This is a genomic window from Achromobacter sp. E1 (genome assembly GCF_037039475.1).
Lineage (GTDB): Bacteria > Pseudomonadota > Gammaproteobacteria > Burkholderiales > Burkholderiaceae_B > Achromobacter > Achromobacter mucicolens.
The window spans coordinates 3006529-3117049 of the sequence record NZ_CP146253.1; the positions used below are offsets into that span (position 1 = coordinate 3006529).

The 110521-nt window shown below is 66.1% G+C and carries 114 protein-coding genes (2 of these 114 running past the window's edge); 55 read left to right on the plus strand and 59 right to left on the minus strand.

Annotation, left to right across the window (positions count from 1 at the left end; genetic code table 11):
- Nucleotides 1-178, minus strand: partial view of a universal stress protein gene (locus V6V88_RS13830; protein ID WP_280002150.1) — the 5' portion only. It extends 248 nt beyond the left edge of the window; 178 of the gene's 426 nt are visible here — the first part of the coding sequence; it begins with the start codon at nt 176-178; its stop codon lies beyond the left edge, outside the window.
- A 283-nt stretch (nt 179-461) separates the two neighbouring features.
- On the opposite strand from V6V88_RS13830, the gene V6V88_RS13835 reads away from it, so the two are divergent.
- From V6V88_RS13835 to V6V88_RS13845, 3 genes are read left to right on the plus strand one after another with little or no spacing between them, the layout of a single operon-like run.
- Nucleotides 462-1301, plus strand: a complete 840-nt coding sequence (locus tag V6V88_RS13835) for a universal stress protein (protein ID WP_280002152.1) — start codon at nt 462-464, stop codon at nt 1299-1301.
- Nucleotides 1302-1332: 31 nt separating this feature from the next.
- Nucleotides 1333-1782 carry a universal stress protein gene (locus tag V6V88_RS13840; RefSeq protein WP_062839469.1) on the plus strand — a complete coding sequence of 150 codons (450 nt, stop codon included), beginning with the start codon at nt 1333-1335 and terminating at the stop codon, nt 1780-1782.
- On the plus strand, nt 1779-2762 hold the full coding sequence (locus V6V88_RS13845) for a zinc-binding alcohol dehydrogenase family protein (protein ID WP_280002155.1): 984 nt from the start codon (nt 1779-1781) through the stop codon (nt 2760-2762). Before V6V88_RS13840 ends, V6V88_RS13845 begins: the two co-directional genes overlap by 4 nt.
- Before the next feature lie 32 nt (nt 2763-2794).
- Here the strand turns inward: V6V88_RS13845 and V6V88_RS13850 are convergent, their stop codons facing one another.
- From V6V88_RS13850 to V6V88_RS13885, 8 genes are all read right to left on the minus strand, one after another.
- Nucleotides 2795-4585 (minus strand): adenosylcobalamin-dependent ribonucleoside-diphosphate reductase, encoded by a 1791-nt coding sequence (locus V6V88_RS13850; protein ID WP_280002157.1) that lies wholly within the window; start codon nt 4583-4585, stop codon nt 2795-2797.
- Between the two features lie 13 nt (nt 4586-4598).
- Entirely contained in the window at nt 4599-5129 is a 531-nt protein-coding gene (locus V6V88_RS13855) for a universal stress protein (RefSeq protein WP_230964922.1), read from the minus strand.
- Nucleotides 5126-5833, minus strand: coding sequence for an arsenical resistance protein ArsH (gene arsH, locus V6V88_RS13860; RefSeq protein ID WP_338615282.1), 708 nt, complete (start codon nt 5831-5833; stop codon nt 5126-5128). Before arsH ends, V6V88_RS13855 begins: the two co-directional genes overlap by 4 nt.
- Nucleotides 5826-6248: an arsenate reductase (glutaredoxin) gene (arsC, locus tag V6V88_RS13865; protein WP_062839465.1), complete on the minus strand. Its 423-nt coding sequence runs from the start codon at nt 6246-6248 to the stop codon at nt 5826-5828. The genes arsH and arsC overlap by 8 nt, the downstream gene beginning before the upstream one ends.
- Before the next feature lie 45 nt (nt 6249-6293).
- The gene (arsB, locus tag V6V88_RS13870; protein ID WP_062839464.1) at nt 6294-7376 is read right to left on the minus strand and encodes an ACR3 family arsenite efflux transporter; all 1083 of its coding nucleotides are present in this window, start codon (nt 7374-7376) and stop codon (nt 6294-6296) included.
- Nucleotides 7377-7380: 4 nt separating this feature from the next.
- Entirely contained in the window at nt 7381-7881 is a 501-nt protein-coding gene (locus V6V88_RS13875) for an arsenate reductase ArsC (protein ID WP_338615284.1), read from the minus strand.
- A 122-nt stretch (nt 7882-8003) separates the two neighbouring features.
- Nucleotides 8004-8330, minus strand: coding sequence for a metalloregulator ArsR/SmtB family transcription factor (locus tag V6V88_RS13880; protein WP_338615286.1), 327 nt, complete (start codon nt 8328-8330; stop codon nt 8004-8006).
- Between the two features lie 189 nt (nt 8331-8519).
- A complete protein-coding gene (locus V6V88_RS13885) occupies nt 8520-9485 on the minus strand; it encodes a tripartite tricarboxylate transporter substrate binding protein (RefSeq protein ID WP_338615288.1) in 966 nt (321 codons plus the stop codon).
- Between the two features lie 175 nt (nt 9486-9660).
- Between V6V88_RS13885 and V6V88_RS13890 the strand changes: the two genes are divergently transcribed.
- Nucleotides 9661-9852, plus strand: a complete 192-nt coding sequence (locus V6V88_RS13890) for a hypothetical protein (protein WP_223575456.1) — start codon at nt 9661-9663, stop codon at nt 9850-9852.
- A 189-nt stretch (nt 9853-10041) separates the two neighbouring features.
- Entirely contained in the window at nt 10042-10257 is a 216-nt protein-coding gene (locus tag V6V88_RS13895; RefSeq protein ID WP_142055212.1) for a hypothetical protein, read from the plus strand.
- Between the two features lie 203 nt (nt 10258-10460).
- Here the strand turns inward: V6V88_RS13895 and ribA are convergent, their stop codons facing one another.
- The 7 genes from ribA to V6V88_RS13930 form a co-directional block, all read right to left on the minus strand.
- Nucleotides 10461-11042 carry a GTP cyclohydrolase II RibA gene (gene ribA, locus V6V88_RS13900; RefSeq protein WP_254636822.1) on the minus strand — a complete coding sequence of 194 codons (582 nt, stop codon included), beginning with the start codon at nt 11040-11042 and terminating at the stop codon, nt 10461-10463.
- A gap of 131 nt (nt 11043-11173) precedes the next feature.
- The gene (locus tag V6V88_RS13905) at nt 11174-11593 is read right to left on the minus strand and encodes a NirD/YgiW/YdeI family stress tolerance protein (RefSeq protein ID WP_223575455.1); all 420 of its coding nucleotides are present in this window, start codon (nt 11591-11593) and stop codon (nt 11174-11176) included.
- 106 nt (nt 11594-11699) lie between these two features.
- Nucleotides 11700-13091: an ATP-binding protein gene (locus V6V88_RS13910; RefSeq protein ID WP_223575454.1), complete on the minus strand. Its 1392-nt coding sequence runs from the start codon at nt 13089-13091 to the stop codon at nt 11700-11702.
- 1 nt (nt 13092) lies between these two features.
- Nucleotides 13093-13749: a response regulator transcription factor gene (locus tag V6V88_RS13915; RefSeq protein WP_223575453.1), complete on the minus strand. Its 657-nt coding sequence runs from the start codon at nt 13747-13749 to the stop codon at nt 13093-13095.
- 157 nt (nt 13750-13906) lie between these two features.
- Nucleotides 13907-14404 (minus strand): glycine zipper 2TM domain-containing protein, encoded by a 498-nt coding sequence (locus V6V88_RS13920; RefSeq protein ID WP_062839456.1) that lies wholly within the window; start codon nt 14402-14404, stop codon nt 13907-13909.
- A 39-nt stretch (nt 14405-14443) separates the two neighbouring features.
- The gene (locus V6V88_RS13925) at nt 14444-14899 is read right to left on the minus strand and encodes a hypothetical protein (RefSeq protein ID WP_062839455.1); all 456 of its coding nucleotides are present in this window, start codon (nt 14897-14899) and stop codon (nt 14444-14446) included.
- A 77-nt stretch (nt 14900-14976) separates the two neighbouring features.
- Nucleotides 14977-15213 carry a lipopolysaccharide assembly protein LapA domain-containing protein gene (locus V6V88_RS13930; RefSeq protein WP_056317937.1) on the minus strand — a complete coding sequence of 79 codons (237 nt, stop codon included), beginning with the start codon at nt 15211-15213 and terminating at the stop codon, nt 14977-14979.
- Between the two features lie 248 nt (nt 15214-15461).
- Between V6V88_RS13930 and V6V88_RS13935 the strand changes: the two genes are divergently transcribed.
- Nucleotides 15462-16193 carry a carbonic anhydrase family protein gene (locus V6V88_RS13935; RefSeq protein WP_223575452.1) on the plus strand — a complete coding sequence of 244 codons (732 nt, stop codon included), beginning with the start codon at nt 15462-15464 and terminating at the stop codon, nt 16191-16193.
- A gap of 71 nt (nt 16194-16264) precedes the next feature.
- Here the strand turns inward: V6V88_RS13935 and V6V88_RS13940 are convergent, their stop codons facing one another.
- Together V6V88_RS13940 and V6V88_RS13945 are read right to left on the minus strand one after the other, a co-directional pair.
- Nucleotides 16265-16837, minus strand: a complete 573-nt coding sequence (locus V6V88_RS13940; RefSeq protein ID WP_223575451.1) for a methyltransferase domain-containing protein — start codon at nt 16835-16837, stop codon at nt 16265-16267.
- 240 nt (nt 16838-17077) lie between these two features.
- Complete coding sequence (locus V6V88_RS13945) at nt 17078-18517, minus strand: NAD-dependent succinate-semialdehyde dehydrogenase (protein ID WP_056317945.1); 1440 nt, start codon at nt 18515-18517, stop codon at nt 17078-17080.
- Between the two features lie 225 nt (nt 18518-18742).
- Between V6V88_RS13945 and V6V88_RS13950 the strand changes: the two genes are divergently transcribed.
- Nucleotides 18743-19018: a hypothetical protein gene (locus tag V6V88_RS13950; RefSeq protein ID WP_142055208.1), complete on the plus strand. Its 276-nt coding sequence runs from the start codon at nt 18743-18745 to the stop codon at nt 19016-19018.
- A 4-nt stretch (nt 19019-19022) separates the two neighbouring features.
- Here the strand turns inward: V6V88_RS13950 and V6V88_RS13955 are convergent, their stop codons facing one another.
- The 8 genes from V6V88_RS13955 to V6V88_RS13990 form a co-directional block, all read right to left on the minus strand.
- Nucleotides 19023-19874, minus strand: coding sequence for a symmetrical bis(5'-nucleosyl)-tetraphosphatase (locus V6V88_RS13955; protein WP_338615295.1), 852 nt, complete (start codon nt 19872-19874; stop codon nt 19023-19025).
- A 230-nt stretch (nt 19875-20104) separates the two neighbouring features.
- On the minus strand, nt 20105-20344 hold the full coding sequence (locus V6V88_RS13960) for a hypothetical protein (protein ID WP_062839450.1): 240 nt from the start codon (nt 20342-20344) through the stop codon (nt 20105-20107).
- A 33-nt stretch (nt 20345-20377) separates the two neighbouring features.
- A complete protein-coding gene (locus V6V88_RS13965; protein WP_338615299.1) occupies nt 20378-20926 on the minus strand; it encodes a cytochrome b in 549 nt (182 codons plus the stop codon).
- A 45-nt stretch (nt 20927-20971) separates the two neighbouring features.
- A complete protein-coding gene (ligD, locus tag V6V88_RS13970; RefSeq protein ID WP_338615301.1) occupies nt 20972-23494 on the minus strand; it encodes a DNA ligase D in 2523 nt (840 codons plus the stop codon).
- Nucleotides 23495-23496: 2 nt separating this feature from the next.
- The gene (locus tag V6V88_RS13975; RefSeq protein WP_338615303.1) at nt 23497-24477 is read right to left on the minus strand and encodes a Ku protein; all 981 of its coding nucleotides are present in this window, start codon (nt 24475-24477) and stop codon (nt 23497-23499) included.
- Between the two features lie 21 nt (nt 24478-24498).
- Complete coding sequence (locus tag V6V88_RS13980; RefSeq protein WP_338615305.1) at nt 24499-24777, minus strand: hypothetical protein; 279 nt, start codon at nt 24775-24777, stop codon at nt 24499-24501.
- Nucleotides 24778-24834: 57 nt separating this feature from the next.
- Nucleotides 24835-25227 carry a PRC-barrel domain-containing protein gene (locus tag V6V88_RS13985; RefSeq protein ID WP_062839445.1) on the minus strand — a complete coding sequence of 131 codons (393 nt, stop codon included), beginning with the start codon at nt 25225-25227 and terminating at the stop codon, nt 24835-24837.
- Nucleotides 25228-25246: 19 nt separating this feature from the next.
- Nucleotides 25247-25483, minus strand: a complete 237-nt coding sequence (locus V6V88_RS13990) for a hypothetical protein (protein WP_155721809.1) — start codon at nt 25481-25483, stop codon at nt 25247-25249.
- A gap of 232 nt (nt 25484-25715) precedes the next feature.
- Here V6V88_RS13990 and ppk2 point away from each other — a divergent pair, with 232 nt between their 5' ends.
- Together ppk2 and V6V88_RS14000 are read left to right on the plus strand one after the other, a co-directional pair.
- The gene (gene ppk2, locus V6V88_RS13995; RefSeq protein WP_338615307.1) at nt 25716-26537 is read left to right on the plus strand and encodes a polyphosphate kinase 2; all 822 of its coding nucleotides are present in this window, start codon (nt 25716-25718) and stop codon (nt 26535-26537) included.
- Nucleotides 26538-26567: 30 nt separating this feature from the next.
- The gene (locus V6V88_RS14000) at nt 26568-26690 is read left to right on the plus strand and encodes a hypothetical protein (RefSeq protein ID WP_338615308.1); all 123 of its coding nucleotides are present in this window, start codon (nt 26568-26570) and stop codon (nt 26688-26690) included.
- Between the two features lie 37 nt (nt 26691-26727).
- Here V6V88_RS14000 and V6V88_RS14005 read toward each other — a convergent pair whose 3' ends face one another.
- The 5 genes from V6V88_RS14005 to V6V88_RS14025 form a co-directional block, all read right to left on the minus strand.
- Entirely contained in the window at nt 26728-26925 is a 198-nt protein-coding gene (locus tag V6V88_RS14005) for a hypothetical protein (protein ID WP_142055198.1), read from the minus strand.
- A 74-nt stretch (nt 26926-26999) separates the two neighbouring features.
- Nucleotides 27000-29060, minus strand: coding sequence for a TonB-dependent copper receptor (locus V6V88_RS14010; RefSeq protein WP_338615309.1), 2061 nt, complete (start codon nt 29058-29060; stop codon nt 27000-27002).
- A 205-nt stretch (nt 29061-29265) separates the two neighbouring features.
- Nucleotides 29266-29811, minus strand: coding sequence for a DUF2946 family protein (locus V6V88_RS14015; protein ID WP_338615310.1), 546 nt, complete (start codon nt 29809-29811; stop codon nt 29266-29268).
- A 1-nt stretch (nt 29812) separates the two neighbouring features.
- Nucleotides 29813-31231, minus strand: coding sequence for a PepSY-associated TM helix domain-containing protein (locus V6V88_RS14020; RefSeq protein ID WP_338615311.1), 1419 nt, complete (start codon nt 31229-31231; stop codon nt 29813-29815).
- A gap of 73 nt (nt 31232-31304) precedes the next feature.
- Entirely contained in the window at nt 31305-31766 is a 462-nt protein-coding gene (locus V6V88_RS14025) for a DUF2946 family protein (protein ID WP_062839438.1), read from the minus strand.
- A 209-nt stretch (nt 31767-31975) separates the two neighbouring features.
- Between V6V88_RS14025 and V6V88_RS14030 the strand changes: the two genes are divergently transcribed.
- From V6V88_RS14030 to V6V88_RS14065, 8 genes are read left to right on the plus strand one after another with little or no spacing between them, the layout of a single operon-like run.
- A complete protein-coding gene (locus tag V6V88_RS14030; protein WP_056317985.1) occupies nt 31976-33151 on the plus strand; it encodes a PepSY domain-containing protein in 1176 nt (391 codons plus the stop codon).
- Nucleotides 33148-33684 (plus strand): hypothetical protein, encoded by a 537-nt coding sequence (locus V6V88_RS14035; RefSeq protein WP_056317987.1) that lies wholly within the window; start codon nt 33148-33150, stop codon nt 33682-33684. The genes V6V88_RS14030 and V6V88_RS14035 overlap by 4 nt, the downstream gene beginning before the upstream one ends.
- A complete protein-coding gene (locus V6V88_RS14040) occupies nt 33681-34007 on the plus strand; it encodes a hypothetical protein (RefSeq protein WP_056317990.1) in 327 nt (108 codons plus the stop codon). The genes V6V88_RS14035 and V6V88_RS14040 overlap by 4 nt, the downstream gene beginning before the upstream one ends.
- Before the next feature lie 18 nt (nt 34008-34025).
- Nucleotides 34026-34634, plus strand: coding sequence for a DUF6162 family protein (locus tag V6V88_RS14045; RefSeq protein ID WP_142055188.1), 609 nt, complete (start codon nt 34026-34028; stop codon nt 34632-34634).
- Between the two features lie 42 nt (nt 34635-34676).
- Nucleotides 34677-35630: a zinc ABC transporter substrate-binding protein gene (locus V6V88_RS14050; RefSeq protein ID WP_338615314.1), complete on the plus strand. Its 954-nt coding sequence runs from the start codon at nt 34677-34679 to the stop codon at nt 35628-35630.
- Nucleotides 35627-36397 (plus strand): metal ABC transporter ATP-binding protein, encoded by a 771-nt coding sequence (locus V6V88_RS14055; protein ID WP_338615316.1) that lies wholly within the window; start codon nt 35627-35629, stop codon nt 36395-36397. The genes V6V88_RS14050 and V6V88_RS14055 overlap by 4 nt, the downstream gene beginning before the upstream one ends.
- The gene (locus V6V88_RS14060) at nt 36394-37299 is read left to right on the plus strand and encodes a metal ABC transporter permease (protein ID WP_338615317.1); all 906 of its coding nucleotides are present in this window, start codon (nt 36394-36396) and stop codon (nt 37297-37299) included. Before V6V88_RS14055 ends, V6V88_RS14060 begins: the two co-directional genes overlap by 4 nt.
- The gene (locus tag V6V88_RS14065; protein WP_338615318.1) at nt 37296-38297 is read left to right on the plus strand and encodes a zinc ABC transporter substrate-binding protein; all 1002 of its coding nucleotides are present in this window, start codon (nt 37296-37298) and stop codon (nt 38295-38297) included. The genes V6V88_RS14060 and V6V88_RS14065 overlap by 4 nt, the downstream gene beginning before the upstream one ends.
- Before the next feature lie 37 nt (nt 38298-38334).
- Here the strand turns inward: V6V88_RS14065 and V6V88_RS14070 are convergent, their stop codons facing one another.
- Nucleotides 38335-39294: a LysR substrate-binding domain-containing protein gene (locus V6V88_RS14070; RefSeq protein ID WP_338615319.1), complete on the minus strand. Its 960-nt coding sequence runs from the start codon at nt 39292-39294 to the stop codon at nt 38335-38337.
- Nucleotides 39295-39467: 173 nt separating this feature from the next.
- Here V6V88_RS14070 and V6V88_RS14075 point away from each other — a divergent pair, with 173 nt between their 5' ends.
- The 7 genes from V6V88_RS14075 to V6V88_RS14105 all read left to right on the plus strand — a co-directional run bounded on the left by V6V88_RS14075 (nt 39468) and on the right by V6V88_RS14105 (nt 46132).
- Nucleotides 39468-40490 carry a tripartite tricarboxylate transporter substrate binding protein gene (locus tag V6V88_RS14075; RefSeq protein WP_175234453.1) on the plus strand — a complete coding sequence of 341 codons (1023 nt, stop codon included), beginning with the start codon at nt 39468-39470 and terminating at the stop codon, nt 40488-40490.
- Nucleotides 40491-40496: 6 nt separating this feature from the next.
- Entirely contained in the window at nt 40497-42020 is a 1524-nt protein-coding gene (locus V6V88_RS14080) for an altronate dehydratase family protein (protein ID WP_338615320.1), read from the plus strand.
- Nucleotides 42021-42047: 27 nt separating this feature from the next.
- Nucleotides 42048-42854: a 4-hydroxy-2-oxoheptanedioate aldolase gene (gene hpaI / locus V6V88_RS14085; RefSeq protein ID WP_338615321.1), complete on the plus strand. Its 807-nt coding sequence runs from the start codon at nt 42048-42050 to the stop codon at nt 42852-42854.
- 161 nt (nt 42855-43015) lie between these two features.
- On the plus strand, nt 43016-43405 hold the full coding sequence (locus V6V88_RS14090; protein ID WP_056318013.1) for a hypothetical protein: 390 nt from the start codon (nt 43016-43018) through the stop codon (nt 43403-43405).
- Nucleotides 43406-43413: 8 nt separating this feature from the next.
- Nucleotides 43414-43635 (plus strand): hypothetical protein, encoded by a 222-nt coding sequence (locus tag V6V88_RS14095; protein WP_056318016.1) that lies wholly within the window; start codon nt 43414-43416, stop codon nt 43633-43635.
- 197 nt (nt 43636-43832) lie between these two features.
- Nucleotides 43833-45329, plus strand: a complete 1497-nt coding sequence (locus V6V88_RS14100; protein ID WP_338615322.1) for a hypothetical protein — start codon at nt 43833-43835, stop codon at nt 45327-45329.
- 56 nt (nt 45330-45385) lie between these two features.
- The gene (locus V6V88_RS14105) at nt 45386-46132 is read left to right on the plus strand and encodes a ProQ/FinO family protein (protein WP_338615323.1); all 747 of its coding nucleotides are present in this window, start codon (nt 45386-45388) and stop codon (nt 46130-46132) included.
- 170 nt (nt 46133-46302) lie between these two features.
- Here the strand turns inward: V6V88_RS14105 and V6V88_RS14110 are convergent, their stop codons facing one another.
- The 4 genes from V6V88_RS14110 to garD form a co-directional block, all read right to left on the minus strand.
- Complete coding sequence (locus V6V88_RS14110) at nt 46303-46899, minus strand: DUF4202 domain-containing protein (protein WP_175155525.1); 597 nt, start codon at nt 46897-46899, stop codon at nt 46303-46305.
- Nucleotides 46900-47461: 562 nt separating this feature from the next.
- Nucleotides 47462-48439 carry a tripartite tricarboxylate transporter substrate binding protein gene (locus tag V6V88_RS14115; RefSeq protein WP_062839424.1) on the minus strand — a complete coding sequence of 326 codons (978 nt, stop codon included), beginning with the start codon at nt 48437-48439 and terminating at the stop codon, nt 47462-47464.
- A gap of 71 nt (nt 48440-48510) precedes the next feature.
- Nucleotides 48511-49560: an SMP-30/gluconolactonase/LRE family protein gene (locus tag V6V88_RS14120; protein WP_279212321.1), complete on the minus strand. Its 1050-nt coding sequence runs from the start codon at nt 49558-49560 to the stop codon at nt 48511-48513.
- Nucleotides 49561-49620: 60 nt separating this feature from the next.
- Entirely contained in the window at nt 49621-51189 is a 1569-nt protein-coding gene (garD, locus tag V6V88_RS14125; protein WP_056318035.1) for a galactarate dehydratase, read from the minus strand.
- A gap of 242 nt (nt 51190-51431) precedes the next feature.
- Between garD and kdgD (V6V88_RS14130) the strand changes: the two genes are divergently transcribed.
- Nucleotides 51432-52346 (plus strand): 5-dehydro-4-deoxyglucarate dehydratase, encoded by a 915-nt coding sequence (gene kdgD, locus V6V88_RS14130; RefSeq protein ID WP_338615325.1) that lies wholly within the window; start codon nt 51432-51434, stop codon nt 52344-52346.
- 119 nt (nt 52347-52465) lie between these two features.
- A complete protein-coding gene (locus V6V88_RS14135; RefSeq protein ID WP_142055162.1) occupies nt 52466-54049 on the plus strand; it encodes an aldehyde dehydrogenase (NADP(+)) in 1584 nt (527 codons plus the stop codon).
- 121 nt (nt 54050-54170) lie between these two features.
- On the opposite strand, the gene V6V88_RS14140 is transcribed toward V6V88_RS14135, so the two are convergent.
- Entirely contained in the window at nt 54171-55094 is a 924-nt protein-coding gene (locus V6V88_RS14140; protein ID WP_338615326.1) for a LysR family transcriptional regulator, read from the minus strand.
- A 65-nt stretch (nt 55095-55159) separates the two neighbouring features.
- On the opposite strand from V6V88_RS14140, the gene V6V88_RS14145 reads away from it, so the two are divergent.
- Nucleotides 55160-55777 (plus strand): LysE family transporter, encoded by a 618-nt coding sequence (locus V6V88_RS14145; protein WP_338615327.1) that lies wholly within the window; start codon nt 55160-55162, stop codon nt 55775-55777.
- A gap of 106 nt (nt 55778-55883) precedes the next feature.
- Here V6V88_RS14145 and V6V88_RS14150 read toward each other — a convergent pair whose 3' ends face one another.
- Entirely contained in the window at nt 55884-56870 is a 987-nt protein-coding gene (locus tag V6V88_RS14150; protein WP_338615328.1) for a tripartite tricarboxylate transporter substrate binding protein, read from the minus strand.
- A 275-nt stretch (nt 56871-57145) separates the two neighbouring features.
- Between V6V88_RS14150 and kdgD (V6V88_RS14155) the strand changes: the two genes are divergently transcribed.
- The 7 genes from kdgD (V6V88_RS14155) to V6V88_RS14185 all read left to right on the plus strand — a co-directional run bounded on the left by kdgD (V6V88_RS14155) (nt 57146) and on the right by V6V88_RS14185 (nt 64804).
- A complete protein-coding gene (kdgD, locus tag V6V88_RS14155) occupies nt 57146-58060 on the plus strand; it encodes a 5-dehydro-4-deoxyglucarate dehydratase (protein ID WP_338615330.1) in 915 nt (304 codons plus the stop codon).
- Nucleotides 58061-58308: 248 nt separating this feature from the next.
- Nucleotides 58309-59034 carry a FadR/GntR family transcriptional regulator gene (locus V6V88_RS14160; protein WP_056318037.1) on the plus strand — a complete coding sequence of 242 codons (726 nt, stop codon included), beginning with the start codon at nt 58309-58311 and terminating at the stop codon, nt 59032-59034.
- Between the two features lie 391 nt (nt 59035-59425).
- The gene (locus V6V88_RS14165) at nt 59426-60442 is read left to right on the plus strand and encodes an amino acid ABC transporter substrate-binding protein (RefSeq protein ID WP_056318040.1); all 1017 of its coding nucleotides are present in this window, start codon (nt 59426-59428) and stop codon (nt 60440-60442) included.
- Between the two features lie 98 nt (nt 60443-60540).
- Nucleotides 60541-61749: an aminotransferase class I/II-fold pyridoxal phosphate-dependent enzyme gene (locus V6V88_RS14170; protein ID WP_338615331.1), complete on the plus strand. Its 1209-nt coding sequence runs from the start codon at nt 60541-60543 to the stop codon at nt 61747-61749.
- A gap of 3 nt (nt 61750-61752) precedes the next feature.
- On the plus strand, nt 61753-62943 hold the full coding sequence (locus V6V88_RS14175; RefSeq protein WP_338615332.1) for an amino acid ABC transporter permease: 1191 nt from the start codon (nt 61753-61755) through the stop codon (nt 62941-62943).
- A 1-nt stretch (nt 62944) separates the two neighbouring features.
- Nucleotides 62945-64045 carry an amino acid ABC transporter permease gene (locus V6V88_RS14180; RefSeq protein WP_062839413.1) on the plus strand — a complete coding sequence of 367 codons (1101 nt, stop codon included), beginning with the start codon at nt 62945-62947 and terminating at the stop codon, nt 64043-64045.
- An 18-nt stretch (nt 64046-64063) separates the two neighbouring features.
- Entirely contained in the window at nt 64064-64804 is a 741-nt protein-coding gene (locus V6V88_RS14185; RefSeq protein ID WP_062839412.1) for an amino acid ABC transporter ATP-binding protein, read from the plus strand.
- A gap of 78 nt (nt 64805-64882) precedes the next feature.
- Here the strand turns inward: V6V88_RS14185 and V6V88_RS14190 are convergent, their stop codons facing one another.
- The 4 genes from V6V88_RS14190 to V6V88_RS14205 form a co-directional block, all read right to left on the minus strand.
- Nucleotides 64883-65971, minus strand: coding sequence for a porin (locus V6V88_RS14190; protein WP_338615333.1), 1089 nt, complete (start codon nt 65969-65971; stop codon nt 64883-64885).
- Between the two features lie 8 nt (nt 65972-65979).
- Nucleotides 65980-67143, minus strand: coding sequence for a DUF1624 domain-containing protein (locus V6V88_RS14195; RefSeq protein WP_062839410.1), 1164 nt, complete (start codon nt 67141-67143; stop codon nt 65980-65982).
- Between the two features lie 143 nt (nt 67144-67286).
- On the minus strand, nt 67287-68588 hold the full coding sequence (locus V6V88_RS14200) for a HAMP domain-containing sensor histidine kinase (RefSeq protein ID WP_062839409.1): 1302 nt from the start codon (nt 68586-68588) through the stop codon (nt 67287-67289).
- Nucleotides 68581-69264, minus strand: a complete 684-nt coding sequence (locus tag V6V88_RS14205) for a response regulator transcription factor (protein ID WP_062839408.1) — start codon at nt 69262-69264, stop codon at nt 68581-68583. Before V6V88_RS14205 ends, V6V88_RS14200 begins: the two co-directional genes overlap by 8 nt.
- Nucleotides 69265-69473: 209 nt before the next feature.
- On the opposite strand from V6V88_RS14205, the gene V6V88_RS14210 reads away from it, so the two are divergent.
- The 5 genes from V6V88_RS14210 to V6V88_RS14230 all read left to right on the plus strand — a co-directional run bounded on the left by V6V88_RS14210 (nt 69474) and on the right by V6V88_RS14230 (nt 73956).
- A complete protein-coding gene (locus tag V6V88_RS14210; protein WP_338615335.1) occupies nt 69474-70601 on the plus strand; it encodes an ABC transporter substrate-binding protein in 1128 nt (375 codons plus the stop codon).
- A gap of 6 nt (nt 70602-70607) precedes the next feature.
- On the plus strand, nt 70608-71690 hold the full coding sequence (locus V6V88_RS14215) for an iron ABC transporter permease (RefSeq protein WP_223575416.1): 1083 nt from the start codon (nt 70608-70610) through the stop codon (nt 71688-71690).
- Nucleotides 71691-71720: 30 nt separating this feature from the next.
- Entirely contained in the window at nt 71721-72176 is a 456-nt protein-coding gene (gene azu / locus V6V88_RS14220) for an azurin (RefSeq protein ID WP_223575415.1), read from the plus strand.
- A gap of 2 nt (nt 72177-72178) precedes the next feature.
- Nucleotides 72179-72961, plus strand: coding sequence for an ABC transporter ATP-binding protein (locus V6V88_RS14225; RefSeq protein ID WP_223575414.1), 783 nt, complete (start codon nt 72179-72181; stop codon nt 72959-72961).
- Between the two features lie 62 nt (nt 72962-73023).
- Entirely contained in the window at nt 73024-73956 is a 933-nt protein-coding gene (locus V6V88_RS14230) for a hypothetical protein (RefSeq protein WP_223575413.1), read from the plus strand.
- A 16-nt stretch (nt 73957-73972) separates the two neighbouring features.
- Here the strand turns inward: V6V88_RS14230 and ilvA are convergent, their stop codons facing one another.
- Entirely contained in the window at nt 73973-75544 is a 1572-nt protein-coding gene (gene ilvA, locus V6V88_RS14235; protein ID WP_223575412.1) for a threonine ammonia-lyase, biosynthetic, read from the minus strand.
- Nucleotides 75545-76100: 556 nt separating this feature from the next.
- Here ilvA and V6V88_RS14240 point away from each other — a divergent pair.
- The gene (locus V6V88_RS14240; protein WP_338615336.1) at nt 76101-78329 is read left to right on the plus strand and encodes an NADP-dependent isocitrate dehydrogenase; all 2229 of its coding nucleotides are present in this window, start codon (nt 76101-76103) and stop codon (nt 78327-78329) included.
- Nucleotides 78330-78635: 306 nt separating this feature from the next.
- Nucleotides 78636-78938 (plus strand): DNA-binding transcriptional regulator, encoded by a 303-nt coding sequence (locus V6V88_RS14245; protein ID WP_082586196.1) that lies wholly within the window; start codon nt 78636-78638, stop codon nt 78936-78938.
- Nucleotides 78939-78952: 14 nt separating this feature from the next.
- Here V6V88_RS14245 and fetB read toward each other — a convergent pair whose 3' ends face one another.
- The 9 genes from fetB to V6V88_RS14290 all read right to left on the minus strand — a co-directional run bounded on the left by fetB (nt 78953) and on the right by V6V88_RS14290 (nt 89270).
- On the minus strand, nt 78953-79756 hold the full coding sequence (gene fetB / locus V6V88_RS14250; RefSeq protein ID WP_338615337.1) for an iron export ABC transporter permease subunit FetB: 804 nt from the start codon (nt 79754-79756) through the stop codon (nt 78953-78955).
- Entirely contained in the window at nt 79747-80391 is a 645-nt protein-coding gene (locus V6V88_RS14255) for an ABC transporter ATP-binding protein (protein WP_196589468.1), read from the minus strand. The genes fetB and V6V88_RS14255 overlap by 10 nt, the downstream gene beginning before the upstream one ends.
- A gap of 96 nt (nt 80392-80487) precedes the next feature.
- A complete protein-coding gene (locus tag V6V88_RS14260) occupies nt 80488-81381 on the minus strand; it encodes a hypothetical protein (protein ID WP_338615338.1) in 894 nt (297 codons plus the stop codon).
- A 221-nt stretch (nt 81382-81602) separates the two neighbouring features.
- On the minus strand, nt 81603-82667 hold the full coding sequence (locus V6V88_RS14265; RefSeq protein WP_338615339.1) for a hypothetical protein: 1065 nt from the start codon (nt 82665-82667) through the stop codon (nt 81603-81605).
- Between the two features lie 85 nt (nt 82668-82752).
- The gene (locus V6V88_RS14270) at nt 82753-83874 is read right to left on the minus strand and encodes a hypothetical protein (RefSeq protein ID WP_338615340.1); all 1122 of its coding nucleotides are present in this window, start codon (nt 83872-83874) and stop codon (nt 82753-82755) included.
- Nucleotides 83874-86534 (minus strand): T6SS effector BTH_I2691 family protein, encoded by a 2661-nt coding sequence (locus tag V6V88_RS14275; protein WP_338615341.1) that lies wholly within the window; start codon nt 86532-86534, stop codon nt 83874-83876. The genes V6V88_RS14270 and V6V88_RS14275 overlap by 1 nt, the downstream gene beginning before the upstream one ends.
- Before the next feature lie 375 nt (nt 86535-86909).
- Nucleotides 86910-87662: an amino acid ABC transporter ATP-binding protein gene (locus V6V88_RS14280; RefSeq protein ID WP_056318838.1), complete on the minus strand. Its 753-nt coding sequence runs from the start codon at nt 87660-87662 to the stop codon at nt 86910-86912.
- Nucleotides 87663-87693: 31 nt separating this feature from the next.
- Complete coding sequence (locus V6V88_RS14285; protein WP_056318568.1) at nt 87694-88347, minus strand: amino acid ABC transporter permease; 654 nt, start codon at nt 88345-88347, stop codon at nt 87694-87696.
- Nucleotides 88348-88478: 131 nt separating this feature from the next.
- Entirely contained in the window at nt 88479-89270 is a 792-nt protein-coding gene (locus tag V6V88_RS14290; protein ID WP_338615343.1) for an amino acid ABC transporter substrate-binding protein, read from the minus strand.
- 179 nt (nt 89271-89449) lie between these two features.
- On the opposite strand from V6V88_RS14290, the gene V6V88_RS14295 reads away from it, so the two are divergent.
- Nucleotides 89450-90286 carry a TlpA disulfide reductase family protein gene (locus V6V88_RS14295; RefSeq protein WP_338615344.1) on the plus strand — a complete coding sequence of 279 codons (837 nt, stop codon included), beginning with the start codon at nt 89450-89452 and terminating at the stop codon, nt 90284-90286.
- On the opposite strand, the gene V6V88_RS14300 is transcribed toward V6V88_RS14295, so the two are convergent.
- Nucleotides 90260-91441: an alpha-hydroxy acid oxidase gene (locus V6V88_RS14300; protein WP_338615345.1), complete on the minus strand. Its 1182-nt coding sequence runs from the start codon at nt 91439-91441 to the stop codon at nt 90260-90262. The two genes, V6V88_RS14295 and V6V88_RS14300, sit on opposite strands and share 27 nt — an antisense overlap.
- A 164-nt stretch (nt 91442-91605) precedes the next feature.
- Here V6V88_RS14300 and V6V88_RS14305 point away from each other — a divergent pair, with 164 nt between their 5' ends.
- From V6V88_RS14305 to V6V88_RS14315, 3 genes are all read left to right on the plus strand, one after another.
- Entirely contained in the window at nt 91606-92505 is a 900-nt protein-coding gene (locus V6V88_RS14305) for a LysR family transcriptional regulator (RefSeq protein WP_338615346.1), read from the plus strand.
- 129 nt (nt 92506-92634) lie between these two features.
- Nucleotides 92635-93687, plus strand: coding sequence for a hydroxyacid dehydrogenase (locus V6V88_RS14310; RefSeq protein WP_338615348.1), 1053 nt, complete (start codon nt 92635-92637; stop codon nt 93685-93687).
- Between the two features lie 78 nt (nt 93688-93765).
- On the plus strand, nt 93766-94755 hold the full coding sequence (locus V6V88_RS14315; protein WP_223575708.1) for a tripartite tricarboxylate transporter substrate binding protein: 990 nt from the start codon (nt 93766-93768) through the stop codon (nt 94753-94755).
- Nucleotides 94756-94804: 49 nt separating this feature from the next.
- On the opposite strand, the gene argC is transcribed toward V6V88_RS14315, so the two are convergent.
- A complete protein-coding gene (gene argC / locus V6V88_RS14320; protein WP_338615349.1) occupies nt 94805-95737 on the minus strand; it encodes an N-acetyl-gamma-glutamyl-phosphate reductase in 933 nt (310 codons plus the stop codon).
- Nucleotides 95738-95904: 167 nt separating this feature from the next.
- Here argC and V6V88_RS14325 point away from each other — a divergent pair, with 167 nt between their 5' ends.
- Nucleotides 95905-96810 carry a LysR family transcriptional regulator gene (locus V6V88_RS14325; RefSeq protein WP_152384533.1) on the plus strand — a complete coding sequence of 302 codons (906 nt, stop codon included), beginning with the start codon at nt 95905-95907 and terminating at the stop codon, nt 96808-96810.
- A gap of 10 nt (nt 96811-96820) precedes the next feature.
- Here V6V88_RS14325 and V6V88_RS14330 read toward each other — a convergent pair whose 3' ends face one another.
- On the minus strand, nt 96821-98626 hold the full coding sequence (locus tag V6V88_RS14330; RefSeq protein WP_062840133.1) for a chloride channel protein: 1806 nt from the start codon (nt 98624-98626) through the stop codon (nt 96821-96823).
- 83 nt (nt 98627-98709) lie between these two features.
- Here V6V88_RS14330 and V6V88_RS14335 point away from each other — a divergent pair, with 83 nt between their 5' ends.
- From V6V88_RS14335 to V6V88_RS14355, 5 genes are all read left to right on the plus strand, one after another.
- Nucleotides 98710-99162 (plus strand): MarR family winged helix-turn-helix transcriptional regulator, encoded by a 453-nt coding sequence (locus V6V88_RS14335; protein ID WP_142055105.1) that lies wholly within the window; start codon nt 98710-98712, stop codon nt 99160-99162.
- A gap of 108 nt (nt 99163-99270) precedes the next feature.
- Entirely contained in the window at nt 99271-100425 is a 1155-nt protein-coding gene (locus tag V6V88_RS14340) for an HPP family protein (RefSeq protein ID WP_062840132.1), read from the plus strand.
- A gap of 47 nt (nt 100426-100472) precedes the next feature.
- The gene (locus V6V88_RS14345; RefSeq protein ID WP_338619614.1) at nt 100473-101921 is read left to right on the plus strand and encodes an ATP-binding protein; all 1449 of its coding nucleotides are present in this window, start codon (nt 100473-100475) and stop codon (nt 101919-101921) included.
- Nucleotides 101918-102532, plus strand: a complete 615-nt coding sequence (locus tag V6V88_RS14350; protein WP_062840131.1) for a response regulator — start codon at nt 101918-101920, stop codon at nt 102530-102532. Before V6V88_RS14345 ends, V6V88_RS14350 begins: the two co-directional genes overlap by 4 nt.
- Nucleotides 102533-102644: 112 nt before the next feature.
- Nucleotides 102645-103133 (plus strand): heme-binding protein, encoded by a 489-nt coding sequence (locus V6V88_RS14355; protein WP_062840130.1) that lies wholly within the window; start codon nt 102645-102647, stop codon nt 103131-103133.
- A 20-nt stretch (nt 103134-103153) separates the two neighbouring features.
- On the opposite strand, the gene V6V88_RS14360 is transcribed toward V6V88_RS14355, so the two are convergent.
- The 4 genes from V6V88_RS14360 to V6V88_RS14375 form a co-directional block, all read right to left on the minus strand.
- Nucleotides 103154-104719, minus strand: coding sequence for a hypothetical protein (locus tag V6V88_RS14360; RefSeq protein WP_223575714.1), 1566 nt, complete (start codon nt 104717-104719; stop codon nt 103154-103156).
- Between the two features lie 153 nt (nt 104720-104872).
- Complete coding sequence (locus tag V6V88_RS14365; protein WP_175234420.1) at nt 104873-105412, minus strand: thioredoxin domain-containing protein; 540 nt, start codon at nt 105410-105412, stop codon at nt 104873-104875.
- Complete coding sequence (locus V6V88_RS14370; protein ID WP_056318540.1) at nt 105409-105912, minus strand: redoxin domain-containing protein; 504 nt, start codon at nt 105910-105912, stop codon at nt 105409-105411. The genes V6V88_RS14365 and V6V88_RS14370 overlap by 4 nt, the downstream gene beginning before the upstream one ends.
- Nucleotides 105913-105977: 65 nt before the next feature.
- Entirely contained in the window at nt 105978-106496 is a 519-nt protein-coding gene (locus tag V6V88_RS14375; RefSeq protein WP_056318539.1) for a DNA starvation/stationary phase protection protein, read from the minus strand.
- Between the two features lie 225 nt (nt 106497-106721).
- Between V6V88_RS14375 and V6V88_RS14380 the strand changes: the two genes are divergently transcribed.
- The 4 genes from V6V88_RS14380 to V6V88_RS14395 form a co-directional block, all read left to right on the plus strand.
- On the plus strand, nt 106722-108686 hold the full coding sequence (locus V6V88_RS14380) for an ATP-binding protein (protein WP_223575715.1): 1965 nt from the start codon (nt 106722-106724) through the stop codon (nt 108684-108686).
- A complete protein-coding gene (locus V6V88_RS14385) occupies nt 108683-109333 on the plus strand; it encodes a response regulator transcription factor (protein WP_056318538.1) in 651 nt (216 codons plus the stop codon). The genes V6V88_RS14380 and V6V88_RS14385 overlap by 4 nt, the downstream gene beginning before the upstream one ends.
- A 116-nt stretch (nt 109334-109449) precedes the next feature.
- Nucleotides 109450-109833: a response regulator gene (locus tag V6V88_RS14390; RefSeq protein WP_280000928.1), complete on the plus strand. Its 384-nt coding sequence runs from the start codon at nt 109450-109452 to the stop codon at nt 109831-109833.
- 142 nt (nt 109834-109975) lie between these two features.
- Nucleotides 109976-110521, plus strand: the 5' portion of a protein-coding gene (locus V6V88_RS14395) for an alpha/beta hydrolase (RefSeq protein WP_056318536.1). It continues 291 nt past the right edge of the window; 546 of the gene's 837 nt are visible here — the first part of the coding sequence; it begins with the start codon at nt 109976-109978; the stop codon falls past the right edge of the window.

Genomic DNA, 110521 nt, shown 5'->3' on the forward strand with positions numbered 1-110521 from the left:
AGTAGTCCCGGATCATTTCCGGCGTGACGAACGCGCGGACGGCGCCCGACACAATGGGTATTTGCACGTTCAGCAGGTGGATCGCGCAGTCGCCATGCTCACGGATGTGATCGATCATGTACTTCACGGCACGCAAGGCGTTTTCGGAGCCGTCGATGGGAATGAGTACGTTCTTCACAGTGGCCTCAACATTTGGGGGTAGGAAAGGCGCAGCCTCGGCTGCCTGCAACCATCATGACGCGAATGATGCCCCGGCCATTGACTGGAATCAAGGTTTGGGCCCCACCCCGACCGCGGCGTCCCCGCTCGCGCGTTGACGAAGGTCAATATTTGCCAGGCGCACCCGCGCAAGATGAAGCCTATGCAAGAGGACGTTGCCGCGCCAGGCAGTCAAGGGAGCGCCGCAGGGTGCGAGACGCGTGCAGGCAGTCCTCAGCCACTTACTGCCACCGGAGGTCACCATGTTCCGTCGAATCGCGGTCCATCTGGACCAGGGCGCCAATTGTTCGCGCCGGCTCGATTTCTGTCTGCGTCTGGCCAAGGCCCATGACGCCCACCTGACAGGGATATACGCCAGCTACGTCGCGCCGGGCTATTTCTATGACGAAGCCGGCTTGTGGGTGAGGGGGATGGATCGGGCGGTCCAGATCCACGAAAAGGCGCGCACCGCTGTCCAGAAGGCGTTCAGCGAGGCTGCCGAGCACGCCGGCGTTGCGGCGGCATGGCGGCAAGGCGAGTGGGGCACGCCCGCGGAGTGCGTTTCCCGGCACGCGCGTTCCTCGGATGTCGTCGTGGTGGGGCAGAACAACCTGAAGGATCTCGAAGCGGCCACGGGCAACGATTTCGTCGAGCAGGTGATCCTCACCGCGGGCCGGCCGGTCATCGTGCTGCCCATCGCCGGGACGTTCAGCACGATCGGCGGCCGGGTGCTGTACTGCTGGGACCGCGGCCGCGAGGCGGCGCGGGCCATCGCCGACGCCGCGCCGCTGCTGCGCAATGCCGCGGCACTGCAGGTGTTGTCCCTGGACGAGGGATTCCCCTTGCAGCAGCCTTCGGACGTTCCCTTCGAGGACCTCGTCGCCTACTGCATCTGCCACGGCTTTCCCCAGCCCGTCCATCAGACGCGCGACGTCCGTCACGGAGACATCGGCGATGCAATTCTGACGGCGGCCGCGGATTTCAGTGCGGATCTCATCGTGATGGGCGGATATGGGCACAGCCGGATGCGGCAGCTGGTGATGGGCGGGGCGACGCGGTCGCTGCTCAGCGCAATGACGGTTCCCGTCCTTCTGTCCCATTAGGCGATTGCTGCGTCGCCGATCTGGATAGCCCATGTACCGCCGTATCCTTGCCGCCATCGACGGCTCGCACGCATCCGACCGGGCAATGGAGGAGGCGATCCGGATCAGTCGGGAAGCCGGCGCCTCGCTCCTTGTCGTGCATGCGCTGGAGAATCCGCCGGCAGTCCTGGAGGACAACCCCTACGCCGAGGAGGCCCTGCGCACGCTGAAGGCCAGCCGAAAAGAAGCGGGCGCCAACCTGCTGAAGCGCGCCAAGGCTGACGCCGCGGCGGCCGGCGTCAACGTAGAGGCGACGCTTCTGGATGAGGACGCCATGCCGACGCCCGCGCGCATCTTGCGGGCCGTGCAGGCCTTCAACGCGGACCTGATCGTGATGGGCACGCATGGCCACCATGGCCTGCGCCACGCGATGCTGGGCAGCAGCGCGGAAGGCGTCGTGCGGATGGCGCCAGTCCCCGTCTTGCTGGTCCGCACCCCATGAAGGCGATGGTCCTGCAAGCGCCGGGGCTGCCCCTGACGCTGGAAACACGCGAGACGCCGCAGCCCGGCGCCGGCCAGGTCAGACTGCGCGTGTTGGCATGCGCGGTCTGCCGCACGGATCTGCATGTCCTGGACGGCGAGCTGCCCAGCCTCAGGTATCCCATCATTCCGGGCCATGAAGTCGTAGGCGTCGTGGAATCGGTCGGGGCTGGCGTCGACACCGCGATGCTGGGGCGCCGCATGGGTGCGGCCTGGCTGGCGCGCACGTGCGGAAATTGCACCTTCTGCCGCGCCGGTCAGGAAAATCTATGCAGCGAGGCGCTGTTCACCGGCTACACACAGGACGGCGGCTTTGCGACGCACATGCTGGCGCATGCAGACTATCTGTTTCCCTTGCCAGCGGCCAGAGCCCCGGCTCGGATGGCGCCATGGCTCTGCGCGGGCCTGATTGGCTGGCGGGCACTGCGGGCAACCGGCGATGCCCGGCGGCTGGGGCTTTACGGATTCGGTTCTGCGGCGCGGCTCCTGACACAGGCCTGCCGCCACCTGAACCGCGAGGTGTACGCCTTTACCCGCGCCGGCGATGTGGCTGCGCAAGCGCACGCGCTTGCGCTGGGCGCGACTTGGGCCGGCAGCAGCAGCGCACCCGCGCCGGTGCCTCTGGATGGGGCGATACTGTTCGCGCCGGTCGGCGCGCTGGTGCCGTCTGCGCTGAGCGCGGTGCGCCCGAGCGGATGCGTGGTGTGTGCGGGCATCCACATGTCGGACATCCCGGCATTTCCCTACCGGCTGCTTTGGGGAGAACGTTCGCTTTCGTCCGTCGCCAACCTGACGCGTGAGGACGGAAGGGAGTTTCTAGGCAAGGCGCACGCGTGGGATCTGGGTGCCGATGTCCGCACGTATCGGCTTGAAGACGCAAATCGCGCGCTGGACGACCTGCGGGCGGGGCGCATCCAGGCGACGGCCGTGCTGCTGCCCTGAGGCGCGGCGGATCCCCGGGGCCGGGCGGTTTCTCATGCGCACCCTTCGCAGACGCTTGGCGTTGCCAGGGCGTCAGCCCCCGAGGTTGCCGTGCCCAGCACCGCCGCAAGCCCGGGGTCTGGCCGAAAGAGGGTAATCCCCTTGAGCCCGAGCTTGAACGCTGACATGAACAACGCCTGCGCGCGTTCGACGCTGCAGTCGGACGGCACGGGCACCGTCTTGGAAATGGAGGCATCCACGAAGGGTTGCAAGACGCCCACCATCGCCACGTGGTCTTCAGGCGCTACCTGCTGCGCGGTGCGGAAATAGTCGGGCAAGGGTTCGCCGGGAAAATGCAGGTTCCATTGGCGCCACGCATGGTTCTCGACCGGCACGTCAACCGCAGCGGCGCCCAGCATCACGCGGCGGCGGTAAGTCCAGCCGAAAGCCGGTTCGATCCCGCTGGAGCAATTGTCCGCAAAGGCAAGGCTGACGCTGCCGGTGGGCGCATACGAAACCAGATGGCTGTTTCGCAACCCATGCCGGCGCACGGCAACGCGTACCTCGGCGGCAAGCGCATCGCCGATGGCGCCGTCCGACAGGTAGTCTGCTGCGCGGTAAAGGGGAAACGGCCCGCGTTCCCGGGCCAGTGCCGCCGACGCCGCGTAGGCGCTGTCCCGGATGCACCGGGCCACTTCGCTTGCGGCCTGGCGGCCGGCGTCGCTGTCGTACCGCAATTGCAGCATCGCAAGCATGTCCGCCAGCCCGGTCACACCCACGCCTATCCTGCGCGTGGACAATGCCTGCGCCTGTTGAGCGGGCAGGGGCCAATGCGTCAACGCGAGCACGTTATCGAGCATGCGCACCTGTATGCGGACCATGCCGGCCAGCTTTGCCAGGTTCACGTTGGCGGCGCCGCCCAGTCCAAATGGGTGCTCGACCAAGCGTGTCAGGTTGATGGGGCCGAGCACGCAGCATCCATAGTCGGGCAGCGGCTGCTCGCCACACGGATTGGTGGCCCGGATCGTCTCGAGTGCGCGCAGGTTGTTGGCGCGCGCGATGGTGTCAATGAACAGCAACCCCGGTTCGGCGCTGTGGACGGCCTCGCGCGCGATGGCATCCCATAAGCGCCGTGCGGAATCCTGGCGATACTGCCAAAGGCCGTCGGTTCGCTGGAATGCGCCCGCGTCGATCGCCGCTTGGCCGGGCGGGGTGTGATGAACCAGCGGCCAGGGCTCGTCGCGCTGCACCGCGGCAAGAAACGCGTCGCTGACCGCGACCGAAATATTGAAGGTGCGCCAGCGCCGGCGGCCGTGCTTGGCCTGGACAAAGTCGAGGATGTCGGGATGCGCACAGGATAGAACCGCCATTTGGGCGCCGCGGCGGCTGCCCTCGAATGCCAGGCGGGCGCACGCCGCGTCGTACTGGTCGATGGCTTCGCAGACCGTCGGGGCGTCTGCCCGCCCACGGGACCCAGCCGCCAGCGGGGGCAGCGATGAAAAATCGTACCCGACCCCGCCGCCCATGGCCAATGTCTCGAGCGCCTGCTGCAGACCGGCCGGGAATGAGAGTGAGGCATCGGGGCCTCCCACCGGCTGCACGAAACAATTGACCATGGTCGCGTGTGCCTGCGTGCCGGCGTTTGCCATGATCCGCCCCGCACCGATCGCGCCGTCCCGCATGTTCTGAAGAAACGCCGCAGCGGCGGACGCCCGCCGTGCCGGCGTCTCCGCCTGGGCGAGCGCCAGGGCGACGCGCGCGTACACCTGCGCGGCATCGCGCTCTGCGCAGGCCGCGTACCGGTCAAGCAGCACATTCGCGCACGCCGGCTGCGGCAGGAGCATGAAACGCCCCGGATCAGGAAACGCCTTCGGGAGCCCGCAGCAGCAAGACCGGCACCGATGCCCCGCGAAGGATGCCTTCGGCGCTGCTGCCCAGAAGAAGACGCCGCGCGCCGCGGCGGCCGTGCGTGCCGATCACGATCAGATCGGCTTTCCAGGCTGCCGCCTCATCCAGCACCCGCTGCTGGACGGTCCGGTCCAGATTCTCGTAGAGCGCGGTATCCGCTTCGATGCCTGCATCGCGGACGGTGCCTTGCGCCGTCTCCAGCATCTTCGCGCCGTTGCGGCGCATCAGATCCAGGAGTTCGCCCGCGCGATAACTGTAGGCATCGGTGGTCAGGGCAAAGGACAGCTCGTCGATGACGTGAATCAGGCGGATGCGCGCCCCGGTCAGCTTGGCCAACCGGATGGCCTCGTTCAAGCCGAGCTTCGAGGTGTCGCTGCCATCAATGGGAACAAGGATTCGCTCGTACATGCTGGTCTCCGTGAAAATTGGGCACGAAACCAGTATCAGCGGACGCGCGGCGAAAATATTGATTCCGGTCAAGTTGTGGGCGACAGCGCCGCGGCAGTCTCCTTGCGTTCGCTGTAGCGATCCAGCAGATAGGGGCTGGCATCCCGGGTAAGCAACGTGAACTTCATCAGCTCTTCGACCACGTCGACGATCCGATCGTAGTAGGGGGAGGCCTTCATGCGCCCGCGATCGTCGAACTCCTGGTAGGCCTTGGCGACGGACGATTGATTGGGAATGGTCAACATCCGCATCCAACGGCCCAGGATACGCATCTGGTTCACCGCGTTGAACGACTGCGATCCGCCCGAAACCTGCATGACCGCCAGCGTCTTGCCCTGGGTGGGCCGCACGGCGCCCACCGACAACGGGATCCAGTCGATCTGCGTCTTCATCAATCCCGTCATCGCGCCGTGACGCTCGGGCGAGCTCCAGATCATGCCTTCCGCCCACTGGACAAGCTCGTGAAGCTCTCGGACCTTGGGATGGTTCTCGGTGGCGTCATCGACCAGCGGCAGCCCGGTGGGGTTGAAGAGCCGGGTTTCGCCGCCCAGGGCTTCGAGCAGGCGTGCCGCTTCTTCGGCGACCAACCGGCTGTACGAGCGCTCGCGTAGCGATCCATACAAGAGCAGGAACCGCGGCGCATGCGTGGCCCGCGCCGGCGGGAACAGCGCGGCCGGAACCGGCGCCTTGAAGTACGCGGGATCGATATTCGGCAGATCCGCAAACACGTCAGACACGGTTGCCCTCCGCATCGATCAGCGGTTCTCCATCCTCTTTGTTGAAGGCGCCGCGTTGAGCCTGAGGCAGAATGTCCAGCACGGCCTCCGACGGCCGGCACAGCCGCGTACCCAGCGGGCTCACGACGATCGGCCGATTTATCAGGATCGGGTGCTCAAGCATGAAGCCGATCAGTTGGTCGTCTGTCCACTTCGGATCTGACAGTCCCAATTCGTCGTAAGGCGTGCCTTTCTGGCGCAGCAGTTCTCGAACGGGGATGCCCATATCGGCAATCAACGACCGCAGCGTGGCGGCGTCCGGCGGCGTCTTCAGGTACTCAATGATCGTGGGCGTTTCGCCGCTGTTGCGAATCAACCCGAGGACGTTGCGAGACGTGCCGCAGGCCGGGTTGTGATAAATCGTGATGGAACTCATGAAAACCTCTATCTAAGGAATGTCGTGCAGGCCGGCGGCCACCACTCAGCGCCGGATGGCGCCGGCCTCATACCAACCCTTGGTCCGATTGACGATCCGCACGACTAGCAGCATTACGGGCACCTCGATGAGCACGCCGACCACCGTGGCCAATGCCGCGCCAGAGTGGAACCCGAACAGGCTGATCGCGGCCGCCACGGCCAGTTCGAAGAAGTTGGATGCGCCGATCAGCGCGGAAGGGCAGGCAATGCTGTGCTTTTCTCCCGCGCGGCGGTTAAGCCAGTACGCCAGGCCCGAATTGAAAAACACCTGGATGAGAATCGGCACCGCCAACATCGCAATGATCAAAGGTTGGCCAATGATGGCTTCGCCCTGAAAAGCGAACAGCAGAACCAGCGTCAGCAGCAGCGCCGCCATCGAGAACGGCCCGATGCGCGCCAGGGCGGCGTCGAATACCGCCTGACCGCGGCGAAGCAGGGCGCGGCGCCAGAGCTGGGCAAGCACCACCGGAATCACGATGTACAACCCGACGGACACCAGCAGCGTGTCCCAAGGCACAGTGATGGCCGACAGCCCGAGCAGCAGGCCCACCATGGGCGCGAAGGCAAACACCATGATGGTGTCGTTCAATGCGACCTGGGACAACGTGAACACCGGATCGCCTCCGGTCAGGCGGCTCCAGACGAACACCATGGCAGTGCATGGCGCCGCCGCCAGCAGGATCAAGCCGGCAATGTAGCTATCCAGCTGGTCGGCGGGTAACCAGGCCGAAAAAATCTGGCGTATGAAAAGCCAGCCCAGAAAGGCCATCGAAAACGGCTTGACGGCCCAGTTGATGAACAGCGTCACGCCAATGCCGCGCCAGTGCTGCTTGACCTGGCCGAGCGCACCGAAGTCCACCTTGAGCAGCATGGGAATGATCATCACCCAGATCAAAAAGCCCACCGGCAAGTTGACCTGCGCGACTTCGAGGCGCCCGATTGTTTGAAATAGGGCGGGCATGAGTTGGCCCAGGACGATGCCGATCACGATGCAGAGAAACACCCAGAGCGTCAGATAACGCTCGAAAACGCTCATCCCACCGCGCGTCTGCGGCATCGGCGCCGCGGCCTGTGTACTGGATGACATCGACTTACTCCTGCGTTTTGCCAATCCCGCGCAACCCAGTCTGAAGCGACATTGCATCCAGGCGGTCGATGGGCAAAGAAAGGAAAAGCTCGATACGGCGCTTGAGCACTCGCGCGGCGTCCTGAAATGCCTTGCGACGTTCTTCTTCGGTTCCTTCAAGGGCTGCCGGGTCAGCAACGCCCCAGTGAGCCGTCATTGGCTGCCCAGGCCAGACGGGGCACACTTCGCCCGCGGCGTTATCGCAGACGGTAATGATGAAGTCCATTCTTGGAGCCCCCGGCACCGCGAACTCGTCCCAACTCTTGCTCCGATAACCCTCGGTGGGTAATGAAAATGAACTTAGCGCGTCGAGCGCCAACGGGTGGACCTCACCCTTTGGGGTACTGCCAGCGGAGTAAGCCTGGAAGCGATCGCCACCGATTCCTCGGAGTAGACCTTCAGCCAGGATGGAGCGTGCAGAGTTGCCCGTACAGAGAAACAGCATGTTGAAAGGGGAGTGCGACATGGGAATTCCTAGCAGCAGTGCGTGGAGGTTTTGGTATTCGGAACACAGCGGTTGTCTTGCATGGCTGATTCCGCTCATCGACATGGAGATGGAGGTAAAGGCATCTCATAGGCAATTTCTGATCAGGTGGGAGTGCAGGCACCGGAATTTAAGGCCTCGCACGTGGCACCTTCGCAACAGTGTTCGGTGAGGTAGCCCAGCAGCCCATTCATCTGCGAGAAGTCCGCGCGATAGATCAGATTTCGACCTTGTTGCTCAAAGGTGACAAGGCCGGCATGCGACAACTCCTTCAAGTGGAAGGACAACGTGTTGCGCGCGACGCCGAGTTGATCGGCCATGACGCTGGGCATGAGACCGCCGAGGCCGGCAACCACGAGGGCGCGAAATACGCGCAGACGTTGGGGATGGGCCAGGGCGCCGAGGGCGAGAACTGCTTGAGATTCATGCATTGTTCGATCATACAACGATTGTTGAATTATTAGGTCACTTGAATTCTTTGTTCTAGGTGATGCCCCCGGGTCTATTACTTTACATAATACACATTATGCGAACTTCGTCTGGAGCGAGCGCCACATCGGTTACGGACCTCCGCAGCTCGGAGCCATCATCGTCGCCAACCCATCCAGAACAACCACCCGCTATTCCTTTTTCAGCCCATTGGCGCTTGCCGCGAACTCATCGGCCAACCCCTTGAGCTCTCGCTTGTAGTCGTCCAACGACCCCTCATATCCCTCCAAATACAAATCCCGCCGCGCCTTTTCCATCGCCGCTGACGTGGCAGCCTGCCGCACAAACTCCGCCAGCTTCGTCCTGACGGGCTCTGGCGTTCCGCTGCGCACGGCAACGCTGTAGCTGCTGTGGAACACCATGTTCGGCACGCCGAGCTCGGCAAACGTCTTCACCCCGGGCAAATGACTGACGCTTCCTTCGCGTCCGGTATAGGCCAGCACCTTGACGTGGGGATTGTCCTTGACGCTTTGGGTGGTGCCGATCGTGGTGAAGTAGCCGTCGATCTGCCCGCCAAGAATCGCCGTCAGCCCTTCCGCGCCACCTTTGAACGGAATCGGACGGTACTGCGTCCTCAGTCCTGAAGCCAGCCTCGCCGCAAGCGTGGAGTATGTGCCCACGCCGAGGTCGGCGACGCCAATGTCCAATTCCCGGTTAATGCCCTTCAAGTCTTCCAGGCGGTTCCAGCCTCGGTCGGACGGCACGATGAAGGCGTAGCTGCTCTGGCCCAGCGGCGCCAGGATTTCAAAGTCGGAGAACTCATAATCCGCGGCGGGTGTCGTGATCTTTGCGCTGTAGAAGCCTTCGGCGTGGACCAGCAAGGTGTATCCGTCCGCGGGCCTGTTCCTGACGGCCATGATGCCGATGGCAGAGCCAGCGCCTGGCCGGTTTTCGACGACGACCGGTTGGCCCATGATCGTGCCCAGTTGTTGGGCGAACGCGCGCGAGATGGCGTCGGTGGCGGCCCCCGGTGGATACGGGACGACGAGGCGAACAGGTTTCGACGGATAAGCGGTTTGCGCGGCAGCCCCGAACGAAAACAGTGCGCAGAGGACTGCGCTGCCCAGTAGTATGCGGCGGCGTGTGACGATAGGCATGTGTTGCTCTTTTTCAGTTGTCTCCGCCTGAAAGTGTATCGATCGCCCCGCCGCCGATCTCCGCGATATTCCGCAGAACTCTTCTGCAAGAAATGAAGGAAAAAGGCGTCGCCATTGCCCACGGCGATGCCGGCGACTCCTGCGATTCATGCCGTTTTGATCTGCGGGTTCAGCTTTGGGCAGTCCGATTGCGCTGGTCGCGCCCTCGTCCCCGATCCTGCTGAATCCCGTGGTGCTCCCTTCCCTGCCCTACGATCCGGACAAGGATCTGCTGCCCATCGCGCAAGTCGGCGCAGCGGGCGGCACCGGCGTGGCCATATGCCGGCCATTGCGTTCGATGGGCGTTTGGTTCCAGGTTTCGCCATGAACGCCCTGAAGCAGTGCGGCCGAACTACCGCCTTTAGCTCTTCTTGGCGATTCGCTTCCCGGCTAAGATTTTTCCTCGCCGGTCGCTGATCCAGTCTGTGCAGGATCGGCTGACCCCATAGCCGCCCACCGCGCACGCGCCCGCCGGCTGGACTTTGCGGCCAATGTGCACATCACCAAGGCCCGGGAAATGACCACAACCTATTTTGGCTTGCCTGTCGTGAAAGACCGTTTGGTGCGTCTCGAAGACATCCGTCGCCTCCCGTTCTACACATTCTGGGAAGAAAGCAGCCGAGGGTCGGCGATGTGTGAAGGCGATGAGGGAGAGCTTTTCGTCTATCTGAACGACTGGGAGGCATTCTCCGACTTGTTCATCAAGACCGGCAAGCATCGCCACAGCGGTTAGATTGCAAAAAAATGGGCGCTCCGCGGAGCGCCCAGATCCTTGCGTTGCCGCGCGGCTTACACCTTGCCGGGCAATGCGTAGGCGATCACGTCGTCGCCACGGTCGGGCGAATTGCGCGCCCCGCCGGCGTGCGGCCCAACGACCGGCCCAGAGTATAAGGGTTTCTCCTTATGCCGGGAGGGGCTGCCGGGCGTATCGCTTCGTCATTCCTCGGTCTGACCGAGTTCGATGCGGTGCTGCGTGCGCAGCGCCTTGGCCAGCAGATAGCCTTTGTTGTGCTCGTTCGGAAATACGCCCGTCAGGCGGCAACCGCTGACCCGGATTCCCATGCGTTCGAGCTGGGTGCGCTTGTCGGGATTGTTTGTCAGCAGTTCAAGATTGTCGACGCCCAATGCTCGCAGCATCTGGGCGGCCGGCGTGTAGTCTCGGTCGTCCAGGCCGTGGCCCAGTTCCAGGTTGGCGGTGTAGGTGTCGTAGCCCAGTTCCTGCAGCCGGTAGGCGTCAAGCTTGGAATACAGGCCGATGCCGCGCCCTTCCTGGCGCAGGTACAGCAGATAGCCGCCCTCCTGGCTCATGAGGCGCAACGCTTCCTGAAGCTGGGGACCGCAGTCGCAGCGCAGCGATCCGAAGACATCGCCCGTCATGCACTCGGAGTGCAGCCGGACGAGCGGTTGCGGGCCGGGTTGCCCGAATTTTAGGGCTAGATGATCGCGCGCGTCGGCCAGGCCATGAAAGCTGTAAGCCAGCGCCAGCGCCTCGGTGCCATCGGCAAGGCGGATGGGCAACCGGACGGTGGCGCGGATGGAGGCTTCGGGCAGTTGGACCGCGGCGGGGGACGTTACGGGATTCACGACAAACTGGCACGGGTATCGAAACGGAGGTCGACAGGATAACGTATGCGCCCGCCGCGCGCGCTTTACATCACGCGGACGCTGTCGACGTCGAACTCGACGTTGTTGCGGTCACGGTCCAGTTCGCCACGCAACTCGACCTGGGTCTTGTCGTCGATCTTCTGGCCCGCCGGGAAGTCCTCGTGATCGATTTCGACCCGAATCTGGCCCGTGCCGTCGTCAAAGGTGTAGTGATCGTCACCGTCGTGCGACACGATGCGGCCGCGCAGGATGGCGTTCTGGTCGTCCCGGCCATTGGCCAGGAGTTCCTTGACTGTCGTGACGGCAACCGTGCTGGGGCCGCTGTAGCCTTGGGCAGCGGGTTTGCCGGTGCTGGGGCCCGTGTAGCCCTGGGCGTGTGCCACGCCCGCCACGGTGGCACCAGCGAGGACGGCGCTGGCCAGGAACGTGCGGATGAATGAGGAACGACGAGAGATCTGGGTCATGGTGCGGCTCCTTGCGCGGATTGCGCTTCGCTGTTGAACATGGCGCCATTTGACGCCCCGAAGATGAAGCAGACCTTATCCCTGCACGGGGACGCGGATTCTTGCGTCACCCGTTCATGTCTAGCGGCAGCAGCAGCGTGACGCCCAACCCCCGGCCATCCAGGCCCGGACCGAAGCGTAGTTCTGCGCGATGCATGGTGGCCACGCGCGCCACAATGGACAGACCCAGGCCGTTGCCCGGCACGTTTGTGCCCAGGACGCGGTAAAAGCGCTGCGTCAGCCGCTCCAGATCGGCTTGGGCCACGCCCTCCCCGTCGTCCTTCACGCTGAGCGCGACGTGCTGCCCGGCGCGTTCGGCGGCGACCCGCACCTGTCCGCCCTCGCGGCCGTACGACACCGCGTTATGGATGAGGTTGCGCAAGGCGGTAAAGAGCGCGTCCCGGTTGCCGACCAGTTCCTTTTCGCGCGCCGCAATCGTGATCGTAGCGCCGCGCGCGGCCGCCGCGGGCGCGCAGGCGTCCACCGCATCCTGCAGCAGGCTGGGGACGTCGATGCGCTCGCGCGGCATGGCGTCGGCCGATTGCGGATCCAGCCGGGCAAGTTGCAGCAGGTTTTCCACCAGGCTCGTCGTGCGCATCATGTCGGCGCGCAGGCGCTGCAATTGCGCGGCCAGCGCCGGCGCCTCGCCGGCCGGATGGCTGCGTTGCAGGACCTGGATCCGCGACGCCAGGGCCGCGAGCGGCGTGCGCAGCTCATGCGCGGCATCCGCCGTGAAGCGCCTTTCGGCTTCAAGCGCGCGGTCCAACCGGCCCAGCAGACGGTTCAGGGCTGCCGTGATGGACTGCACTTCATGCGCCCTGCTCTCCTCGGCCACCGGCGACAGGTCGGACGGCGATTTGGTCTCGATGCCGCGCGCCATGCGCGCAAGCGGCCTGAGCAGACGCCAGATCAGGAACCAGTTGATCAGTCCAAGCAGGACCCACAGGCCGACCAACGGCCACGCCAAGGACTCGAGCATGTCCCAGATGAGATCGGTGCGTTCGTCCATCTCCTGACCGACCTGCGCCGAAAAACCCAGGGAGTCATGATGGCGCACGTAGACGCGCCAGTCCTCGCCGTCGGCACGTACGTCGTAATAGCGGTCGCCGCGCCGGTCCGGCGGCACGAACGGCCGGTTGGGCGCGTCTTCACCCCGCAGCAGCACGTCGCCCGTGCGCGAGACCAGCTGATAGTCCAGCCGAAGCGCCGGCTGCGTGTCGCCAGCGGCGGGTTGGCCCGCCGTCCGGCCGATGCTGCCCTCGCCCAGTGCCAGGACCAGCCGCGCGCCCTCTTCCAGCCAGTCGTCATAGGCGTCGTTGACCTCCTTGCGCGCGATGGCCAGCACGATCACGGTGCTGACCAGCCCCACCAGGATGCTGGACCCGAGCGTCGTGCCGATCAGTCGCCGGCGCAGGGAATAGCCGCGCTGGGCCCGGGGAGTCTTGTTGCGCCAGCGCATCTCAGTCCGCCAGCCGATAGCCCTGGCGGCGCACCGTCTTGATCAGGTCCGAAGACAGCTTGCGCCGCAGGTTGTAGATGTGGACTTCGATCGTGTTGCTTTCGACTTCGTCGCCCCAGCCATACAGCGCCTCTTCCAGCTGCGCGCGGGACACGATATGGCCCGGGCGCCGGATGAGCGCGTGCAGGATGGCGAATTCGCGCGCCGTCAGCTCGACCGGCGTCCCATTGAAGCGCACCTGCTTGGCCGCCACGTCCAGCAAGACGCCACCATGCTCGAGCGCAGGGGTGGCGTGGCCGTCGCGGCGGCGCAGCGCAGCGCGGATGCGCGCCGACAGTTCGTCCAGGTCGAAAGGCTTGACGAGGTAGTCGTCCGCGCCGAGGTCCAGGCCTTCGATACGGTCGGGCACCGCGTCGCGGGCGGTGATCATGATGGCCGGCACGTTGTCGCGACGCGCGCGCAGCCGCCGCAGCAGGTCGTCCCCCGAGATGCCGGGCAGCCCGCGGTCGATCAACACGCAGTGGTAGTCGTGGGCGGCCAGCGCCGTTTCGGCAAGATCGCCGCGTGTCACGCGGTCGACCACATAGCCGTCGAGCTCCAGCCAGGATTCGATCGACTCGCCCAGGGATACATCGTCTTCGGCCAGTAGGATACGCATGCGCCGACTATACGCGACAGGATGAAGAGAATCTTAAGACGCTCACGGCGCGCTTTCTCGGCACGCGCAATTAATCTCCGCATGCCATGCGGAGATTCGATGCCCTATTCTCCGCATCCGGCCCGCATCGCGGTCCGGATGCGGATCCCGGGCGGTTTCAGATGCCGCCGACGCGGCTGACGCCGCCCTGGGTGACCACCTGGACGCGCTGGCCGGTCGAGATTGGCACGTCCGCTTCCTGTGTGATGACGCGCACGTCGCCTGAATCCAGGCGCACGGTGATTTCCAGGCCCGCGCGGCGCATGCTGGCGTTTTCGACTGCGTTGCCCGCCATGGCGCCGCCGACTGCGCCGCCGACGGTGGTGATGCGCCGTCCGGAGCCGCCGCCCACGGCGTTGCCGGCGACGGCGCCCAGCGCGCCACCCGCGATCATGCCCATGCCCGAGGTCTGGCTGGCCTGGATGGTGACGGGCCGCACGCCAATGACGTAGCCGAGGGTGACGGTCTGGGCGCGCTGCGCCTGGTCGAAGGTGTAGACGCGTGAGGACGCGGAGGGATTGGCGCAGCCGGCAAGGATGGCGGCAAGGCCAAGAATGCCGCCTGCGGCGAGAAGGGTCAGGCGGCTATGCGGGGCGGCCTGCTGAGGCTTTTGCATGATGGGGTCTCCGGAACGGCGGAAATGGGAAATCCAGGCCTAGCGCGGACGCGCCGGCGGGGCCGCGGGCGCAGGCGCCGGTGCGGGCGCAGGCGCAGCCGCGGATGGCTGGGCGCTGGCGCGCATGAACTTCCCATTCGCATCGAAGCCGCCTATGGCGCGGCCATTGAAGAACACGACGCGGCGCGCGGTCCACTGCGGCTGGTCGGGGCCAAGCTGGTCGTAGGCAGCCACGTCAAAGTCGTACTCCCAACCCGACATGGGCTTGCCGTCCTCGCCCGCAAACGTGGTCTTCTTCACGGATTCCGCATATCCCTTGTCGCGATAGCTGACATACCGGGTGGGCGGCATGGAATCGCGCAGCGTCGACATGTACTGGTACAGGTCTTCATCGCTGGGCGGCGTGCCGTACTTGGCCAGATCGTTCTTCGTCGCGACCGTGCCGGCGCAACCGGCCAGCACGCACGTGGACAAGACAAGGAATAGCCTTTTCATCGGGATTGCTCCTAAGTACGCGTTCGCGCCCTGACTGCGGACGCACGGCGGCTAGCCGGGTAGCGCTTGGGGAAGCTTCAGGGGGTGGGACCGGCGGGACGGCTGGCCGCGCCCCGGAAGGCGGTGCGCAACAGGCTGAGCAGAAAGCCGCCCGTCAGCATGCCCAGGATGTAGACGCCGACGACGAGAACCGACGTCGGCAAGGTGATGGTGGATGTCCAGAGCGTCAGGGTGACGGAATCGAAATTCTGGACCTTGAACGACAGAACCATCGCCGTGAGCAACACAATCAATACGATGTACAGGTATCTCATGGGGCACCTTTCGTATTCGCTGTCTTAACCGCCCCGAACCCGCCCGGGGGCCTGTCGTGCGAAAAACTATGCCACTCATCGGCCGGGAAAACAAGAAACATTGTTCACCGCCGCAAACAGGAACAGAATGGCTGTCGCCGTGAAAACGGCAAGTGTGGCCGGCCCATCATCGAATAGCCGCGTCCCGCGGTCTATCGTTTTGGGCTGTTTTTTGGGGACACCTCATGGAAGCGATCAAGGATTGTTGCATGGCTGGGCACCCTCTGAACCTGGACCGGCGCGGCTGGTTGAAGGCGGGCGTTGCCGCCGGAACGGCCGCGGTGATGGCAGGCGTGGCAGTCGCCCCGAACGACGCGCAGGCGGCGTCGTTATCGCAGGCACAGCGCGACGCAATGACGCCGGACCAGGTGATTGACATGATGAAACGGGGCAATGCGCGCTTTCGCGCGGGCAAGCCCCAGAAGCACGATTACCTTGCGCAGAAGCGGTCCAGCGCCCTGGGCCAATACCCGGCGGCGGTCATCCTGAGCTGCATCGACTCGCGCGCGCCCGCCGAGATCATTCTGGACACGGGCATCGGCGAAACCTTCAACGGGCGGATCGCCGGCAACATTTCCAACAACGACCTGCTCGGCAGCATGGAGTTTGCCTGCGCGGCGGCGGGCGCCAAGGTGATCCTCGTCATGGGGCATACGGCTTGCGGCGCGGTGGCCGGCGCGATCGACAATGTTCAGCTCGGCCATCTGACCGGATTGCTTGACGTGATCAAGCCGGCGGTCGAGGCCACCAAGTACACGGGCGACCGCAGCGGCAAGAATGCGCAATTCGTGGACGCGGTGGCGCGGACCAATGTTCAGCTCACCGTCGAGGCCATCCGCAAGAACAGCCCCATTCTTGCGGGGCTGGAAAAGGAAGGAAAGATCAAGATCGTCGGGTCGATGTACGACCTCACCAACGGCATGCTGACCTTCATGGCATAGCCCTTTCCCCACGTCGCCGTACCGCGGGCGCGCGCGCCTCTCAATCGGCCGCGCCCGTCCCGCCCGTGCCCTCAGGGCGTCCGGCTCAGGCTGTAAACAGAGGCAGGCGGCAGGTTCATCGGCACGAATCGCACGCGCCGGGCGTGGAGTCCGCAGTCATCGAGCACGCGCGCCGAGATCGGGCATTTCACGCCATACGTGAAGAAGTGCATGGATGCGCCCGGCGGCATTGCCTCAAACACGGCGGTAAGCAGCTTGTGGTGATGCGCGCCGCTCATGTTGCGCAGCGGCAGGCCGCAAATCGCCGCGCCGATCCCGTTCAATTCAGGATGGCTGTCGCGCGACAGGTCCTGGGCAGGCACCTGCAACACGGCCGCCTCCGGAAACTGGCTGCGCAGGCTGGAGCTCATGTCCGAGTCCTGCTCCACCAGCACCAGATTGGATGGCGCAACGCCCCGGCGCAGCATTTCTCGGGTGAACACGCCAGTCCCGCATCCCAGTTCAAGGACCTTGCCGGCGCGTGGCGGGATCGATTCGGTGATCGCCGCGGCCAGCGCCGCGCTTGAAGGCGCTACCGCGCCGACCGCCGAGGGGTTGGAAAGCAGCGCCTTGACGAACTGCTTGCGCTCCAAAAGCCAATTCATGGCCGAGCCGGCCGGCTTGTGCCGGGCAAGGGTCTTGATGGGCGGCAAGGAAAACATCGTCGCGTCTATCTCCGGGGTACGTCACTGTCGGTCAGACCTTACCTTCGGCCGGCGGCCCGGACCGGCAACGTTGCGTAAGCGCGCCTTTCATTTGGAGAACGTCGAATCCGGAAACGAACAGGCCGTATCCGATTTCTCGGATACGGCCTGTTGCCAAACCAGCCGGGTCAGACGCCGGGCTTAGACCCCCACGACCGACACGGCCTTGGTGACCAGATACGCCTCAAGCGCTTCGGGACCGCCTTCGGAACCGTAGCCGGAATCCTTCACGCCGCCAAAGGGCAGCTCGGCCGAGGGCGTTGCAGGCTGGTTGACCCAGAGCATGCCCACTTCGAGGCGGCGCGACAGCTCGTGCACCGTCTTGATCGACCGGGTGAAGCCATAAGCCGCCAGGCCGAACGGCAGGCGGTTGGCTTCGCGGATGGCTTCGTCCAGGGTTTCGAAGCTGCGGATCGCCGCGATGGGACCAAACGGCTCTTCGTTGAAAATATCGGCCTCGAGCGGCACGTCGGTCAGGATCGTCGGGGCGAAGAAATTACCGGCGCCACCCACGCGCTGCCCACCGGTGGCCACGCGTGCGCCCTTCTCTGCCGCGTTCTTGACGATCTTGTCCATCGCCGCCAGGCGGCGGTCGTTGGCCAGCGGGCCCAGTGTCGTGCCTTCGGTCAGGCCGTCGCCCAGCTTGAGCTTTTCGGCGTGTGCGATGAAAGCCTGCTCGAAAGCCGCCTTGACGTTCTTGTGCACCAGGAAACGGGTCGGCGAAATGCAGACCTGGCCGGCGTTGCGGAATTTCGCACCGCCCGAGGCCTTGACGGCCAGTTCGACGTCGGCGTCCTCGGCCACGATGACCGGGGCGTGACCGCCCAGTTCCATCGTGACGCGCTTCATGTGGCGGCCAGCCAGCGCGGCCAGTTCCTTGCCGACCGGCGTGGAGCCGGTGAAGGTGACCTTGCGGATGATCGGGTGCGGAATCAGGTAGCTGGAGATCTCGGCCGGCGAGCCGAACACCAGGCCCAGCACGCCCTTCGGGATGCCGGCGTCGACAAAGCAGTTGAGCAGCGCGGCAGGCGACGCCGGGGTTTCCTCGGGCGCCTTCACCAGGAAGGAGCAGCCCGTGGCCAGCGCGGCGCCCAGCTTGCGCACGATCTGGTTGACCGGGAAATTCCAAGGCGTGAACGCGGCGACGGGGCCGACGGGTTCCTTGATGACCAATTGCTGGGCCGCCGGGTTGCGCGACGGCACGATGCGGCCATAGACGCGCAGGGCTTCGTTGGCGAACCAGTCGATGATGTCGGCGCCCGCCAGCACTTCGCCGCGCGCCTCGGCCAGCGGCTTGCCCTGCTCTTGCGTCAACAGGCGCGCCACGTTGTCCGCGCGCTCGCGCAGCAGGACGGCCGCTTTGCGCATGACCGCGCAACGCTCGTGCGCGGACGTGTCGCGCCACGTCTCGAAACCGCGTTGCGCTGCCGCCAGCGCCGCGTCCAGGTCCTCGCGGGAGGCGCTGGCCACCTGGCCGATCTTCTGGCCGGTGGCGGGGTTCACGACGTCGATGCGCGCGCCGCCTCGGGCCTCGCGCCATTCGTTGTCGATCAGGAGAAGAGTATCTGGGTAACCGTTCATGAATGCTCCGTGGTTGAAATGCGGCCGTCACGTGTCAGTCGATTCGGGCAAGCGGGGCGGAAACGCCCGGCGCCTGCCGTATCGTAAGTGTTTGGGAGGGAGACGGGAAGTGGGCCGGCTTCGGACCGTCCGGCTGGCGGTCCGGCGCGCAAGGCCGGGCATGGGCACGCCGCTTGCTGTAGGCGTTTCGCCTTTCGTCACTTAACCCTGATTGCGGAGGCTCCCATGAGCTCACCGGAACCCGTTCTCTCGCCGACGCCGGTCGGCAACACCTTGATTTCCTTGGGGCTTGCGCGCGCCGCCCAACCCGCCCACGTCGCGGATGGCCGACTGCCCTGCCCCACGGCCGCCAATGATGAAATTCCGCCCGAGGCGCAATCGGCGGGTCAGGCCGAAGCGCCGGCGCGCGTGCCGCTGAGCGCCTGGTTGTCGCTGGCGTTCTATGCCATTGGCACAGCGCTTCTGTTCAGTCTGGGCGTGGCCTACCGCCTGTTCGCATGACCGTTCAGGCCGCCTGGGCAAGCGCTTCGCGTGGGGCCTGTACCAGTTTGCGGTCGGAGAGCCGGTAGGCAGTCAGCGGCCCGCCCGTCACGCAGCCCGTGTCCAGGCACACGGCGTCCGTGCGCGCGAGCAGCCCCAGCGTCGCCCAGTGGCCGAACACGATGGTGTTGCCGGCGTCCGCGCGCCGTGGCAGGTCGTACCACGGCAACGTACCGCGAGGCCAGCGCCCTGGGGTGGACTTGGCGCCGGGCGCCAGGGCCGCATTGCGGGTGCAAAGCCGCATACGCGTAAATGCGGTGGCGATGAAGCGCAGGCGTTGCTGCGTATCCAGGTTGGCGCTCCACGCCAGCGGTGCGGTGCCGGTCAGCGTGCGCATGTGGCGGCGCCAATCATCGTCGCGAAGCATGTCCTGGACCTCGCCGGCCAGCGCCACTGCTTGGGCCACGTCCCATCCGGGAAAGAGCCCGGCATGCACGAGCACATGCCTGTCCTGGACGTGAATCAGCGGTTGCGCGCGCAGCCAATCCAGCAGTTCGTCCGCATCCGGCGCGTCGAACAGATCATTCAATGTGTCGCGGGGGTCTGGGCGCAGGCAACCTGCAGCCACGCCCAGGGCGCGCAGGTCGTGATTACCCAGCACCACGGTCGCGCGGTCGCCCAGGGCCATGACCCGGCGCAAGACCTCGGCATTGGCAGGCCCGCGGTTGATCAGGTCGCCCACGAACCAGAACCGGCAGGTTGGGTCCCCCGCAATATCGGGGCTGGCCAGCAGCGCGTCCAGCGACGCGCAGCAGCCATGCACGTCGCCGATCGCCCAGATGGCGGGCAGCCGTCCTTGCGGTGCGTCATCCGCCAATGTGAAGTTCGCGTCAACGGTCGTGGGTGTCGTGATGGTGGGTCGGCTTGATGGTTGTCTTACCGGTCTGCGTCGCATGTGTCGTCCTTGCCGCTGGCCATTTCCTGGCACGAATGGATGAATTTCGTGCCAGAACGGCCAGCAAGCCCCGTACCCATGCAAACGTTTACATTCGAGGCGGCCGGATGCCGCAAGCGAAGCGCCCCCGGGGTTGGCGTGCCCGGTCGTGGCTATCCTTCCTTTTTGCGCCGCCCCCACACGGATTCCTGCCGATAGGAGTCCGCCTGGCACAGCGTGCGGTAGAACATGGCGCCCGCGCCAATGAAATTGCCCAGCTCTTTCTCCGACAGCTTGGGTGCGACGCCTTCCAGGTATCCGGCGTAGATGGAAAGCACCCGGTCCCATTCGTCCAGCCGGGGCGCCGGCGCGGAAACCGAGATCATCAGTGCCAAGAGCTCATCGCGCTGCATGATTGCCTCCTGTGCAGGCCGGCGCGCCGGCCGTCATTGCCCTCGGGTCATGCGCGTCAATACGCGCCGGCCGTCCCTGCCGCGGTGCAGGAAGGCCATCAGGACGTGGCCCGCCGCCGCCGCGAGAAGCGTCCAGCCCAGCAGTCCGTGCCAGGCATTGGCCAACTCGACCAGCGCTTCGATTTCCTGGTCGCGGGGGCTGAAAACCGGGATGCCGAAAGCCGAATATCCCCTGCCCCGGCCATACGCCCGCAACAATCCCAATGTGGGAATGGCGATCATCATGAGGTACAGGAGCAAGTGACCGAAGCCCGCCGTCAGGCCGCTGTTCGGGCGGCGTCCCAGGTTGGCGAGGGCCCACGCGCCGCGTACGACGACCAGGATCAGCAGCAACAGCCCCAGCGACGTGTGCGACGCCCAGAAGAAGTCCTCGATGGGGGTGTCGGGAAAAAATTGCCGCGCCGCCGCGCTGGTGAACTGCCACGCCAGCAGCACCGCCATTAGCCAATGCAGGACACGGCTGACGATTCCATACCCGTCCGGGCGGTCCATCACGCTGGATTTGGCGACAGGGTGTGGCATAGGGCGACTCCTTGGGAGATCCGCACAGCACAAGGGAGATCCTGCTCATGGCTCGAACTCCATGGCGGACATGGCGGGCGCCAGGGACTGCGGCGCGTAATCGTCCCATGGGGCGTTGCCCGCGTCCAGCCGGGCGTGGATATCCTGGATCGTCCAGTGCGCCCCGCCCGTCAGCTTGTCCAGCTCTTCCCACTTGACCGGCACCGACACGCCCAGACCGGGACGCGCCCGCGCCGACCAGGCGCAAACGGTGGTCGCGCCAAATCCATTGCGCAAGTAGTCCGCAAAAATCTTGCCGACCCGGTTCTTCGGCCCGCTCTTGGCCACAAACAGTTGCGGCAGCGTCCGCGCCAGATGCTGCACGATCACCTGGGAAAAGCGCTTCACCGTGTCCCAGTCGTACTGTTTGCGCAGCGGCACGACCACATGCAGGCCCTTGCCGCCGCTGGTCTTGAGCCACGCTTTCAGCCCGATTTCTTCCAGCAGCACACGCACGAGGTTCGCGGCCTGCTGCATCGCGGGCCACTGCACGCCCTCGCCCGGGTCCAGGTCGAACAGCATCCGGTCCGGCTTGCCGATGGACGTCTTGACCGCGTTCCAGGTGTGGAACTCGACCACGTTCATCTGCACCGCGGACATGATGGCCTCGGCCGTGGGCACTTCGAGCAGCGGCGGATGGTCCGGGTCGAGCTTGGCCGGCAGGGATTTGACGCCCGGCATTGCGGCTTCCAGGTGCTTCTGGAAGAAGAATTCGCCCTGGATGCCGGCCGGCGCACGCAGAAACGACACCGGACGCCCCTTCAGGTGTTCCAGCATCAGCGGCGCCACCAGCGCGTAATAGCGTGCCAGGTCCAGCTTGGTGAGCTTGGTGGACGGATCGATGACGCGATCCGGATTGGTGAGCTTGCCGCCCTTGGCGCGGCTGGCCTTGGTGGCGGGCGCGGCTTTGCTGGCCGGTTTGGTCGCGCCCGCATCGCCCTCGATGTCTTTGACTGGCACCGCCTTCTCCCTGGAAATGGCCCGCACCGGCTTGTCCTGCCGCAGTCCTCTAAAGACAGAATGACGGATGTGTCCGCCCCCCGTCCACTCGCCAAACGACACCTCTGCAATCAGTTCGGGCTTGACCCAGCGTACGCCACCGGCGGCGGGCGCGTTCGCGACAGGCTTCTTGCCGGTCTCGATGGACGCCAGACTCTTTTGCAGCGACACCAGGCTGGCGTCATCGAACCCCGTGCCCACCTTGCCGGCATAGCGCAGGCTGCCATCCTGCTCGGTCACGGCAAGCAGCAGCGCGCCCAACCCCGCGCGGCTGCCCTTCGGCGCCGTGTAGCCGACGATGGCAAATTCCTGGCGCCGGGCGCATTTGACCTTGACCCAGGTATTTGTGCGGCGCGACACATAGGGGGAGGACAGGCGCTTGGCCATGATGCCTTCCAGCCCCATCTTGCAGGCAGTCGCCACCAGATCCGACGGCGCGGCCTCCAGGGCCTCGCTGAATCGCAGATGGTCGTCTTCGGTGGTGTCCATCAGTTGCTGCAGCAGCGCCCGGCGCACCGTCAGGGGTTCCTGGCGCAGATCCCGTTGCCCGATGAAAGGAAGATCAAAGGCATAGAAGACGATATCTTGCGTGCGCTCGCCGTCGAAGGCGTTCTGCAGCGCCTGGAAACTCGGAATGCCCTCGCGGTCGAGCATCACGATTTCGCCGTCCACCCAGGCCCATTTGGCAGGCAGGGCCCGAAACGCGTCGACCAGGTGGGGCAGCTTGGCGCTCCAGTCGTGGCCGTTGCGGGTAAAAAGGCGCACGTCGTCGCCTTCGATCCGCACCACCAGCCGGTAGCCGTCGAATTTCATTTCATACAGCCAGTCCGGGGCGTGGTGGGGCACGCCGTCCACCAGCGTGGCAAGCTGGGGTTTCAGATGCGCCGGCAAATCGGCGGCCACGCCGGGCAAGGCGCGTTGGCCGTCGGCCGAAGGTTCAGGTTGGTCTTCGGACCGATCTGGGGATGGCGCTTTGGCCGCGCGCAGCGGGACCACGCTGTCGGGCATTTCGTCCACCACGCTGAACTCCCGCTCCGGCCGGGCGAACGCGTCGCGATCCTTGATGAGCAACCAGGGCGGCTGCTTGTCGCTTTCCTTGCCCTTCAAGCGGATCAACGCCCACCTGCCCTGCATCTTGACGCCCTGCAGGTCGAACTTCAGATGACCGTCCCGATAGCCCTTGCGCGGGTCGCCCACGGGCATCCACTTGCCTTCGTCCCAGATGATGACCTTGCCCGCGCCGTACTGGCCTTCGGGAATCTGCCCCTCGAACTGGTTGTAGGCAATGGGATGGTCCTCGACCTGGACCGCCATGCGCTTGACGGCCGGGTCGTAGCAAGGCCCCTTGGGCACCGCCCAGCTCTTCATGGCGCCGTCCAATTCCAGACGGAAGTCGTAGTGCAGCCGGCTCGCCCAGTGCTTCTGGATGACGAAGGCGCGCGCGTCCTCGTTCGCCTCGCCGCCGCCAGCCGGTTCCGAGGTAACTTGAAAGTTGCGCTTTTCGCGGTACTTCTTGAGCGAATCGGCCATGATCAAGCCGCCTTGCGCGCTTTGCTCGCGGTCTTGGCAGCGGTCTTACCGGACGCCTTGCTGGCGCTGCCCGTGGTTTTGGCCGTTGTCTTCTTTGCAGCCGTCTTTTTGGCCGCGGATTTGGCCGCCTTTCTTGCGGCGCCATTGCCGGCCTTGCCCGCCGATGACGCGGCCTTGGACGCGCCCTTGCCGCCCTTCAGGCTGCGTTGCAGCAGCTCCGTCAGGTCGATGACGTTATCGGCGTAGGTGGGCGACTCTTCCTGCGGCTCGATGACCGTCTCCGTCTTGCCGGCGCGCGCCTTCTTCTCCACCAACTCCATCACCGCGGCCTTGAATTCGTCCTGGTACTGTTCGGGATCCCATTGGCCGGACATGTCCTCCACCAGCATCTTGGCCATCTTCAACTCGCTGGCGCTGGGCGTCATGTTCTTGGCGCCAGCCTTGGGAAGATCCAACCCTTCGACAGACTTGACCTCATCGCCCCAACGCATCAGGTTCAGCACCAGCGCATCGCCCGACGGGATCAGCGCGGCCAGGTGCTGTTTGGTCTGGATCACCACCTTGGCAATACCGATCTTGCCGGTCTTGGCCAGGGTGTCGCGCAGCAAGGCATACACCTTGTGCCCCTTGTTGATGGGCGCAACGTAATACGGCCGCTCAAGATAGACGAAGGATACGTCCGTGGCGTCCACGAACTGCTGGATCTCGATGGTCTGCGTGGTCCGGGGATACGCATCGGCGATTTCGTCGGGCGACACGATGACGTACTTGCCGTCCTCGTACTCGACGCCCTTCACGATGTTGTCCTTGTCGATTTCCTTGCCGGTCCGCTTGTTGATGCGCTTGTAGCCCACCGGGTCCATCGAGCGCTTGTCCAGCCAGTCGAAATCCACGCCCGACTCGGTGGTGGCCGTGTGCAGGCCCACCGGGATGTGAACCAGACCGAAGGAAATGGCCCCTTTCCATATGGTTCTTGCTGCCATGACGGTTCTCCTGCGCCGCAATCAGCCCAAGCGCTTGACGATCCGGGCGACGCGGGCAACGCCCCCGGTTCCGCTTGCCGCGCGACCGATCAGGGCGGTCCCGGCTGCCGTGATCAGGGTGCGCCGCAGGATGGTGCGGCTGCGCATGCCCGACAGCATGAGCAGAACGCCCACGCCCAGCACGATCAGATGCTCGCCAGGAAAATCCGGCCGGCGGGCGTCGATATCCTTAAGCTGCGCGACCAATGACCGCGAGCGCGGCGCGGGGCGGCGGGTGTCGGGGACGGGTTCAATCTGCATGGAGCCTCCTCGTGGCATGGATGGTCATGCGGTGCGGGGCGGCAAGCCCCGCGCCGTCTACTTCGCGTACTTGAATTCGGGCAGCGCCTTGAGAGTATCTTTAGTGGCCGCCGGCAACTGGAACTGATCGCCCGCGACCTGCATCTGTGACAGCGGAACCGTCACCAGGTGGTTGCCCACGCCCAGCAGGCCACCCACCGACAACACCGCATAAGGCGCCCAGTCGGGCGGTCCGAGGATCAGATCATCCACGGTGCCGAGCTTTTCTTTCTTGCCGTTGTAGACCGTCGCCCCGATCATCTTCGAGGCGCGGTAGCCGGCGTCAACCTTGGCGACATCGACCCGGACTTCGGTCACGGACTGCGGCGCGCCCTGCGCCTGCGCCACGCAAGCACCGCCCGCGGCGCCCAGGAGTACGGCCAAACCCAACACAGTGGTCTTTACGGTCATGATCGGTTCTCCTTGGGGGTCAGGACGAGCGCTGCGAGCCGGCGGGGTCGGGATTGGATTCGGACGCATCCGACGGCTCCATGTCCTCATTGCGGATTTCATTGCCCTGCGCGTTCTCGCTAGCGTCGGAAGGCTTGACCGGCGGGCCGCCGGGCTTGCCGTCAGAAGGCTTGACGGGCAGATCGTCCGGCGTCGACGTCGCTTCCACGGCGTTGTCCTGGGAAGATGCCTGCCCAACGGAATGTCTTGGTTCCATTTTTGTCACCTTGGGATGTGCTGGGCCAGCAAAGCGTGGCCAAGGATGCAGGCAGCAAATGCCGTGCCCGGGCTGTGCCTGAATTCGCATGCCCCCCATAAGGGAGTGCTTTGCGGCACCATAAAACCATTGGTAACGCGTTCCCAAATGGCATCGAATCGGCAATATATTCACTTCACGGGCGGCGCCGCGATGCGCCTTGATTCGTGGCGGAACTTTTCGGAGTGCGACGATGGCCGGCAAAAAAAAGCAGAAGGACACCTCCGAGGCCGCCGAAGAGGCCGGATTGTCCAGGAAGCAGTACGAAAAGGAATTGGCGCAATTGCACGCCGAACTGGTCAAGCTGCAGCAATGGGTGCAGGAGTCCGGCGCCAAGGTGTGCATCGTGTTCGAAGGCCGTGACGGCGCAGGCAAAGGCGGCACGATCAAGGCCCTGACCGAGCGCGTCAGCCCCCGCGTTTTTCGCATCGTGGCCCTGCCCGCGCCCACCGAGCGCGAGAAGTCCCAGATGTACATCCAGCGTTATCTTCCCCATCTGCCCGCCGCTGGCGAAGTCGTGATCTTCGACCGCAGTTGGTACAACCGGGCGGGCGTGGAACGCGTCATGGGGTTCTGCTCTCAGGCGCAGGTCGACACTTTTCTGAAGGCCGTGCCGCTGGTGGAGCGGGTGATGATCGACTCCGGCATCCTGCTCTTCAAGTATTGGCTGGAAGTGAGCGAGGCGGAGCAGACGCGCCGGCTGCAGTCGCGCATCAATGACCCGCGCAAGACCTGGAAGCTGACCAAGATGGACCTGGATTCGTACAGCCGCTGGTACGACTATTCACGGGCGCGGGATGACATGTTCAAGGCCTCGGACACGGCCATCTCGCCTTGGTATGTGTGCGGATCCGATGACAAGAAGCGGGCGCGGCTCAATATCATCAGCCATCTGCTGGAACACATTCCCTACAAGGTCGGCCCGAGGGAAAAGATTGCGCTACCCAAGCGGCAAAAGGCCAAGGGATACGAGCAGCCGGAGCATCCGTTCCGGTTCGTGCCCGAAAAGTTCTGACGCGTCCCCAGCGAAGGCGACCGGCCGGCAGTGCAGGTGACCTTTAAAGGCGCGACGGAACCGGAGCTGCAAGCCTTGCTGCCCCGGATCCATCAGGTGTTCTGGAAAAACCATACCGTTTCGGCGCTGGTCATGCGGGCGCCGATCGAGTGACGGGCGCCCGAGGGCAGCGGCGCCCTGCCCCCGCGGCTCACCACACCGTGCGCGGACGGTAAGTCTCTTTTACATATTTCGCCAGCTCGGCCTCGACCGTCGACATCATGACGGCGGGCGGACGTTCCGGGTGCAAAAGTTGCTGCGCGGCGGCCAGGGTGCGCAGCGCGCAGCGTTCGCCGTTGGTCATCGGCTGGGGAGTGGACAGGGTGGGCGTGTACTTGAAAGCTTCCATGATGCTTCTCCATAAGACAAGGAATAACCCTCAGCCCTCTTTCAGCAAGTAGCGTGCCCAACCCGTTTCCGTTGTCAGTAACGGATACTGACCCGCGCCCAGACGCTGCGTCCGGGTTCGTTCACGGCCGTCCCTGCTGGATACCCGAAACCCGCGTTTCCGGCCAGGTTCAGGTGTTCGCTGTAGGTCTTGTCGAACAGGTTGTCCACGCCCAGGGACAGCCGGACCTCCCGGTTGACCACATACCCCGCGTTGACGGAGAAGACGCCAAAACCGGCGCTGGGGCCGAAATCCTTGCCGACGACGTTGCCCTCGTTGAACGCGTAGCGCTTTTGCGGCGCGACGATGCGCCACAAGGCGCCGGCCGACCAGGTGCCGTCGTCATAGGCGGCGCTGAGCTTGGCTTCCAGCGGGGGAATCTGCGGCAGCGCCCTGCCGTCGCTGCGGTTCTGGCCCCAGGCGTAGGCCAGCGTCGCACCCAGTTTCCAGCGCGGCGACACGGCGTACGTGGCCCCGAACTCCCCGCCGAAGATGCGAGCATCCACGTTGGTCGCCTGTGAGGTGGCGCCCATCATCCCGCCGGACGTGTAGTTGAAAAGTATGAAGTCGTCCACGTATCCCGCGTACCCGGAGAACCAGGCATCGAGCGACTCGGTCTTGTACTGCGCGCCGAAGTCCAGCTGGGTGGTCTTTTCCGGTTTGACGCCCTGGAAGGCGTTGACCGAACCGGCGGGCCCGCGCTTGGGCGAGAACAATTCCCAGTAGTCGGGAAACCGCTCGACGTGGCCCAGGCCGATGTACACCGTGGCAGGCAGCGACGCCAGATCCCTTTCATAGCGCAGAAAGCCGCTGGGCAGCGTGTCGTCGCGGCGCTCGCCCGCCGTCGGGTTGGGCATGGGTATCATCTGGCCGCCCGTGGTCTGGCGGAAATCCTTGGCCGACGCCCAATCCACGCGGGCTCCGCCAATCACGCGGCTGTCCGGCGCGGCGCGCCAGGTCAGTTCGCCAAAAACACCCGTGTTGGAAAAATCTGCATCCTTGACCCACGGTTGGCTACGGTACGACACCGTGCCCGTGCCGCTGCGGGCGCGGTGGCGGCTTTGCTGGAAGTCCACCCCGGCCTCCAGATTCACGTCCGGCGACAGGGTCCAGGTGCTCGCGAAGCGCCCGCCCCAGGTGGCCCGGTCCACGTCCGACGCCATGGGCATCGCCATGGAACTTGAGGGGTCGGGCGCGCGCAGGGTGTAGTTGTCCATGACGTGGTCGGCGTAGTTGTAATAGAGCTGCGCCTGCACCTGGTTCAGCACCTCGCCGAGGTTACGTTTTTCAAACCGCAGTCCAAAGCTTTCCCGTTTGAACTGCGAACCGTCCATGCCGCGGCCGGCATAGCGGGCCTCGCCATCGCCGGTGCCGGCGGTCAATTCATAGAGGGTGTCCGCGTCCGGCGTGAATCCCAGCGCCACATCCGCGTTCCATTTGTCCCAGCGCGACGGCACGGTGTTGCCGTCGCCGTCCTTATAGTCCTGCGAATGCGAGTGGTTGGCGGTGAATCGGGTGTAGACCTTCTCGTTGCCGGCGGTCAGGTCCGCCGTCTGGTCGTTGCGTCCAAACGAGCCGCCCGTCAGGCTGCCGTCAAAGCGCACGCCCGGCTCGGTGAATGGAGGCGTATCCCGGTCGAAGCGGACGGTGCCGGCCGACGCGCCCGGCCCCCACAGCACGGTCTGCGGTCCCTTGATGACGGTGAGCTGGTCGAAGTTCTCGGGCGAAATATAGGAACTGGGCGCGTCCATGCGCGAGGGGCAGGCGCCGGGCATGGCGGTGCCGTTGGTCAGGATGTTCAGGCGCGAACCGAACATGCCGCGCAGCACCGGATCTCCGTTGGTGCCGCCGTTGCGGATGGCCGAAAACCCCGGAATGGTCTTGAGATAGTCGGTGCCGTCGCTGGCCGGCAGCGGTTGGCGCGGCAGCTTGGGATCGGTCGTGAATGTCAGGGGCGCGCTGGGCGCAACGCCCGTAATGACGACGGGATCAAGCGTGGTCACGCCTTCTGAAGCGGATTGTGCCCCGGCTGAGAACGTGGCGGCCATGGCGGCGGCCAGGCAGGTCATGCGTAGAAATTGCTGTTGCTTGCACATATCGGAATCGGGTCCAACGTGGAATGGGGAGGTCGTGGCTTGCCGTCTTGTGCGCCAAGGCCGCGCGCAGGCACGCCCCGGCGCCTGACCCCACGGATCGGGGGCCAGGCCACGAGCGGACAGGCGGACAGGCGTCAGCGGTCGGCACCGCGCCCGCTAGCGGAGGGCGGCGCGATGCAAGCCGAAAATGCAGGGAGGAAAGCCGTCAGGCGGCGGAGGGCGGCGCACGCGGCTGCTGCGGGAGCCGCGCGAGCGCACTGGAGAAGTGAGGATCGTGGGTGGCGGGCGGCGCGTCAGGCTGGGCCAAGGTGGGCAGCAGCCATGCAAGCAGCCACAAGGCCGGCAGCGAGGCGCCGCCCAGCATGGCGCACCCCGCGACGCAGCAGTGCGGCATGGCGCCGCTATGTTGCGCGGCGTCCGGGGTGGCGTCTTGATGCGCGCCTGGGATGTCGCCTGGGATGGCGCCTTCCTGGCCAATGGTGACCACGCGCGGCCCGCTGGCCGTGCAGATGATGGTGGTGGCACCGAAGACTGGGGATCCCCCTGCCCCGCCGGCGCCACCGGATCCGGCGAGCGCCGCCGAGGCAATCAGCGCCTGAAAGACGAACAGGGCCGCTGCCAACAGCGAAACCCATCGTCTTGCAGCAGTGGCGCATCGGTACATCGGATCCCCTTGACGGCGCAGATGGTAGCGCGGATCCGGCCCCGAATCCGGCCCGTCTCCCGCGATCTGCACCGCCCGTTGACGCATATCAACCGCGTTTGGCCACCATCCACCGCAACACGTCGATCACGAGGAACACGGCGAGGCTCACGCCCATCACCGGCAGGCACCAGCCCAGCGCGAGCGCGACAGCCGCAGTCGCGATGCGGCCCGGCCAGGACAGATCGCGCCACGCCTGCGTCAGCGTCTGCCCTGCCGGGGCTGCCGGCCGGCGCAGCCACCACATCCGGTAACCCAGGACGATCATCGCCGTCAGCGCGATGCCCATCGCGGCCATCAAGAGCTGATTGGGCCAGCCGAACAGGATGCCCATGTGCATGTCCACGCCCCACCGGATCAGCTTGGCGATGAGCGGAAAGGTGTCGAAGTCGGCGCGGCTCGTGATGGTGTAGGTCGACGGATCCACCGCAATGGTGTCGACTTGCGTGGGCCAGGAGCGGTCCACCTCGCGCACCATCCAGGCTTGGCCTTCACCGCGCGGCGGGCGGATCTCTAGCTGGCTGCTGTCGATGCCGCCCTGCCGGGCCGCCTGCAGCACCCGGTCAAAGCCGGAGGCCACGTTGTCCGGCGCCATCATCATGGCGGCGTGGTCATGCTGGCCGCCATGATGATGCGCGTGCTCGCCGCCCTCGGGCACGGCTGGAGAACCGGCGGCCGGCGAACCGGCGGCCGGCAGTTTCAGCGACACCGCCGGAGTAATCCATCCCAATTGGGCCCGCAGTTGGTCCACGCGCGCGCCCGCCCAGTTCGACCAGGTCAGCCCCGTGGCCGAGAAGAACACCAGGCCGATCCCGATCCACAGCCCCAACAGCCCGTGCCAGCGCCGCGCGCGCAGGCGCGGGCTGCGCGCTGCCGCCGCCTTGTCGCGGCTCCGGCGTGCAAACCACAGCACAAGGCCCCCAAGCGTGGCCACCCACAACCACGACGCCGCCAGCTCGCTGTAGTTGCGGCCCAGGTTGCCCAGCATCAGATTGCGGTGCAGGTAGTCCAGTTTGGTCCGGAAAGGCAGCGTGCCGCTGGTCCCGTAGACCACCATGTCGCCCTTGATGGCCAGGGTGATCGGATCAACAAACAGCGCACGGGATTCGGAGTCGCCCATGCCGGGCTGCGTGAACATGACGCGCGTGGTCTCGCCCGGTCCGGGTGCGGGCCGGACGGCAAAGAGGCGCGGACCCGGGCCGATGCGCGCCCGGGCCGCCTCGACCTGCGCGGCCAAGGGCTGCGCGGTGCCGGTGGAGTCCGTACGCAATTGGTCGGCGTAGATGACGCTTTCCAGTTGCGGCGTCAGAACGAACAGGGTGCCGGTCACTGCCGCCACCAGGATGAAGGGGCCGACGAACAGGCCTATATAGAAATGCAGCCGGGTGAGCAGCGCGAGAAACGCGCTGCCGCTCGCGGTCCGCGCCCGCGCGGACGCGGCGGGGCTAACCAGAGTATCAGTGGTCATAAGGGTCTCGACAACAACGGACGCCGCCCGCAAGGGGCGGCCAGCGTGCGCGCAAGGCGCACGGCGACGAATGTCATCCGGTGATTCGAGGCGGCGCGCGCTGGCCCAGCGGCGGGCCGGCGGCCGGCATGGGGGGCCGCGGACTGTCGGCTTGCGGCGCTGGCTGCACCCGCCAGCCGAGCAGCATGGGGATCAGCGCCAAGGCTGGCGGCGACAGCAGTGCCGGGTGCGCGCTCAGCCCAAACGGACATTCCTGACCGGCGCCGACGTGCCCGGAGGAATCCGGGTGCCCGTGATGGCCATGCGAGTCGCCGGCATGCGCGTGCGGGTCGGCCAGACCCGGCATGCCGGGAAAAACGCCGCCCCCCGCCGCGCAGAAGCCCAGCGCGAAACGGCCCTGCTTGAGCGCCTGCACATCCGGCATGTAGCCGGTGGGCACCAGCGCCCGCGCGGCCAGCAACACCAGTAGCAACAGCCGCGCAAGGGCGGCTGCAGCGGCTGGACGCAAGGACGGCGAGGACGGAAAGGCGTGCATGCGGGGGTTCCGGACGGCGGCCGGTTTCGGTGTCAAGGGGGCATTTTAAACACCGGTGGCGTCATTACGCCGCGAGAGCGGCTGAGGGTGCAGGACGGATCCAAAGCCAGTCGCTAAGACAATTGAGAACGATTATTGCTAGAATTCCGCCTGACACCTCCCTTAAATGGGACCAGATCCACTTCTCACGTTCTTCGGACAGTTCTCGAATGGCCAAGCCATCGCGCTCCAAATTATGGTTTCTCGTCCACAGTTGGCTGGCCTTGCCGATCTGGATTTTCCTTTTCTTCATCTGTGCGACCGGAACCATCGCCGTCATCAGCCAGGAAATCGTCTGGCTCATCAATCCTGCCGTTCGCGCCCAGGCGCCCGATGCCGATACCCCTCGCATGGGCTACCAGGATTTGATGGACGCCATCGCCAAGCAGGAGCCGGACGCTTCCGTGCAGCGGCTGTCCTGGCCCGAGGAATCCCAATTCGCCCTGACGGCCTCGGTCGGATATCCGGGTGCGCGATTCACCTCCATTTACGTCAATCCCTATACCGGCGATGTTCAAGGCCCTGCCCTGAACTTTGACCTGCGCCAGTTCATGCGCGCGTTGCACGGCTGGCTGTTGATTCCGTTCACGAATGGCTATAGCTGGGGCTGGTACCTGGTGTCGCTGCTGTCCGTGCCGATGCTGCTCTCGCTCATCACGGGTCTCGTCGTCTACAAACGGTTCTGGCGCGCGTATTTCCAGAAGCCGCGCCTGCGCGTCGGCCAGGGCGCCCGGATTTTCTGGGGCGACTTCCACCGTTTGTCGGGGTTGTGGTCCGTCTGGTTCATCCTGCTGATCTCGGTCAGCGCGATCTGGTTCCTGGTGCAGGCCGTGCTGTTCGATACGGCCACCACGATCTCAACGCAGGGCGTCCCCGCCGTCGTGGCGCGCGACCAGGTGCCGACCGTCGCGCCCGGCGACACCGTCAAACGCCTGCCGCTCGACCAGATCGTCGGCATTGCCGAGCGCGAGCTGCCCGGCCTGGAGACGCAGCAGGTGTTTTTCCCCGGCAATGCCTATGACCCGATCACCATCTCGGGCCGCGGCGCCTATCCGCTGATGTACCAATACGCCAAGATCAATCCGTACAACGGCGCCGTCGAGGAAGTGCGCCGCCTGTCCGATCGCAGCGGCCTGGAATTCTTCACCGAATCCATGCGGCCGCTGCACACCGGCGACTTCGGCGGATTCTGGCTGAAGCTGGTGTGGTTCCTGTTTGGCCTGCTGCTGACGATGATGTCGCTGAGCGGCCTGCTGATCTGGACCAAGCGCACCGCGCAAGCCACCGCCAAGGCGCTGCGCCCTGCCCGCGCAGCCCGCACCGACGCCCGTGAGGTGACCGAATGAGCAAGACCGCCACCCTCGCCGCCGCGCCCAAGCCCAGCCTCTGGCGCCGCTGGCGCTTTCACCTGAGCGCGCTGCTGCTCATCCTGCCGATCCTCTACGTCCCGAAGTACTTCGATGACCTGGCGCTGTCGCGCGGGTCGATGGGCCTGGGCCAGCGCCCCGCCGGCGACCTGCAGGTCGGCCCATGGAAGCTGCAGCTTGCCGAATGGCAGGTCGAACCACCCAAGTCCGATCCGGCTGGCATGGTCAAGACCTTCACCATGGCGCAATGCGAAGGCTGCAAGGACCAGATCCGTGCGGTCTACGTGCGCGTGGGCAAGCCGCGCAGCCTGCGCGCCGCGGGCTCGATCTTCTTTGGCAGCCCGCACCGGGCCTTTGCCACCGTGCCGATTCCTCCGCGCACCACCCCGGACGCCGATCTCTGGATCACGGCGGAGGGCTGGGACGGCTCGGTGCACCAGGCGGCGTGGCCCATCGCCACCGCCTCCCCCGCCACCGTCGAGTGGCTGAAGAAACAAGGAGCATCCCGATGAACGCAGTTTTTGCGAACCGCTTTCGCGCCGCCCTGCTTGGCGCGCTGTTGACCGCCAGCGCTTCGGCCCTGGCACACAATCCGATGGCCGAATGCAAGGCCGAGGGCAAGGAACAGATCCAGTGCACCGGCGGATTCTCCGACGGCAGCGGCGCGGCCGGCGTCACCATGGACGTCATCTCCTACGACGAACAGATCCTCGTGCCGGGCAAGCTGGATGCGGATTCCAAGATGTCGTTCAAGCGGCCGAACGGCGAGTTCTACGTCCTGTTTGACGCGGGTCCCGGCCACGTGGTCGAGATCGACCACGTCGACATCCAGTAAGCCCCGGCCAACCGCAGCATGCACACACAAGTCATCCGCCCCGCGGGCGCCGGCCACGAAACCCTAGCGGTGCTGGGCGCCTGCGTGGTCATCGTCGCGGCCGCCGCAGGGTATATCGGCCTGCGCGAAGCGCCGCCCGAAAGCGCGCCGCTCGCCGCCACCCAGATCGACGCACGACGCGACCTGACGCCCGCCGAACAGGGCATCTATGCCGACCTGCGCGTCGCCTACGAGGAAATCGGATTTGCCCTGCAAGGCGGCGAGCCGCTGCCCTCGGTCGCCGATCTGGCCGCGCAGGGACTGCCGCCTTTCGTCACCGACAACAGCACCGCCGCGCGCGGCGGCCACGTGTGGCGCTTGGAGCGTCAGGCGGGTAAAGCCCTGTATGTGGGGCAGACGGCGGATGCCAAGCTGGCCGGATCGTTCCTGATGCGCGCCGAAGACGGCCACGCCAAGGACGGCCATGGCCACGACGGCAGTGCGCCCGCCCAGGCCGATGTCTGGCTGGCCCGGAATGCGGCGACCCGCGTCCCGGAAAGCGCCGACGATGCCGCGTTGGCGGCGGCGGGCTGGCTGCAGGTCGCCGCCCAGTTCGATGCCGGCGTCACACGCCAGAACAAGCCCTGACCGGGCCCTCCCCTTCGCCTTCCGACACGAGCCTACGGATTTATGTCTGCCTTTTCGTCTTTCTCCCAGATCCTGCGCCGCTGCGCCGCGCCGCTCGCCGCGCTGGCGCTGCTGGCCGGCGCGTTCACCGCGCCCGCCCACGCCGAAGACGCCAAGCGTCTGAAGATCGGCGTGACGCTGCATCCCTATTACAGCTACGTGGCCAACATCGTGGGAGACAAGGCCGAGGTCGTGCCGCTGATTCCGGAGGGCTTCAATCCGCATGCCTACGAACCACGCGCCGAGGACATCAAGCGCATCGGCACGTTGGACGTGGTCGTGCTCAACGGAATTGGCCACGATGACTTCGCGGACCGCATGATCGCCGCCAGCGAAAAGCCCAAGATCCCGGTGATCGAGGCAAACGCGCAGGTGCCGCTGCTGGCTGCGGTAGGCATGGCCGCGCGCGGGGGCGGCGATTCGGGCAAAGTCGTCAATCCGCACACCTTCCTGTCGATCACCGCCTCGATCGCGCAGATCAACACCATCGCCCGCGAACTGGGCCGTATCGATCCCGCAAACGCGCAGGCGTACACCGCCAACGCGCGCGCCTATGGCCAGCGCCTGCGCAAGCTGCGCGCCGATGCGTTGGGCAAGTTGGCTTCCGCGCCCAACGCCGACCTGCGCGTGGCCACCATCCACGGCGCGTACGACTACCTGCTGCGCGAATTCGGCCTGGAAGTCACGGCCGTCGTGGAGCCGGCGCATGGCATCGAGCCCAGCCCGGCCCAGCTCAAGGGCACCATCGAGCAATTGCGCGCGGCCGACGTCAAGGTGATCTTTTCGGAACTGAACTTCCCGTCCGCGTACGTCGAAACGATCCAGCGTGAAACCGGCGTGAAGCTGTACGCGCTGTCGCACATCTCGTACGGCGAATACAGCGCCGAGCAGTTCGAGAAGGAGATGACGCAAAACCTGGCTACCGTCGTGCGCGCCATTGAAGAGGCTGGCGCGTGACCGGCCCGGTGAGCCCGCACCCGGCTGGCGCGCCCGGCCCCACGCTGACCTGCGAGCAGATCTCGCTGACGCTGGGCCGCACCGAGATCCTCAGCGATGTCGCCTTCAGCGTGACGGCGGGCAGCGTGCACGCGCTGGTGGGCCCCAACGGCGGCGGCAAGAGTTCCCTGGTCAAGACGCTGCTGGGCCAGATGCCGCATCGCGGCAAGCTCAGCGTGACGTGGCCCGGCGATCGGCCGGGCGTCATCGGCTACATCCCGCAGGCGTTGGAGTTCGATCGCGGCCTGCCCATGACCGTCAACGATTTCATGGCCGCGATGTGCCAGCGCAAGCCGGCATTCCTGGGCTTGTCGCGCGCAAAGTCCGCAGAGATTTCCGCCGCGCTGGAACGCGTAGGCATGCAGGACAAGCGCAACCGCCGCATGGGCGCGCTGTCGGGTGGCGAGCGCCAGCGCGTGCTGCTGGCCCAGGGTCTGGTGCCCAGCCCATCGATGGTGGTGCTGGACGAGCCCATGTCGGCGCTGGACGAAGCCGGCGTGCGCGTGTTCGAACAATTGCTGGACAGCTGGCGCGCGCAGCGCGTGACCGTGCTCTGGATCGAGCATGACCTGGAGGCCGTCGGCCGCCTGGCCGACCGCGTCACCGGGCTGAACCGCCAGGTGCTTTGCGACGGTCCTCCTAAGCAAGTGCTGACGCCCGACCGGCTGCTGACGCTCTTTTCCACCCGCCCGCGCGTGGGCGGCCAGCCGCAGGAGCGCGCCGCATGAACGCCTTTTTCGATAACCTGCGCCAACTCATCCAGCGCGCGGCGGAATCCGGCGCGCTGCCCGATTCGCTGGCCTATGGCTTCGTCATCAACGCCCTGCTCGCCGGCCTGATCATCGGGCCGGTGTTGGGCGGCCTGGGCACGCTGGTCGTGGTCAAGCGCTTTGCGTTCTTCTCGGAAGCGGTGGGCCATGCCGCGCTGACCGGCGTGGCGATCGGCATTCTGCTGGGCGAGCCCTACACCGGCCCGTATGGCAGCCTGTTCAGCTATTGCCTCATCTTCGGCATCCTGCTCAATTTCCTGAGCAACCGCACGCGTCTCACGCCGGACACCTTGATAGGCGTGTTCCTGTCGGTGTCGCTGGCGCTGGGTGCAAGCCTGCTGCTGCTGCTGGCCGGGCGCATCAACATCCACATCCTGGAGAACGTGCTGTTCGGCTCGGTGCTCACCGTCAACAGCAACGACCTGTCGGTGCTGACGTGCGTGGCGGTGCTGGCGTTGGCGCTGGCGCTACCCAACTACAACCGGCTGATGCTGGCCAGCTTCAATCCGCAGCTTGCCGCCGTGCGCGGAGTACCCGTCAAGGCGATGGACTACCTGTTCGTGATTTTGGTGACGCTGGTCACCGTGGCTTCGGTCAAGGTGATCGGCGCCATCCTGGTCGGCGCGCTGCTGGTGATTCCGGCCGCCGCGGCGCGGATGCTGGCGCAATCGCTCAAGGGGTTTTTCACGATGTCGGTGCTGTTTGCGATGTTCGCCACGCTCGCCGGCATCATGTTGCCCATCGAACTGGAACTGCCGGTGCCCTCCGGCGCGGCCATCATTCTGGTCGCGGGAATCTTGTTTGCGATCGCGGCCCTGGCGCGCAGCCTGGTCCCCGGTCTGAAAGGAAACGCAGCATGAGTCTGAAGTCAGGTTATGTCACCTTGCGCCGCGCCGCCCGGGCGGTGGCGATGGCATCCGCCCTGGGCGCCGCCGTCACGGCGCATGCCCAGGAAGCCGCCAAGTCCGGCCGCGCAGCCCGCGCCGCGCAACCCGAAACCGCCAGCACCGCGCCTGCAGCAGTCACCGTGCTGGCCGCCCACCCCGTCGTGTTCGCCCTGACCGACAGCCTGGCCAAGGACAGCAGCATCCGCGTCGAACGTGCGGCGCCCGCCAACCTGCCGGCCACGCGGCTGACGTCCTACTTCAGCGGCCGCGGCGGCGCGGCGCTGAAAAAGGCTGCCGCCTCCGCCGACGCGGCGGTGGGCCTGCGCTCCATCTGGCCAGACGATCCGCTCTTTGCCAACGCGCGCCGCACCAATATCCGCATCGTCGAGATCGACGCGGCGCGTCCGCTCGACGGCGCGCTGAACGGCATCGCGCTGCAAAGCGACACGCGCCCCGGCGGCCAGTTCGCCGCCTATCCGTGGCTCAGCATCGTCAACCTGGGCCGCATGGCCGACATCGTGGCCGCCGACCTGGGCCGCCTGTCCCCGTCCGACGAAAAGCGCATCGGCGACAACCTGGCGCACATCAAGCGCACGCTGGTCGAACTGAATGCAAAAAGCCAGGCGGGGCTGGCGCAGGCCGAGAACGTCGCGGTCGTCAGCCTGTCCGAACGCCTGCCCTACCTGATTTCGGAATTCAATCTGGATCTGGTCGACACGATGGCACGTGACGACAAGGACTGGACGCCCGAGGCGCTGGCTGCGCTGACCGCCACGCTGAAGGACAACGGCGTGGCCGCCGCACTTTTGCACCGCGAGCCGACCCCAGCACTTTCGCAGGCCATTGAAGCCGGCGGCGCCAAGGCCGTCGTGCTGGCCACGGATGGCGCCGACCCGGTCGCGGACCTGCAGGGCAACGCGCAGCGCCTGCTGCAAGCGCTGGCGCCCGCCGCTGCCACGGCGGCCAAGTAAATCGCCACCGGCAATGCCATCACGGACGCGCGCCGGCTTATCCGGCGCCGTCTGCCGCTTCAGCCGACAGCGCCGTTGCAGCCGCTTTCAAACAATCGATCAGATGCGCGCTGGTGGCCGGCAGGCCGGCTTCGCGCAAGGTAATGATGCCGACGGGCGGCAACGGCAACGCGAGCGGCACCGCAAGAATCCGGCAAAGCCCCTGGGCTTGGAAGCTTCTCGCCGCCGAGCGGGCTAGAAACCCCACGCCGTGGCGTTCGCGGATGAAAGTCAACGTCGCCAGGTAGGACGACGTTTCCATCAGATCGGACGACGGTTCCAGCCCGTGCTGGTGGAACTGCTGCTCCAGCTTGACGCGCAATGACGCCCACGGCGGCGGCATGACGCACGGCAATGCCGCCAGATCTTCCCACCCGGGATCCGCCAGTCCCGCGACCTTGCTGCCCGGCGCGGCCACCACCACCATCGGCTCCTCGAACAACGCTTCGGTCTGCAGATCCGGCGCGGCATAGCCCGGCTCCAACCTGCCCACGAAAAGGTCCAGCTCGCCCAGCCGAAGCTTGGGCAGCAGGTGCGTCAGGTCGCCCTCTTCGATCAGCACGGTCGCGCGCGCGGCCCGCGCCTTCAAGGCGTGCACCGCCCGCGCCAGCAGCACCGGCAGCGCGACGGCCATCGCGCCGACTCGCGTCTTGCCCGCCGCGCCGCTTGCGGCGGCGTCGATCTCGTCGCGGGTGCGCGCGTATTGCGCCAGCACGCCGCGCGCAAAGCGCACGACCGAGGCGCCGGCCTCCGTGGGTTCCGTGCCGCGCACGGACCGCGCAAACAGCGCCAGACCCAGCATCGATTCGACCTCCGACAGCATGCGCGACACCGCCGGCTGGCTGACGGCCATGAATTCGGCCGTGCGTCCCAAATGCCGGAATTCATCCAGCGCCACGACCAGTTGGAGGTGACGCAGCTTCAGGTTTGAGCGGAAAACGCGATCCAAATGCGCCATCGAGGACTCCGATACCAAGGCGCCGATACATATCACCGGCGTTATCTAACGATGCGCCAATTCTATTGGATAGTTATGGTTAAGCTCACGAGAATAAGTCCGGGCCCCACGTAGCCTTATCGGCGCCCGAATATAAAAGCGAGACCCATAAGAACGACATCCGGAGACAAATCATGAGGCACATCCCTACCCCCGATCTGGACAGGCGCAGGTTCCTGGCCGGCGCCGCCTGTCTGGGCGCGGCCGCCGGCGCTGGCGCAGTCGGCCTGCTGGCGCCCGCCACGGCCCGCGCGGCCGACTATCCCCAGCGTCCCATCACCTTCATCTGCCCCTGGCCCGTGGGCGGCACGGCGGACCAATCCATGCGCGCGCTTTGCCAGGTGGCCTCGGGCGTGCTGGGCCAGTCCATCGTGGTCGAGAACCGCGCCGGCGCGTCAGGAATGATCGGCACGAAGTCGCTGTCGCAGGCGCAACCGGACGGCTACACCATCGGTCAGATTCCCATCTCGGTCGCGCGCTTTTCGCAACTTGGCCTGTTGCAGCTGGACCCGCGCAGCGAGCTGACCTACCTGGCGCGCACGTCGGGCCAGACGTTCGGCATTGCCGTGCTGGCCTCCTCGCCATTCAAGACGCTCAAGGAAGTCGTGGCGTATGCCAAGGCCAACCCGGGCAAACTGACATACGGGCACGCCGGCATCGGCGGCGCGACGCACGTGGGCATGGAAGAGTTCGCCATGGCGGCCGGCGTGCGGTTCAACGCCATCGCGTACAAGGGCGGCGCGGCCGCGCTGCAGGATGTGCTGGGCGGCCAGGTCGATCTCCTGGCCGATTCCAGCTCGTGGGCGCCGCATGTCGAGGCAGGCAAACTGCGCCTGCTGGCGACCTGGGGCGAATCGCGCGCCTCGCGCTTCAAGGACGCGCCAACCTTGAAGGAATTGGGTTACGACGTCGTGGTCGAGGCGCCCAACGGCATCGGCGCGCCCAAGGGCCTGGACCCCGCCGTCGAGCGCAAGCTGCGCGATGCGTTTCGCACCGCCGTCAAGAGCGACGCCTTCAAGCAGGTTGCCGACCGCATCGACGCGCCGGTGATGTACCTGGACGGCCCGGACTACCAGGCGTATGTCGCCTCGGTCTATCAACAGGAGACCGCATTGATCGCGCGCCTGAAATTGAAAGAAATGCTGCAGAAAGGCTGATTCACGGTGAACTCCAACCCCTTGATACGGCTTCACCCCAACGACAATGTCCTCGTCGCGCGGGAAGCCCTGGCCCTGGGCATGGTCGTGCCCGACCTGGGCCTGCGTGTGCGCGCGCAGGTGCCGGGCGGGCACAAGATTGCCGCCTGCCGCATTGCCGCGGGCAAACCGGTGCGCAAGTACGACGCCGTCATCGGCGTGGCTGCCCGCGACATCGAGGCGGGCGACCATGTGCACGCCCACAACCTTGCGCTGGCCGACTTCGAGCGGGACCCGGCGTTCTGCCGCGACGTTCGCCCCGTCGCGATGGTGCCCGAGGCGCAACGCGCCACGTTTCAGGGCTATGTGCGCGCCGACGGCCGGGTGGGCACGCGCAATTTCGTGGGCATCATCGCGTCGGTGAACTGTTCCGCCACGGTCATCCACCACATTGCGCAGCATTTCACGCCCGAGCGGCTTGCCGCCTATCCCAACGTGGATGGCGTGGCCGCGTTTGCACAGACCAGCGGTTGCGGGATGTCCTCGCCCAGCGAGCATTTCGACGTCCTGCGGCGCACGCTTGCCGGCTATGCACGGCACCCGAACCTGGCCGGAGTGCTGATCGTGGGTCTCGGATGCGAGCGCAATCAGGTGTCCGCCTTGATCGACTCGCAGAACCTGGCCGGCGATCCGCGGGTACGCACCCTGGTGATGCAGGACACGGGCGGCACGCGCGCCACCATCGACGCGGGCATCCGCGCCGTGGAGGAAATGCTGCCGCACACGAACGCCGCGCGCCGCAGCAGCGTGCCGGCCAGCCACCTGAAGATCGGCCTGGAATGCGGCGGGTCCGACGGCTATTCGGCGATCACGGCCAATCCGGCGCTGGGCGCGGCCATGGACATTCTGGTGCGTCATGGCGGCACGGCGATCCTGTCGGAAACGCCCGAAATCCACGGCGTGGAATACCTGCTGACGCGCCGCGCCGTCACGCCGGAAGTGGGACAGAAGCTGCTGGACCGGCTGGCCTGGTGGGAAACCTACACGGCCGGCCACAACGCGCAGTTCAATGGCGTCGTCGGCCACGGCAACCAGCAAGGCGGTCTGGCCAACATCTTCGAAAAATCGCTGGGTTCCGCCATGAAGGGCGGCACGACGCCGCTGCAAGCCGTGTACGAATACGCCGAACCCATCGACCGCGCGGGCCTGGTGTTCATGGATTCGCCCGGCTACGACCCGGTCGCCGTCACCGGCCAGATCGCCAGCGGGGCCAACCTGATCTGCTTCACGACGGGGCGCGGGTCGATGTTCGGTTCCAAGCCGGCGCCCACCCTCAAGCTTGCCAGCAACAGCAGCATGTACGCGCGGCTCGAGCAGGACATGGACATCAACTGCGGCGCGGTGCTGGACGGCGAGGTGGACATCGCGCAGATGGGCCAGCGCATCTTCGACCACATCCTGCGCGCGGCCTCGGGCGCACCCACCAAGAGCGAAGCCCTGGGCCTGGGCAACCACGAATTCGTGCCCTGGCACCTGGGCATCGTCAGCTGATCCGCCCCCTTTCTGGAGTCTTTACGCATGCCCGCACACAACCCCTTCAAGGGCGCCCTCGCGGCGCGCCAGGCCCAGGTCGGGCTATGGCTCTCCATGGCCGATCCCTATCTGGCCGAGGTATCCGCCACCGCCGGCTTTGACTGGCTGCTGATCGACGGCGAGCACGCCCCGAACGACTTGCGCGGAACACTTGCCGCGTTGCAGACCGTGGCGCCCTACCGTTCGCAGCCTGTGGTGCGCGTGGTGGCGGCTGACACGGCCCTCATCAAGCAGATGCTGGATATCGGCGCGAAAACCCTGCTGGTGCCGATGGTGGACACGGCCGAACAGGCGCGCGCCCTGGTCGCCGCCACGCGCTATCCGCCGCACGGCATCCGCGGGGTCGGCAGTGCCGTGGGACGCGCGTCGCGCTGGAGCGCCCGCGAGGACTACCTGGAAGTCGCCGACGATGAAGTCTGCCTGCTCGTGCAGGCAGAAACCGTTCAAGCGCTGTCGAACCTGGAGGCAATCTGCGAGGTGCCGGGCGTGGACGGGGTCTTCATCGGGCCGGCGGATCTGGCTGCGTCGATGGGTTATCGCGGCCGGCCCGGCCACCCGGATGTGCAGGCCGCGATCGAACGCGCCATGCAGGTCATCATCGCGCGCAGCAAAGCCGCCGGCACCTTGACCTCGGACCCCGTCCTGGCGCGCCGCTACCTGGAGCTGGGCTGCACGTTCGTGGCCGTTGGCGTGGACGTCCTGCTCTATGCCAGCAGCGCCCGCCGGCTGGCGGCCAGCTTTGACCGCGGCGCGCCCAGCGCTGCCGCCGCAGCGCCATCGGCCGCTTATTGAAGCCGCAAATCGGTCCGATCCACCCGCCAATCTGATCTTGCGTGCCCACGCATTCAGGCATAAATTGATCGGTACGCTTTTCGATCGGCCATCACGGTTCGTCCGCCCGAATCGCGCGCGAAGGTTGTTTTCTATCTTTTGTTCCCCAAAGGAGCGATGCGATGCGAGTAAAACACCTGCTTGGCCCAGCGACCGTAGCCCTCTCGATGCTGTTCGGGTCGGCTGTCACGGCCGCACCCGCGGAGCCTGCCCCGATCGTCACGGGCAAGCACTGGACCGAATCCGACGCCAATCTCAAGAAGGCCTATCTGCTGGGCATGGCCAACGTCCTTGAGGTCGAAAGGGCCTATCAACAACGCCGTGCCGTGCCGGATACCCAGACCCTGGTGCCCAAGTTCTCCATGGGTCTTCAGAACCAGACGCTGGACTCCGTGCGCGATACCGTCGACCGCTGGTACGCCGCCAATCCGAGCCGATTGGATCGCCCTGTCGTGGAGACGATCTGGTTTGAGATCGTCATGCCCGCCACGAAGACGAAACGCACCCCCTAGGAGCCGCCATGAAGACGATCCGCACGATAGGTCTGGCCATTGCGATGGCATCGCTGGCCGCATGCACCAATATGACCAAGGAACAGCAAGGCACCGTCACGGGCGGCTTGATGGGCGCCGCGGCGGGCGCCGGCATTGCCGCCATCGCGGGCGGCAGTGCCTGGACCGGCGCCGCCATCGGCGGCGCGGCTGGCGGCATCGCGGGCAACATCCGCGGCGCGAACCAGTAATCCGAGCGTCGCCGGCCTGATCTTCCAGGCCCCGAACGCCGGCTCGCGTGCAAGCGCCAGCCGGCGTTCCTGCGTTTGGGCGCCGCGTCCTCTCCCCCTCCTCGTCCCCGTCCGCCGCGCGCATGGCTACCGGCGGCGGCCAGAGGCTGCTACGCTTTGCGCCGCGACTTCACCCGGGCGATGCGGATGTTCCCTCAATGATGTACCTGCTGTGGTCCCTGCCGGCGCTGACCGTGATCGCCGCGATCGCGAGCGGGCGCGTCAACACCACCGTTGCGGCGGCGCTGGGCCTGTTGGGGGCCCTGCCCATCGCGCTGTTTGCGGCGCCAGCCCCTTTTGCGCCTTCGGAACTGGCCATTGCGCTGGAACGCGGGCTCTGGATCGGATGGATCATCACCCCCTACATCCTGGGCGGCCTGCTGTTCTGGCAGATGGCGGCGCAGGGGCACGCATCCGTTGACATGCCGGGCGCGGCACCCGGCGGCACGGCTCGCGGCGCGCCGGACGTGGGGCGCCGCGATGCGCTGGCGAAGCGCCGGCTGCTGTTCTTTGCCTGTTTCCTGATCGGCCCTTTCGCCGAATCGGCAACGGGTTTCGGCGTGGGCATGCTGGGTACCGTGATGCTGATCCGTCCGCTCGGCCTCAGAGCCCGCGAGGTCATGGTGTTTGCGCTGCTCAGCCAGACGCTGATTCCGTGGGGCGCGATGGGCAGCGGCACGCTGCTGGCTTCGGCCTATGCGCGCGTGCCGCCCACGCAACTTGCGCTTTACAGCATGGTGCCCGTCGCGCTGCTGTTGGGCGTGTGGCTGGCGCTGTACTGGCGCACCGCCACGCGCGCGGGGTTGTCTGCGCCGGCCGCCGAGCGGGTCCGCGAGGCTGGCTGGATGGCCGCGAGCCTGGCCTTGCTGGCCGCTGCGACGGCGCTATTGGGACCAGAAACGGCACTGCTCGCCGCGTACGGACCGCTGATCGTGCTGCGCTTCCTGGCGGACCGCCGGCCCGGCCGCAGCGAGGCGCTGCGGGCAGCACGCCGCGCGTTGCCCTACATCGCCCTTATCGCCTGGCTGGTCGCCACGCGGCTCGTGCCCGGCCTGAATCGCGGCCTTGCAGGCTTGGCGGCTTTGCGCCCGTATGCGGACCTGCCGCCGTGGATGCCGTTTCTGCACGCCGGAAGCTGGCTGATCGCCGGCGCCCTGGTCCTGGCCGCCTGGCAGCGGCATCCGGGCGCCGTGCGGACGCAGGCGCGCGCCGCCTGGATGACCGGACGGCACGCCGTCATGTCCGTATTCCTGTTTGCCATGATGGCCGAGGTGCTGGCTGGCGCGGGCATATCGCGGGCCTACGCCGACGGCCTCTTTGCGAGCCTGCGCGACTGGACTATCCTGATCACGCCGCTACTGGCCGGCGCGTTCGGCATCCTGGCCAACAGCGGCAACGCGCCAAACAGCCTGTTCATGCCATCCCAGCTATCATTAGCGCTTCAGGCTGGCCTGAGCGTGCCCGCAGCTGCCGCGCTGCTGCACGTTTCGGGCACGTCGATGGGGATTTTTTCGCCGGTTCGGATGTCGATTGCGGCCGGTTTGGCGCATGGCCGGGGGCAGGAACGCGGCGTGTATGTTCTACTACTGCCGTTTGCCCTGGCCGCGTTCGGCATCCTGCTGTCGCTGGCGCTGCTCGTGGTCGTCTCCGGGTAGCGGATTTCACGGCGCAGGGACACGCTCGCCGCCTCAACCTTTTTTTTGTGTAGCACATGGGACTAGAACAATTAGCCGCGATCCGGGAATTGCTTATCAAGCAGTCGCCTGACAAGGCAGGCTCGAAAAACGAATCGCGTCCGCAAGGCACCGACAAGCCGCGCCGCCCGCAGGGCGCCGCCAAGGGTCCGCGTCCGCAGACCGGCGACAAGGCCAAGCGCGCGCAAGGCGGTGACAAGGGCCAGCGTGCGCCGCGTCCGGAAAAGCGCGAGACGCCGGTCGATCCCGTGGTCGTCGCCATTTCGCGCCTGCAACGGCACTTTCCCAAGGCCTTTCCCAAGAACCCCGCGCCCAAGCTGCCGCTCAAGCTGGGCGTGCTGGCGGACCTGGTGCAACACGCCGAGCAATTGCAGCTCGACGAGGCGCAGATCAAGGAAGCCGTCAAGACGTGGTGCGATGGGCGCCGCTACTGGGCCAGCATGGTCGAAGACGCGCCGCGCGTGGACCTGAACGGCGAACCCGCCGGCGCCGTGACGGCCAACGAAGCGCGCCACGCCAAGCGCATGGCATCGCGCAACGCGTCCCGCAACGCCGCGCGCGCCCGCGCCGAGAAAAAGGCCCAGGCTTCCGCCGAACAGACGCCAGCACCCGCTGCTGACGCCGCGCCTGCCGACGTGAAGCCTGCCGACGTGCAATCCGCCGACGCGACCTCTATGGACACGAAGGCCGCAGATACGAAGGCCGCAGGCGCGACGCCCGCGGACGTCGCGTCCTCCGACGTCACGCCCCAAGCGTCCGAGTAAGCCCGCCAAACGCGATACAGGCCTGGGGGGGGGGGGGGGGGGGGGGGGGGGGGGGGCGGGGGGGGGGGGGGGGGGGGGGGGGGGGGGGGGGGGGGGGGGGGGGGGGGGGGGGGGGGGGGGAAATCCATTCCCGGCCTGCCGCAGGCCTGTTTGCATCTGGCTAAAGGCTGCTAGGCCGCCGCTTCCAGCGCGGCGAGCGCCTGCTTGATGTATCCCATGCCCTGGTCCGAATAGGTCAGCGTCATGGCCTGTTGATGCCCCGCGCCATCCATCTTCAGCAGCGACTTGCGCAGGATCTCGACGATCTTGTCTTCGTGAGCGGGATAAAACGACTCGTACTGGTATTGCAAAAACACCAGGCACAGCGCGTTCTCCATCACCTGCACGTCCGGGTCCTGCTTGATTCCCTGCTTCATCAGGATCGCCGCCACGCGGTCGCAGTCCTCTTGCGGATAGCCGGCTTCCTGCATGATCTGTTGCGCGATTGCCGCGTGATGCCTGGCCAACGCCTTGCGCCACGTCAGGTAACCGATGCGGCCTTCAGGATAGCTGGCGCGCGCGATTTCCCAACGGCCGATGTGCTGGCACCGGGACGCCAGGACCAGCGGCTCGGACGCGTGAGGCGCCAGCTTCATCACCCATTCGTGCAGCTTCTGCGCAAGAAACAGCTCCTGTGGACAGGATTGGCCTTCCCACGTGAACACATTGGGATCGGCGGCGTTGTACTCGTCGAAGCGGCGCAGGGTTTGCTGCAGGCGGTCGTTCATGGGATGTCGTTGTCAGGAAGCCCGGCGTGCGTTGGCCAAGGCGAAGTGGATCAGGTGCAAGGAAGCCATCATACCTGCGGCGTGTGGCCTATTCGGATCTATCGAGGCAATGCCGGCGCGGGCGTCAGCGGGCCCACGGGGGCTTGGCCAGGCCGCGGCGGCATGGGCGGCAGCCATGTCCGCGTGGGAGGTTTAAGCCCCGGTTGATTCTGAGGCCGCACCGGCGTTTCCGTCGCGGGAGGGTAGCGAGAGCCCGGGCATGAGCTGCCCAGGCAGTCCCGATTGAGTTTGCCCGGGTCCACGATGCGCGGGCAGTCGGTGCCCAGACACGTGTCTGGTATGGTGCGCGCCGATGCGGGCGGCTTTGGCGCCGTGGGCAGCGGATCGCGCGCGTTTGCGGGCGCGCTTGCCAAGGCGGACAACGCCGTCAGCGCCCCCAAGGCCGCCGCGGCGAACAGGGATTTCATCGGTAGGCTCCACGGGAATCGGTCCAGACCGAAGCCCGGACACGATCCCAGTGTGCCCCGAACGCCCGCCCCTAGCAAGGCGCGGGCCGGGCCGATCAATCCAGGCGGATGTCGGTGCTGGCAACGACCTTGGCCCAGCGGGCGCGCTCGCTGCCGAAGAACTGCGCAAGCTCTGCGGGGCTCTTGGTGACGATCTCGGCGCCCTGCTCGTTCAACTGCGCCGTGACGTCCGGCTGGGTGACGATCTGCGCCATCAGCGTCTGCAGTTGCGCGGCCACCGGGTCGGTCATGTTGGACGGGGCCATCACGCCCTGCCACGTGCCCGACTCGAAGCCCTTCACGCCCTGCTCGGAAATGGTCGGGATGTCCGGCACCAGCTTCATGCGCTCGCTCTTGGAAATCGCGATCGCGCGCAGCTTGCCGGACTTGATGTGCGGCAGCGTGGCCAGAAGACCGTTCATGATGATCTGCGTCTGGCCGCCGATGGTGTCGGTGACCGCCTGCGAACCGCCCTTGTACGGCACGTATTCCCACTGCGCGCCGGTCGCCTGCTGAACCGCGACAGCCGCCAGGTGCGGCGCGCTGCCGATTGCGGTGACGGCAAAGTTGATGCGTTCTTTCTTGGACAGCTCGACCAGATCCTGCACGGTGTTGGCCTTCACGTCGGGATGCACGGCCAGCACGTGCGGCGAATACGCCAGCATGCCCACCGCGCGCAGGTCCTTGGACGGATCAAAGGTCAGCTTGGTGTAGACGGACGGGCTGATCGCCAGCGCGCCGACGTCGCACAGCAGCACGGTATGGCCTTCCTGCGCCGACTGCACCACGAGACCGGCGCCCAGGTTGCCGTTGGCGCCGGGCTTGTTCTCGACGACCACGGTCTGCTTGAGCACTTCGGCCAGCCGGGGCGCCAGGATGCGCGCGATGATGTCCGACGAGCCGCCGGGCGGGTAAGGCACCACGATGCGCACGGGGCGCGTCGGCCATTGCGCCGATTGGGCCCACGCCGGCACCAGCGGCGTCAGGCAAAGCGCCGCGGCGCTGCCCAGGAACTGTCTTTTGCTCGGGTTCATGCTGTCTCCACACTGATTGGTATGTGTGTTGAAGTGTCCCGCGGCCAGGTGAGGCCGCGGTGGGGATATGCCTACGCCGCGCCGCGGGTCTCCACGTACAGGGCATAGAGCGAATGGCTGCTCGCCATGAAAAGGCGGTTGCGCTTGGCGCCGCCAAAACACAAGTTGGCGCACCGCTCGGGCAGCCGGATGTGCCCAATGGGTTTGCCGGCGGGGTTAAAGACCATCACGCCGTCCAGCTCCTCGGCCTTGGCGTCGGCCGAGCCGTTGCTGCCCCAGCCGCACCACAGGTTGCCGGCCTCGTCGCACTTGATGCCGTCGATGGCGCCGGGGCCCTGCGCATCGACGTGCAGGCGCTTGTTCGTCAGCGCGCCGTCCGTGCCCACATCGAAAGCCCAGATCACGCGGTTGGGCTGGTGGCGGGACTCCACGATGTAGAGCACCTTTTCGTCGGGCGAGAAGCACAGGCCATTGGGCCCGGCCAGATCCGCCAGCGCCAGCGTCACACGGCCATTGGCCGGATCGATGCGATAGACCGAATGCGGGAGCTCAGGCGTGGCCTTGTCGCCCTCCCAGTGCCCGCCGATCCCAAACGGCGGATCCGTGAACCAGATGGCGCCATTGCGCTGGCACACGATGTCGTTTGGCGAATTGAACGGCTTGCCGTCGAAGCGGTCGGCCAGCACCGTGATGCTGCCGTCGTACTCCGTGCGCGTGACGCGGCGCGTCAGATGCTCGCAGGTCAGCAGGCGGCCCTGGCGGTCGCGGGCAAGCCCGTTGCTGAAATTGGACGGGTGGCGGAACACGCTGATCTCGCCCGTGGTCTCGTCCCAGCGCAGGATGCGGTTGTTGGGAATGTCCGAAACCAGCAGATAACGCCCGTCCCCAAACCACACCGGCCCTTCCAGCCAGCGGAACCCGGTTGCAAGCTGCTCCACGCTGCTGCTGTAGATGCGGTACTTGGAGAATTCCGGGTCCAGGATCCGGACCGAGGGATCCGGATAGCGCTGCTGCGGGGTGAAACTGAATGACTGTGCGTGCACGAGGCTGGCGGGCCCCAGTGCGAGCGCGGCGCCCAGCAGCCGGCGCCGGCCGGCCTGGACTTGCGGGTCAATTTCCATCGGCTGTCTCCTCTCGGTGGTTTTTTTTGTGATGGCGCTACGGACGGGACGGATCCGCGATCAGGTCACGGGGCCCGGATTGAACAGCGCCAGGGCGTTGTGCAGCTTGAGTTTTTCAGCACAGGTCTGCTTCTTGCCGCTGGCGACGTCCAGCATCATCTGAAAGAGCTGCCAGCCCACCTCCTCGATCGAGGCCTGGCCGGTGGCGATCACGCCGGCATCCACGTCCATCAGGTCATGCCAGCGGCGCGCCAGCGCGGAGCGCGTGGCGACCTTGATGACCGGCACCTGCGCCAGCCCGTAAGGCGTGCCGCGGCCGGTGGTGAAGATGTGAAGGTTCATGCCCGCGGCCAGTTGCAGCGTGCCGCAGATGAAGTCGCTGGCAGGCGTGGCCGCAAAGATCAGGCCCTTGCGTGTCAGGCGGTCGCCGGGCGACAACACACCGTGGATGGGCGAGGAACCGGACTTGACGATCGACCCCATCGCCTTTTCGACGATGTTGGACAGACCGCCCTTCTTGTTGCCCGGACTGGTGTTGGCGCTGCGGTCGGCCATGCCGCGCTGCAGGTACGCGTCATACCAGGCCATCTCCCGGATCAGCGCGTCGGCGACTTCGGGCGTTTCGGCGCGGGCGGTGAGCTGGTCGATGCCATCGCGCACTTCGGTGTTTTCGGAGAACATCACGGTGCCGCCGGCGCGCACCAGCAGGTCGGTCGCAAAACCCACGGCCGGGTTGGCGGTCACGCCGGAGAACGCATCGCTGCCGCCGCACTGCACGCCGACGGTCAGGTCGGATACCGGGCAGGTTTCGCGCTGGCGGGCGTTGAGCTTTTGCAGGTGGCGCTCGGCGGTGCGCATGATGAGCTGGATCATCGAATCGAAGCCGATGTTCTCTTCGTCCTGCAGCACGATCGTCTCCACGCCGTTGCCGCCCATGCCTTCGCCGGCGCGGATCGGAATGGCGGTGGGCGCCAAGAGGCGTTCAGGCTGCAGCTTTTCACAGCCCAGGCTGACCACCATGGACGTGCCGCCGAAATTCGGGTTGCGGGCGATGTTGTGCAGCGTGCGGATCGGAATCGCGGCGCCAGGCGCGTCGATGGCCACGCCGCAGCCGTAGGTGTGCTCGATGCCCACCACGTCGTCCACGTTCGGGTACAGCGGCAGCAGTTCCCGGCGAATACGCGCGACCGCATGTTCGACCACGCCCTGCACGCACTGCACCGTGGTGCTGATGGCCAGGATGTTGCGCGTGCCCACGGTGCCGTCCGCGTTGCGGTAGCCCTGGAACGTATAGCCCTCCAGCGGCGGCAGGGGCGTCACGCGCGTGGACACCGGCAGGTCTTCCAGCGTGCGCGCGGTCGGCATCGTCGTGACACGCTCGTTGATCCAGCTGCCGCGCGGCAAGGACTTGGCGGCGTAGCCCACCACCACGTTGTAGCGTCTGACCTCATCGCCCTCTGCCAGATCGGTCAGGGCCACCTTGTGGCCTTGCGGCACGGCGTCCACCAACTGAAGCCCGTCGGGCAGAACGGTTCCGGCCGGTAAGCCGCCGTCGTTGGCCACGATGGCGACGTTGTCGTCGGGATGAATCTTGATGAGAACGGGCGTCTGCTCGACTGCAACCTGCATGCTGAATCCTTTTGCCTGATGGATGCCCCGCTGCGGGCACCGTACGTTATCGTACAACCAAGAGAATATCGCTGAAAGGCATCGGAAAGGAATTTCGGGTTTCCCCTTGTAAATGCCGCTTCAGCTGGGTGGACACCTTGAATCCAGCAAAATCATGTTGTACGATGACTCACCTTTTACCACCGCATCCCGTTCGCAAGCACCCTCTCCGCCTGCGACGGCCATTTTGGGATGAGCGCAACATGACGACTCCGCAGGAACTCAAGGCCATTGTTTCGGAAGGATTGCTTTCCTTCCCCGTGACCGACTTCGACCAGAACGGCGATTTCAACGCCAAGAGCTACGCGGCTCGTCTGGAATGGCTGGCCCCCTACGGCGCCACCGCCCTGTTCGCGGCCGGCGGCACCGGTGAGTTCTTCTCGCTGGCCCCCGAGGAATACTCGGACGTCATCCGCACCGCCGTGCAAACCTGCAAGGGCAAGGTCCCCATCCTGGCCGGCGCCGGCGGCCCCACCCGCACTGCCATCGCCTACGCCCAGGAGGCCGAGCGCCAAGGCGCCAAGGGCGTCCTGCTGCTGCCGCACTACCTGACCGAAGCCTCGCAGGACGGCATTGCCGCCCACGTCGAGCAGGTCTGCAAGTCCGTCAACATCGGCGTCATCGTCTACAACCGCGCCCAATCGCGCCTGTCGGCCGACAGCCTGGCCCGCCTGGCGGACCGCTGCCCCAACCTGGTCGGCTTCAAGGACGGCATCGGCGACATCGAGTCCATGGTCCGCATCCGCCGCAAGATGGGCGACCGCTTCTCGTACCTGGGCGGCCTGCCCACCGCCGAAGTCTACGCCGCCGCCTACCGCGCGCTGGGCGTGCCGGTCTACTCGTCGGCCGTCTTCAACTTCGTGCCCAAGATGGCCATGGAGTTCTACAACGCCATCGCCGCCGGCGACAGCGACACCACCAACCGCCTGCTCGACGACTTCTTCCTGCCGTACCTGGAAATCCGCAACCGCAAGGCCGGCTACGCCGTCAGCATCGTCAAGGCCGGCGCCAAGCTGGTGGGCCACGACGCGGGCCCCGTGCGCGCGCCGCTGACCGACCTGACCGGCGAAGAAATGGAAATGCTCGCCGACCTGATCAAGAAGTCCGGCGCCGAATAATCGGTCTGCACCGACGCCTTCTGTCTGCCCCCGGTCCGGGGGCATTTTTTTCCCCGGACCCGTCGGGCGCGAAACCGCCCATCCGCTGGATCGGCGCCTATGAATTTTTGGAGATGACCATGAACCTGACCGGCCAGATGTTGATCGGCTCGACCGCCGTACTGGGCGCGGGCGCTGCCCAGCACGCCATCAACCCCGCCACCGGCGAACGCCTGGACCCCGCCTACCCCGCCGGCTCCGCCGACGACGTGTCCCGCGCGGCCGAATTGGCCCGCGCCGCGTTCGATCCGTATCGCGCGCTGCCGCTGGAGACGCGCGCCCAATTCCTCGAAAGCATCGCCGAAGGCATCCTGGCGCTGGGTGACGCGCTGATCGAGCGCGCGCACCTGGAAACCGGCCTGCCCGTCGCCCGCCTGCAGGGCGAGCGCGGCCGCACCGTCGGCCAGCTTCGCCTGTTCGCCCGCGTGGTGCGCGACGGCTACTTCCTGGACGCGACCATCGATCCGGCCCAGCCCGAGCGCCAGCCCCTGCCGCGCGCCGACCTGCGCCTGGCCAACGTTCCGCTCGGCCCGGTGGCCGTGTTCGGCGCCAGCAACTTCCCGCTGGCCTTCTCGGTGGCGGGCGGCGACACCGCCTCGGCACTGGCTGCCGGTTGCCCGGTAATCGTCAAGGCGCATAACGCGCACCCCGGGACGTCCGAACTGGTCGGCCGTGCCATCCAGCAGGCAGTGGCCAAGCACGGCTTGCCCGAAGGCACCTTCTCGCTGCTGTTCGGCGCCGGCAATGAAATCGGCACCGCGCTGGCAACGCATCCGGCCATCACGGCCATCGGCTTCACCGGCTCGCGCCGCGGCGGCCTGGCGCTCGTGGCCGCCGCCAACGCCCGCCCCGTGCCGATTCCCGTCTACGCCGAAATGTCCAGCATCAACCCGGTGTTCCTGTTGCCCGCCGCGCTGGAAGCCCGTGCGGAGACCATCGCCAAGGGCTTCGTGGATTCGCTGTCGATGGGCGTGGGCCAGTTCTGCACCAACCCGGGTCTGGTGATCGGCATCGAAGGCCCGGCACTGGATCGTTTCCGCCAGGCCGCCGCCGAAGCCGTGAAAGCCAAGGGCGCCGCCACCATGCTGACGCCGGGCATCTTCTCGGCCTACGAGCAAGGCGCGGACGCGCTGGCGCGCCACGCCAGCGTGTCGACCGTCGGGCGCGGCGAGCCGTCCAACCCGGCGTGCAACGCCGCGGGCGCCGTGGTGTTTGGCGCCAGCGCGGACCAGTTCCTGGCTTCGCACGAACTGGAAGCCGAAGTGTTCGGCCCCGCCTCGCTGGTGGTCGCGTGCAAGGACGCAGCGCAGGTCCGCGCCGTGGCCGAGCATCTTGAGGGCCAACTTACCGCGACGCTGTTCGTGGACGATGCAGACGTGGACGCCGCCCGCGCGCTGCTGCCCGTGCTGGAACGCAAGGCCGGCCGCATCCTGGCCAACGGCTACCCGACCGGCGTGGAAGTCAGCCACGCCATGGTTCACGGCGGCCCGTTCCCGGCCACCTCGAACCCGGCCTCGACCTCGGTGGGCGCCACGGCCATCCGCCGCTTCCTGCGTCCGGTCTGCTATCAGGATCTGCCCGACGCCCTGCTGCCCGACGGCATCAAGCGCGCCAACCCGCTGGGCCTGACGCGCATGGTCGACGGCAAGCTGGCCAACGCCTGATCGCGTGAGGCCGTAAAGCTGGGCCGGACCGCGAGCTCCGGCTGACAACACTGGCCCGAGGGGGACGTCCGGTTTTCGGACGTCCCCCTCGGACCTTTCCCCATTCCCTGCCCCTTCGGCACTACGCGGCCTTGCGCAGCCAGTCCAGCAGCGCCGCCTGCGGACTGCCCGGCGGCAGCGGCTGCGGGGCAAACAGACAATAGCGCGATCCATCCTCGACGAACCCCATGGGCGCGGCCAGCACGCCGCTTTCCAGATCGTCGCGCACCAGCCGCCACGGGCCGATGGCCACGCCCAGGCCCGCGACCGCCGCCTGCAGGCTGAAATAGAAATGATCGAATGTCTGGCCGGGCGCATCTGGCGCCGGTTTACCGGCCGCGGCCGCCCATTCGCGCCATGCGTCTGGCCGCGTGCGTGTGTGCAGCAGCGGCGCGCCAGACTTCAACGAGCCGCCGGCTGTGTTGTCGTCGAACCAGTCCGCCAGCTTGCCGGGATGGCACACCGGGCCGACCTTTTCCGCAAACAGGGGCTCGACGTGGTGGCTGTCCGGCCAGGTGAAGTCGTCGCGGCGGATAGCCAGGTCGATGCCGCTTGCAAATGAGAACGGCCCGCCGCCCGCGACCAGGTGCACTTCCATGTCCGGATGCCGGGCCTGGAAATCGGGCCAGCGCGGGATCAGCCATCGCATCAGCAAGGTCGGCTCGCATGACAGCACCCAACGACGCCCGCTGCGGGCGCGGGCGCGCAAGTCGCCCACCGCCTGCCGCATCAGGTCCAGGCCGCTGCCCACTGCGCCGGACAGGGTGCGCCCGGCGTCCGTCAGGAACACGCGGCGGCTACGCCGCTCGAACAGCGCCACGCCCAGGTCGTCCTCCAGCAACCGCACCGCCCGGCTGACCGCGCCATGCGTCAGATACAGCTCCGCGGCCGCACGGCTGAAGTTTTCGTGGCGCGCCGCGGCCTCAAAGCAACGCAGCGCCAGCAGCGACGGCAGGCGCGCGTCCGAGGATGGTGATTGCAGCTCACCATTGCTGTCAGAAACCATCGTTATACGTCCTTGAGTCCCGTTGCTAGGATGCTCGCCATTGATATTTCGCGACAGGATACGCCATGACCGAACTGATAGCTGTCATCACAATCACGGTGCTTGCCGTCATCAGTCCGGGGCCGGACTTTGCGATGGTCACCCGCAACAGCCTGATGCTGTCCCGGCGCGCCGGCGTGCTGACGGCGCTGGGCATCGGCATGGGCGTGCTGGTGCACGTCGGCTACACACTGGTCGGCGTGGGGCTGCTGATCCAGCAATCGCTGTGGTTGTTCAACGCCATCAAACTGGCAGGTGCAGCCTATCTGGTGTATCTGGGCTTGAAAATGCTGCGCACGCAGCCGGGCAGCGGCAACAGTCGCCGTCCCGCGGCGGCAATGTCGGACTTGGCGGCGCTGCGCACGGGCTTTCTGACCAACGCGCTGAATCCCAAGACCACGGTTTTCATCGTGAGTCTCTTCATGCAAGTCGTGCGGCCCGATACACCGCTGGCGGTGCAGGTTGGCTATGGCGCCTTCATTTCGCTGGCGCACGTGACGTGGTTCTGCCTGGTGGCGATGTGCTTTTCGTCGGACGGCGTGCGCCAACGGCTGCTGGCCGTGCGCCATTGGATAGACCGGATCTTTGGCGGGCTGCTGGTCGCGTTTGGCGTGCTGCTGGCGGCGGCCAGCGGGTCTCGGTAAGTGCGCAGCGCAAAGGCGGTGTCTGACACCCTGTGGAGATCGCCTGCGGTTTGCGGCAGACGTTCAACGGGTGTCAGACACCGCGCAAAGCGATGATGCCGCGCGATCACTGCGGCTTGAGTTTTCCGTCGGCGATGATCTTTGCCCACTTGGCCTGCTCGGCCGACTGGAACGCGGTGAACTCGGCGGGCGTGTTCGGCGTGTAGGCCAGGCCCAGTCCTTGCATCTTGGCAGCCACTTCCGGCTTGGCCACGATCTCGGCGATGGTCTTGTTCAGCTTCTCGACCACGGCGGGCGGCGTGTTGGCCGGGGCGTAGATGGCCTGCCAGCTGCTCACGTCGAAGCCCGGCACCCCGGCTTCCTGCATGGTGGGCACATCGGGCAGCACGGCGGTGCGCCTGGCCGACGTCACGGCCAGCGCGCGCACCTTGCCGCTTTGCACGTAAGGCAGCGCGACCAGGGCGGTTTCAAACGAGCTGGGGATCTGGCCGCCGATCAGGTCCGAAATGGCCGGCGCGCTACCGCGGTACGGCACGTGCGTCAGGTGCGCGCCCGTCAACTGCTTGAACACTTCGCCCGACAGATGCTGCGACGTGCCCTGCCCGGCCGAGCCGAACGCGATCGTGTCGGGATTCGCCTTGGCGGCCGCAACCACGTCCTGCACGGACTTATACGGCTGGTTGGCGCCCACCAGCAGCACATTGGAAATGCTGCCCAGCAGAATGACCGGCGAGAAATCCTTGGCGGCGTTGTAGTTGATGCTGGGCAGCAGCGACGGGTTGATTGCATGCGTGGCGATCGTGCCCAACAGCAGGGTGTAGCCGTCCGGCTTTGCCCGCGCCACGGCGTCGGCGCCCAGCACGCCGCCGGCGCCACCCTTGTTTTCAACGACGACGGTCTGCTTGAGCGTCGTGCCCAGTTCCTGCGCGATCAGGCGGCCCAGGATGTCGGACGTGCCCCCGGCCGCAAACGGAACGACCAGCGTGATGGCCTTGGCGGACGGCCAGTCATCGGCGGCGTGGACGGGTGCGGCAAACGCGGTGGCGACGGCCAGGACGGCCGACAGGCGGCTCAACAGGGGAAATGCCTTCAAACTTGTCTCCTAGAGATATGGAATTGTCGTCTTTCTTGTACGTTGTCGTACGACAATGAATCGCGAGGATAGCTTGGCAGCTTTTCGCGATCAATATAGGGAAATTCCTATATCCAGTGTGAACGGCAGACTTGTTGTACGACAACATCTTCTCCACGAAGCCGTTGTAGTGCGACCTTGTATGTTGTACGATGACATACATCGCGGGTTCGATAACGCCGCGGCCACGGCATCACCGCCTTTTCATACCCCTTTCTCTTATTTGGAAGACAGCCATGACGACTCCCCAGGAACTCAAAGCCATCGTCTCGGAAGGATTGCTTTCCTTCCCCGTGACCGACTTCGACCAGAACGGCGATTTCAACGCCAAGAGCTACGCGGCTCGTCTGGAATGGCTGGCCCCCTACGGCGCCACCGCCCTGTTCGCGGCCGGCGGCACCGGTGAGTTCTTCTCGCTGGCCCCCGAGGAATACTCGGACGTCATCCGCACCGCCGTCCAGACCTGCAAGGGCAAGGTGCCCATCCTGGCCGGCGCCGGCGGCCCCACCCGCACCGCCATCGCCTACGCCCAGGAAGCCGAGCGCCAAGGCGCCAAGGGCGTGCTGCTGCTGCCGCACTACCTGACCGAAGCCTCGCAGGACGGCATTGCCGCCCACGTCGAGCAGGTCTGCAAATCGGTCAACATCGGCGTCATCGTCTACAACCGTGCCCAATCGCGCCTGTCGGCCGACAGCCTGGCCCGCCTGGCGGACCGCTGCCCCAACCTGGTCGGCTTCAAGGACGGCATCGGCGACATCGAATCCACGGTCCGCATCCGCCGCAAGATGGGCGACCGCTTCTCGTACCTGGGCGGCCTGCCCACCGCCGAAGTCTACGCCGCCGCCTACCGCGCGCTGGGCGTGCCGGTCTACTCGTCGGCCGTCTTCAATTTCGTGCCCAAGATGGCCATGGAGTTCTACAACGCCATCGCCGCCGGCGACAGCGACACCACCAACCGCCTGCTCGACGATTTCTTCCTGCCGTACCTGGAAATCCGTAACCGCAAGGCCGGCTACGCCGTCAGCATCGTCAAGGCCGGCGCCAAGCTGGTGGGCCACGACGCGGGCCCCGTGCGCGCGCCGCTGACCGACCTGACCGGCGAAGAAATGGAAATGCTGGACGCCCTGATCAAGAAGTCCGGCGCCGAGTAAGGCCCATGCTTGCCTGATTGCCCGAACGCCCTCCCATGGAGGGCGTTTTGCTTATTGATGCAAAGAAAAGTTGGCGGAATCCGCCCCGTATGTTGTCATATGGCCCTCTCGCTTCCTGCGGCCGCGACCTTTGCGCGCGGCCAAACCCGATGGGCCGGACACCCGCGAGGCATTCCAGGAACGCGTAAACTTGCGGCTGCGCCAAGGCTGCCACGCCTAGCCCGCAGCGATTTCCCATAAGAGAGACAATGCAAACTCCCGCCCGGCCTCCCCGCTCGCGCCTGACCGATTTCGTCATCGAGGAACTGACCAAGCGCCTTGATGCGCGCCAGTACCGCGCCGGCGACAAGCTGCCTTCAGAGCACGCGCTCTGCGACGAATTCGAAGTCAGCCGCACCGTCATTCGTGAAGCCGTGGCCTCCATGCGCCTGAGCGGGCGCCTGGTCAGCAAACCCGGCATCGGCGTCTTCGTCACCGAAGACCGCGAAAAACCCATCGATTTCGTCGTCGAACCCGCGACGGATCCGCGCTGGGCACTGCACATCATGGAATTGCGCGCGGGTCTCGAAGTGGAAGCCTGTGGCCTGGCGGCCGAGCGCCGCAGCGCCTCGGACCTGAGCAGCATCGTCGAAGCCTTCGACGCCTTCAACCGCGCCACGCGCGACATGGAAGCGGCCGTGAAGGCCGACTACGAATTTCACCTGTCGATCGCCCGCGCGTCGAACAACCCGCACTTTCCGGCGCTGCTGAAGGCCGCGGTGCGCGACGTGATGCTGGATCTGAACATCAAGCACGGCGGCAAGACGCCCGAAGAACTTGAAACGTACGAAACCCGCAACGTGCGCGAGCACGAAGCCATCCTGACCGCCATCATGCGCCGCGATCCCGGGGCCGCACGGGCCGCCATGGCCCGCCATCTGGGCGACAGCATTGCGCGCTACCGCAAGCTGCTGTCGCATCCGCCGGCGGCTTAAGCCCGACGTTTACCCCCTGCCCGTAATGCCAATTACGGGAATCCCCTTACTTGTTTACTTGTATGACGGCTGCCATCATACGTCTTATTGCATAACGTAATACGACGTTGGCCGCGTGACCGCCGGCGTCTTCCGCGACTGTAAGACCTGCCGTACCAGTGCCGCCGATGAGCCCGATTCCTACCCTCCGCAGTACGTATCTCCCCTACGCCACGCGCATCCACCGGCGCACCGCCTGACCGGCCCCGTCGGCCACCCCTCCTCCTTATTGCCTTACCCCGTCCGAATGCGCGACGCGCCCTCCCCGGCCTGCCGGGGCGGCCCCGCACGCTTGGCCGTTTCCGTCCCTTCCGCTTTTCCTAACTTTTTTCGATCTCCAGGAGAAATCTCCATGCGCAAGTTTCTGAGCTCCGCCATTGCGGCGACCCTGCTGTGCGTTGCTTCCGGCGCGCAAGCCGGCGTGACCTTTGACGCCGTCAAGAAAAAGGGCTTCCTGCAGTGCGGCTTTGCCGGCATCCCCGGATTCTCGGTGCTCGACAGCAAGGGCGAATGGACCGGCCTGGACGTGGACATGTGCCGCGCCGTCGCCGCCGCCATGTTCGGCGACGCCTCCAAGGTGAAGGGCAATGTGCTGACCGCCCAGGCGAAGTTCACGGCGCTGCAGTCCGGCGAGATCGACATGCTGTCGCGCAACACCACGCAGACGCTGACCCGCGACACCACGCTGGGCCTGATCGGCGTGGGCGTGAATTTCTATGACGCCCAGGGCCTGATCGTGAAGAAGGCAATGAACGTCAAGAGCGTGAAGGAACTAGACGGCGCGACCATCTGCGTGCAGCCCGGCACCACCACCGAATTGAACCTGGCCGACTACTTCCGCAGCCGCGGCCTGACCTTCAAGCCGGTGCTGGTCGAGAACTACGACGAAAACTTCCGTCTGCTGGAATCGGGCCGCTGCGATGCCTACACCAACGACAAGTCCAACACCGCCGCCAACATGCGCACGCGCCTGGCCAACCCCGACGACTGGGAAATCCTGACCGAGAACCTGTCCAAGGAACCGCTGGGCCCCATGGTCCGTCAGGGCGACGAGCAGTGGTTCAACGTCGTGCGCTGGTCGCTGAACGCGATGCTGGAAGCCGAGGAATACGGCATCACGTCCAAGAACGTCGATGAAATGTTGAAGAGCACCAACCCCAACGTCCAACGCATCCTGGGCGTGACGCCCGGCATGGGCAAGAACCTGGGCCTGGACGACAAGTGGGCCTACAACATCATCAAGCAGGTCGGCAACTACGGCGAAAGCTATGACCGTGCGATGGGCAAGGAAAGCCCGCTCAAGCTGGACCGCGGCCTGAACAAGCTGTGGACGCAAGGCGGCCTGATGTACGGCTGGCCGGTGCGCTAACCCGCGGCCTACACGGCTCCGCCTTGCGCGGAGCCGTCTTTCATTTCCCCGGCGCGCGGGCCCGCCCCGCGCCAGATCACTCTTTACGCAGCATCACCATGAACAGCATCGTCAACGCCCGACTCAAACAGATCAAACCCTCGCCCAGCATGGCCGCCAAGATCGTCGTGGACGAACTCCGCCGCCAGGGCCGCGAGATCGCCGACTTCACGCTGGGCGAGCCCGACATGCCCACGCCCGCGCATATCGCGCGCGCCGGCCAGGAAGCCATCGCGGGCGGCGACATCCGCTACACCAGCCCGAACGGCACCGTGGGCCTGCGCACCGCCATTGCCAACAGCCTCGAACAGACCCTGGGCGTGCGCTACGGCATGGACCAGATCACCGTGGGCGCGGGCGCCAAGCAGATCATCGCGGCCGCGCTGACGGCCAGCCTGGAACCGGGCGACGAAGTCATCGTCTGCGCGCCGTATTGGGTGTCCTACCCGGACATGGTGCTACTGGGCGAAGGCAAGCCGGTCGTGGTGACCGGCCCCGAATCGCAAGGCTTCAAGCTGGACGCGGCCACGCTGGAAGCGGCCATCACGCCGCGCACGCGCTGGCTGATCCTGAATTCGCCCAGCAACCCCAGCGGCGCCGTCTACAGCGCGGACGAACTGCGCGCGCTGACCGACGTGCTGGTGCGCCATCCCCAAGTGTGGATCCTGAGCGACGAGATCTACGCGCCCTTCACCTACAGCGGCCAGGCGCACGCCTCGCCCGTTCAGGTCGAACCGCAGCTCACCGGCCGCACGCTCATCGTGAACGGCATGTCCAAGTCCTACGCCATGACCGGCTGGCGCGTCGGCTACGGCGCCGGCCCGGCCGATCTCATCAAGGCCATGAGCACCGTCATGTCGCAAAGCACGTCGTGCCCCAGCGCAATTTCGCAGGCGGCCGCGCAGGCAGCCCTGGAAGGCGACCAGTCCAGCGTCACGGAAATGGTCGAGATCTTCAAGAAGCGCCGGGATCTCATCGTGAGCCGGCTGAATGCCATCCCCGGCATCTCGTGCGCCATGCCGGACGGCGCGTTCTACGTGTACGCCAACGTGCAGGGCCTGATCGGCCGTCAAGGCCCCGATGGCGAGCTGAAGACCGACCTGGACGTCAGCCTGTTCTTCCTGCGCGAGGCCGGCGTGGCCGTGATCGACGGCGGTTCGTATGGGCTGTCGCCGTACGTGCGCTTCTCGTTCGCGACCTCCACCGAGGTCATCGAACAGGGCATGGACCGCCTGGCCGCTGCCGTCGGCGCGTTGATGGCGGGCTGAGCCGTGGCGCAGCATTCAGCTCAACGCCCGGCGCCGCGGCCGCCGCGCCGGGTTTCGTGGAATGACCCGGCCACGCGCGCGGTGGTCTACCAGGCGCTGGCCCTTGCGCTGGTCGGGGCCGCCGTCTGGTTCCTGGTGCACAACACGCTGCACAACCTGTCGCTGCGCAACATCGCGACGGGTTTCGGCTTTCTGAAACGCGAGGCCGGTTTTGCCATCGGCGAAACCGTCATCGCCTATTCGCCTGCCGATACCTACGGGCGCGCCATCTTCGCCGGCATCCTGAACACGCTGCGCGTGGGGCTGCTGGCGCTGGTGGCCGCGACCATCCTGGGCGTGTTCATTGGCATCGGACGCCTGTCCAAGAACTGGCTGGTCAACAAAATCACCTCGGTCTATGTCGAGGTGATGCGCAACGTGCCGCTCTTGCTGCAGCTCTTCTTCTGGTATGCGCTCATCACCGAGAACATGCCCGGACCGCGCCAGGCGCACAACCCGCTGCCGGGCGTCTTCATCTCCAACCGCGGCCTGAAGGTGCCGGGGCTGGAAGGCGCGTCGCTGGACTGGGTGCTGGGCGGACTGGCGCTGGCCATCGTGGCAATCATCGCCGTGGGGCATTGGGCCACGAAGCGCCAGGAAGCGACGGGGCAGCCTTTCCGGCTGGGCCGCGTGGCCATCGGTCTCTTGATCGGGTTTCCCGTCATCGGGTGGCTGGCCAGCGGCGCATCGCTGACGCTGGACATGCCGGCGCTCAAGGGCTTCAACTTTGTCGGCGGCCTGACGCTGACGCCGGAGTTCGTCGCCCTCTTCCTGGGCCTGACCGTTTATACGTCCGCCTTCATCGCCGAAGTCGTGCGTTCCGGCATCCAGGCCGTCAACAACGGCCAGTGGGAAGCCGCCGGTTCGCTGGGCCTGCCGCGCCGGCTGGTGCTGCGCCTGGTGATCCTGCCGCAGGCGCTGCGCGTCATCATCCCCCCGATGACGAGCCAGTACCTGAACCTGTTGAAGAACAGTTCGCTGGCGGTGGCCATCGGCTATCCGGACATCGTGTCTGTCGTGAACACCACGCTGAACCAGACCGGTCAGGCCATCGAAGGCATCCTCATCATCATGGCCGCCTACCTCACGGTCAGCCTGTCGATCTCGATATTCATGAATTGGTACAACAAGCGCATCGCGCTGGTGGAGCGTTGAGATGAGCAGCACTACGCAAACCCTGGGCGCCGACATCGCCCCGCCCGGCGCGCAAAGCGGCGCCTGGGCCTGGATGCGGTCGCGCCTGTTCTCCTCGCCGCTCAACATCCTGATCACCGTGCTGCTGGCATGGTGCCTCTTGATGGCGCTGCCGGCGCTGGTGGAATGGGCCTTCATCAAGGCCAGTTTTGACGCCGCCAATGCGCAGGAATGCCGCGCGGCCGGCGGCGCGTGCTGGGCGTTCATCATCGAAAAGCACCGGCTCATCCTGTTCGGCACCTATCCATTCGACGAGCAATGGCGGCCGTTGATCGCCACCGGCATCCTGACCGCGGTGATCGTGGCAAGCGGCATGCGCCGTTTCTGGAACGGCAAGCTGGCGCTCATCTGGACGCTGGGCCTGGCGGCCGTCGCCGTGCTGATGTGGGGCGGCGTGTTTGGCCTGACCTACGTCGAAAACGCCCGCTGGGGCGGCCTGCCGCTGACCCTGATCCTGGCCACCTTCGGCATCGCCTTCGCGTTTCCGGTCGGCGTGCTGCTGGCCCTGGGCCGCCGGTCCAAGATGCCGGCGATCAAGGCGCTGTGCGTCGTGTACATCGAGCTGATCCGCGGCGTGCCGCTCATCAGCCTGCTGTTCATGTCGTCGGTCATGCTGCCGCTTTTTCTGCCGGAAGGCTTCACCATCGACAAGCTTTTGCGCGCGCAGATCGCGATCATCATGTTCGCCGCGGCCTACATCGCGGAAACGGTGCGCGGCGGCCTGCAGGCCATCCCGAAGGGCCAGTACGAAGGCGCGGATTCGCTGGGCCTGAACTACTGGCAGCAGATGCGCAAGATCATCCTGCCGCAGGCGCTCAAGATCGTGATCCCGCCGCTGGTGGGCATCTTCATCAGCCTGTTCAAGGACACGTCGCTGGTCGTCATCATTGGCATTTTCGACCTGACGCTGGCGGCCAAGGCGGCCCTGTCCGACGCGGCATGGCGAGGTTTCGGGGTGGAGGCCTATCTCTTTATCTCGCTCATCTACTTCGTCTTCTGCTATTCCATGTCCAAATACAGCCGCGCGCTCGAGCAGCGCCTGGCCACCGGGCACGCCCGGTAAACCCGAAGGAGAACAGGCATGTCCGATGCCATCATTCGTCTGCAGGACGTGAACAAGTGGTACGGCCAGTTCCACGTGCTGCGCAACATCAACCTGAACGTCGCCCAGGGCGAGCGCATCGTGGTGTGCGGCCCGTCGGGCTCGGGCAAGTCCACGATGATCCGCTGCATCAACCGGCTGGAAGAACACCAGAAGGGGCAGATCATCGTCGACGGCACGGAGCTGACCAGCGATCTGAAGCACATCGAGACCATCCGCCGCGAGGTCGGCATGGTGTTCCAGCACTTCAACCTGTTCCCGCACCTGACCGTGCTGGAAAACCTGACGCTGGGGCCCATGTGGGTGCTCAAGCAGTCGCGCGTCCAGGCCGAGGCCACCGCCATGAAGTATCTGGAGCGCGTGCGCATCCCGGATCAGGCCGCCAAGTTCCCCGGCCAGCTCTCGGGCGGCCAGCAGCAGCGCGTGGCGATCGCCCGGTCGCTGTGCATGAACCCGAAGGTCATGCTGTTTGACGAGCCCACGTCGGCGCTGGACCCGGAAATGGTCAAGGAAGTGCTGGACGTGATGGTGACGCTGGCGCAGGAGAGCGGCATGACAATGATCTGCGTGACGCACGAAATGGGCTTTGCGCGCAAGGTTGCCAACCGCGTCATCTTCATGGACCGCGGCGAGATCATCGAAGAGAACAACCCCGACGACTTCTTCGATCATCCGCAGAGCGAGCGGACCAAGCTGTTCCTGAGTCAGATCCTGCACTGAGGCGACGGATAGTCGCCCCGCCGGATCCTCAAGCCGCCTTCATCAGGCGGCTTTTTTGTGGACGTGCGCCGGGCGCGGTCAGAAGCGGTGGCGCATGCCCACCGCGTACTGGGACTGATGCCAGGACGGATCGTCCCAGGCGCCGCGCATGTAGCCGTAGATGGCGTACACGTTCGTACGCTTGGACAGGTCGTAGACGTAGCCCGCCGAATAGATCTGCTGGGTATGCGTGGCGCCATCGCGCTCGAGCGACCCGCCGCCCGGCAGGCTGCCCTGCCACGACGCCATCACGGTGCTCGCGCCATTGCGCCAGGCAGCGCCCGCCATTACGCCGTGCACCGTGCTGCCCGGGAAGTACACCCGCTGACCGGGTGACTGGACCGCCGGGATGGTTGAGCCGTTGCGCATCACCGACCAGCCGGCATAAAGCGTGAACGCATCCACCGTGGCGCGGCCGGCCAGCGTGTAGGCGTAGGGCCGGCGGTCGGTGCCTGCCCGGGTCATGGCGGCTGATTGCGCCGTGCCGTCCGCCCAGCTTGCGCCTTCGTAGGTGGCGGCGATCGAATAGCCCGGCTGGTCGAACACCACGGCGGCGCTGTATAGCTTGTTGGTGGACGCGGTCTGGAACCCGCCCCCGCCGTCGTAGTCCAGGCTGGCATCGACGCCCGCGCGCAGCCCGCCGACAGAGGGGCTCCAGTAGGCCACCATGTTGTCTGCGCGATTGGCGTTGTACGGCAGCAGCGCGGTCTGCGCGCCGGTGATCAGGTAGGACGCCAGGAACGCATCGTAGTCGGCCAGCGTGGCTGACGACACCGACGTCTGCCGGCCAAGCCGAAGATCGCCAAAACCGCCGGACACGCCCATCCACGCCGCACGCCCGAACAGGCGCCTGCCCTGCGCCGAGTTGCCGTTGTTGGCAAGAAAGCCGCTTTCAAGCTGGAAGTTGGCCCGCAGGCCATTGCCCAGGTCTTCGCTGCCGCGCAGGCCCCAGCGCGATCCGGACTGCACGCCGGACTGCATGTTGATGGCCGTGCCGCGCTCCTGCGTGGAAAAGCCCGCGATGCTCAGGTCCACGACGCCATACAGCGTCACGGCGTTCTGCTGGGCGTGCGCAGCCCACGGCGCCATCAATGCCACGATGCCCGCAGCCCACTTGCGTACCGCCATCGCCGGCCTCACAGGTACTTGAGCCAGGCGATATCGCGGCGCGCCGCCTTCAGGCGTCCGAACCAGCGCACGGGCCAGAACAGCGCCACCGCCAGCAGGATCGCGATCAGCCACACCGCGCCCATGCCATCCACGCCGAAATACTTGCCCTGGTTCAGGCCCCAGATGGCTTCGCCGCCCAGATACAGCGCCTTGAGCACATACAGGTGCAGCAGATAGAAAAACATGGGCGCCGCGCCAAAGACGCACAGCGCGCGAACCCACGCCGCCGACTGCGCGCGCTCGATCAGCACCAGCAGGCACAGTCCCAGCCCCAGCGTCAACAGCAGGAACATCAGCGACGGCGGGTACTTGGTGATGTTCAGGAAGCTCATGGCCGTATGCAACGCGTCGTCATGCACCGCCCATTTCTGCGACTGCCCATACCCGTTGATTGCCCGCAGGACCACGAAACCCGCCACGGCCGCCAGCCCCGCCGCCCACAAACGGCGCTGACGAACGGCCGCATCGGCGCCCGGCTGGAACCACGGGCCGGCGGCATAGCCCAGCGCAATCACGCCGATCCACGGCAGCAACGGGTACGACGTGCGCAGGCGCAGCGTGTCGCTTGCCTCGATCCAGCCGCGGTCATGCAGCACCGCCCACGGCACGTGCAGGGCGTGACCTGCCGCGAAGTGAACGGCATCGAGCGCGTTATGGCCGGCAACCAGCGCCACGCCGGTCAACACCAGCGCCCTGCGCGGCAGCCACAGCAAGGCCGCCAGCGACAGCATGGACAGGCCGATCACCCAGATCACCTGCAGGTACACAACGGAGGGCGGAAACTGAAAGGTCCACGCGAAGTTCACGACGATGACTTCAAGCGCAATGAGGAACGCGCCCCGCTTGGCCAGAAACGCCGCGGTGGCGCTTCGGTTGCCGGCCTTGGCGCCATACAGCCAGGCCGAAAGGCCCGTCAGAAAGACGAACACCGGCGCGCACAGATGCGCAAGCAGGCGCGAGAAGAACAGGTCGGGCGGCGTGGCGGATACGTCCATCGGGTCGCCGACCTGGTGGTGCAGGAAGAACGTCTCGCGCACGTGGTCGAGCAGCATGATGACGATGACCAGGCCGCGTAGCGCGTCGATGGAGCGCAGCCGGGCGGCCGCGGGTTGGGAAATGAGAGAAGTCATGGGGAATGCGGAACTCCCGGCGACGCGCGCCGGGCGAAAAAAGCGAAAATAGTAATGTAATAACATTACTATTCCAAGACATTTTGTCCCTATTTGGCGCGCTGGCGTGTTGCCCGCCCCCTCGCGCAGGCCGGCGCCGCCGTTTAGCGGGCCGGGGTGGGTGCGGGTCCTGCCAGGTCCACGCGGAATTGGCTACCCTGCCCGGGCCGCGAATGCAGCGACACGCGCCAGCCCTGGTGCTCGCAGATGCGTTGGACGAGCGACAACCCCAGCCCCAAATTGCCATCGTCAGGCTGTCCGCCGCGCACGAATGGCTGGAAGAGCGACGCCTGCCGTTCCACGGGAATCCCCGGACCGTCGTCCTTGACTTGCACGAAATCAGGCCCCGCCATAATGGCGACGCGTGCCTGCGGCCCGGCATATTGCAGCGAATTGCGGATCAGATTGGACAGCACGGCGCGCAAGAGCGGCGCCGGAAACAGCAAGGCGGGCTCGTCGCCGCCGGCGGTCTCCAGCGTCAACTGCATGCCGCGCCGCAGCGCCACGGGCGACCAGGCTGCCAATTGGCAGCGCGCGGTGTCCGCGGCGCTTTCGCGCGGAAAAAGGCCGGCGGCATCGCCCCCGCGCGCCAGCATCAGATACGTGTCCAGCCGTTCACCCATGTCGGCCGCGGCCGCTTCGATGCGCGCCAGCCGCGCCTGGCCCGCCGCGTCCAGGCCATGTTCCTCGCGCAGCAGCTCGCACGAACTGGAAATCACCATCAGCGGCGTGCGCAACTCATGCCCCACATCGGCGGTAAAGAGCTGCTCGCGCCGCAGCGCCTGCTCAAGCTGGTTGTAGGTCGAGTCGAACGCGGCCGCGAGCTGGCCGATCTCGTCCGGCGGATAGTCTTCGGCCAGCCGGGTCTGCGGCGGCTGCGCGCCGCGTGTGTTGACCTGCGCGGCCAGCCGCGCAAGCGGGCGCAGCAGGCGGCGGGTGGCCACGATGCCCAGCACGAACGCCAGCGCAAGACTGGCCGCCAGCCCCGTCACCGCGGTCAGGTGCGAGGCCGACTGGTTCTGCTCGTACTCGGTGTAGTCGCGCAGCAGCATGTAGCGCTGTCCCTCCAGGTCGTCGACCATCACGTGCCACACGCGGCCATTGCGCTCGATCTTGTGAAAGCCCGGCGCCAGCGGCTGCAGCCAGTCGGGAAACGCCGCGCCGCCCGGATCGCCATGAAAGAACCGGTTGGGCCGGCCCGGGTCGATTCCGGCCAGGAAATCGCCCCGCACCCGCTCCACCGCCATGCCCATGTCGATGCGTTGCAGGTGGGCCTCCAGCTTGCCCACGCTCCAGACCGACAGCCAGGTCAACAGTCCCGCCACCAGCAGCGCCAGCGCAAGGTACGTCAGGACGAGGTGGCGGGCCAGTCCGCGCCGCACCGGGCGTGCGCCGCGGCTAGCCATCGCTGGGGGGCCGCAACTGATAGCCGATGCCATGCACGGTGTGCAGCAGCGGCGTGTCGTAGGGCTTGTCGACCACGTGGCGGATCTGGTGGATGTGGGTGCGCAGGCTGTCGCTGTCCGGTGGCGAATCTCGCCACAGCGCCTCTTCGAGCCGGGAGCGATGGACCACCGCCGGGCTGGCGCGCATCAGCAAGGTCAGCAATTGCAGCGGCGATGGCGGCAGGCGCAGCGGCTGACCTGCCCGCGCCAGCGCCAGGGTGCCCGTGTCCAGCGTCAGGTCGCCCACGCGCAGGACTCGCGCCGCGCCCGCCCCGCTGGCGCGATGCAGCAGCGCCTTGATCCGGGCGGCCAGTTCGGCCAGCGCAAAGGGCTTGACCAGGTAATCGTCGGCCCCCGCGTCGAATCCCGTCAGGCGGTTGTCCAGCGTGTCGCGCGCGGTGACCATGATGACGGGCGTGTTGCACGCCGCCTCGGTGCGCAACCGGCGGCAAAGCGCGTAACCGTCCAGCCGCGGCAGCATCAGGTCCAGCACGATCAGGTCGAATTCGCCGGTGGCCGCCATCGCATAGCCGCGCTGGCCGTCCTCGGCGCAATCCACGATGTAGCCGCGGCGCGTCAGGTGATGCGTGATATTGGCAAGAATGTCGGGGTCGTCTTCGATGACGAGAACGCGCATGGCGAGACAGCTCGGAGAACAACAATCAATCTCACATTGTAGAGGCCGAGGCGCGGGATGCCGGGTGTCGGATGCCCGGTGTGCAGCGCCTGCACCACAGGCTGGGCGCGTCTTAACGAATTCTTGAGACAGGTTGTCGGACACTGCCCGGCGATAAGAATGGTTCGCGTTACCCGGAACGCGCGGCCAACGCCCCATAAGGATTCGCCATGCGCCCGATTGCCCTCTTCCGTGCGGCCGTGACCGCCGCCGCCCTGTTCTGCGCCCTGCCCGGCGCCCACGCTCGCGAGGTCACCGACCTGGCCGGCCGCGTCGTGACGGTGCCCGACCACCCGAAGCGCATTTTGCTGGGTGAAGGCCGCTTTGCCTTCGCCATGGCGCTGCTGGACCGGCACGATCCCGTGGCGCGCGTGGTCGGCTGGCAAGGCGAGCTCAAGCAGCAGGATCCCTATTCCTGGGACCAGCTCGTCAAACGCTTCCCGCAAGCAGCCCAGGTTCCCTTGATCGGCAAGACGTCGGAAGCCAGCGTCAGCCCGGAAAAAATCGTTTCGCTGCGGCCCGACGTGGCAATCTTCAGCGTCAGCGGTCACGGTCCGGGCCGCAACAATCCCATGATTCCCGCGTTGCAGGAAGCCGGCATTCCGATCGTGTTCATCGATTTCCGCCAGCACCCGGTACGCAACACGGTGCCCAGCCTGCGCGTCCTGGGCCAGGCCCTCGACCGGCAAGCCCAGGCCGAGGCCTACATTGCGTTCTACGAGGAGCGCCTGGCCCGCGTGCGCAAGCTGGTGGACGCGGTGCCGCAGGCGCAGCGGCCGCGCGTCTTCGTGGAAATGCTGGCGGGCGTGTGGCCCGCGTGCTGCCACACCACCGGCAACGGCAGCTTTGGCGACCTGCTGGAAGCGGCCGGCGGCGTCAATGTGGCCGCGCCCGTGCTGCCCGGCGCCATCGGCGACGTCAGCCTGGAATTCGTCATCGATGCCAAGCCCGACGTCTACATCGCCACGGGCAGCCGGTCGGAGCCGGGCCGGCCAGGCCTCTTGGCCGGGCCCGGCGCAGATCCCAAGGTCTCTGCCGGCAGCCTGTCCACACTGCTCGCCCGCGACGGCATCCGCGACCTGGATGCCGTCACGCAACATCGCGCCTTCGGCATCTGGCACGCCTTCTACAACTCGCCCTACAACATCGCCGCCATCGAGGCGATGGCCAAGTGGCTCTACCCCGAGCGCGCGGCGGCGCTCGATCCGCAAGGCACGCTGGACGCGCTGTATAGACAGTTCCTGGACCTGGACAGCACCGGTGCCTTCTGGACGACCCCGGCCGCGCCTGCGAAGTAGACCGACATGACCGATCTCGTCACTGCGACGCCGCTACGCGCGGCGTCCGTTCCCGGCGACCCCATCGCCGCATACCGGTGCGCGGTGCGCAAGCGCCTCTTGTTGACCGCTGCGCTGGGGGTGGCCATCGTGGCCAGCCTGCTCGCCGACATCGCGAGCGGACCCGCATCGCTGTCCCTGCCTGAGTTGCTACGCACCCTGTTGCACCCCGATGTGTCGGACACCGGCACGCGCGTCATCGTCTGGCAGTTCCGGTTGCCCTATGCGCTGATGGCGCTGCTGGTCGGCGTTGCGCTGGGCCTGGGCGGCGCCGAGATGCAGACCATGCTGGACAATCCGCTCGCCAGTCCCTACACCCTGGGCGTCTCGGCCGCGGCAGCGTTCGGCGCGTCGCTCGCCATCACGCTGGACTGGCATCTGCCGGCGCTGCCGGCCGGCATGACCGTGTCCGTGTCGGCTTTCGCCTGCACCCTGCTGTCGGTGCTGGTGCTGGAGCGCGTGGCGCGCTGGCGCGGCGGGTCCACGCTGGGCGTGGTGCTCTTTGGCATCGCGCTGGTGTATTCGTTTCAGGCGCTGGTGATGCTGCTGCAGTTCGTCGCCAGCGAAGAGGCCTTGCAGGGCATCGTGTTCTGGACCATGGGCAGCCTTGCGCGCGCCAACTGGACGACGGTCGGCGTCATGGCGGCGGCCCTGGCGCTGGCCATCCCGTTTTCGATGCGCGACGCCTGGAAGCTCACCGCGGTGCGGCTGGGCGAGGAACGCGCGGCCAGCTTCGGCATCGACGTCAAGCGCCTGCGCCTGGTCAGCCTGCTGCGCGTCAGCGCGCTGGCGGCGCTGGCCGTGTCGTTCGTGGGCACGATCGGCTTCGTCGGCCTGGTTGCGCCGCACATCGCTCGGCTGCTGCTGGGCGAAGACCATCGCTATTACCTGCCGGGCAGCGCCCTGGCCGGCGCGCTGATCCTGTCGCTGGCGTCCGTCGCCTCCAAGACCGTGCTGCCCGGCGCGCTCATTCCGGTGGGCATCGTCACGTCGCTGGTCGGCATTCCCTTCTTTCTCACCATCGTCGTGCGGGCGCTCAAGCGCGCCTGACGGCATCCCATCGCACAAGGAGACATCCCGATGAAATTCCGCCTGACGCTGACCCTCGCGGCCCTGATGATCGCCGGCACGGCCCATGCCGCGCCCGCAGAGTGCAGCATCGACGTCGAAGGCCGGCCCGGCAAGCAGTTCGGCCCTGACCACATCGTCGTGCCGGCAAGCTGCCAGGAATTCACCGTGCGGCTCATTCACACGGGCAAGAACAGCAAGGAAAAGGCCGGCCACAACTGGGTGCTGGCCAAGACCGGGGACATCGACGCCGTCATGACGGACGGCATCCAGGCGGGCGCGAACAACGACTTCCTGAAGCCGCGAGACGGGCGCATCCTGGCCAAGACGCCGATGCTGGGCGGCGGGGAGACGGCCTCCGTCACCTTCCCCGTCAGCCGCCTGCGCGCCGGCCAGTCGTACACCTACTATTGCTCGTTTCCCGCGCACGCGCAGCACATGCGCGGCACGCTGGTGCTGCAACCCTGACGATGGCGCAGCTACGCATCCAGGCGCTGTCCGCGGGCTACGGCGGACGGCCGGTGCTACGCCACGCCAGCGCCGGCCCCATGACCGAAGGCGCCGTCACCGCGCTGCTGGGCCCCAACGGCAGCGGCAAGTCCACGCTGCTCAAGACGCTGGCGGGCCTGCATCCGGTGATGGACGGCGCCCTCTGGCTGGACGGCGAAGACCTGGCGCAGGCCAGCGCCGCCCGCCGCGCCGAATGCGCGATGTACATGCCGCAGGCCCTGCCCAAGGGCGTGCACATGACCGTCTTCGAATCGGTGCTGGTGGCGGCGCGTTCCGGAAGGCACGGGCAACCCGAGCACGCGCTGATGGAGGACGCCATGGCGGTCATCACCGAGCTGGGCATTGCGCACCTGGCCAGCCGCCATCTGGACGAACTGTCAGGCGGACAGAAGCAGCTTGCCTCGCTGGCCCAGGCGCTGGTGCGGCGCCCGCGCCTCTTGCTGCTCGACGAACCGCTGTCCGCGCTGGATCTGAATTATCAGTTCCACGTGATGGACGTGCTGCGCCGCCAGACGCGCCTGCACCGTCTCATTACGCTGGTGGTGCTGCACGACCTGAACATCGCGCTGCGCCACGCGGACCATGCGTTGCTGCTGCACGCGGGCGCGATCGAGGCCGAAGGGCTGCCAGGCGATGTGGTAACGCCCGACACGCTGCGCCGCGTATACCGGGTGCGGGCACGCGTGGAGCATTGTCCGCAGGGACAGGCGCAGATCCACGTCGACGGGCTGGCCGAACGCTGAACCGGACCGGCGCGGCTTCAGCGGTATATATTCACCCCTCCCGCCATCCTCTGAGTCCGCCCATGACGAGCCGCCGCGCCCTCGTGTTTCTGCTCAGCCTGCTGGCCGCGCCCTCGGGCGCCGCGGTGGTCTATGACAATCACGGCCTTGTCGTCGACGTGGCAGCCGGCAGCCGCAGCGACTGGAACACCGGTCAGCGCCAGACGACGCGCGCCACCACCATCACGTTCCAGGGCAAAAGCCTGTGCGGCGCGGACGTCGGCGCCCTGCTCTTTCCTGGTAGCAATGCGCCGCAAGCCCGCGCGTTCTTCTGCCCCGGTCCCGTCGCCATTCTGGAAACCGACGCGGTGCTGGCATTCTTCAACAGTTCCAGCGCCAGCACCGTGCTCGCGCATCTGCAAGTGGTCAACGGCGCGCTGCGCGTGCAGCGTCTACCCATCTCCGACAAGCCAGACCGCGACCGGATCCACGGCACGCGGTTCGAGGACGCCCGCCTGCCCGGATGGACGCGCGTGAATTCCGCCTGGAACGAAACCGTGATGATCCGGCATGCGCCGCTCAAGGCCATGAACCTCGGCCCGGGCAAGCTGCTGGATGTGGCGGGCGATGTGGCCTACCTGGCTGTCCCTCCAGGCCGCGACGTCGTCGTGCTGCAGCCGGCCACGCACGTCAAGGACGCCCACGGTTACCTGCAGTACGTCCCGGAAGTCAGCAAATTCGTCGATACGCCCCTGGCGTTTCGCGCGGTGCGCCTGAGCGACGGGCGTGAACTGGCGCACCTGGATTTCAAGGACACGTGCGTGGGCCTGCCTGCGCTGCAATTCGAACGGCCCGGCGCGAAGGCCGCTGCCGGCTCGTCGCCGGTCATCGCATTCGATGACGTGCCCGCGTGGCGCGCAAACGCGCTGGAACTGACCCAGGCGCAGGGCCGCGCGACGCTGCGTTTGAAGCCGGGCGTGGCATTGCCGCGCAAGGCCGGTTGCAACGCTAGCTAAACGCCCGGCCGCTCACTCAGATCAGGAACTGGCGGTAGGCCTCGTTCCCCGTTTCCTCGGCGTGCGCATAACCCAGTTGCCGCAGGAACGCATCCAGCGCCGCATCGTCGGCCACTGGCGCCTGGATGCCCACCAGCGCCGAGCTGAAGTCCGTGCCCTGGTTGCGGTAATGGAACAGGCTGATGTTCCAGTTGGGCGCCATCGCCGACAGGAACTTCATCAGCGCGCCCGGGCGCTCGGGAAATTCAAAGCGGAACAGCCGTTCGCCGCCTGCCAGCGGCGAGCGTCCGCCAACCATATAGCGGATGTGCTGCTTGGAGACTTCATTGTTCGTCAGGTCGGTGGCCGAGAAGCCCTCGGCCTGCAACGCCGCCAGAATGTCGGCCGATTCACCGCGGCGCGCGATCTGCACACTGACGAAAATATGCGCGGTGCGCGCGTCGGCGATGCGGTAGTTGAATTCGGTCACGCTGCGTTGCCCGATCACCTTGCAAAAGCGCCGGAAGCTGCCGCGTTCCTCGGGGATGGTCACCGCGAACACCGCCTCGCGCGCCTCGCCCACCTCGGCGCGGTCCGCCACGAACCGCATGCGGTCAAAGTTCATGTTGGCGCCCGAAGTAATCGCCACCAGCGATTGCCCGCGAGCGCCTTCGCGCTCGACGTATTTCTTCAGCCCCGCCACCGCCAACGCGCCCGCTGGTTCGAGCACGCTGCGCGTGTCCAGGAACACGTCCTTGATGGCCGCGCATACCGAATCGGTGTCGACCAGGATCACTTCGTCCAGATGCTCGCGGCACAAACGAAAGGTCTCTTCGCCCACCAGCTTGACGGCCGTGCCATCCGAAAACAGGCCCACGTCGGCCAGGATGACGCGTTCGCCCACGCACAGCGACTGCGCCATCGCGCAAGAGTCCTCTGTCTGGACGCCGATGACCTTCACGCCGGGATGCACCGCCTTCACGTAGGTCGATACGCCCGCTGCCAGGCTACCGCCGCCGATCGGCACGAAGATGGCGTGCAGCGGTTCGGGGTGCTGGCGCAGGATCTCCATTCCCACCGTGCCCTGACCGGCGATCACATACGGATCGTCGAACGCGGGGACGAACGTCAGTCCCTGTTCCTGCGCCAGCATCTGGGCATGGGCGTAGGCGTCGCTATACGAATCGCCGGCCTGCACCACGGTGACGGTCGGACCGCCGTGGGCGCGCACGGCGTCCACCTTCACTTGCGGTGCGGTCTGCGGCACCACGATGATGGCCCGCACGCCCAGCTTGGCCGCCGAAATGGCGACGCCCTGCGCATGATTGCCGGCCGACGCGGTGATCACGCCGCGCTCCAGCGCCGCCCGCGGCGTGTTGCGCATCTTGTTATAGGCGCCGCGCACCTTGAACGAGAACACCGGCTGGTTGTCTTCGCGCTTGTAGTGGACAGTGTTGCCGAGCCGGGCGGACAGGCCGCGCGCCAAGTCCAGTTCGGTTTCCCGGGCAATGTCATAGACCCGGGCGGTCAGGATCTGCCGCAGGTACTCCATGGGCGTGGCGGCGCCAGCCTGGAATTCCGAGGGTGCGTTGGGGGGGGTAGCGGACATGGTTTCTCTGCTTGGGTAGGCTTGCCCGGCAGAGGCGGCCACAAAAAACCCGCCTCGTGGGGCGGGTGGCTGTGACTGTTGCGGTCGCGCGCTAACCCACCATTCCAGGAATGATGGTAATAATCAGCGAAATGCGGACGGCGCGGAAATTCATGGGCGCTACTTTCCTCTCATCGCGGCGCTTTGTCAAACGCGCAAGTTGGGCTCGATCCGCAGCAAGTTGGCCCGCCGCAAGCGATCCGTCCCTGAAACCTTGGGCATATGCATATTGCGTCGCCATCATGAAATGGAACCATTTCCCGGCGCAATGCGTAGCACGGTATTACAATGGAAAGTTCGTGGCGGTCGCACCTTCCAAGGCGGACCCGGATACGGCCCTTTCAATCGGGCCGGCCGGTCCAGTCAAACAATAGGACGGGCGGCGGTCATGTTGGGTGGACGGCTTGCCTGCGCGTCCCTCCATACGAACCCACTCTCGACAACATCTACCGGCGTACGCCGCATAGCATGTTCGGGTTTGCGCGTTAATCGCCTGAGCCGAACAGATTCAAGGATCATGTCTCTTACTCCGAAGATTATCTATACCCTCACCGACGAAGCTCCGGCACTTGCAACCCGTTCGTTGCTGCCCATCGTCCAGGCATTCGCCAAACCCGCAGGCATCACGGTCGAAACCCGCGACATTTCGCTGGCAGGCCGCATCATCGCCCTGTTCCCGGATTACCTCGAAGACGGCCAGAAGCTGTCCGACGCCCTGGCTGAGCTGGGCGCCCTCGCGGTCAAGCCCGAAGCCAACATCATCAAGCTGCCCAACATCAGCGCCTCGATGCCCCAACTGAAGGCGGCCATCAAGGAACTGCAAGACCAGGGCTACAAGCTGCCGGATTACCCGGATGCCCCCGCCAACGACACCGAGCGTGAGGTCAAGGCCCGCTATGACAAGGTCAAGGGCAGCGCCGTCAACCCGGTCCTGCGCGAAGGCAACTCCGACCGCCGCGCCCCGCTGTCGGTCAAGAACTACGCCCGCAAGCACCCGCACAAGATGGGCGCCTGGTCGGCTGACTCCAAGTCGCACGTCGCGCACATGAGCGAAGGCGACTTCTACGGCACCGAGAAGTCGGCCCTGATCGCCGAAGCCGGCGACGTCAAGATCGAATTGACGGCTGCCGACGGCACCAAGACCGTCCTGAAGGAAAAGACCCCGGTCAACGCCGGCGAGATCATCGACGCCGCCGTGCTGTCGACCGCCAAGCTGAAGTCCTTCCTGCAGGCGCAGATCGACGACGCGCGCGCCAACGGCGTGCTGTTCTCGGTCCACCTGAAAGCCACCATGATGAAGGTCTCGGACCCCGTCATCTTCGGCCACGTGGTCTCCGTGTTCTACAAGGACGTCCTGGCCAAGCACGCCGACGTCCTCAAGCAGGCCGGCTTTGACCCCAACAACGGCATTGGCGACCTGTACGCCAAGATCCAGTCGCTGCCCGCCGACCAGCAGGCCGCCATCACCGCCGACATCGACGCCGCCTACAAGACCCTGCCGCAGCTGGCCATGGTGAACTCCGACAAGGGCATCACCAACCTGCACGTGCCCAGCGACGTCATCGTCGACGCGTCCATGCCCGCCATGATCCGCGACTCGGGCAAGATGTGGAACGCCGAAGGCAAGCTGCAGGACACCAAGGCCGTCATCCCCGACCGCAGCTACGCCGGCGTCTACCAGGCCGTCATCGACGACTGCAAGCGCAATGGCGCGTTCAATCCGGTCACGATGGGCAGCGTGCCCAACGTCGGCCTGATGGCCCAGGCTGCCGAAGAATACGGTTCGCACAACAAGACCTTCGTCATCCCGGCCGCCGGCACCGTGCGCGTCACCGACGCCTCCGGCGCTGTGCTGCTGGAGCAGGCCGTCGAGGCCGGCGACCTCTGGCGCATGTGCCAGACCAAGGACGCCGCGATCCAGGACTGGGTCAAGCTGGCCGTCACGCGCGCCCGCGCCACCAAGACGCCCGCCGTCTTCTGGCTGGACGAAAAGCGCGCCCACGACGCCCAGGTTATCGCCAAGGTCAAGCAGTACCTGAAGGACCACGACACCAGCGGCCTGGACCTGCGCATCCTCGACCCCGTCGAAGCCACCAAGTTCTCGGTCAAGCGCATCCGCGAAGGCCTGGACACCATCTCGGTCACCGGCAACGTGCTGCGCGACTACCTGACCGACCTGTTCCCCATCATGGAACTGGGCACCAGCGCCAAGATGCTGTCGATCGTGCCGCTGGTCGCTGGCGGCGGCCTGTTTGAAACCGGCGCGGGCGGTTCGGCGCCCAAGCACGTGCAGCAGTTCCTGGAAGAAGGCTTCCTGCGCTGGGATTCTCTGGGCGAATTCATGGCGCTGGCCGAGTCGCTGGACCACCTGGGCCGCACGTACAAGAACCCGACCGCCCAGATCCTGGCCAAGACGCTGGATCAGGCCACGGCCAAGTTCCTGGACGAAAACAAGTCGCCCGAGCGCAAGGTCGGCGGCCTGGACAACCGCGGCAGCCACTTCTACCTGGCGATGTACTGGGCCCAAGCCCTGGCCGCCCAGACCGAAGACCGCGCCCTGGCCGCCCAGTTCGCGCCCGCCGCGACCGCGTTCTCGGAAGGCGAGAACAAGATCCTGGACGAGCTTAAGGCCGCCCAAGGCAAGCCCGTGGACATCGGCGGCTACTACCAGCCGAACGAAGCCAAGGCCAGCCAGGCCATGCGCCCCAGCGCCACGCTGAACAAGGTGCTGGCCTCCATCGGCTAAGCGTCCCCTGCTTTGCCGGCCTGCGCAAGCAGGCTGGCAGACAAGAAACCGGCAGTCCCGTTGGGGCTGCCGGTTTTTCTTTGGGCGCGCCGGATGCCTGCATTCGTGGGGTGATTTCAGGTCGGTGCCTGACAGCCGTTGAGCCGCGGCTGCAGGCTGCTGATTGTCTTGCTAGGGTGCCTGACACCTTGCAGCGCAATGTTGTCGATATCCAAAATCCGACTGACTTACGGGGGCTGCCCCGACCTCCTACTACGAATGCGCGAGTAAATTCATCCCAGACCGGCGTAATACTCGAGGTGAACTGTGAGCAAACTCATTGAATCTCTGCGCGAAGATCTCGCCGCGCTCTACCATGCGGGGTCGATAGACAAAGTCACGATGCGGGACTTTGACGCTATCTGTCCTGCCCCCGTCCGGGATTTCAGTCCGGGCGATATTAAACGGCTGCGTGAAGATTTACGGTTCAGCCAACCTGTATTCGCGCTGCACCTGCACACCAGCACTTCGACCGTCAAGAAATGGGAACAAGGCGACACGCGCCCTACCGGCCCTGCATTGAAGCTTCTCAATCTCCTGGCTGACAAAGGGCTGCACGCCATCCTTTGACGGCCGCCACCGCATCACACCCGCCCCGGCATCAACCTGTCCAGCCGCAGCCTTCCACGCTCATCGGTCAATCGGCGCATGGCGCCATAGGCTGCGCCCATCGCTGCCATGCCGCTTGCGCCGCACAGCAGGAACATCAGCAGGATCTGGTATTTGGCCGCGTCCACCGGGTCCATGCCCGCGATGATCTGGCCGGTCATGATGCCGGGTAAGGTGATGATGCCCGCGGCCGACATCTGGTTGATGCTCGGCACGATGCCGCGCCGCACGGATTCTCGCAGCAGCGATGCGAACGCCTGGTGGACCGTGGCGCCCAGCGCCAGGCGCGCCTCGATGCCCAGCCGTTCGCGGCGCACGCCTGACAGCATGCCGTCCAGCGCCAGACTGGCGGCATTGAGCACGCTGCCTAGCACGATGCCCACCAGCGCGATGGTGTAGCGCGGGTCGTACCAGGGGTCTGGGCGCAACGCCGTGCTTAGGATGAACAGCGCCGTAATGAGCGTGGTGCTGGCCACCGCCAGCGTGCCGACCCAGCCGTTGCCGTGTCCGGCCAGGCGCGCCTTGGGCCGGGCGGCCACCTCGCGCGCGGCCAGCGCCATCATCACGGCCACCACCAGTGCCGTCAGCCATGGGGCGGCGTGGGCGAAAACGATGCGCAGGATCTGGCCGACCAGGAGCAGCTGCACCACCGTGCGTACCGCCGCCCACAGCACCTGCCTTTGCAGGTCCAGGCGCAGCGCGAAGGAAATGCCGGCGCTCAGCAGCACCAGCAGCGACGCGATCACCAGATCCGGCGCCTGCAGTTGGATCACGTCCATAGGGGCTCCATGCGGCCCTGCGTCATCCGCCAGCTTCGGCGCGCCAGACGGCCGGCCTGCTCGGCACTGTGCGTGACGATCAGGATGCCGCCACCGCGAGTCAGAAACCGCGCCAGTTCGGCCTCGACCAGCGCCGTCGCGACCTCGTCCAATGCCGCGGTCGGCTCGTCCAGCAGCAGCACGCGCGGCTCTTGCAGCAGCGCGCGCGCGAGACCCATGCGTTGGCGCTCGCCCGTGGACAGTTCGTGGACCAGCGCATCGAACTTGTCCTCGGCCAGCCCCAGCCGGCTCATTACACCGACCGCCTCCGCGCGGTCCGCGTAATGCGAGGACACATGGTCATCCCACCAGCCGGCCTCGGCCTGGCAATACACCACCTGGCGCCGCCATTCAAAACCGCGCATGGCCGACCGGCGGCGGCCATCCAGCTCGGCCTCGCCGTGGCCGGGATCCAGATCGGCAATCTGGCGCAGCAGCAGCGACTTGCCCGACCCCGACGCGCCGACCACGGCCGCGCACTCGCCAGCGGCCAGATCCAGGCTCACGGGCGCCAGGCGCGCGCTGTACAGGCCGCGCAGTTTGAGCAGCGGCGGAGCGTCAGAAGCGGAGTGCGTGGAAACCGGCATGGGGGACATGGGTATGCATCATATCGAATAGCCGTCGATCATCGAGCGTCCAAGCCCTATAACGGCATACGCAAGTCGACTGATCATCTCAACGTGCAGGTATCATCAGTTCCGTTCACGCTTCTTACCCACGCGCGACGAACTCTCGGGGGCCCGCCCCGGCCGCAATTTCCAGCGGTGCGCATTGGCCAGCAACTGTGACTGAACGTCCGGCGGATAGTCAGCGACGGTAGTGAAAGCGGGCGCCGGCTTTCCCGGCTGGCCTGCCTCGAGAATGACGCGCGGCCAGCGCGGCCGCCAGCACAGCAACAACGAAGCCCAATGCGAGAGCCCGACGATAACGAATGCAGGCGAGATCAGCACGCAACCCAACCACGTCAACGGGCCGCTGTTGCGCAGAAACGGACCTAGCGCCTCGAACTGCGCCGTGAAGGCTGGCCAGGGCAAAGGCAGCTGCGAGCTGATGCGCGGTCTCTCGACAGCTTGCAGACCGCCCTCGTCCATGTACCGGCGGATGAATTCCCACTCAGCTTGCAGGTCGTACACGCGACTGCTTGGCTTTCCCACCAACGCAAAGTTCGGAAACGGCAACGGCGTATCGTCTGGAAACCATCCGAGCATAAGGCGCTGACCCGCCATCTCCATCGAGGTTGTGCCGTTCCAGGGCAAGACAAGGACACCGCCACAATGCGAAGGTCGATGAAGATAGACTTGACGAGTAATCCGATTAAACCGAACCAGCAAGTGACGGGACGTCAACACCTCTAGACGACTGAAGCGGAATGCGTGCCTGAAGTAGAGCCAAAGCGGCACGCCAAAAATAATGACGTCGAACGCCAAATCAAAGTACTGCTGCCACCCGATTGAACTGTCATACCACTTCATCGAGCCGAGCAGCACTGCAAAGAGAATTGGTCCCGAACTAACGGCCCACGCATATAAAATCATGCCTACAAAAATTGCAGTGGCGAGCGTGATAAGCCCCCGCTTGTCTTCCATTCCCCCGCAACGCATCTCCATATATATATCGTTAGCGGCGTACACTGGGCCGCGACTGACAGCGCGATCGCAACGTTTTGCCTGTTGGGCCGCTCGCTCTTGCGCGACATCTTCTAAGTAAGACACAGCTCGTGGCGAGGGCCGTGCGCCTCCGGAATGGCTCCCTAATTCCTCATCAGATTTCAAGCAGCCCCACCACATCATCCACTCGGTCGCGTACATCAAGCCACCTCATTCAGGGCGCCATAGACGCTCGCCAATTCTTGCGCTGCGTCTTCAAACGGCTTCTCGTTCTGAAACTTTGGTCCGCGATACGAAGTACGTTTGCACCATTTTTGCAGAGCGTCATCATCGAAAATTGCAATTGCCACACTGGCTACGACCAAAATTCCCGTCCCACGGAGTAGCAGGCGGCGCAAAAATAGCGCCACCGCCTCCTTGGCAAAGAAGGCTGAGATGTCTGCCAACAAGCCCAACGAGACGCTCCAGCGTGAAAGCACAGCCCGCTCAGCAACAATGCGTAGCATCGGTGCAGCCGCTCCCAAGGTTAAGCTTGCTTGCCCTGTCGCCATCAAGAGAGCCGTGACAAACCGGACCCGAAATGCTCGGGATAGCGATGTTTTCTTCTCCTTCGCCGCGTTCTGCATATCAATCAGATCATACGTAGCGGCGATCGCACCTCCCATGATCGCCAACGCCCCACCCCACAGCCGCAGCCTCCCCAAGAACACTGTCGCCCCCACCCCGGTCGTGCTTCCCGGATTGAAGTGCCTCAACACCAGCTCCGCCCCGCAGGCCAGCATTTCGATCCCCGCCGCGCCGGCGGTCAGCACGGCGGCCGCCAGCTCGGCTCTCTGCCTGTCGTCCTGAGGCAGGCTGTGCATTCTTAATCCGAGCAGTCCGGCCTCAAGCAAGAGCAGCCACCCGCTGGCCCTTACCTTGTAGAACTCGCTGGAGCGCGCATCCACCAGTTCCGTCGCGAAGGCGAATTGGACGTTCTGCTTGATCTGGCCTCGCATGACCGTCCGGTCCGCGCTGTGGCCGATGGCCTGCAGGTCCTCTAGCCTGAGGTTGACGGCGCGCTCGCCGATGCTGGCGGCGAGCCAGCTGCGGGTGGCCCTGTGGACGAACCATTCGTTGCCTCGCGAGGCGTGGCGCAAGGTCTGGCGGCCCAGGCTGGCGTACCAGGCCAGGACTCCGCCTGACAGTCCCGCATTGCTCGATTTGTCCATCGCTTCGTACACGCTATTGGCCTTGTCAAAGAGCTGCCCTAGCGTCTTTGCCATTTCCAAGTCGGGTGTACGAGAGTGTTCGAGGAACATTTTGCAAGGGGGCGGGGAATCACAGCGGGTTAGGAGCCGCGAGTCGCCCTCACCCATGGCGCTTTCCCGAGCGCGACGAATTCGCAGGGGCCCGCCCGGGCCGCAATTTCCAGCGGTGCGCATTGGCCAGCAACTGTGACTGAACGTCCGGCGGATAGTCAGCGACGGTAGTGAAAGCGGGCGCCGGCTTTCCCGGCTGGCCTGCCTCACGAATGACGCGCGGCCAACGTGGCCGCCAGCACAGCAACAACGAAGCCCAATGCGAGAGCCCGACGATAACGAATGCAGGCGAGATCAGCACGCAACCCAACCACGTCAACGGGCCGCTGTTGCGCAGAAACGGACCTAGCGCCTCGAACTGCGCCGTGAAGGCTGGCCAGGGCAAAGGCAGCTGCGAGCTGATGCGCGGTCTCTCGACAGCTTGCAGACCGCCCTCGTCCATGTACCGGCGGATGAATTCCCACTCGGACTGCAGGTCGGATAGTCGGCTGCTTTGCCTTCCGATAAACACCGCGGTTGGAAAGGGCAGATCCGTGTTGTCACCGGGGTACCAGCCCATCACCAACCTCAACCCGGGAATTTCCTCTGTATGCACACCCTCCCAAGGCAGAACCAGAATCCCCCCGCAGCTTGCCGGCCGGTGAAGAAAGACTTGACGGGTGATTCGGTTGAAGCGAATCAGGAGGTGGCGTGACGTGAGCATTTCAAGGCGAGTGAAGCGAAATGCATACTTGAAATACAGCCAGAGCGCTCCAGCCGTCACCGTGGTCCCCAAAAGAAAAGTGAACAGATCACCGATATATAGCTCTCGGCCAAAGGCGACTCCAGAGCCGGATAGGACTGCCCAAAGCAATCTTCCGTCTATGTCTATCCATGAACCCACCATGAAGTACATGAAGACGATCGTGAGCAGAGAGATGAATCCTCTCTTGTCTTCTAAACCACCGCAGCGCATTTCAAGGTATGCGTCGGTGCATGCATAGACCGGCCCCTTCGTTCTGGCCTGGCCGAACCGCTTCGCAGATTGGCGCGCGCGGTCCTCCACAAGGCAATCTTCATATGCCGGCTGAATGATTGGGATCGCCTGATTCTGGTATTCCTCGAGATTTTTCCTTAACCACGCGTCCGGTTTCAGACATACGAACCAAGAGATCCACTCAGCGATGTACATCAGATGATTTCCAAAAGCGCGCTATACAAGGCGGCCAACTCTTCTTCGGCATCCTTATAAGTCTTCTCATACTTGAACTTCGGACCACGGTAGAGGGAACGCTTGCACCACTTTTCGAGGGCATCGTCATCAAATATCGTAATGACCACCGTAAAGGCGACTGTAATTAAGGTCCCACGAAGCAACACGCGCCGCACGAAAAGGATGACCGCTTGTCGAGCCAAAACTGCGGAGACGCGAGAAAACAAATTCCACCAGGCAGCGTATTTCGTCGTTATCGCGCGCTCGGCCAGCATCTTGATCATTGGGCGCGCCGCCGCAACCGCCAGACCTGCTTGGCTGACGGTCATGGCAGCGGCCGCCCAGAATCGAATTCGATATGCAGTCCCAAGCACTGTTCGACGTTCCCCAATGGCGGCCGTGCCATCCTGCCATTCGTAGATCATGAGCACGACGCTCCCCGCCGTCGCCAACGCCCCACCCCACAGCCGCAACCTCCCCAAGAACACCGTGGCCCCGACCCCGGTCGTGCTTCCGGCGTTAAAGTGCCTCAACACCAGCTCCGTCCCGCAGGCCAGCATTTCGATCCCCGCCGCGCCGGCGGTCAGCACGGCGGCCGCCAGCTCGGCTCTCTGCCTGTCGTCCTGAGGCAGGCTGTGCATTCTTAATCCGAGCAGTCCGGCCTCAAGCAAGAGCAGCCACCCGCTGGCCCTTACCTTGTAGAACTCGCTGGAGCGCGCATCCACCAGTTCCGTCGCGAAGGCGAATTGGACGTTCTGCTTGATCTGGCCTCGCATGACCGTCCGGTCCGCGCTGTGGCCGATGGCCTGCAGGTCCTCTAGCCTGAGGTTGACGGCGCGCTCGCCGATGCTGGCGGCGAGCCAGCTGCGGGTGGCCCTGTGGACGAACCATTCGTTGCCTCGCGAGGCGTGGCGCAAGGTCTGGCGGCCCAGGCTGGCGTACCAGGCCAGGACTCCGCCTGACAGTCCCGCATTGCTCGATTTGTCCATCGCTTCGTACACGCTATTGGCCTTGTCAAAGAGCTGCCCTAGCGTCTTTGCCATTTCGAGGCCCGTGCGCGTGTACTGGTAAATGGTTTCGCCGGCAGCGAGCGCCGGCTCGGATTTCGCGGATTCGCGGATGCGATCCATTTCCGCCAGGATGGCATCCTGATTCAGTCCAAAGCTTCGCAGCGCGAGGTTCTTGCGGTCTTGCGCCCCACCCTGCCACCACTCTTGGATGACGTTGGCACTGCTTTCGCATCCTTCCGCACCGAAGACGCACAGTCCTGTCTGACCCGCAAATCGCCAGCCGCTGGCAAAGTCGGCATTGTCATAGACGTCCAACCCATCCAGCAATTGCTCGCTCTGCAACCAGACTTCGTATGGCAGTGCCCGACGCGCCGCTTCCTGTTCCGCAATTCGACACTGGGTCTCGAAACCCGCGAGCGCCTGTTTCATGGCGTAGATCTGCAACGCCGCTTTCGGGTCCGGCGGAGTTACGTACTTGCTTTCGAAGCGGGCGCGGTATTCGCCGCTGTCCAGTTTGGCTTGCACCCGCGCCCTTATCGTGGCTTCGTAGTTGCGCACGTGTTCCTGGGCTGCCGCTTCCCAGCGCTTCTGCTGCGCCTCGTCGAGGATCCAGTTGCGCCCCCGCGCCATCTCGGGATTGAACACCTTGTCCCGTTCGATCTCGATGTAATGCTGCGCCTCCAAGGCAGCGGACCTCTCTTCAAACTGATTCCGAACATCGCCGAACGCCTGCGCGACCAAAATCTTGCGTTCGTTGCTGATGCCGTTGTTGGCCCCATCCCTGTTCAAGTAGTCCTTCAGCGTCTCGACGGCCTCGTTTCGCCAGGCGTTGAGTTGCTGAGTAATGCCGATGGGGTCGCGCAGCACGATAGCGGCGCCACGGGCTCGGGTGACCGTCGGCCTCAAATCCGACGCGACCAATTGCGGGGCGTGGTGATAATCCGGGTCGGAATGGAGCTGATTGGCAAGCGTGGGCGCCAGGCGGGTATGGGCCGCGGCGATGCTCTCGGCAATGCCATTGTCCGTGGAAGACATGTCGAGCACGTCGGGAGCAAACGAGCAGCTGCTGGCGATTTCCTTGATGTCGAATGCCTGCAGCTTGTTGCGCAACGAATCGGTATCGCGCAGCTTATCGAGCATGCGCTCGGTAAGCACGTCCGGAGTGAACAGCAGGCGCGCTTCCTGGATGTCTTCCGGGGCCTTGAACAGGATGGTCCAGCCGCCATATCCGAGCAGGCGGCGCGGTTCGGGCGCGTACTGCGAATCTGGCGAGTAAGGCCAGAATGGGGAGAACACCCCTGTCCCTGTCGCGCGCCAAGCGTTTTCGCAATTCCACTTTCCGAAGCGCTTGATGAACGCGTACAGGTAACCCTGGCGCATGGCGCGCACGGCGTAGCGGACGCCTTCGGCTTGCAACGCGGGCAACCCCAGGCCGAGATTGCGAGGCAGATCCGGCGCCAGCGCGGCAAGCGCTTCCGGATCTTCGCTGGTCACCACGGCATAGCGCAGCGGAAGAATGGCAACTTCGGACTTGCAGTCGACGCACGGGCTGGGCGCCTCGTCCCGTCGAGTACTGCGCGCGACGTCGACTGCCTGCGTTAGCAGCTCTTCCAATGACACCTGGTTCATGACCGCGGCCCAGAACGACGTGATGCTGAAATGTCGTGCTGAAGTGCGCTGGCTTCCCCATCATTGGCGCCAACGATAAACAGAAAAATCGGACGAGATTGGGCGGGCACGCGGCGCTCCGGTGGCTGCGGCCCGGCTCGAAAGACGTTATTGCTGAGGCGGCCGCTATGGGGTGGGCGTCCGCCGCGTACCCTGACCGGAAGCGCCCTAGCTTCCCACCTGATGCACCCGAGGACGATCGCCGTGATCGTGCTCGCGCATCTGAAACGTGTACATCAAAAGCTTCTTAAATATGCCCGTCGTCCCAACCTTGTGCATGGCACACGGAGGATACGCTCGGGTTCTCTGGCGCAACGCCCCACCCAGGCCGCTTACTCAGAGCATATGCGCCAGGAACTCCCGGCTGCGCGCATGCCGGGGCGCGGCAAAGAACGCGGCGGAAGGCGCTTCCTCGACGATGCGGCCGTCGTCCATGAAGATGACGCGATGCGCCACTTCGCGCGCGAAGCCCATTTCGTGGGTCACGACCAGCATGGTCATGCGTTCGTCCGCCAACTGCTTCATGGTGCGCAGCACTTCGCCGGTCAGTTCCGGGTCCAGCGCCGAGGTGGGCTCGTCGAACAGCATGATGTCGGGCTCCATGGCCAGCGCGCGGGCAATGGCAACGCGCTGCTTCTGGCCGCCGGACAGGCGTGTGGGATAGTTGTCGCGCTTGTTCAGAAGGCCGACCTTGCGCAGCAGTTCTTCTGCCTTGGGCACGATCTGGGCGCGGGTCATGCCCTTTACGGTGATGGGCGCCTCGATGATGTTCTGCAACACCGTCATGTGCGGGAACAGGTTGAACGACTGGAACACCATGCCCATCTTGCGGCAGATGCGGCGCACGTCGGCGTCGCTGGCGTATTGGCTGCGCGCGCCGGTGACGGCGGCCGCCATGGTTTCGCCTTCCACCACGATGCTGCCTTCGTCGATGGTCTCAAGGTGATTCAGGCAGCGCAGGAACGTGCTCTTGCCCGAGCCCGACGGGCCGATCACCGCGACCACCTCGCCCTGCTCCAGGGTCAGCGAGACGTCGTCGAGTACCCGGTTCGCGCCGAAGGATTTGACGATGTGGCGGGCTTCGATCATGACCGGGCGCGTGTTCAGCCCGGCCGGGGAATTACTGGTCATATTTGGCATAGCGCTTTTCCATGTGCTGGAAGAACCACGTCAGGAGCAGCGTCATCAACAGGTAGAAAGCCGCGGCGACGAGGAACGGCGTGGTCGTGAAGTCGCGCTGCACGATGCCGCGCGCGGTGCGCAGGATGTCATTGAGGGCCAGCACGTAGATGAGCGAGGTGTCTTTGACCAGCGTGATGGTCTCGTTGCTCATGGGGGGCAACACGCGCTGCACCATCTGCGGCAGGACGATGCGGCGTAGCGTCTGCAGGTAGGTCATGCCCAGCACCTTGCTGCCTTCGTACTGGCCACGGTCCACCGACTGGATGCCTGCGCGGAAGATCTCGGCGAAATATGCGGCGTAGTTCAGGGCAAACGCCACGACGGCCGCCGGAAAGTCGGGCAGCCGGATGCCGATCACCGGCACGAACGGCAGCGCGAAATAGATGAACAGCATCTGGAGCATCAGCGGCGTGCCGCGCATCAGCCAGATATAGCCATTGACGGCGCGGCTCAGCAGCGGCCACTTCGAGATGCGCGCCAAGGCCAGCACCAGGCCCAGCGGCACGGCGAGCGCCAGCGTGATGAAAAACAGCGTCAAGGTCACTTTCGCGCCTTGCGCCATGGGCCCCAGAAGGGAAAGTACGTAGTCCATGCAGTGGGTTCGCGCCGCGCGGGCGAGAGAGAATCATGGGCGAGCCCGCCTGGCCTTGCGGCGCCGCGGCGGGCTGCGAACTGCAACGGCAAAGGCGCCCCGGCCGGTTGGGCCGCGGGCGCCTTTCTCGTTTACTTGATGATGTTGGCGCCGAACCACTGCGTGGCGATGCGGCCGGCGGTGCCGTCCTGCTTCATCGAGTCCAGCGTCTTGTCCAGCTTGCCCAGGAGTTCGGTGTCGTCCTTGCGCACGCCGACGCCGTAGTCTTCCGTGCCGAAGTTCTCTTCCAGCACGCGGTATTCGCCGGCGCGCTTGCTAATGAGGTAGCGGCCCACGACCTCGTCGACGACGATGGCGTCCAGACGGCCCGCGGCCAGGTCCATCAGCGCGGTGACGTTGTCGCCGAACTTCTTCACTTCCTTGATCTGGGCGGCAACCGGATCCTTGGCGATGGCGTCGGTGGCGCTGCTGCCGTCCTGCGCGCCGACGACCTTGCCGGCCAGATCATTCTTGACCTTCACGGGCGAGGTGTTGCCCACGATGATGATCTGGTGGTTGGCCATGTAGGGCGCGGTGAAGCTGATGTTCTTCTTGCGCTCTTCCGTGATGGTCAGGCCGTTCCACAGCACGTCGACGCGCTTGCCGTTCAGCTCGGCTTCCTTGGCGCTCCAGTCGATGGGCTTGAACTCCACTTCAATGCCCAGGCGCTTGCTGGCTTCCTTGGCCATGTCGATGTCAAAACCGACGATCTGGTTGCTGGCGTCGCGAAATCCCATGGGCGGGAAATTGTCGTCCAGGCCCACGACAACCTTCTTGGGCGTGGCCTGCGCCTGGGCGCTCGCGGCGGGCGCGTTGTCGCCAGGACCGCAGGCCGTGAGCAGCGAGGTTGCGGACACAAGAAGTACAGCAGTCAGTTTTTTCATCGTTGTGGGGTGCGCCAGGCGCAGGATTGAAGAATGCCGGATTGGCTGGCTTTGAGCCGCGAGGCGCTATTTTAGCGTCCCCGCCAGGATGTGCCGGCGCGATTCGGAGCCGGATCGCGTCAGCCTGCCGGCTGGCCGCGCCGTGCTAGGCTGGCGGGCTTCTCCCATCAGGAACCTGCATGCCGCCCGCCATCCGTCTTGGCCCGCTTGTTTTCCCCGCCGAACTCGCCGTGCTGGCCGCCGCCGCCCTTGTTGGACTGCTCGCGGCGCACCTGCTGAACCGCACCGGCCGGGATGGCCGCCGCGCCGACGTCTCCGGCGTGCTGTGGGGCGCCCTGATCGTGGGTCTGCTGGCCGCGCGGCTGGGCTTTGTCTGGCAGTACCGGGATCCGTTCCTGCAGAACCCCTTGGCCGTGCTGGACGTGCGCGACGGCGGCTGGGCCGGCACGTGGGGTCTGGCGGCCGCCTGGATCTATGCCGTGGCGGCCATGCTGCGCCGCGGCGTGCCAAGGCCGGCCGTCATCGGCGCCCTGGCGTTGGCCACGGCCACCTGGCTTGCTGGGGGCCGCCTGCTGGCGCCGCCGGATCAACCGCCGCCGGCGCTCGCGCAGCTTCGCCTGCAGGACCTGAACGCCGTCCCCGTGACGTTATCCGCCTATCAAGGCAAGCCCACTGTCGTCAATCTGTGGGCAAGCTGGTGCCCGCCGTGCCGGCGCGAGATGCCTGCCTTCGAAGCTGCACAAGCTGCTCACCCGGACGTGCATTTCGTGTTCTTGAACCAGGGCGAAGCCCCGCCCGAGATCACGCAATACCTGCGCCAGCATGCGCCGGCGCTGCAAAACGTGCTGATGGACCCGGCCAGCGACGCGTCCCGCCAGCTCAGCAACCGCGGCCTGCCGGCAACGCTATTCCTGGATGCCAGTGGACGGATGGTGGACCTGCGCGTGGGCGAATTGTCGGCCGCGACGCTGGCCCAGCGTCTGGATGCCTTACGCGCCGCGTCCAGCAAGCCGTGAAGCGTGTTGCAGGCATTCGGCGTTCAACTCCCTGACATCCACGACGCCCAGCAGGCCCATGTCGCGCTTGACTTCCTCGGCGATCAGCGCGATTGCGTGCGCCACGCCGCGCTGCCCCGCGACCGTCGCCGCATAGTTGAACGGGCGCCCCACGAACACGCAGCGCGCGCCCAGCGCCAACGCCTTGATCACGTCCGTTCCGCGGCGCACGCCGCTGTCCAGCATCACCTCCATGCGGCCGCCCACCGCGTCCACGATGGCGGGCAAGGCGTGCAGCGGCGGCACGCTGCCGTCCAGCTGCCGGCCACCGTGGTTGGACACGATGATGCCGTCCATGCCCAGCGCGAGCGCCGTCCGCGCGTCGTCGGGATGCAAGACGCCCTTGAGCACCATCTGCCCCCGCCAGCGCCGGCGGATGGCGGCTACGTGCTCCCAGTTCAGGTGGCCGCGGTCGGAGAAGTCGCGCAGCACGCTGGCCGACAGGATGGGTGCGCCCCGTGTCGCATAGTTGTTCTCGAAGTGCGGCATGCCGTGACGCAACAACGTGCGCAGGAACGTGCCAAATAGCCACCGGGGATGCGTCAGCCCCTGCCACGCAAGGCCCAGGCTTGGCCGCAGCGGCGTCGAGAACCCGGCGCGCACGTTGTTCTCGCGATTCGCGGCCACCGGCGTGTCGACCGTCAGGACGAGCGTGCCGACGCCGGCCGCCGCCACGCGATCGATGAGCGCGGCGATCTGGGCGTCGTCGCCCGGCAGATAGGCCTGAAACCAGGTGCCCGGCGCCTGCTCCATCACGGTTTCCAGCCGGATCAGCGACGAACCGCTCATGATGCAGGGCACGCCGGCATCCGCGGCCGCCTTGGCCATCACGACATCGCCGCGGTAACCGGATATCGCCGAAATGCCCATGGGCGCCACACCCACGGGCGCGGCGAACTCCCGGCCCAGCACCATGCACCGGGTGCTTCGCGCGGACACGTTCACCAGCACCTTGGGCAGAAAACCATATTCGGCGAACGCGTCGCGGTTGCCGCGTTCCGAATGGCCGTCCTCGACCGCGCCTGACACGTACGCGTAGATGGGCTTGGGCAGCCGCTTTCTGGCGGCGGCTTCGAAGTCGTGCAGACTGAGCATGCGGCGCAGCGGATCGGGCATGTGGGCTCCTCGGGGCGCTCGCGTGGCGAGCGGCCGTCCTGTCGTTGTCGGTGTTGGCGGGGACTATAGGCGCGACAGCAGTTTGAATAAAGTGACTTTATCGATCTTGTTCACTACACTTTTATTCGCCCTCACCAGCCGGCTCCGCCGGATTGCATCCTCTCATGACGCTCAAGCAACTCGAAGCCTTCTACTGGGCCGCCACCTGCAAGAACTTCGCCATCGCCGCGAACCGGCTGAATATTTCGGTTTCGTCGTTGTCCAAGCGGATTGGCGAACTGGAATCGTCCATCGGGGCCGAACTCTTCAGCCGCAGCGCCCGCAGCGCCACGTTGACCGCGCTGGGCGAACAGCTGGTGCCGCACGCCAAGGATCTGCTGCGCAACGCCGACCAGTTCATGCAGCAGGCCAGCAACAACCTCAGCTATTCGGGCCGCTGCCGGTTTGGCGCGGGCGAGCTGACGTCACTGACCTGGATGGCCCGCCTGATTGAAGTGATTCAACTCGACCACCCCGATCTGCTGGTCGAGCCCTTCGTGGGCGTTGGCGAACTGGTCGAGCGCGGCCTGGAAGAAGGCGAGCTCGACTTCGCCGTCATTGCGGGCCCCTCTTCCCAGCCGTCGATCGCGTCGCGCGTAATCGGCAGCGCCCACTTCGAATGGGTGGCCGCGGCCGGCGCCGTCCCCAATCCCCAGACGCTCACCCCCGCGGACCTGCCCGGCCTGACGCTCATCACCCTGCCGCAAAGTTCGGGCGCCATCCGGATCCTGGACGACTGGCTGACCGAGCAACGCGTGTCGCCGGGCCGCAACCAGTGCTGCAACGGTTGGGGCGGCATCGCGGCCATGCTCCGCCAAGGGCTGGGGCTGGGCTTCCTGCCATCGGCCTGGGCACGCATCCTGATCGACCGGGGCGACTTGCACCCCCTGCCCGGATTCGCGCCCCTGCGCCCGCTTACCTACACCTTCCAATGGCGCCGGGACGACACGCGGCCCATGCTGGAAACGCTGCGCGCGCACGCCGAGGCCTGCCTGGATTTTCATGCGCCCTCGGGGATGGTGTAAGGGCAACTGTCCCTCCGCGAATCTCTCGACAGTTTCACAAAAGCGTTCTATTGAGCAGAAAATTATTCGCTTTATCTCCCCTTTTGGCGGGCGTAGAGTCCAGTCGGACTGACTTGGAGATAATGCCACATGCCGGATTCCGGATTTACCCCGCAAGACCGCCCCGCCCGGCTTGTCCGCCTGGACCTGTGGCTGAACCCCGTATTTGACGAAATCATCGGCGCCACGCCCGGCATCGCGTTGTCGGTGCTGCCCGCGAAGGGCGATGACGCCCGCACGCTTGCCGGATTGAAATCCGCTCATGCCTACCATGTGTCCGCCGCCAAGGACGAGCTGCCGCGCCAGTGGTTTGTCGGCGAATCATTGATCGCGCAGTGCCCGGACCTCGTGTGCGTGTCGTCGGGCGGCGCGGGCTACGACACCATCGATGTGCCAGCCTGCACAGCCGCCGGCATCGCCGTCGTGAACCAGGCCGGCGGCAACGCCGAGTCCGTGGCCGAACACACCTACGCGCTGCTGCTGGCCGTGCAACGCCGGATCGTCGAATCCCATAACCGCCTGCGCCAGGACACCGGCTTTTCGCGCGAAGACCTGATGGGCCACGAGATCCACGGCGCGGTCATCGGCCTGGTGGGCATTGGCAAGATCGGCACCTGCGTGGCCCGCATTGCCCAAGGCTTTGGTCTGCGCGTCATCGCCCACGATCCGCTGCTGGATGCCGCGGCCATCCGCGCCCGCGGCGCTGAACCGGTTGGGCTGGACGAACTGCTGTCGCAGTCCGACATCGTCTCGCTGCATTGCCCGCTGGACGCCACCACGCGCGGTCTGTTCGGCGCGCGCGCCTTTGCGGCGATGAAACCCGGCGCGGTGTTCATCTCGACGGCCCGCGGCGGCATCCATGACGAAAGCGCGCTGCATGACGCGTTGCGGGGCGGACACCTGCGAGGCGCCGGGCTGGACGTGTGGGAGCAGGAACCGCCCGACCGGTCGGCCCCGCTGCTGGCATTGGACAACGTCGTGGCCACCTTCCACACGGCGGGCGTCACGCACGAAGCGCGCCGCAGCGTCGCCCGTTCCTCGGCAACGCAGCTTGCCGCCATGCTGCGCGGCAAGCGGCCGCCGCAACTCGTCAACCCGGAGGTCTGGCCCCGCGCCGCCGAACGTATTGCCAACCTGACATAACAACGCGGCATTCGTGCCTGCCGGCGCCGAGAGGCACGCGACAGGCCGTGACCGCCAAAACATCCAAAGGAGACAACCATGCAACAACAGACCAAGCGCCGCACGCTGCGCACCCTGGCTACCCTGCTTGCAGGCGCCGCCCTGTTTTCCGGCGCCGCGCAGGCGGCCGGCTATCCCGAACGGCCGATCAACCTGATCGTGTCTTACGGACCGGGCGGCGGCACCGACCTGGTCGCCCGGATGATGGCCCCCTTCCTGCAAAAGTACCTGGGCGGCGACGCGCGCATCGTGGTGCTGAACCGGCCGGGCGCGGGCGGCGCCATCGGCTTTGCGGAACTGGCGCGCGCTCAGCCGGACGGCTACACCATCGGCTTCATCAACACGCCGAATCTGCTGACGATTCCCATCGAGCGCAAGACGGACTTCACCTGGCAAAGCTACGATCTGCTCGGCAACCTGATCGATGACCCGGGCGCGTTCTCGGTGCTGAACGACAACCCGATCAAGAATCTGGCGGAATTGGCTGCCTATGCAAAGCAGAACCCCGGCAAGGTCACCGTCGGCACCACGGGCACCGGCTCGGACGACCACCTGGCCATGCTCCGCTTCGAACGCACGTCAGGCACCAAACTGAGCCACATCCCGTACAAGGGCGCCGGCGAAGTGCGCGGCGCATTGGCAAGCGGCGAGATCACGATCGGCGCCATCAACGTGGGCGAGGCGCTTCAGTACCGGAAAGGCGGCACGCCGCTGCGCTTTTTAGGACAGATGGGCAATACCCGGTCTGCCGCGCTGCCCGACGTGCCCACCTTCAAGGAACAGGGGTTCGACTTCGAACTGGCTTCGCTGCGCGGCCTGGCCGCGCCCAAGGGCTTGCCGGACGAGGTCCGCACGAAGCTGGTATCGGCCGTCCAGCACACGGTGCAAGACCCGCAATTCCAGGCCAAGGCCCGGGAGATGTTTGCGCCGCTGCGCTACCTGCCGCCCGCGGAGTACGCCAAGGAACTGTCGGCCGGCGAAGCGCAATTCCGCCAGCTCTGGAAGGAAGCGCCCTGGCTCGACAAGTAAACCGGCCGGGCAAAGGCCGCGTGGCCTTGCCCGGCTTGCACGGGCCCCATCACCGCATCGCGGCCAGCATCAGATCCAGATTCTGCACTGCCGCGCCCGATGCGCCCTTACCCAGGTTGTCGAACACGGCGGTCAGCAGCACCTGACCGTGCGCGCCATTGCCATACACGCCCAGCCGCAGGTCGTTCGTGCCGTTCAGCGCCTGGGGATCCAGGTTCGCGTGCGTGGCGGCCTCGTCGCGCGGCACGACCTGAACGTGGGCGGCGCCCGCGTAGTGCTGTTGCAGACAATCGTGCAGCGCCGCGGCGTCCACGCCGGCGGGCAAGAGGCGCAGGTGCAGCGGCACGGTCAGGACGATGCCCTGGCGGAAAGCGCCGTAAGACGGCACGAACACCGGACGCTGCGAGAGGCCCGCATGCCGCTCGATCTCGGGCGTGTGCTTGTGAGCCAGATCCAGGCCGTAGACCTGAAACGCGGGCCCGCGCGCGCCTTCCGCGCCTTCGTAGGCATCGACGCTGGCGCGGCCGCCTCCCGAATAGCCGGACACGGCGTTGATGACCGCCGGATAGTCGGCGGGCACCAGCCCGGCCTGCACCAGCGGCCCAAGCAGCGCGATTGCGCCGGTGGGATAGCAGCCCGGGTTGCTGACCCGCAGCGCGTGCGCAATCCGCTCGGCCTGGCCCGCGCGCATTTCCGGAAAACCATAGACCCAACCCGCGTCCGTGCGATGCGCGGAACTGGCATCGATGATGCGGACCTTGGGATTGACGACCGAGGCGGCGGCCTGCCGCGCCGGTTCGTCGGGCAGGCAGAGAATCGCGATGTCGCTGGCGTTGATCGCCTCGGCGCGGCGCTGAGGGTTCTTGCGGTCGGTCTCGGGCAGCGTCAGCAGCCGCAGGTCGGTGCGGCCATGCAGCCGCTCGTGGATCTGCAGGCCTGTCGTGCCCTGGTCGCCGTCGATGAAAACTAGAGGTTTGGTCATGATGCGGTCCGGATGTTTCGGCGTTGCCTGATCTCTTCAGGAATGAACATCATCTTCGATCCCGCCGCCAGATAAGAAAAGTCGAATATCATGACCGTTTAATTCAGGTTCTCTGAACGACGTGGGCGCGCCGGCGCCAACACCGAAACCCAACCCGGAAAACCCCCATGCGCGAAATCAGCCTGGACCGTCTGCGCACCCTCGTGGCCATCGCCGACCTGGGGTCGTTTGCCGACGCCGCGCGTGCGCTGCATCTGGCGCCGCCCACCGTGAGCCTGCACGTGTCAGACCTGGAAGCCCGTGTCGGCGCGCCACTGCTGACGCGAAAACGCGGTCAGGTCAGGCCCACGCCCATCGGCGAAACGTTGCTGGAACGGGCTCGCCGCCTGCTCGCCGAGGCGGACCAGGCGCTGGACGACGTGCAGCGGCAGGTGCAAGGGCTGGCCGGCCGCGTGAGGCTCGGAGCCTCGACCGGGGCCATCGCGCATCTGCTGCCGCAAGCGCTGGAAACGCTGGGCCGCGATCATCCCGGCATCGACGTGCAGGTGGCGGTGCTGACTTCGCAGGAAACGCTGCTGAGGCTGGCCGAAGGGACACTGGACGTGGGACTTGTCGCGCTGCCACAGCCGCCCATGACGGGACTCGTGCTGCGACCGTGGCGCCGCGATCCGGTGATGGCCTTTCTGCCCGCGTCCTGGAAAGCGCCCGCGCGCCTCACGCCCGCGTGGCTGGCCGAGCGGCCGCTGATCCTGAACGACGCCAGCACGCGCCTGTCGCGGCTGACGGGCGAATGGTTCATGGCCGCCGGCCTGAACCCACGCGCGCGCATCCAGTTGAACTACAACGACGCCATCAAGAGCCTCGTGGCTGCCGGTTATGGCGCGACCTTGTTGCCGCATGAGGCGACCGCGCCGCAACCCGATCCGCGCGTCATCATGCGGCCGGTGCGGCCCGCCTTGTGGCGGCCGCTGGGCATCGCGCATCGGGCCGGGCAAGTGGAAGCGGCCACGCAGCACGTGCTGGACGTGTTGTGGGAATTGCGCGCATCGGGCGGCAAAGCAGCGGCGGCGTAATCGAACCGCCTCAGCCCGTCTTGCGCAGCGCGCCCGGCGCAGACGCCGCCCGACGGAAAAACGCCGTCCGCTGGCTTTCCTCGCGCAACCGGCGCGCGCGCGAGCGGAACAGGTCCTTACGGCCCACGATGCCCAGCAACCGGCCGGAATCGCGGTCGATGATCGGAACGCGCCCCGCCCCGGACAACGCCATGCGGTCGGCGATCTGGCTGGCCAGTTCATCGGGATGGCCGAACACCAGTTCGCGCCCGTCCAGCGCCTGCGCCAGCGTCCGGTCGTCCGGCTCACGTTGCAATGCCCACGCCAGCGTGTCGGCGCGCGTCACCTCGCCCACCACGACACCTTGCGCGTCCAGCACCGGATAGCTCGTGTGGACGGGCTGCGCGGTGGTGAAATGCGTCACGGCCTGCGCCACCGTCATCGTGTCGGGCAGCGTCTGCACCGGGCTGGTCATCACGTCGGCGACGCGCAAGAGGTCAAAGGGATCCACACGGTACTCGCGGCTGATATGGTGGCCGCGGCGTGCGATCTTCTCGGTCAGGATCGACCGCTTGAGCAGCAGCACGGTCACGCCATAGGCAAACACGCACGCCGACAGCACCGGCAAGAGCGCCTGCAGGTTGCCGGTCAGCTCCACGGCAAAAAGCGTTGCCGTCAGCGGCGCGCGCATCGTGCCGCCCATCATCGCCGCCATGCCCACCAGGGCCCAGAACCCCGGGTCGGCCTGCGGCAGCACGGGCGACGCCAGCGCGCCCAACGCGCCGCCAAAGATCAGCAGCGGGGCCAGCACGCCGCCGGACGTGCCCGACCCAAGCGCAATAGACCAGATCGCAACCTTGACCACCAGCAGCACCAGCACCGCCTGGAACGCCAGATCGCCCGCCAGCATGTGGCGGATGTTGTCATAGCCCACGCCCAGCGCGGCGGGCTCGATCAGGCCGCCGATGCCGATGGCCAGTCCGCCGATGGCCGGCCACCACATCCAGTGGATGGGCAGCTTCTCGAACAGGTCTTCGGCCGCATACACCAGCGACGTGAGCACGCCGGACCCAAGGCCCGCCAGCACGCCGACCGCGGCGCACGCCACCAGATGCCAAGGCGTGAAGGCAAACGTGCCGGCATACGCAAAGATCGGGCCGGGCTCCATGACGAAGGCGCGTGTTGCCGCCGCCACCAGCGCGGCCACGGCCACGGGCAGGAAACTGCGCGGCTTCCATTCGAAGAGCAGCAGTTCGACCGCCAGCAACACCGCGGCCAGCGGCGTTCCAAAGATGGCCGTCATGCCGGCCGCCGCGCCGGCGACCAGGAGCGTCTTGCGTTCGCCGTCGTCCAGGTGGATGGTCTGCGCCAGCAGCGACCCGATCGCGCCGCCCGTCATGATGATGGGTCCTTCGGCGCCGAACGGGCCGCCGGTGCCGATGGACACCGCCGACGACACGGGCTTTAGCACCGCCACCTTCGGCTGGATGCGGCTCTTGCCGATCAGGATGGCTTCCATGGCTTCGGGGATGCCGTGGCCGCGGATCTTTTCTGAGCCGTAGCGCGCCATGAGGCCGATGATGAGGCAGCCGATCACCGGGATGGCCACCGATCCCCACCCGAGACGGCCGGTGGTGATGGGCAGGTCGGCAAAGGAAAACAGGCCGTGATAGGCCAGATTCGTGCAAAGTGCGATCAGGCGCAGCAGGATCCAGGCGGCCGCGACGCTGGCCAGGCCGACGGGCATGGCAAGACCCATCAGCAGGACGACGCGCCGGTCCGTGGTGAAGTCGCCGAGCCGCAGTCCGGGCCGGGCGGAAGAGGAAATGGGAGGCATGGTCAAAGCAACTTGGGAAGTATTCGCACGGAATTTGAGAAAAGTCATATATATCGTATCACGACATATATTAGAATCGCGCGGTGAACGCCTCCAAGACACCCTCTCGCCTGTCTCCCGCAGACTACGAACTGCTCGCGGACTTTCGCTATGCGTTGCGAAAATTCGCGGCGTTCAGTGAAAGCGCGGCCGCGGGCCTGGACCTGATGCCGCAGCAGCATCAGGCGTTGCTGGCCATCAAGGGCACGCGCAAAGGCGCTCCCGGACGCCGGGGCCTCTACGTTGGCGAAATCGCCGACCGCTTGCTGATCCGCCCGCACACGGCGGCTGAACTGGTGGGCCGTCTGGCGCGGCTGGATCTGGTCAGCCGCGAAGCCGACCCCGAAGACGGACGCCGCGTCGAGGTCGTGCTGACCGCCAAGGGCGAGCGCATGCTGGAAAACCTCTCCGCCTCGCATCTCGAAGAACTGCACGCCATGCGTCCGCTTCTGACGCGATTGCTGGCGCGCATGGGCGCCGACAACGGCAAGGACTGATCCCCTCTCCTTTACACCTGTTTGGCATAAGCTCATGCCGTCAGGTAATGCGCCTCGTGATAAATTGTCGCCCCGCGACATATCAATGCGTCGCGAGGAGAGATTGTCTTGGGTGTTGCAATAAAGCGCTGGCTGGGCTCGTTCGCGCCAGCGCCCGTGGGCGTCAACGGACGCGAAAAACTGTACGGCGCGGTCGGCGCCCTGCTCGGCCTGTTCTGCACCGAGTGGGTGGGTCGTCACGCGCTGGGCGCGGACAATCCGTGGTTCATCGCGCCGATGGGCGCATCGGCGGTGCTGCTGTTCGCCGCGCCTGCCAGTCCGCTCGCCCAGCCCTGGTCGTTGATGGCCGGCAACCTCGTGTCGGCCCTGATCGGGGTGTTCTGCGCGCAGTTCATTCCCCTGCCCAGCGTTGCCGCCGCCGTCGCCGTGGCCCTGGCCATCGGGGCCATGTTTTCCCTGCGCTGCCTGCATCCGCCCAGCGGCGCCGTCGCGCTGACCGCCGTGCTGGGAGGACCGGCCGTCGCCAAGCTCGGCTACGGTTTCGCGCTGTGGCCCGTGGCGCTGAATTCGGTCATTCTGCTTGCCATCGCCGTGGTCTTCAACGGCGCGCTCAAACGCAACTACCCCCGCCGCCACGCCGAACCGGCCGCCGGACACCACACGCGCGACCCCATCCCCAGCGCGCGCCTGGGCTTTTCGCGCGCCGACCTTGACGAAGCGCTGAGCCAGCGCGGCGAGTTGCTGGACATCAGCAAGGAAGATCTGGAAGACATCGTGCTCGCCGCCGAACTGCGCGCCAGCGTGCGCCGCTTTGGCGACGTGCGATGCGCCGACATCATGTCGCGCGACGTGGTGACCGTCTTGGAAAAGGACCCGCTGGACTACGCGGTGCGGCTCTTTGACAAGCACCGTTTGCAGGCGCTGCCGGTGCTGGATTCGGCGGGCCGCTACGCGGGCATGATTGCCCAGGGCGATGTGCTAGCGCGCAAGAGCCGCCCTGCGCCCGTCGCCACGGATGCCGCCTTCACCCCAGATCTGCTGGTGGCCGACTGCATGCGCAGCGAAGTGCCTTTCGCCACGCCGGGCCTGCCCGTGATCGAGCTGGCGCGTCCGATGTCGGACAGTCTGCATTGCGTGCCCGTATTGGACGAGGGCCGCCATCTGCAGGGGCTGGTGACGCAGTCCGACCTGGTGGCCGCGCTGTATCAGATGGCCGTTTCGGCCAACTCCCAGCCCGCCGGCACGCACAAGCTGGCTGCCTGAGCCTCCGTAGCCCTACGGATTCCGGCGCGGGTTTGCCGCAAGGCATAATGGCCGGCGTGAATCCCCTATCCCGCGCGCGCGCCTTTCTCTGCTGGCTGGTCCTCTTCTGTCTGGGCGCAATCTGGATCGCGCGCCAGGAGTACGCGGATCAGTACGAGCGCTTCTTCCAGAGCACCAGCATCGCCCAGCGCATGCTGAGCCAGAAGACGGTGCAGCACGAAGCCGTCCTCGCCACGCTCGCCGCGCTGTCGCATCCGCCCGCTCCCGAGCGCCTTTTTCCCAGCCTGCAGCCCGCCATGCCCCAGCTTCTGGGCCTGGGCTATTTGCCAGGCGGCATGTGGTCGGGCAGCCTGCCCGAGCCCGCCGGCCTGACCGCCGCGGTGCAACGCGCGCGCCAACTGGACCGGCCCGTCACCATCGCCGTGGACGACGCGCGCTACTGGCTGGTGTCCCCATCGGGGTGGAGCCTGCTGATCGACGCGCGCCACCTCGTGCCGGCCGCTGACTTTCCCCCGGGCCTGGGCAATCTGACCCTCACGGTGGACCGTAAGCCGCTACCCCTTCTGGACAAGCAACCCGGCGCGTCTCCGGCCGGCTGGACGCTGGCGCTGCAAAAGCCGCTGGGCGCGGCCAGCCAGCCCTTCCAGATGCGCAGCACGCGCTCGCTGACGCCCGCATCCTGGCCCTGGGCCGTCTGGCTTGGGTGGGCCGCGGCCAGCGGCCTGCTGGTGGCCGGCGCAGCAGCGTGGCAACGCTCGCGCGCCGAAGCGCGCCGGCAGCAGGAGCAAGTGCGGCTTTCAGCGATGGCGCGCCTGAGCACGCTGGGTGAAATGGCCGCCGGCATCGCCCATGAACTCAATCAGCCGCTGACCGCCATCCTGGCGCAAACCCGTGCCGCCCAGCGCCTGCTCGATGACGAAGACGAGCGCCCCGCCGTGCGCCATGCGCTGCTGGCCAGCGCCGAACAAGCCAAGCGCGCCGCCGACATCATCAGCCGCATGCGCGCGCTGGTGCAGCCCAGTTCCCCCGCCCGGCGCGAAGCCATCGATCCGGATGCGATGATCGCGTCGCTGCGCTTCCTGCGCGAACCGGAGCTGGCTAGACAAGGCATCCGGCTGGCCTGGACCAACGCCAGTCCCGGCGCGCGCCCGCTGGGTGACCGCGTGGCCCTCGAACAGATCCTGCACAATCTGGTGCAGAACGCGGCGGACGCGCTGGAAGGCGCCACCGGCGCGCGCAAGATCGCGCTTGAAGGCCGCGTGGCGGACGGCCATTACCAGTTCAGCGTCAGCGACACGGGCCCCGGCATCGCCGCGGATGCAATGCCGCGCCTGTTCACGCCGTTCTACACCACCCGCGACCAGGGCATGGGCCTGGGTCTTGCCCTGTGCGATACCTTGGCCGGGTCGATGGACGGCCGCATCGCCGCGCGCAACCTCAGTCCCGCGGGCGCCTGCTTCACCGTCAGCCTGCCGCAGGCCGGAGCCGCCGCATGAATCCCAACGACCATTCCCCGCTCGTGTACCTGGTGGATGACGACGATGCGGTTCGCGATGGCCTTGGACTGCTGCTGCGCAGCGTCGGCTTGCGCAGCGCGGGCTACGCCGACCCGATGGCGTTCCTGGATGCCCTGGCGCAGCCCGTGATCGGTTGCGTTGTGCTGGACATCCGCATGCCCGGCATCAGCGGCCTGGACGTGCTTGCCCAGCTTGCCGACCGGTCCGACCTGCCCGTCGTCATGCTGACCGGGCACGCCAATGTGGACCTGTGCCGCCGTGCATTCAAGGGCGGCGCCATGGAATTCCTGCAAAAGCCGGTCGACGACGATGTCTTTCTGGATGCGGTGCAGGCGGCCGTGCGCACGCACATCGCCAGCCGTGAACGCCTGGCCGTCACGCAGGCGGCGGCGGACCGCCTGGCGCGTCTATCGGCGCGCGAACACGAGGTCCTGGCGCGCATCGTGCGCGGCATGAGCAACAAGGAAATCGCGCGCGAGTTCGACCTGTCGCCGCGCACGGTCGAAACCTACCGCGCCAACGTCTTTGCGAAGCTGGAAGCCGAATCGCTCGCGCAGCTGATCCGCCAGTACGCGACCCTGCTCGACTGATGCGCCTCCGTAGCGCTACGGAGGCGTGCGCGTAGTCGGGCGTATACCGGGTTTTCGGCCTTTTGGCCACACTGTCTGCTCCTACCGCAACACCTCACAAAGGATGCAGACCATGAAGAAGCTTTCGCTTGCCGCCCTGATTTCCACGCTGGCTTTTGCCGGCGCCGCCCATGCCGCCGTGCTGAGCGAGAGCAACCTGTCGATGGCCGACGCACAGAAGCTGGCGACTGGCACTGTCGCCGCCTGCCAGGCCAAGGGCTACAACGTCAGCGCCGCCGTCGTGGACCGCGCCGGCCTGCTCAAGGCGTTTGCGCGCGCCGACAACGCTGGCCCGCACACCATCGAAGCCAGCCGCGCCAAGGCCTTCACGGCCGTGTCGGCCAAGACGCCCACGCTCACCATGATGGAAAACGCGCAGAAGAATCCCGGCGCCGCCAACCTGACCGACATTCCCGGCTTCCTGCTGCTGGGCGGCGGCGTGCCGATCAAGGCTGGCAACAGTGTGATCGGCGCCATTGGCGTGGCCGGGGCACCGGGCGGCAATCTGGACGCGCAATGCGCCGATGCCGTGCTGGAAGAAAACGCCGCGCTGTTCAAGTAAGCGCGCGGCTACGCCCTGGATTAAGGTTGCCGGTCCCTGGCCACGGCACGCGCCAGCGCCAGGTGCTTGCTCAGCAGCAACGCGTCCGCGGCGGCCGGATCGCGGCGTTGCAGCCGCTCGCTTTCGGACGGCTCCAGCTCCGCGGCGCGCACCAGCGACATCAGGTCGCGCGTGGTGGTCTCAAGCACCGGCGTCAGGGTGTCTTCGATCAGCTCGCCCTTAACGTAGGCCTGCATGCGGGTCGACAGATTGCGCGTGTGCGTCAGGTTCGCCTCGGCCAGCATGCCCGCTTCGTAGCGGATGCTGGTCTGGCTCCTGACCTCGTCCCGGATCTGGAAGAACCGGTAGTTCTGCGAATCCTTGTCGCGCGTCAAGTCCAGCGTCTGCTGCGGCGCCAGCGCGGTGTGATAACTGGCGGACAGATTGGCGCGCTGCTCCTGGCTGACGCCCAGATCGAACAACGGCCGGCCGCTCACGCTGCTGCTTTGCGAGACCTGATACGAGAATTGGTCGACTTCACCGGTCTTGTACGGATTGCTCGCTTCACCATTCTGCGAGATCGAGGCCGAGAAGTCCGCCACGCCCGACAGCAGGCTGCGGTACGTGTAGCCGGCCGCAGCGATGCGCGGCGCCTGGCTGGAGGGCGCGGCGCCCGCTTCGTAGCTCTGGTGCAGTTCGGCGAAGGCGTCCTTGAACAGCGACATCATTGCCTCGTTGCCCCGGCCACGCGTGCGCGCGGCGTCGAACTGCTGCAGGTAGTCGCTGACAGCCGCGGCGCGCTGCTGGGCGTTGCCAAATAGCGCCGACTTGCTCACGTCGACGTCGACCTTCACCACGCCGTCGGCGCTCTTGATGGCCAGCGAGCGCTGCTTGCTGTCTGCGGAAAACTCGACGGATTGCGAGATGACGCCATTGGCCGTGGTCGTGGCTTGCAGCGTGACCGACGACAGCACGGCAGTGTCGAACTTGGCCAGGCTGGACCACGCCATGCGCGGCGGCACCGAGGCCAGGCCATCCACCGCGTCCTGGAACGCCTTGGACAGACCCGCAATCGCCTTGCGCTCGGTTTCCGAAAGCTCGCCCTCGGTCACGTCGATCTGCACTTCCAGACCGTCCGCACTGTTGCGCAGGCCCACCTCCACTTTCACGCCGCTGGCGGTGGTGATGCGCAGCGTGTACGCGTCTTCGGGTTGGCCGGCCGAACCGGTCTGCACTGCGCCCAGGGCGCCTACCTGTCCGGCACCCGGCAGCATCCGCGCCGATTGCAGGTAATTGCCGCCATCGGTCGTGAAGCGCTCCAGCAGCGCCGAGGCCACGCCCTCAAGCCGGCCAGCCAGCGTGCGGGCCGAGAGTGTTTCGGCCATGACGGCGGACACCTTGTCCGACGCCTCGTGCTCCCAGACGACGCCCGTCGCAGCCGGCTGCGGCGTGTAGGTCAACGCGGGGGCCGTGCCCTGCCCCAGCGTCACCGTCGTGGACGCGGGCGCCGCGGCGATCTCGGGCGGATCGCCCGCACGGGTCACGCCCGTGGCAGGCGGCGTCAGGCCGATCGTGGTGACGGCTCCTACGGAGGCAACGGATGTCATGGCGTGTCTTCCTCTTGGCGGCCGCGCGGCATGTTCGCCCGCCCGGCCGGGGTTTCCTTGAGAAATGTAACGGCACGGAAACGCCAGACTTAAGCCCCGGGCGGGCAGCCCCGGGCGGGCAACTAGACCGCCGGATGCGGGGCCTTGCTTCACTCACGCGTGGACCGCAGCCTCTCGCGCCGCCGCAGTCAGCGCCGCGACAAGCGTGTCGGCATCCCTTGCCCCGTCATAGCGCACGCCGTTGATGAACAGAGTCGGCGTGCCGTTCACGCCGCTGCGCACGCCGCCGCTGAAGTCCACCTCGATCTTGGAATCGAACGCGCCGCCGAAGGCGCGGTAAAGCACCTGGGCCGACAGGCCTATTTCCGCACCGTAGGCGAACAGGTCGTTTTGCGTCAGGGCATTCTGGCGCTCGTACAGCAGGTCGTGCGCCTGCCAGAACTTGCCCGCCTGCGCGGCCGCCTCGGCAAACTCAGCGGCCGCGACGGCGTCCGGATGCAATTCCGAAATCGGGAAATTGCGGAACACGAAGCGCATCTGGTCCCCCAGCGCGCGCTGCACGGCCTTTAAAACCGGATAGGCTTCGCCGCAATACGGGCATTCGTAATCGCCATACTCCACCAGCGTCACGGGCGCGCTGTCCGGCCCCTGGATGTGGTCCTGCGCATTCACGGGAATGAACAAGCGGCTCATGATTGCACTCCTTGCAAAGCGGGGGCCAGTTTGTCGAGCGCGTCCAGGATGCCGTCGGCGCCCGGGTTGATGCCCAGCGGCGACACGTAGCTCCACCGGATGACACCCTCGGCATCGATCACGAAGAGCGCGCGCTCGGCGATGCCCTCCGGTTCGCGGTAGACCCCGTAGCGCCGGGCAACCTCGCCCTTAGGTTCGAAATCGGCCAGCAGCGGGAAATGAAGCTTGCGATCGGCCGCGAACGCAGCGTGGCACCAGACGCCGTCCACCGAGATGCCGACGAGCTGCGCGCCCGCCTTGTGGAATTCGGGAAGGATCTGGTTGTAAAGCGCCATCTGGTCGCCGCAGACCGGGCTCCAGTCCGCGGGGTAGAACGCCAGGATCAGCGGCCGGCCGCGCAGTTCTTCCAGCGCAACCGTCTGGTCCGGCGTGGCCGGCAAGGCGAAGGACGGGGCGGCCGTGCCGGCTGGCAAGGCGGCCGCGGGGTAGTCGTGTGACATGGAAACGTCTCCTGGACGCGCCGCGCGCGGCGCAAGGGTCTGGACGGCAGCCGACCGGCTGGGGATCAGCGTTGAGCGCGCGTCGACTCGTACAGGAACCACGTGCGGCGCTCGGCCTCGTCGATCCAGTTCTCGATCAGGCTGGTCGAGGCGACGTCGTTGTGGGCCTCGCACACGGCGTGCGTTGCGCGCAGAAAGCCCGTCAGGCGGCGGTTGTCGTCGGCCAGTTCAGCCAGCATGTCCTCGGGGGTCACGTAGTCGGCGTCGTTGTCGGCAAGGCGCTGCAGGCGCTGAATGTGGCCGATCGAACGCAGCGTGGTGCCGCCCACCTTGCGGGCGCGTTCGGCAATGACGTCCGTCGTGGCGTAGATCTCGTCGCCCTGCTCGTCGAGCATCAGGTGATAGTCGCGAAAGTGCGGGCCTGACATATGCCAGTGAAAGTTCTTGGTCTTCAGATACAACGCGAACATGTCTGCCAGCAGGCCCGTCAGGGCGGCGGCGATGTCGACCCTGGCCTCGGCGCCCAGATCGGTGGGCGTGCGCAGGGGAGCGGTGATGCGGGTTTGAAGCGAAAGATCGTTCATGGAATTCTCCGGGTTGGCTTCACGAATCGGGTATCGATTCCCGATGGAAACCAGAATAGCCACGGCGACGCGCCGGCAAAATCGGCTCATCGTTTTCTCCAGTCATACGAAGGTTTACCCAGGAAATACGGGTGTTTTCTTTCAAAGATGGCTGATAATGTGCGGGTCTCATTGCGCGCCCCTGGATTTCCGCCCGACCCGCGCGCCCCTACCCAGAGGTTGATCTTGCTCACGTCGACACTCGGCAGCGCGTCAGGCCAGCCGCCGCAACCGGTGCGTCCCGGCGCGCCGCAGACCACGGGCATGCGCCGCATGCAGTTCCTGTTCCGTGCCGCCGCCCTGCTGCTGGCGCTGGCCATTGCGCTGGTGGATACCTTCACCGACTTTGACGGCGCCGTGGCCGTGCTTTATGTGGTGGTCGTGCTGCTTGCCGCGCGCACCTCGCGGCGCCTGGACATCATCGTGGCGGGCGCGGGCGGCATCCTGCTCACCATCGCGGCCTATCTGAATTCCCACGGCCTGAACCACGTGGGCTCGCCCACCGCCCGCGCGCTGGTCAGCCTGGCCGCCATCGGCATCACCGCGCTGCTGGCGCTGCAGAACCAAAGCGCCACCCGCAGGCTTGCCTCGCAGGCGCGGCTGCTCAACCTGTCGCACGACATGATCTTCGTGCGCGATCACCAGGGTGTGATCACCTTCTGGAACCGCACCGCCGAAGACACCTACGGCTGGCCCGCCAGCATGGCCCTGGGCCGCGTCGCCGATGCGCTGCTGCAGACGCGTTATCCGGACCGGCGCGAAGCCATCGAGGCCGAACTGCTTGCCACCGGCAGCTGGGACGGCACGCTTGAACAGAAGACGCAGGCAGGCGCCACGCTGGTGCTGGAAAGCCGCTGGGTCCTTCAGCGCGATCATCATGGGCGCGTCACGGGCGTCATGGAAACGCACCGCGACGTCACCGACCGCAAGGCCGCCTACACCGCGCTGGTCAGCAGCGAACGGCGCTACCGCCGCATGTTCGACGCCAGCCGCATTGGCGTCATCCAGGAAGACTGGCGCGCCGTACGCGCCGAACTGACCGCCTTGGGCCTCATGGACGGACCCGCCCTCACCGCCCATCTGGCGCGCCATCCCGAATTCATCGGCCAGGTCCGCAAGCTGACCAAGGTGGACGACATGAACCCCGCCTTCCTGGCGATGGTGGGCCGCCCGGCCAGTGAGCCCGGACCGTATTCAGTCGACGACATTCTCTGCGAGGACGACCGCATGTTCGCGCGGTCGCTGACGGCGTTTGCTCAGGGCGACGCCTTTCACGAAGGCGAAACCGAAGTCGTGCATGCGGACGGCGCGCGCGTACCGGTGCTGTTCACCATCACGTTTCCGCCCGCCGACGACGTCAACGGCGCCGTGCTGGTTTTTGTGGTGGACATCACGGAACGCCGGCAGGCGCAGGACGCGCTGCTGTTGGCCCAGACCGAACTCGCGCACGCCGCGCGCGTTGCCACGCTGGGCGAGCTCACCGCGTCCATCGCGCACGAGGTCAACCAGCCGCTGATGGCGGTCGTCACCAGCGGCGACGCGGGCATGCGATGGCTGCGCCGTCCGCAGCCCGACTTGCACGAAGTCGAGCTGGCGATGGAGCGCATCATCTCCGAAGGCCGGCGCGCCAGCGAAATCGTCAAGCGCATCCGCGCGTTCCTCAGCAAGGCGCCGGTGCAGCAGGCCGCGCTGGACATCGGCGCCGTCATCGAGGAAGCCACGCGCCTGGTCGCGCACGAGCTCAGCCGCGAGCGCGTGGCGCTGAATGTCGACATCGAACCGGGCCTGCCGCCCGTCCTGGGCGACCGGATCCAGCTGCAGCAGGTGCTGGTCAATCTGATGGTCAACGCCAGCCAGGCCATGGCCGGCCAGTTTCAGGCCCGCCAGCTATCCGTCGGCGCGCGCCGCCACGAGGACGGGCGCGTCGCGGTCACGGTGCGCGACACCGGCCCCGGCATCGCGCCCGGCGACCTGGAGCGTCTGTTCGATCCATTTTTCACCACCAAACCGCAAGGCATGGGCATGGGCCTGCCCATCTGCCGCACCACGGCGCAGGCCCATGGCGGCAGCCTTACCGTCGACAACACGCCCGGCGCGGGCGCCGCATTTACGCTGACACTCGCCGCCACCCAGGGGGAACCTTCCGCATGAACACCCGCACCGCCAGCGGCGCCGCAAGCGCCGCCCCGCAGTCGCAAGTCATCGTCGTCGACGACGAGGCCAGCGTCCGCGCCTCGCTCGACAGCCTGTTCCGCTCGATCGGCCTGCGCACCACCTTGTGCGCCTCGCCCGCCGAACTGCTGCAGACCCAGATTCCCGACGCGCCCGGCTGCATCGTCCTGGACGTGCGCCTGCCGGGCATCAGCGGCCTGGATTTCCAGGATCAGCTGGTGCGCCAAGGCATCGATCTGCCCATCGTGTTCATCACCGGGCACGGCGACATCCCCATGACCGTGCGCGCCATGAAGGCGGGCGCGGTGGACTTTCTGTCCAAGCCCTTTCGCGAACAGGACATGCTGGACGCCGTCTCCGCCGCCATCGAACGCGACACGCAGCGCCGTTCGCGCGATGCGGCCATGGACGGCCTGCGCGCCCGTTACGAGACGCTGACCCCGCGCGAACGCGAGGTGATGGCGCATGTGGTGTCCGGGCTGATGAACAAACAGGTGGCGGGCCTGATCGGCCTGAGCGAGATCACGGTCAAGATTCACCGTGGCCACGTCATGCGCAAAATGGGGGTCCGGTCGCTGGCCGACCTGGTCCGCCACGCCGAGGCGCTGGGCATTTCCGCACCCTGACCCGCGCTTGGGACAAACCTCTGTATGATTTCCGCGGCAGGCGCAAAGGTTCATAACGGAACATGCCGGACATCGGATGCGTATCGTGACCCGACCGGCCCGAAGGATTTTCTGATATGAACCACATTCCCACTATCGCGGTTGTCGACGACGACGAGGGGGTCAGGATCGCGCTCTCCAGCCTGCTGCGCTCGCTCGGTTACGAGGTTCGGGCCTACGGGTCGGGCCCCGAATTCCTGAACGACGCGCAAGCCCAAGAGCCGGATTGCATGATCACCGATGTCCAGATGTCGCCCATGACGGGCGATCAGCTCCAGGCCGAGCTCATCGCGACCGGGCGCCGGTTCCCGTTGATCTTCATGACCGCCTTTCCCACCGAGGCGGCCAAGCAACGGCTGCTCGCGCTGGGCGCGTGTGCCTACCTGGACAAGCCGGTTGACGGCGAAGCGATGGCGCGGTGCGTGGCGCACGCATTGCAGGGCTGCCCGCCCGCCCGATAGCCGGTGGTGGCGGTTTGGACACATCCGGCGCCAAACCCCGCCTATACCTTCGTATGACGCGCCAAGCCCAGCGTAGGATTTCCCGGCAGCGCATAAGGCCCTAGTCTATCCCTGCGGTCCAACTAACCCCGGAGAACCCGACATGAGCACGATCACCACCCCCGACGGCGTTGAAATCTTCTTCAAGGATTGGGGCCCCAAGACGGCCCAGCCCATCATGTTCCACCATGGCTGGCCGCTGTCCGGCGATGATTGGGACGCCCAGATGCTGTTCTTCCTCGCCCAGGGCTTTCGTGTCATTGCGCACGACCGCCGCGGCCACGGCCGCTCGGCCCAGGTCAGCGATGGCCACGACATGGATCACTACGCGGCCGACGCTGCCGCCGTCGCCCAGCATCTGGACCTGCGCAACGCCGTGCATATCGGGCACTCCACCGGCGGCGGCGAAGTCGCCCGCTACGTCGCCCGCCACGGCGAGCCGCAGGGCCGCGTCGCCAAGGCCGTACTGGTCAGCGCCGTCCCCCCGCTCATGGTCAAGACCGAGTCCAATCCCGGCGGCACGCCCATCGAAGTATTCGACGGCTTCCGCAAGGCCCTGGCCGACAACCGCGCGCAGTTCTTCCTGGACGTGGCCGCCGGCCCGTTCTACGGCTTCAACCGGGAAGGCGCCAAGGTCTCGCAGGGCGTG

What these genes read in the sequence shown, in the direction of transcription:
- V6V88_RS13835 (WP_280002152.1), top strand. Translation starts at nt 462, where the DNA reads ATGTTCCGTCGAATCGCGGTCCATCTGGACCAGGGCGCCAATTGTTCG.
- V6V88_RS13840 (WP_062839469.1), top strand. Translation starts at nt 1,333, where the DNA reads ATGTACCGCCGTATCCTTGCCGCCATCGACGGCTCGCACGCATCCGAC.
- V6V88_RS13845 (WP_280002155.1), top strand. Translation starts at nt 1,779, where the DNA reads ATGAAGGCGATGGTCCTGCAAGCGCCGGGGCTGCCCCTGACGCTGGAA.
- V6V88_RS13850 (WP_280002157.1), bottom strand. Translation starts at nt 4,585, where the DNA reads ATGCTCCTGCCGCAGCCGGCGTGCGCGAATGTGCTGCTTGACCGGTAC.
- arsC (WP_062839465.1), bottom strand. Translation starts at nt 6,248, where the DNA reads ATGAGTTCCATCACGATTTATCACAACCCGGCCTGCGGCACGTCTCGC.
- arsB (WP_062839464.1), bottom strand. Translation starts at nt 7,376, where the DNA reads ATGTCATCCAGTACACAGGCCGCGGCGCCGATGCCGCAGACGCGCGGT.
- V6V88_RS13875 (WP_338615284.1), bottom strand. Translation starts at nt 7,881, where the DNA reads ATGTCGCACTCCCCTTTCAACATGCTGTTTCTCTGTACGGGCAACTCT.
- V6V88_RS13880 (WP_338615286.1), bottom strand. Translation starts at nt 8,330, where the DNA reads ATGCATGAATCTCAAGCAGTTCTCGCCCTCGGCGCCCTGGCCCATCCC.
- V6V88_RS13885 (WP_338615288.1), bottom strand. Translation starts at nt 9,485, where the DNA reads ATGCCTATCGTCACACGCCGCCGCATACTACTGGGCAGCGCAGTCCTC.
- V6V88_RS13895 (WP_142055212.1), top strand. Translation starts at nt 10,042, where the DNA reads ATGACCACAACCTATTTTGGCTTGCCTGTCGTGAAAGACCGTTTGGTG.
- V6V88_RS13905 (WP_223575455.1), bottom strand. Translation starts at nt 11,593, where the DNA reads ATGACCCAGATCTCTCGTCGTTCCTCATTCATCCGCACGTTCCTGGCC.
- V6V88_RS13910 (WP_223575454.1), bottom strand. Translation starts at nt 13,091, where the DNA reads ATGCGCTGGCGCAACAAGACTCCCCGGGCCCAGCGCGGCTATTCCCTG.
- V6V88_RS13915 (WP_223575453.1), bottom strand. Translation starts at nt 13,749, where the DNA reads ATGCGTATCCTACTGGCCGAAGACGATGTATCCCTGGGCGAGTCGATC.
- V6V88_RS13920 (WP_062839456.1), bottom strand. Translation starts at nt 14,404, where the DNA reads ATGCAAAAGCCTCAGCAGGCCGCCCCGCATAGCCGCCTGACCCTTCTC.
- V6V88_RS13925 (WP_062839455.1), bottom strand. Translation starts at nt 14,899, where the DNA reads ATGAAAAGGCTATTCCTTGTCTTGTCCACGTGCGTGCTGGCCGGTTGC.
- V6V88_RS13930 (WP_056317937.1), bottom strand. Translation starts at nt 15,213, where the DNA reads ATGAGATACCTGTACATCGTATTGATTGTGTTGCTCACGGCGATGGTT.
- V6V88_RS13935 (WP_223575452.1), top strand. Translation starts at nt 15,462, where the DNA reads ATGGCTGGGCACCCTCTGAACCTGGACCGGCGCGGCTGGTTGAAGGCG.
- V6V88_RS13940 (WP_223575451.1), bottom strand. Translation starts at nt 16,837, where the DNA reads ATGAATTGGCTTTTGGAGCGCAAGCAGTTCGTCAAGGCGCTGCTTTCC.
- V6V88_RS13945 (WP_056317945.1), bottom strand. Translation starts at nt 18,517, where the DNA reads ATGAACGGTTACCCAGATACTCTTCTCCTGATCGACAACGAATGGCGC.
- V6V88_RS13950 (WP_142055208.1), top strand. Translation starts at nt 18,743, where the DNA reads ATGAGCTCACCGGAACCCGTTCTCTCGCCGACGCCGGTCGGCAACACC.
- V6V88_RS13960 (WP_062839450.1), bottom strand. Translation starts at nt 20,344, where the DNA reads ATGCAGCGCGATGAGCTCTTGGCACTGATGATCTCGGTTTCCGCGCCG.
- V6V88_RS13965 (WP_338615299.1), bottom strand. Translation starts at nt 20,926, where the DNA reads ATGCCACACCCTGTCGCCAAATCCAGCGTGATGGACCGCCCGGACGGG.
- ligD (WP_338615301.1), bottom strand. Translation starts at nt 23,494, where the DNA reads ATGGCCGATTCGCTCAAGAAGTACCGCGAAAAGCGCAACTTTCAAGTT.
- V6V88_RS13975 (WP_338615303.1), bottom strand. Translation starts at nt 24,477, where the DNA reads ATGGCAGCAAGAACCATATGGAAAGGGGCCATTTCCTTCGGTCTGGTT.
- V6V88_RS13980 (WP_338615305.1), bottom strand. Translation starts at nt 24,777, where the DNA reads ATGCAGATTGAACCCGTCCCCGACACCCGCCGCCCCGCGCCGCGCTCG.
- V6V88_RS13985 (WP_062839445.1), bottom strand. Translation starts at nt 25,227, where the DNA reads ATGACCGTAAAGACCACTGTGTTGGGTTTGGCCGTACTCCTGGGCGCC.
- V6V88_RS13990 (WP_155721809.1), bottom strand. Translation starts at nt 25,483, where the DNA reads ATGGAACCAAGACATTCCGTTGGGCAGGCATCTTCCCAGGACAACGCC.
- ppk2 (WP_338615307.1), top strand. Translation starts at nt 25,716, where the DNA reads ATGGCCGGCAAAAAAAAGCAGAAGGACACCTCCGAGGCCGCCGAAGAG.
- V6V88_RS14005 (WP_142055198.1), bottom strand. Translation starts at nt 26,925, where the DNA reads ATGGAAGCTTTCAAGTACACGCCCACCCTGTCCACTCCCCAGCCGATG.
- V6V88_RS14010 (WP_338615309.1), bottom strand. Translation starts at nt 29,060, where the DNA reads ATGTGCAAGCAACAGCAATTTCTACGCATGACCTGCCTGGCCGCCGCC.
- V6V88_RS14015 (WP_338615310.1), bottom strand. Translation starts at nt 29,811, where the DNA reads ATGCGTCAACGGGCGGTGCAGATCGCGGGAGACGGGCCGGATTCGGGG.
- V6V88_RS14020 (WP_338615311.1), bottom strand. Translation starts at nt 31,231, where the DNA reads ATGACCACTGATACTCTGGTTAGCCCCGCCGCGTCCGCGCGGGCGCGG.
- V6V88_RS14025 (WP_062839438.1), bottom strand. Translation starts at nt 31,766, where the DNA reads ATGCACGCCTTTCCGTCCTCGCCGTCCTTGCGTCCAGCCGCTGCAGCC.
- V6V88_RS14030 (WP_056317985.1), top strand. Translation starts at nt 31,976, where the DNA reads ATGGCCAAGCCATCGCGCTCCAAATTATGGTTTCTCGTCCACAGTTGG.
- V6V88_RS14035 (WP_056317987.1), top strand. Translation starts at nt 33,148, where the DNA reads ATGAGCAAGACCGCCACCCTCGCCGCCGCGCCCAAGCCCAGCCTCTGG.
- V6V88_RS14040 (WP_056317990.1), top strand. Translation starts at nt 33,681, where the DNA reads ATGAACGCAGTTTTTGCGAACCGCTTTCGCGCCGCCCTGCTTGGCGCG.
- V6V88_RS14045 (WP_142055188.1), top strand. Translation starts at nt 34,026, where the DNA reads ATGCACACACAAGTCATCCGCCCCGCGGGCGCCGGCCACGAAACCCTA.
- V6V88_RS14050 (WP_338615314.1), top strand. Translation starts at nt 34,677, where the DNA reads ATGTCTGCCTTTTCGTCTTTCTCCCAGATCCTGCGCCGCTGCGCCGCG.
- V6V88_RS14060 (WP_338615317.1), top strand. Translation starts at nt 36,394, where the DNA reads ATGAACGCCTTTTTCGATAACCTGCGCCAACTCATCCAGCGCGCGGCG.
- V6V88_RS14065 (WP_338615318.1), top strand. Translation starts at nt 37,296, where the DNA reads ATGAGTCTGAAGTCAGGTTATGTCACCTTGCGCCGCGCCGCCCGGGCG.
- V6V88_RS14070 (WP_338615319.1), bottom strand. Translation starts at nt 39,294, where the DNA reads ATGGCGCATTTGGATCGCGTTTTCCGCTCAAACCTGAAGCTGCGTCAC.
- V6V88_RS14075 (WP_175234453.1), top strand. Translation starts at nt 39,468, where the DNA reads ATGAGGCACATCCCTACCCCCGATCTGGACAGGCGCAGGTTCCTGGCC.
- hpaI (WP_338615321.1), top strand. Translation starts at nt 42,048, where the DNA reads ATGCCCGCACACAACCCCTTCAAGGGCGCCCTCGCGGCGCGCCAGGCC.
- V6V88_RS14090 (WP_056318013.1), top strand. Translation starts at nt 43,016, where the DNA reads ATGCGAGTAAAACACCTGCTTGGCCCAGCGACCGTAGCCCTCTCGATG.
- V6V88_RS14095 (WP_056318016.1), top strand. Translation starts at nt 43,414, where the DNA reads ATGAAGACGATCCGCACGATAGGTCTGGCCATTGCGATGGCATCGCTG.
- V6V88_RS14100 (WP_338615322.1), top strand. Translation starts at nt 43,833, where the DNA reads ATGATGTACCTGCTGTGGTCCCTGCCGGCGCTGACCGTGATCGCCGCG.
- V6V88_RS14105 (WP_338615323.1), top strand. Translation starts at nt 45,386, where the DNA reads ATGGGACTAGAACAATTAGCCGCGATCCGGGAATTGCTTATCAAGCAG.
- V6V88_RS14110 (WP_175155525.1), bottom strand. Translation starts at nt 46,899, where the DNA reads ATGAACGACCGCCTGCAGCAAACCCTGCGCCGCTTCGACGAGTACAAC.
- V6V88_RS14115 (WP_062839424.1), bottom strand. Translation starts at nt 48,439, where the DNA reads ATGAACCCGAGCAAAAGACAGTTCCTGGGCAGCGCCGCGGCGCTTTGC.
- V6V88_RS14120 (WP_279212321.1), bottom strand. Translation starts at nt 49,560, where the DNA reads ATGGAAATTGACCCGCAAGTCCAGGCCGGCCGGCGCCGGCTGCTGGGC.
- garD (WP_056318035.1), bottom strand. Translation starts at nt 51,189, where the DNA reads ATGCAGGTTGCAGTCGAGCAGACGCCCGTTCTCATCAAGATTCATCCC.
- kdgD (WP_338615325.1), top strand. Translation starts at nt 51,432, where the DNA reads ATGACGACTCCGCAGGAACTCAAGGCCATTGTTTCGGAAGGATTGCTT.
- V6V88_RS14135 (WP_142055162.1), top strand. Translation starts at nt 52,466, where the DNA reads ATGAACCTGACCGGCCAGATGTTGATCGGCTCGACCGCCGTACTGGGC.
- V6V88_RS14140 (WP_338615326.1), bottom strand. Translation starts at nt 55,094, where the DNA reads ATGGTTTCTGACAGCAATGGTGAGCTGCAATCACCATCCTCGGACGCG.
- V6V88_RS14145 (WP_338615327.1), top strand. Translation starts at nt 55,160, where the DNA reads ATGACCGAACTGATAGCTGTCATCACAATCACGGTGCTTGCCGTCATC.
- kdgD (WP_338615330.1), top strand. Translation starts at nt 57,146, where the DNA reads ATGACGACTCCCCAGGAACTCAAAGCCATCGTCTCGGAAGGATTGCTT.
- V6V88_RS14160 (WP_056318037.1), top strand. Translation starts at nt 58,309, where the DNA reads ATGCAAACTCCCGCCCGGCCTCCCCGCTCGCGCCTGACCGATTTCGTC.
- V6V88_RS14165 (WP_056318040.1), top strand. Translation starts at nt 59,426, where the DNA reads ATGCGCAAGTTTCTGAGCTCCGCCATTGCGGCGACCCTGCTGTGCGTT.
- V6V88_RS14170 (WP_338615331.1), top strand. Translation starts at nt 60,541, where the DNA reads ATGAACAGCATCGTCAACGCCCGACTCAAACAGATCAAACCCTCGCCC.
- V6V88_RS14180 (WP_062839413.1), top strand. Translation starts at nt 62,945, where the DNA reads ATGAGCAGCACTACGCAAACCCTGGGCGCCGACATCGCCCCGCCCGGC.
- V6V88_RS14185 (WP_062839412.1), top strand. Translation starts at nt 64,064, where the DNA reads ATGTCCGATGCCATCATTCGTCTGCAGGACGTGAACAAGTGGTACGGC.
- V6V88_RS14190 (WP_338615333.1), bottom strand. Translation starts at nt 65,971, where the DNA reads ATGGCGGTACGCAAGTGGGCTGCGGGCATCGTGGCATTGATGGCGCCG.
- V6V88_RS14195 (WP_062839410.1), bottom strand. Translation starts at nt 67,143, where the DNA reads ATGACTTCTCTCATTTCCCAACCCGCGGCCGCCCGGCTGCGCTCCATC.
- V6V88_RS14200 (WP_062839409.1), bottom strand. Translation starts at nt 68,588, where the DNA reads ATGGCTAGCCGCGGCGCACGCCCGGTGCGGCGCGGACTGGCCCGCCAC.
- V6V88_RS14205 (WP_062839408.1), bottom strand. Translation starts at nt 69,264, where the DNA reads ATGCGCGTTCTCGTCATCGAAGACGACCCCGACATTCTTGCCAATATC.
- V6V88_RS14210 (WP_338615335.1), top strand. Translation starts at nt 69,474, where the DNA reads ATGCGCCCGATTGCCCTCTTCCGTGCGGCCGTGACCGCCGCCGCCCTG.
- V6V88_RS14215 (WP_223575416.1), top strand. Translation starts at nt 70,608, where the DNA reads ATGACCGATCTCGTCACTGCGACGCCGCTACGCGCGGCGTCCGTTCCC.
- azu (WP_223575415.1), top strand. Translation starts at nt 71,721, where the DNA reads ATGAAATTCCGCCTGACGCTGACCCTCGCGGCCCTGATGATCGCCGGC.
- V6V88_RS14225 (WP_223575414.1), top strand. Translation starts at nt 72,179, where the DNA reads ATGGCGCAGCTACGCATCCAGGCGCTGTCCGCGGGCTACGGCGGACGG.
- V6V88_RS14230 (WP_223575413.1), top strand. Translation starts at nt 73,024, where the DNA reads ATGACGAGCCGCCGCGCCCTCGTGTTTCTGCTCAGCCTGCTGGCCGCG.
- ilvA (WP_223575412.1), bottom strand. Translation starts at nt 75,544, where the DNA reads ATGTCCGCTACCCCCCCCAACGCACCCTCGGAATTCCAGGCTGGCGCC.
- V6V88_RS14240 (WP_338615336.1), top strand. Translation starts at nt 76,101, where the DNA reads ATGTCTCTTACTCCGAAGATTATCTATACCCTCACCGACGAAGCTCCG.
- fetB (WP_338615337.1), bottom strand. Translation starts at nt 79,756, where the DNA reads ATGGACGTGATCCAACTGCAGGCGCCGGATCTGGTGATCGCGTCGCTG.
- V6V88_RS14255 (WP_196589468.1), bottom strand. Translation starts at nt 80,391, where the DNA reads ATGTCCCCCATGCCGGTTTCCACGCACTCCGCTTCTGACGCTCCGCCG.
- V6V88_RS14260 (WP_338615338.1), bottom strand. Translation starts at nt 81,381, where the DNA reads ATGGAAGACAAGCGGGGGCTTATCACGCTCGCCACTGCAATTTTTGTA.
- V6V88_RS14265 (WP_338615339.1), bottom strand. Translation starts at nt 82,667, where the DNA reads ATGGCAAAGACGCTAGGGCAGCTCTTTGACAAGGCCAATAGCGTGTAC.
- V6V88_RS14270 (WP_338615340.1), bottom strand. Translation starts at nt 83,874, where the DNA reads ATGTACATCGCTGAGTGGATCTCTTGGTTCGTATGTCTGAAACCGGAC.
- V6V88_RS14275 (WP_338615341.1), bottom strand. Translation starts at nt 86,534, where the DNA reads ATGAACCAGGTGTCATTGGAAGAGCTGCTAACGCAGGCAGTCGACGTC.
- V6V88_RS14280 (WP_056318838.1), bottom strand. Translation starts at nt 87,662, where the DNA reads ATGATCGAAGCCCGCCACATCGTCAAATCCTTCGGCGCGAACCGGGTA.
- V6V88_RS14285 (WP_056318568.1), bottom strand. Translation starts at nt 88,347, where the DNA reads ATGGACTACGTACTTTCCCTTCTGGGGCCCATGGCGCAAGGCGCGAAA.
- V6V88_RS14290 (WP_338615343.1), bottom strand. Translation starts at nt 89,270, where the DNA reads ATGAAAAAACTGACTGCTGTACTTCTTGTGTCCGCAACCTCGCTGCTC.
- V6V88_RS14295 (WP_338615344.1), top strand. Translation starts at nt 89,450, where the DNA reads ATGCCGCCCGCCATCCGTCTTGGCCCGCTTGTTTTCCCCGCCGAACTC.
- V6V88_RS14300 (WP_338615345.1), bottom strand. Translation starts at nt 91,441, where the DNA reads ATGCCCGATCCGCTGCGCCGCATGCTCAGTCTGCACGACTTCGAAGCC.
- V6V88_RS14305 (WP_338615346.1), top strand. Translation starts at nt 91,606, where the DNA reads ATGACGCTCAAGCAACTCGAAGCCTTCTACTGGGCCGCCACCTGCAAG.
- V6V88_RS14310 (WP_338615348.1), top strand. Translation starts at nt 92,635, where the DNA reads ATGCCGGATTCCGGATTTACCCCGCAAGACCGCCCCGCCCGGCTTGTC.
- V6V88_RS14315 (WP_223575708.1), top strand. Translation starts at nt 93,766, where the DNA reads ATGCAACAACAGACCAAGCGCCGCACGCTGCGCACCCTGGCTACCCTG.
- argC (WP_338615349.1), bottom strand. Translation starts at nt 95,737, where the DNA reads ATGACCAAACCTCTAGTTTTCATCGACGGCGACCAGGGCACGACAGGC.
- V6V88_RS14325 (WP_152384533.1), top strand. Translation starts at nt 95,905, where the DNA reads ATGCGCGAAATCAGCCTGGACCGTCTGCGCACCCTCGTGGCCATCGCC.
- V6V88_RS14330 (WP_062840133.1), bottom strand. Translation starts at nt 98,626, where the DNA reads ATGCCTCCCATTTCCTCTTCCGCCCGGCCCGGACTGCGGCTCGGCGAC.
- V6V88_RS14345 (WP_338619614.1), top strand. Translation starts at nt 100,473, where the DNA reads ATGGCCGGCGTGAATCCCCTATCCCGCGCGCGCGCCTTTCTCTGCTGG.
- V6V88_RS14350 (WP_062840131.1), top strand. Translation starts at nt 101,918, where the DNA reads ATGAATCCCAACGACCATTCCCCGCTCGTGTACCTGGTGGATGACGAC.
- V6V88_RS14355 (WP_062840130.1), top strand. Translation starts at nt 102,645, where the DNA reads ATGAAGAAGCTTTCGCTTGCCGCCCTGATTTCCACGCTGGCTTTTGCC.
- V6V88_RS14360 (WP_223575714.1), bottom strand. Translation starts at nt 104,719, where the DNA reads ATGACATCCGTTGCCTCCGTAGGAGCCGTCACCACGATCGGCCTGACG.
- V6V88_RS14365 (WP_175234420.1), bottom strand. Translation starts at nt 105,412, where the DNA reads ATGAGCCGCTTGTTCATTCCCGTGAATGCGCAGGACCACATCCAGGGG.
- V6V88_RS14370 (WP_056318540.1), bottom strand. Translation starts at nt 105,912, where the DNA reads ATGTCACACGACTACCCCGCGGCCGCCTTGCCAGCCGGCACGGCCGCC.
- V6V88_RS14375 (WP_056318539.1), bottom strand. Translation starts at nt 106,496, where the DNA reads ATGAACGATCTTTCGCTTCAAACCCGCATCACCGCTCCCCTGCGCACG.
- V6V88_RS14385 (WP_056318538.1), top strand. Translation starts at nt 108,683, where the DNA reads ATGAACACCCGCACCGCCAGCGGCGCCGCAAGCGCCGCCCCGCAGTCG.
- V6V88_RS14390 (WP_280000928.1), top strand. Translation starts at nt 109,450, where the DNA reads ATGAACCACATTCCCACTATCGCGGTTGTCGACGACGACGAGGGGGTC.